Source organism: Methylobacterium thuringiense (genome assembly GCF_022179645.1).
GTDB lineage: Bacteria > Pseudomonadota > Alphaproteobacteria > Rhizobiales > Beijerinckiaceae > Methylobacterium > Methylobacterium thuringiense.
This window is the reverse complement of the sequence record NZ_BPRA01000001.1, coordinates 113,384-228,726: the sequence shown is the minus strand read 5'-3', so window position 1 is coordinate 228,726 and position 115,343 is coordinate 113,384. Positions and strand designations below refer to the sequence as shown.

General features: G+C 66.0%; 89 protein-coding genes and 1 other RNA gene (1 of these 90 cut by a window edge). 33 read left to right on the top strand and 57 right to left on the bottom strand.

Annotated elements, in window-relative coordinates:
- Positions 1-258: 258 nt before the first annotated feature.
- Positions 259-1,299: a phosphate ABC transporter substrate-binding protein PstS gene (gene pstS, locus MFF07_RS00930; RefSeq protein WP_147816115.1), complete on the bottom strand. Its 1,041-nt coding sequence runs from the start codon at positions 1,297-1,299 to the stop codon at positions 259-261.
- A gap of 518 nt (positions 1,300-1,817) precedes the next feature.
- Here pstS and MFF07_RS00925 point away from each other — a divergent pair.
- Entirely contained in the window at positions 1,818-2,096 is a 279-nt protein-coding gene (locus MFF07_RS00925) for a hypothetical protein (protein WP_373322213.1), read from the top strand.
- Positions 2,097-2,216: 120 nt separating this feature from the next.
- On the opposite strand, the gene MFF07_RS00920 is transcribed toward MFF07_RS00925, so the two are convergent.
- The 12 genes from MFF07_RS00920 to MFF07_RS00865 form a co-directional block, all read right to left on the bottom strand.
- Complete coding sequence (locus tag MFF07_RS00920) at positions 2,217-2,423, bottom strand: hypothetical protein (RefSeq protein ID WP_147816113.1); 207 nt, start codon at positions 2,421-2,423, stop codon at positions 2,217-2,219.
- Positions 2,424-2,550: 127 nt separating this feature from the next.
- Complete coding sequence (recN, locus tag MFF07_RS00915) at positions 2,551-4,224, bottom strand: DNA repair protein RecN (protein ID WP_147816111.1); 1,674 nt, start codon at positions 4,222-4,224, stop codon at positions 2,551-2,553.
- A 189-nt stretch (positions 4,225-4,413) separates the two neighbouring features.
- On the bottom strand, positions 4,414-5,325 hold the full coding sequence (locus tag MFF07_RS00910) for an outer membrane protein assembly factor BamD (protein WP_373322212.1): 912 nt from the start codon (positions 5,323-5,325) through the stop codon (positions 4,414-4,416).
- Positions 5,326-5,520: 195 nt separating this feature from the next.
- Positions 5,521-6,468, bottom strand: coding sequence for a UDP-3-O-acyl-N-acetylglucosamine deacetylase (lpxC, locus tag MFF07_RS00905; protein WP_147816109.1), 948 nt, complete (start codon positions 6,466-6,468; stop codon positions 5,521-5,523).
- A gap of 317 nt (positions 6,469-6,785) precedes the next feature.
- Complete coding sequence (gene ftsZ / locus MFF07_RS00900; protein ID WP_147816107.1) at positions 6,786-8,489, bottom strand: cell division protein FtsZ; 1,704 nt, start codon at positions 8,487-8,489, stop codon at positions 6,786-6,788.
- Positions 8,490-8,589: 100 nt separating this feature from the next.
- Positions 8,590-9,912, bottom strand: a complete 1,323-nt coding sequence (ftsA, locus tag MFF07_RS00895; RefSeq protein ID WP_147816105.1) for a cell division protein FtsA — start codon at positions 9,910-9,912, stop codon at positions 8,590-8,592.
- A 54-nt stretch (positions 9,913-9,966) separates the two neighbouring features.
- The gene (locus MFF07_RS00890) at positions 9,967-10,911 is read right to left on the bottom strand and encodes a cell division protein FtsQ/DivIB (protein WP_147816103.1); all 945 of its coding nucleotides are present in this window, start codon (positions 10,909-10,911) and stop codon (positions 9,967-9,969) included.
- Positions 10,878-11,801, bottom strand: a complete 924-nt coding sequence (locus MFF07_RS00885; RefSeq protein ID WP_147816101.1) for a D-alanine--D-alanine ligase — start codon at positions 11,799-11,801, stop codon at positions 10,878-10,880. The genes MFF07_RS00890 and MFF07_RS00885 overlap by 34 nt, the downstream gene beginning before the upstream one ends.
- Positions 11,802-11,847: 46 nt before the next feature.
- Positions 11,848-12,774 carry a UDP-N-acetylmuramate dehydrogenase gene (gene murB, locus MFF07_RS00880; RefSeq protein WP_147816099.1) on the bottom strand — a complete coding sequence of 309 codons (927 nt, stop codon included), beginning with the start codon at positions 12,772-12,774 and terminating at the stop codon, positions 11,848-11,850.
- A 10-nt stretch (positions 12,775-12,784) separates the two neighbouring features.
- Positions 12,785-14,191: a UDP-N-acetylmuramate--L-alanine ligase gene (murC, locus tag MFF07_RS00875; RefSeq protein ID WP_147816097.1), complete on the bottom strand. Its 1,407-nt coding sequence runs from the start codon at positions 14,189-14,191 to the stop codon at positions 12,785-12,787.
- Positions 14,192-14,236: 45 nt separating this feature from the next.
- Positions 14,237-15,346: a UDP-N-acetylglucosamine--N-acetylmuramyl-(pentapeptide) pyrophosphoryl-undecaprenol N-acetylglucosamine transferase gene (locus MFF07_RS00870; protein ID WP_238230386.1), complete on the bottom strand. Its 1,110-nt coding sequence runs from the start codon at positions 15,344-15,346 to the stop codon at positions 14,237-14,239.
- Entirely contained in the window at positions 15,343-16,509 is a 1,167-nt protein-coding gene (locus tag MFF07_RS00865; protein WP_147816093.1) for an FtsW/RodA/SpoVE family cell cycle protein, read from the bottom strand. Before MFF07_RS00865 ends, MFF07_RS00870 begins: the two co-directional genes overlap by 4 nt.
- A gap of 327 nt (positions 16,510-16,836) precedes the next feature.
- Here MFF07_RS00865 and MFF07_RS00860 point away from each other — a divergent pair, with 327 nt between their 5' ends.
- Both MFF07_RS00860 and MFF07_RS00855 read left to right on the top strand, forming a co-directional pair.
- Positions 16,837-17,946: a methyl-accepting chemotaxis protein gene (locus MFF07_RS00860; RefSeq protein WP_147816091.1), complete on the top strand. Its 1,110-nt coding sequence runs from the start codon at positions 16,837-16,839 to the stop codon at positions 17,944-17,946.
- Between the two features lie 297 nt (positions 17,947-18,243).
- Positions 18,244-19,707 (top strand): methyl-accepting chemotaxis protein, encoded by a 1,464-nt coding sequence (locus tag MFF07_RS00855; protein WP_147816089.1) that lies wholly within the window; start codon positions 18,244-18,246, stop codon positions 19,705-19,707.
- Between the two features lie 120 nt (positions 19,708-19,827).
- On the opposite strand, the gene murD is transcribed toward MFF07_RS00855, so the two are convergent.
- The 8 genes from murD to rnpB all read right to left on the bottom strand — a co-directional run bounded on the left by murD (position 19,828) and on the right by rnpB (position 29,656).
- Complete coding sequence (gene murD, locus MFF07_RS00850; protein ID WP_147816087.1) at positions 19,828-21,189, bottom strand: UDP-N-acetylmuramoyl-L-alanine--D-glutamate ligase; 1,362 nt, start codon at positions 21,187-21,189, stop codon at positions 19,828-19,830.
- A 4-nt stretch (positions 21,190-21,193) separates the two neighbouring features.
- Complete coding sequence (gene mraY, locus MFF07_RS00845; protein WP_147816085.1) at positions 21,194-22,276, bottom strand: phospho-N-acetylmuramoyl-pentapeptide-transferase; 1,083 nt, start codon at positions 22,274-22,276, stop codon at positions 21,194-21,196.
- A gap of 59 nt (positions 22,277-22,335) precedes the next feature.
- Positions 22,336-23,802: a UDP-N-acetylmuramoylalanyl-D-glutamyl-2,6-diaminopimelate--D-alanyl-D-alanine ligase gene (locus MFF07_RS00840; protein ID WP_238230384.1), complete on the bottom strand. Its 1,467-nt coding sequence runs from the start codon at positions 23,800-23,802 to the stop codon at positions 22,336-22,338.
- Positions 23,803-23,902: 100 nt separating this feature from the next.
- The gene (locus tag MFF07_RS00835) at positions 23,903-25,369 is read right to left on the bottom strand and encodes a UDP-N-acetylmuramoyl-L-alanyl-D-glutamate--2,6-diaminopimelate ligase (protein ID WP_147816081.1); all 1,467 of its coding nucleotides are present in this window, start codon (positions 25,367-25,369) and stop codon (positions 23,903-23,905) included.
- Positions 25,366-27,273 carry a peptidoglycan D,D-transpeptidase FtsI family protein gene (locus MFF07_RS00830; RefSeq protein WP_238230382.1) on the bottom strand — a complete coding sequence of 636 codons (1,908 nt, stop codon included), beginning with the start codon at positions 27,271-27,273 and terminating at the stop codon, positions 25,366-25,368. The genes MFF07_RS00835 and MFF07_RS00830 overlap by 4 nt, the downstream gene beginning before the upstream one ends.
- 5 nt (positions 27,274-27,278) lie before the next feature.
- Entirely contained in the window at positions 27,279-27,713 is a 435-nt protein-coding gene (ftsL, locus tag MFF07_RS00825) for a cell division protein FtsL (RefSeq protein WP_147816079.1), read from the bottom strand.
- Positions 27,714-27,828: 115 nt separating this feature from the next.
- Positions 27,829-28,875: a 16S rRNA (cytosine(1402)-N(4))-methyltransferase RsmH gene (gene rsmH, locus MFF07_RS00820; RefSeq protein ID WP_147816077.1), complete on the bottom strand. Its 1,047-nt coding sequence runs from the start codon at positions 28,873-28,875 to the stop codon at positions 27,829-27,831.
- Between the two features lie 372 nt (positions 28,876-29,247).
- Positions 29,248-29,656: RNase P RNA component class A (gene rnpB, locus MFF07_RS00815), an RNA gene on the bottom strand.
- 189 nt (positions 29,657-29,845) lie between these two features.
- Between rnpB and MFF07_RS00810 the strand changes: the two genes are divergently transcribed.
- Entirely contained in the window at positions 29,846-30,010 is a 165-nt protein-coding gene (locus tag MFF07_RS00810; protein ID WP_238230380.1) for a hypothetical protein, read from the top strand.
- A gap of 141 nt (positions 30,011-30,151) precedes the next feature.
- Here MFF07_RS00810 and MFF07_RS00805 read toward each other — a convergent pair whose 3' ends face one another.
- Together MFF07_RS00805 and MFF07_RS00800 are read right to left on the bottom strand one after the other, a co-directional pair.
- Entirely contained in the window at positions 30,152-30,592 is a 441-nt protein-coding gene (locus MFF07_RS00805; RefSeq protein ID WP_238230378.1) for a VOC family protein, read from the bottom strand.
- A 343-nt stretch (positions 30,593-30,935) separates the two neighbouring features.
- Entirely contained in the window at positions 30,936-33,659 is a 2,724-nt protein-coding gene (locus MFF07_RS00800) for a hybrid sensor histidine kinase/response regulator (protein ID WP_238230376.1), read from the bottom strand.
- A 236-nt stretch (positions 33,660-33,895) separates the two neighbouring features.
- Here MFF07_RS00800 and MFF07_RS00795 point away from each other — a divergent pair, with 236 nt between their 5' ends.
- Both MFF07_RS00795 and MFF07_RS22460 read left to right on the top strand, forming a co-directional pair.
- Complete coding sequence (locus MFF07_RS00795; protein WP_238230375.1) at positions 33,896-34,123, top strand: hypothetical protein; 228 nt, start codon at positions 33,896-33,898, stop codon at positions 34,121-34,123.
- Positions 34,124-34,488: 365 nt separating this feature from the next.
- Positions 34,489-34,623, top strand: coding sequence for a hypothetical protein (locus MFF07_RS22460; protein ID WP_283206808.1), 135 nt, complete (start codon positions 34,489-34,491; stop codon positions 34,621-34,623).
- 56 nt (positions 34,624-34,679) lie between these two features.
- On the opposite strand, the gene MFF07_RS00790 is transcribed toward MFF07_RS22460, so the two are convergent.
- On the bottom strand, positions 34,680-35,543 hold the full coding sequence (locus MFF07_RS00790; protein ID WP_187272533.1) for a carbohydrate-binding domain-containing protein: 864 nt from the start codon (positions 35,541-35,543) through the stop codon (positions 34,680-34,682).
- A 935-nt stretch (positions 35,544-36,478) separates the two neighbouring features.
- On the opposite strand from MFF07_RS00790, the gene MFF07_RS00785 reads away from it, so the two are divergent.
- The 5 genes from MFF07_RS00785 to MFF07_RS00765 all read left to right on the top strand — a co-directional run bounded on the left by MFF07_RS00785 (position 36,479) and on the right by MFF07_RS00765 (position 46,045).
- A complete protein-coding gene (locus MFF07_RS00785) occupies positions 36,479-38,161 on the top strand; it encodes a type I secretion system permease/ATPase (RefSeq protein WP_246682772.1) in 1,683 nt (560 codons plus the stop codon).
- Positions 38,161-39,510 carry an HlyD family type I secretion periplasmic adaptor subunit gene (locus tag MFF07_RS00780; RefSeq protein WP_147817382.1) on the top strand — a complete coding sequence of 450 codons (1,350 nt, stop codon included), beginning with the start codon at positions 38,161-38,163 and terminating at the stop codon, positions 39,508-39,510. The genes MFF07_RS00785 and MFF07_RS00780 overlap by 1 nt, the downstream gene beginning before the upstream one ends.
- A 198-nt stretch (positions 39,511-39,708) precedes the next feature.
- On the top strand, positions 39,709-42,342 hold the full coding sequence (gene pepN / locus MFF07_RS00775) for an aminopeptidase N (RefSeq protein WP_238230373.1): 2,634 nt from the start codon (positions 39,709-39,711) through the stop codon (positions 42,340-42,342).
- A 606-nt stretch (positions 42,343-42,948) separates the two neighbouring features.
- Entirely contained in the window at positions 42,949-45,354 is a 2,406-nt protein-coding gene (locus tag MFF07_RS00770) for a PAS domain-containing sensor histidine kinase (RefSeq protein WP_238230371.1), read from the top strand.
- A 157-nt stretch (positions 45,355-45,511) separates the two neighbouring features.
- Positions 45,512-46,045: a Dps family protein gene (locus MFF07_RS00765; RefSeq protein ID WP_238230368.1), complete on the top strand. Its 534-nt coding sequence runs from the start codon at positions 45,512-45,514 to the stop codon at positions 46,043-46,045.
- A gap of 74 nt (positions 46,046-46,119) precedes the next feature.
- Here MFF07_RS00765 and MFF07_RS00760 read toward each other — a convergent pair whose 3' ends face one another.
- From MFF07_RS00760 to MFF07_RS00750, 3 genes are all read right to left on the bottom strand, one after another.
- A complete protein-coding gene (locus tag MFF07_RS00760) occupies positions 46,120-46,344 on the bottom strand; it encodes a hypothetical protein (protein WP_373322211.1) in 225 nt (74 codons plus the stop codon).
- A 38-nt stretch (positions 46,345-46,382) separates the two neighbouring features.
- Positions 46,383-46,751, bottom strand: coding sequence for a DUF6481 family protein (locus MFF07_RS00755; RefSeq protein WP_147817387.1), 369 nt, complete (start codon positions 46,749-46,751; stop codon positions 46,383-46,385).
- A 108-nt stretch (positions 46,752-46,859) separates the two neighbouring features.
- Complete coding sequence (locus MFF07_RS00750; RefSeq protein ID WP_147817388.1) at positions 46,860-47,069, bottom strand: cold-shock protein; 210 nt, start codon at positions 47,067-47,069, stop codon at positions 46,860-46,862.
- A 404-nt stretch (positions 47,070-47,473) separates the two neighbouring features.
- Here MFF07_RS00750 and MFF07_RS00745 point away from each other — a divergent pair, with 404 nt between their 5' ends.
- The gene (locus MFF07_RS00745; RefSeq protein ID WP_147817389.1) at positions 47,474-47,725 is read left to right on the top strand and encodes a hypothetical protein; all 252 of its coding nucleotides are present in this window, start codon (positions 47,474-47,476) and stop codon (positions 47,723-47,725) included.
- 277 nt (positions 47,726-48,002) lie between these two features.
- Here the strand turns inward: MFF07_RS00745 and MFF07_RS00740 are convergent, their stop codons facing one another.
- The 4 genes from MFF07_RS00740 to MFF07_RS00725 all read right to left on the bottom strand — a co-directional run bounded on the left by MFF07_RS00740 (position 48,003) and on the right by MFF07_RS00725 (position 54,253).
- Positions 48,003-48,212 (bottom strand): cold-shock protein, encoded by a 210-nt coding sequence (locus MFF07_RS00740; protein ID WP_147817390.1) that lies wholly within the window; start codon positions 48,210-48,212, stop codon positions 48,003-48,005.
- A 295-nt stretch (positions 48,213-48,507) separates the two neighbouring features.
- Positions 48,508-49,566, bottom strand: coding sequence for a hypothetical protein (locus MFF07_RS00735; protein ID WP_238230366.1), 1,059 nt, complete (start codon positions 49,564-49,566; stop codon positions 48,508-48,510).
- Positions 49,563-51,170, bottom strand: coding sequence for a DUF3696 domain-containing protein (locus tag MFF07_RS00730; RefSeq protein WP_238230363.1), 1,608 nt, complete (start codon positions 51,168-51,170; stop codon positions 49,563-49,565). Before MFF07_RS00730 ends, MFF07_RS00735 begins: the two co-directional genes overlap by 4 nt.
- Positions 51,171-51,385: 215 nt before the next feature.
- Complete coding sequence (locus tag MFF07_RS00725; RefSeq protein WP_238230361.1) at positions 51,386-54,253, bottom strand: bifunctional acetate--CoA ligase family protein/GNAT family N-acetyltransferase; 2,868 nt, start codon at positions 54,251-54,253, stop codon at positions 51,386-51,388.
- 647 nt (positions 54,254-54,900) lie between these two features.
- Here MFF07_RS00725 and MFF07_RS00720 point away from each other — a divergent pair.
- Both MFF07_RS00720 and MFF07_RS00715 read left to right on the top strand, forming a co-directional pair.
- Entirely contained in the window at positions 54,901-55,326 is a 426-nt protein-coding gene (locus MFF07_RS00720; RefSeq protein ID WP_147819340.1) for a Ros/MucR family transcriptional regulator, read from the top strand.
- A 204-nt stretch (positions 55,327-55,530) separates the two neighbouring features.
- Positions 55,531-56,307 (top strand): restriction endonuclease, encoded by a 777-nt coding sequence (locus MFF07_RS00715; RefSeq protein WP_238230526.1) that lies wholly within the window; start codon positions 55,531-55,533, stop codon positions 56,305-56,307.
- Here the strand turns inward: MFF07_RS00715 and zwf are convergent.
- The 5 genes from zwf to MFF07_RS00690 form a co-directional block, all read right to left on the bottom strand.
- Complete coding sequence (gene zwf, locus MFF07_RS00710; protein WP_238230359.1) at positions 56,296-57,834, bottom strand: glucose-6-phosphate dehydrogenase; 1,539 nt, start codon at positions 57,832-57,834, stop codon at positions 56,296-56,298. The two genes, MFF07_RS00715 and zwf, sit on opposite strands and share 12 nt — an antisense overlap.
- A gap of 76 nt (positions 57,835-57,910) precedes the next feature.
- Positions 57,911-59,488 carry an efflux transporter outer membrane subunit gene (locus MFF07_RS00705; RefSeq protein ID WP_373322210.1) on the bottom strand — a complete coding sequence of 526 codons (1,578 nt, stop codon included), beginning with the start codon at positions 59,486-59,488 and terminating at the stop codon, positions 57,911-57,913.
- Positions 59,489-59,649: 161 nt separating this feature from the next.
- Positions 59,650-63,090, bottom strand: coding sequence for an efflux RND transporter permease subunit (locus tag MFF07_RS00700; protein ID WP_238230358.1), 3,441 nt, complete (start codon positions 63,088-63,090; stop codon positions 59,650-59,652).
- Positions 63,087-66,206, bottom strand: coding sequence for an MdtB/MuxB family multidrug efflux RND transporter permease subunit (locus MFF07_RS00695; protein ID WP_238230356.1), 3,120 nt, complete (start codon positions 66,204-66,206; stop codon positions 63,087-63,089). The genes MFF07_RS00700 and MFF07_RS00695 overlap by 4 nt, the downstream gene beginning before the upstream one ends.
- 26 nt (positions 66,207-66,232) lie before the next feature.
- Positions 66,233-67,651 (bottom strand): MdtA/MuxA family multidrug efflux RND transporter periplasmic adaptor subunit, encoded by a 1,419-nt coding sequence (locus MFF07_RS00690; RefSeq protein ID WP_238230354.1) that lies wholly within the window; start codon positions 67,649-67,651, stop codon positions 66,233-66,235.
- Between the two features lie 763 nt (positions 67,652-68,414).
- Between MFF07_RS00690 and MFF07_RS00685 the strand changes: the two genes are divergently transcribed.
- From MFF07_RS00685 to MFF07_RS00670, 4 genes are all read left to right on the top strand, one after another.
- The gene (locus MFF07_RS00685; protein ID WP_238230353.1) at positions 68,415-69,560 is read left to right on the top strand and encodes an aminotransferase; all 1,146 of its coding nucleotides are present in this window, start codon (positions 68,415-68,417) and stop codon (positions 69,558-69,560) included.
- Between the two features lie 66 nt (positions 69,561-69,626).
- Positions 69,627-70,097 carry a DUF4112 domain-containing protein gene (locus MFF07_RS00680; RefSeq protein WP_238230351.1) on the top strand — a complete coding sequence of 157 codons (471 nt, stop codon included), beginning with the start codon at positions 69,627-69,629 and terminating at the stop codon, positions 70,095-70,097.
- A 28-nt stretch (positions 70,098-70,125) separates the two neighbouring features.
- On the top strand, positions 70,126-71,328 hold the full coding sequence (locus MFF07_RS00675; protein WP_238230350.1) for an ABC transporter permease: 1,203 nt from the start codon (positions 70,126-70,128) through the stop codon (positions 71,326-71,328).
- 210 nt (positions 71,329-71,538) lie between these two features.
- Positions 71,539-72,222 (top strand): putative 2OG-Fe(II) oxygenase, encoded by a 684-nt coding sequence (locus tag MFF07_RS00670; RefSeq protein WP_238230348.1) that lies wholly within the window; start codon positions 71,539-71,541, stop codon positions 72,220-72,222.
- Between the two features lie 28 nt (positions 72,223-72,250).
- On the opposite strand, the gene MFF07_RS00665 is transcribed toward MFF07_RS00670, so the two are convergent.
- Complete coding sequence (locus tag MFF07_RS00665) at positions 72,251-74,227, bottom strand: acyl CoA:acetate/3-ketoacid CoA transferase (protein ID WP_238230347.1); 1,977 nt, start codon at positions 74,225-74,227, stop codon at positions 72,251-72,253.
- Here MFF07_RS00665 and MFF07_RS00660 point away from each other — a divergent pair.
- From MFF07_RS00660 to MFF07_RS00640, 5 genes are all read left to right on the top strand, one after another.
- Positions 74,214-74,426: a hypothetical protein gene (locus MFF07_RS00660; protein ID WP_238230345.1), complete on the top strand. Its 213-nt coding sequence runs from the start codon at positions 74,214-74,216 to the stop codon at positions 74,424-74,426. The two genes, MFF07_RS00665 and MFF07_RS00660, sit on opposite strands and share 14 nt — an antisense overlap.
- A gap of 221 nt (positions 74,427-74,647) precedes the next feature.
- A complete protein-coding gene (locus tag MFF07_RS00655) occupies positions 74,648-76,270 on the top strand; it encodes a histidine kinase famiy protein (protein WP_238230344.1) in 1,623 nt (540 codons plus the stop codon).
- A 153-nt stretch (positions 76,271-76,423) separates the two neighbouring features.
- Entirely contained in the window at positions 76,424-78,829 is a 2,406-nt protein-coding gene (locus MFF07_RS00650) for a PAS domain-containing hybrid sensor histidine kinase/response regulator family protein (RefSeq protein WP_238230343.1), read from the top strand.
- Positions 78,830-79,443: 614 nt separating this feature from the next.
- Positions 79,444-80,040 (top strand): BA14K family protein, encoded by a 597-nt coding sequence (locus MFF07_RS00645; RefSeq protein ID WP_238230536.1) that lies wholly within the window; start codon positions 79,444-79,446, stop codon positions 80,038-80,040.
- A 289-nt stretch (positions 80,041-80,329) separates the two neighbouring features.
- On the top strand, positions 80,330-82,960 hold the full coding sequence (locus tag MFF07_RS00640; RefSeq protein ID WP_238230342.1) for a DUF2339 domain-containing protein: 2,631 nt from the start codon (positions 80,330-80,332) through the stop codon (positions 82,958-82,960).
- 164 nt (positions 82,961-83,124) lie between these two features.
- On the opposite strand, the gene MFF07_RS00635 is transcribed toward MFF07_RS00640, so the two are convergent.
- The 11 genes from MFF07_RS00635 to MFF07_RS00585 form a co-directional block, all read right to left on the bottom strand.
- Positions 83,125-84,684 carry a SpoVR family protein gene (locus MFF07_RS00635; RefSeq protein WP_147816175.1) on the bottom strand — a complete coding sequence of 520 codons (1,560 nt, stop codon included), beginning with the start codon at positions 84,682-84,684 and terminating at the stop codon, positions 83,125-83,127.
- A 202-nt stretch (positions 84,685-84,886) separates the two neighbouring features.
- Positions 84,887-86,188: a YeaH/YhbH family protein gene (locus tag MFF07_RS00630; protein ID WP_238230341.1), complete on the bottom strand. Its 1,302-nt coding sequence runs from the start codon at positions 86,186-86,188 to the stop codon at positions 84,887-84,889.
- Between the two features lie 101 nt (positions 86,189-86,289).
- Complete coding sequence (locus MFF07_RS00625) at positions 86,290-88,242, bottom strand: PrkA family serine protein kinase (protein ID WP_238230340.1); 1,953 nt, start codon at positions 88,240-88,242, stop codon at positions 86,290-86,292.
- Between the two features lie 258 nt (positions 88,243-88,500).
- Positions 88,501-88,983, bottom strand: coding sequence for a 4-aminobutyrate aminotransferase (locus MFF07_RS00620; RefSeq protein WP_238230339.1), 483 nt, complete (start codon positions 88,981-88,983; stop codon positions 88,501-88,503).
- 132 nt (positions 88,984-89,115) lie between these two features.
- The gene (locus MFF07_RS00615; protein WP_147816180.1) at positions 89,116-89,535 is read right to left on the bottom strand and encodes a hypothetical protein; all 420 of its coding nucleotides are present in this window, start codon (positions 89,533-89,535) and stop codon (positions 89,116-89,118) included.
- Between the two features lie 59 nt (positions 89,536-89,594).
- Positions 89,595-90,086, bottom strand: a complete 492-nt coding sequence (locus tag MFF07_RS00610) for a MerR family transcriptional regulator (protein WP_147816182.1) — start codon at positions 90,084-90,086, stop codon at positions 89,595-89,597.
- Between the two features lie 56 nt (positions 90,087-90,142).
- Positions 90,143-90,463, bottom strand: a complete 321-nt coding sequence (locus MFF07_RS00605; protein ID WP_147816184.1) for an integration host factor subunit alpha — start codon at positions 90,461-90,463, stop codon at positions 90,143-90,145.
- 130 nt (positions 90,464-90,593) lie between these two features.
- On the bottom strand, positions 90,594-91,571 hold the full coding sequence (locus tag MFF07_RS00600) for a beta-ketoacyl-ACP synthase III (RefSeq protein ID WP_147816186.1): 978 nt from the start codon (positions 91,569-91,571) through the stop codon (positions 90,594-90,596).
- Positions 91,572-91,599: 28 nt separating this feature from the next.
- Entirely contained in the window at positions 91,600-92,634 is a 1,035-nt protein-coding gene (plsX, locus tag MFF07_RS00595; RefSeq protein ID WP_147816188.1) for a phosphate acyltransferase PlsX, read from the bottom strand.
- Positions 92,635-92,789: 155 nt separating this feature from the next.
- Positions 92,790-93,296 (bottom strand): YceD family protein, encoded by a 507-nt coding sequence (locus MFF07_RS00590; protein ID WP_147816190.1) that lies wholly within the window; start codon positions 93,294-93,296, stop codon positions 92,790-92,792.
- A complete protein-coding gene (locus MFF07_RS00585) occupies positions 93,293-93,853 on the bottom strand; it encodes a ubiquinol-cytochrome C chaperone family protein (protein WP_147816261.1) in 561 nt (186 codons plus the stop codon). Before MFF07_RS00585 ends, MFF07_RS00590 begins: the two co-directional genes overlap by 4 nt.
- A 152-nt stretch (positions 93,854-94,005) precedes the next feature.
- Here MFF07_RS00585 and MFF07_RS00580 point away from each other — a divergent pair, with 152 nt between their 5' ends.
- Positions 94,006-94,503: an outer membrane protein assembly factor BamE gene (locus tag MFF07_RS00580; RefSeq protein WP_147816192.1), complete on the top strand. Its 498-nt coding sequence runs from the start codon at positions 94,006-94,008 to the stop codon at positions 94,501-94,503.
- Between the two features lie 118 nt (positions 94,504-94,621).
- Here MFF07_RS00580 and MFF07_RS00575 read toward each other — a convergent pair whose 3' ends face one another.
- The 4 genes from MFF07_RS00575 to MFF07_RS00560 all read right to left on the bottom strand — a co-directional run bounded on the left by MFF07_RS00575 (position 94,622) and on the right by MFF07_RS00560 (position 98,587).
- A complete protein-coding gene (locus MFF07_RS00575; protein WP_238230337.1) occupies positions 94,622-95,272 on the bottom strand; it encodes an HAD hydrolase-like protein in 651 nt (216 codons plus the stop codon).
- Between the two features lie 11 nt (positions 95,273-95,283).
- Complete coding sequence (locus MFF07_RS00570; protein ID WP_147816197.1) at positions 95,284-96,375, bottom strand: alkene reductase; 1,092 nt, start codon at positions 96,373-96,375, stop codon at positions 95,284-95,286.
- 161 nt (positions 96,376-96,536) lie between these two features.
- On the bottom strand, positions 96,537-97,037 hold the full coding sequence (locus tag MFF07_RS00565) for a GNAT family N-acetyltransferase (RefSeq protein WP_147816199.1): 501 nt from the start codon (positions 97,035-97,037) through the stop codon (positions 96,537-96,539).
- A complete protein-coding gene (locus tag MFF07_RS00560) occupies positions 97,034-98,587 on the bottom strand; it encodes a glucan biosynthesis protein G (protein ID WP_147816200.1) in 1,554 nt (517 codons plus the stop codon). Before MFF07_RS00560 ends, MFF07_RS00565 begins: the two co-directional genes overlap by 4 nt.
- Before the next feature lie 698 nt (positions 98,588-99,285).
- Between MFF07_RS00560 and MFF07_RS00555 the strand changes: the two genes are divergently transcribed.
- A complete protein-coding gene (locus tag MFF07_RS00555) occupies positions 99,286-100,452 on the top strand; it encodes a type III PLP-dependent enzyme (protein ID WP_147816202.1) in 1,167 nt (388 codons plus the stop codon).
- A gap of 152 nt (positions 100,453-100,604) precedes the next feature.
- Positions 100,605-101,162, top strand: a complete 558-nt coding sequence (locus MFF07_RS00550) for a GNAT family N-acetyltransferase (RefSeq protein WP_147816204.1) — start codon at positions 100,605-100,607, stop codon at positions 101,160-101,162.
- A gap of 28 nt (positions 101,163-101,190) precedes the next feature.
- On the opposite strand, the gene MFF07_RS00545 is transcribed toward MFF07_RS00550, so the two are convergent.
- Both MFF07_RS00545 and MFF07_RS00540 read right to left on the bottom strand, forming a co-directional pair.
- Positions 101,191-102,468: a glycosyltransferase gene (locus MFF07_RS00545; protein WP_238230336.1), complete on the bottom strand. Its 1,278-nt coding sequence runs from the start codon at positions 102,466-102,468 to the stop codon at positions 101,191-101,193.
- Positions 102,469-103,010: 542 nt separating this feature from the next.
- On the bottom strand, positions 103,011-103,226 hold the full coding sequence (locus MFF07_RS00540) for a hypothetical protein (protein WP_147816208.1): 216 nt from the start codon (positions 103,224-103,226) through the stop codon (positions 103,011-103,013).
- A gap of 335 nt (positions 103,227-103,561) precedes the next feature.
- Here MFF07_RS00540 and MFF07_RS00535 point away from each other — a divergent pair, with 335 nt between their 5' ends.
- Complete coding sequence (locus MFF07_RS00535) at positions 103,562-104,950, top strand: homospermidine synthase (protein ID WP_187272457.1); 1,389 nt, start codon at positions 103,562-103,564, stop codon at positions 104,948-104,950.
- 477 nt (positions 104,951-105,427) lie between these two features.
- Here the strand turns inward: MFF07_RS00535 and MFF07_RS00530 are convergent, their stop codons facing one another.
- Positions 105,428-105,595 (bottom strand): hypothetical protein, encoded by a 168-nt coding sequence (locus MFF07_RS00530; protein WP_187272454.1) that lies wholly within the window; start codon positions 105,593-105,595, stop codon positions 105,428-105,430.
- 16 nt (positions 105,596-105,611) lie between these two features.
- Here MFF07_RS00530 and MFF07_RS00525 point away from each other — a divergent pair, with 16 nt between their 5' ends.
- The 3 genes from MFF07_RS00525 (at position 105,612) to MFF07_RS00515 (ending at position 108,851) form a co-directional block, all read left to right on the top strand.
- Positions 105,612-105,950: a hypothetical protein gene (locus MFF07_RS00525; protein WP_147816212.1), complete on the top strand. Its 339-nt coding sequence runs from the start codon at positions 105,612-105,614 to the stop codon at positions 105,948-105,950.
- 6 nt (positions 105,951-105,956) lie between these two features.
- Complete coding sequence (locus tag MFF07_RS00520) at positions 105,957-106,811, top strand: DUF1206 domain-containing protein (RefSeq protein ID WP_147816214.1); 855 nt, start codon at positions 105,957-105,959, stop codon at positions 106,809-106,811.
- Positions 106,812-106,874: 63 nt separating this feature from the next.
- Positions 106,875-108,851, top strand: a complete 1,977-nt coding sequence (locus tag MFF07_RS00515) for a polysaccharide biosynthesis protein (protein ID WP_238230334.1) — start codon at positions 106,875-106,877, stop codon at positions 108,849-108,851.
- Between the two features lie 30 nt (positions 108,852-108,881).
- Here MFF07_RS00515 and MFF07_RS00510 read toward each other — a convergent pair whose 3' ends face one another.
- Positions 108,882-109,808, bottom strand: coding sequence for an NAD-dependent epimerase/dehydratase family protein (locus tag MFF07_RS00510; protein ID WP_147816218.1), 927 nt, complete (start codon positions 109,806-109,808; stop codon positions 108,882-108,884).
- Complete coding sequence (locus tag MFF07_RS00505; protein WP_147816220.1) at positions 109,805-110,860, bottom strand: MraY family glycosyltransferase; 1,056 nt, start codon at positions 110,858-110,860, stop codon at positions 109,805-109,807. The genes MFF07_RS00510 and MFF07_RS00505 overlap by 4 nt, the downstream gene beginning before the upstream one ends.
- A gap of 255 nt (positions 110,861-111,115) precedes the next feature.
- Between MFF07_RS00505 and MFF07_RS00500 the strand changes: the two genes are divergently transcribed.
- From MFF07_RS00500 to MFF07_RS00490, 3 genes are all read left to right on the top strand, one after another.
- The gene (locus MFF07_RS00500; RefSeq protein ID WP_147816222.1) at positions 111,116-114,007 is read left to right on the top strand and encodes an EAL domain-containing protein; all 2,892 of its coding nucleotides are present in this window, start codon (positions 111,116-111,118) and stop codon (positions 114,005-114,007) included.
- A gap of 164 nt (positions 114,008-114,171) precedes the next feature.
- Positions 114,172-114,540: a hypothetical protein gene (locus MFF07_RS00495; protein WP_147816224.1), complete on the top strand. Its 369-nt coding sequence runs from the start codon at positions 114,172-114,174 to the stop codon at positions 114,538-114,540.
- Positions 114,541-114,587: 47 nt separating this feature from the next.
- Positions 114,588-115,343, top strand: the 5' portion of a protein-coding gene (locus MFF07_RS00490; protein WP_147816226.1) for a ferredoxin reductase domain-containing protein. Its footprint extends 189 nt past the window's final position; 756 of the gene's 945 nt are visible here — the first part of the coding sequence; the start codon lies at positions 114,588-114,590; the stop codon falls past the right edge of the window.

Sequence of the window (115,343 nt, the reverse complement as noted above, 5' to 3'; positions counted from 1 at the left end):
CTGGAGCTCTTCAATGCGGGGGCGTTTAGCGCGGGTTGAGCGGGCTGTCCCCTCTCCCCACAGGCCTCGGGCTTGCCCGAGACCTGAACCTTGGTGCCAAAATCGGGCATGCCCGATTTTGGTTGGGGAGAGGATGGCCCCTGCCTCGGCAGGGGTCGGGAGAGGGGAGCGCGTTATCCGGAGAGTGCGGAGCCGCCCCTCTCCCGCCTCGCATCCGCGAGGCACCCTCCCCCGCAGTGGGGGGAGGGTTGAACCGTCTCACATGCCCGAGACGGGCTTCCCGTCCTTGCCCTTGATGCCCTTCCACTCGTCGTGGATGAGCGCGACGACGTTGTCCGGCAGCGGCACGTAGTCGAGGTCGACGGCGAGCTTGTCGCCGTTCTTATAGGCCCAGTCGAAGAACTTGAGCACGTCGGCGGCCTTGGCCGGGTCGGCCGGCTCCTTGTAGACCAGGATGAAGGTCGCGGCCGTGATCGGCCAGGCATCCTCGCCGGGCTGGTTGGTCAGCGAGATGCCGAAGCCGGGCTGGGACTTCCAGTCGGCGCTGGCGGCGGCGGCCTGGAAGGCCTTGTCGTCCGGCTGCGGGTACTTGCCGGCCTTGTTCTGGATCAGCGCGTAGCCGAGCTTGTTCTGCTTGGCGTAGGCCGATTCGACGTAGCCGATGGCGTTCGGGACCTGCTTGACAGTGGCGGTGACGCCCTCGTTGCCCTTGCCGCCCTGCCCGGCCGGCCAGGAGATCGTCGTCGCGGCCCCGAACTCCTTCTTCCAGCCCTCGGAGGCCTGGGAGAGGTAGGTCGTGAAGATGTTCGTCGTGCCCGACGCGTCCGAGCGATAGACCGGCGTGATGTTGGCGGCGGGAAGCGTGACGCCCTCGTTCAGCGCGGCGATCTTCGGATCCGACCACTTCAGGATCTTGCCGGCGTAGATGTCGGCGATGATCTCGCCGGTGAGCTTGAGCTTGCCCGGCTCGATCCCGGCGATGTTCACGACCGGAACCACGCCGCCCATGACGGTCGGGAACTGGACGAGGCCGTCCTTCTCGAGCTGCGCGCCCTTGAGCGGCGCGTCGGTGGCGCCGAAATCGACGGTCTTGGCCTGGATCTGCTTGATGCCGCCGCCGGAGCCGATCGACTGGTAGTTCAGGCCCGTGCCGGTATCCTTGCGGTAGGCTTCGGCCCACTTCGAATAGACCGGGAAGGGGAAGGTGGCGCCCGCGCCGGTAATGTCGCCGGCAAGAGCCGGGGCGGCGAGCTGGAGGGTCGCGAGACCAAGGGCCAGCGCGAAGGTGAAGGGTTTCACGTGCATCTCCGTGTCTGTCGGGCGAACGGCCGCGGCGCAGTCGCCAGGCTGTCCGGGCTTCTGCCCTGCCCGTTTCGGCAGTGCGGCATTAGCCTCTCGACGAAGCCGGCCATATGACGACGACATGACACGCCGATGACATGTACCGGCAACGCTCAGGAACGCGTGCGGACGATACTGGAACGTCGTCCCGAAAAGGCGCTGCCGGTCGTCGGCAAAGCCGATGCTTTAAAAGGCTGAGCTCTCCGGCGATCATGCCGACGTCCCCGCTGTCGGATCTTCAGCCAAGCAGCGTCGGTGACCGGCTGCCGTGTCATGCTCTTGGACGGCGTCATGATCGCCCCGTGGCGGGGGATGTCGATATGCGATGACGGTCGGAAAAATCTGGCGTCATCGAAAATACGAACCGCTTCATGCATCCGCGCGTTGCTTCTCGTCAGGTCCGACGATGGCGATTGCGTGCGGGTCCAAATGAGCGAGTATCGCTGTTCGTGAGGCCGAGTCTCGTGAGGCCAAGTGTGGAGAAGTTCGACGTGGCGGCAAAACCGCCATCTCCCGTCGACGGCGTCGTGCCGGTCGATCCGCCAGACGCGGCCTTTCTCGCCCTGCACGGCGAGCGGGAAGCGCTCGAGCGTGAGCTGACGCTGGCTCAGCAACAGCAGCGGTTCGGAACCGACGACGCGGAGATTGCGGGAGCACACCGACGCGAGGCGTCGCTGCTCAAGGATCTCGACCGTGTGATGACGTTGATCCGGGCCGCCGAGTATCGGCGCCAGCCCGGTGCGCGACGCTGGTAGAGGCCGATCAGAGCAGGCTGCGAAAAAGTGGCAACGGTTTTTCGCGCGAAGCCTGCTCTCAACTTTTGAATCGATCACGCTTTCTGCGTTTTGATCGATTCGATCAAAGCGTAGCGTGATCTATGCGGCGGAGCGCCGCTGATCCCGCTCCTTGTGCCGAAGGCGCAGCAGCAGATCGATCTGGGCGTCGGGGATCGGTTGGGTCTCGACCGCGCCCTCGTAGACGGCCCGCAGGGCGGTGCCGAGACGTTCACGCGTCTCACCGCTGAGAGCGGGATGCCTCCGCTCGGAGCCGGTGGCGTCGGTCTGCCGCGCAAACTGTGCCATGGACGGAACCCTGATTCTGCTCTTCGGTGCGGTTAACCACCGCGCGAAAATATCGCCTCGGACCAAACTCGCCGGACATGGTTAACAAAGGTTTATCGTTAAGGTTATCTTTTTGTCGCGGCCTGGATCAAACCTCCGACGACTGTAGCAATCTGGCCGCAGCCGCGCGGGCCTCGTCGGTAATTGTCGCGCCTGCGAGCATCCGGGCGATTTCTTCCCGCCGGGCCTCGCTCGCCAGCGAGGCGACGCGGGTGGCAACCCGGTCGGCACCCCGCACGGCGTCCTTGGCGATCAGGAAATGCGTGTCGGCGCGGGCCGCGACTTGAGGGGCGTGGGTGACGGAGACCACCTGTACCCGCTCGGATAGTCGCGCCAGGCGCGCTCCGATGGCGTCGGCGACGGCGCCGCCGACGCCGGTGTCGATCTCGTCGAAGATCAGCGTCGGGGCCGAACCCTTGTCGGCGAGCACTACCTTCAATGCCAGCATGAACCGTGAGAGCTCGCCGCCCGAGGCGACCTTCATCATCGGCCCGGGCTTGGTGCCGGGATTGGTCTGGGCGTGGAATTCCACGCGATCGATGCCGGCGGTGTCTCGTGACTCCGGATCGACGACGATCTGGGTAATGAAGCGGGCGCGCTCCAGCTTCAGCGGCGGCAACTCGGCCTTCACCGAGGCGTCGAGGGACTTTGCCGCGCGTGCGCGGCCCTCGCTCAGGGTCTTGGCTGCCTTGGCGAAGAGCGACTCGGCCTCGTCGAGATCGCGTTCCAGGCCGCCCAAGGCCTCCTCGCCGGCGTCGATGGCGGCCACATCCGCCTCGTAGCGGCCGCGCAGCATCGCGAGGTCGTCGGCGGCGACGTCGTATTTCCGCGAGGCGGCGCGGAGGGCGAACAGCCGTTCCTCGGCTCGCTCCAATTCGCGCGGGTCGAACTCGGCCTCGAGGATCGCGGCGTCGATGACGGCGCGGGCCTCGTCGAGGGCCGTGAGGGCGGCATCGAGCGCCGCGACGCACGGCTCGACCAGGGTGGGGGCTTGGCCCGCACGCCGTTCGAGCTTGCGCACGGCCGAGGAGAGATGCGCCGCGCCCGCATTCGGGCCGCCGACCGCGTCCAGCGCTTCATGCAAGTCGCGGGCGATCTTTTCGCTCTGCTGCATCACGGTGCGGCGCTCGGCCAGCGCGGCCTCCTCGCCGGCCTGCGGATCGAGCGTCGCGAGTTCGTCGACGGCGTGGCGCAGGAAGTCGGCCTCCTTGCGTGCGGCCGCGACGCGGGCGCGATGCTCGCCGAGTTTTTCGCGCGCGGCGCGGACGCGCTTCGCTGCCTGAGCGGTCGCGGCGAGCGGCTTCTGGAGCCCGCCGAAGGCATCGAGGATGGCGCGGTGCGTGGCTGGGTCGGCGAGCGCGCGGTCGTCGTGCTGGCCGTGGATCTCGACGAGCGCCGTACCGATGGCGCGCAGCACCTGCACGCCGACCGGCTGGTCGTTGACGAAGGCGCGGGTGCGGCCGTCGGCGAACTGCGTGCGGCGCAGGATCAGGTCGCCCTCGGTGTCGATCTCCGCTTCCTGCGCGATCTTGCGGGCGGGGTGGTCGAGGGGTGCGTCGAATACCGCGGTCACGCCGCCCTGCGGCTGGCCGTGGCGCACGAGGCCGCCGTCGCCGCGGCCGCCCAGCGCCAGCGCGAAGGCGTCGAGTAGGATCGACTTGCCCGCACCGGTCTCGCCCGTGAGGACACTCAGTCCTTCGGAAAAGTTCAGCGCGAGCTTGTCGATGAGAACGATGTCGCGGATCGCGAGCTGGACGAGCATGCCGCGCGGCGGGACCAAGCTGTGAAAGGACGTCGCTGTTTAGAGCGCGCTCCGCCTAAGTGGAACCCGGTTCGGCGTGAGAGCGCGCGACAAGGCGTAATACCGGAACCAACGCAGAACTCACGCTCAAAATGAGAAAGGCGGAAGCGTTCCCGCTCCCGCCTTTCCAGATCCCGTGAGGCGCCCTGCCTATTCGGCGGCGGCGGTGCGGCCGATGACGCCGCGGTAGATCTTGGAGAGCCACGAGCCCTTTTCCTCGCGCGGCTCCAGGCCGCCGGTCTGCAGGAGCGCGAAGGCGTCCTTGTACCAGGGGCTGTCCGGGAAGTTGTGGCCGAGCACGGCGGCGGCGGTCTGCGCCTCCGCGGTGATGCCGAGCGCCATGTAGGCCTCGGTCAGGCGCTCCAGCGCCTCCTCGGCATGGCGGGTGGTCTGGTACTTCGAGACGACATCGCGAAAACGGTTGATCGCGGCCGGGAAGTTGCGCTTCTCGAGATAGTAGCGGCCGACTTCCATCTCCTTGCCGGCGAGCTGGTCGCGGGTGATCTGGATCTTGGCCTTCGCGTCCGCGGCGTATTCCGACGTCGGATACTTCTGGACGAGCTCGGTCAGGGCGACGAGCGCCTTCTCGGAGCGGTCCTGGTCGCGGGTGACGTCGGGGATCTGCTTGTACTGCGACATCGCCATCAGATACTGCGCGTAGGCAGCATCCTTGGTGGCGGGATGACGCTGCAGGTAGCGCTTCGAGGCGCTGATCGCGTCGTCGTATTTCTGGCCTTCGTAGTTCGAATAGGCCGTCATCAGCAGCGCCTTGCGGGACCAGTCCGAATAGGCATAGCGCTTGTCGAGGTCGTCGAATTTTTGGGACGCGATCTCGAAGTTGCGGTCCTCGAGATTGGCCAGGCCCTCGCTGTAGAGCTTGTCCGCCGGAATGTCCGCCTGGACTTCGGGCTTGTACTTCTCGGCGAACCAGTTGCTCGGGTCCAGATTGTCGAGAAAACCGCAATAGCCCGGGGTCGTGCCGAGCAACATGAGCGTGGCCGCAAGGGTGACGCTCTTCACGGTGGCGCTCTTAACGCCGTTACGGGCAAAGGTCAGAGGCATCCCTGTCACGTCCTCTCACGGGAGCGACCTCTACGGGCCGGGATCCCTACGCCATCATGTCGCCGGACGAGCGGCAGGATGCCGTCTCTCGCCGTTCACGTGACTTTAACCGTGGCTATCGATTCGGGCGCGAAAGCGGCGGCGATGGGGCGGAGACGGTGTCGTCCCCAGTCGCGGCCCAGTGTGTCTTGCGAGTTACAGATCGGCCGCGAAGGCGGCGATGCCGAGGCCGGCGCCGAGCTCCACCAGGGAGGTCTCGCGGCGCGTGTTCTGGGCCTCGATGATGCGGTAGTTGGCGCGGTCCGAGAACAGGGCCGAGAGGACGCCGACATTCATGCGGTGGCCACCGCAATAGGAGCGGTATGCGCCCTGAAGCGGCAGGCCGGCGAGCGCGAGGTCGCCGACCGCGTCGAGGATCTTGTGGCGGACGAATTCGTCGGCGAAGCGGAGGCCCTCGGGGTTGACCACGGAGTTCTCGCCGACGGCCACGGTGTTCTCGAGGGAGGCGCCGAGCGCGAAGCCGGCTTTCCAGTAGCGCTCGACGTCCTTCATCATGCCGAAGGTGCGGGCGCCGGCGATGTCGCGGCGGTAGCTCGCCGGGGTGAGGTCCATGGCCTTGCGGCTGCGGCCGATGACCGGGCTCTCGAAATCGATCTCGACGTCGAGGCGGAAGCCGCGGTCGATCGGGCGGAGTTCGGCGAAGGAGCGGCCGACCTCGATGCGGACCGGGCGGAGGACCTTGATCCAGCGCTTCGGAGCGGAGCAATTCGCGAGGCCGACGCTGTCGATGGCCCGTACGAAGGGAAGCGCGCTCCCGTCGAGGATCGGCATCTCGGGGCCGTCGATCTCGACGAGGACGTTGTCGAGGCCGAGACCGTAGAGCGCCGACATCAGGTGCTCGATGGTGGCGACCGCGCCGCTCTCGACGTCGCCGATCACGGTGCAGAGTTCGGTGGCCGACACGCAGGCGTGGTGGGCCTTGATGAGCCGGTCGTTGCCGTTCGGCATGCCGGTCCGGAGAAAGCAGATCCCGTCGTTGGCGGGAGCCGGGTGGAGCGTGATCTCGACCGGATTGCCCGAATGGACACCGATCCCGCTCAGGGAGATGGACGCCTTCAGCGTCGTTTGTTGGTTCGTCCGCATTCCCTTAGCCCTCGGGCAGGACCCGGCCCACACACCCTCGAACGAGAGCGTGCCGCCTGAAAAGTCCGTCCGCTGCTTGAAGCCCCTGCGAGCGCTGACCGTCCGAAAACCGTCGCGCCTTTTTCGTTCCGGGGAAATTTATAGCTGCGCTGCAAACGCTGGCCAAATCACGGTTTCTTACGTTCTGTTACAGCCACGGTTCCGCCACAAAGTTTCAAAAGCGGAAATCTTCCAAGGACTTAACGCATAGTTAAGCCCGGGACCTTTCGGTCCCGGGCCTGTGGCGCAAAAGCTTCAGCCGAACGGTGGATCGGCGCTCAGTTGGCCTGCCGGCGCAGGAAGGCCGGGATTTCGAGGTGGTCGTCGTCCATCAGCCGCGGCTGGGGGGCGACTCGGCCCTGCGCGTCGAGGTTGCCCTGGGCCGGGCGGTACTGCGGAGCCTGGACCACCGGAGCGCGAGCCACGGGAGCCTGCGCGACCGGGGCGGCGGGCTGACGCATCTGCGGCAGCGGCGCGGCCTCGGCTTCCTCGCGGCGTCCGCCGAAGCCGACCGTGGCGAGGCGGCGCAGCAGGGACATCCGCTTCGAATCCTGCTCGGGCTCGGCCTGAACCGGGGCCTCGCCGCGATTCTGACGGATCTGAGCCTGCGTGTGGGGCGGCAGATCGGAGATCTGCGGCATCCGCGGGGCGCGGGCGACCTGCGGGCGCGGCGGCACGAACGGGCCGGCCTGGAGCGGCGCCGCCTCGGGAGCGGGCGCCTGGGCCTGGGGCTGCTCGTAGGACATCTGCGTACGCGGGGGGGCCTGCGTCAGCACGACGTCGTCACGCCCCACCGGCGCCGGGGCTGGCTCGGCGGCGACGGGCTGCGGTGCGGGAGCCTGGATCGCCGGTGCGGCGGTCTGGAAGTCGGAGATCGGGCGCGGCGTCTGGGCGATCTGCGGAACCGGCTGGGCGGCGCGGATGCGGGCCTCGGCGCGGAGCTTCTCGGCGACTTCGGCGATGCGCTGCTCGGTCTCGGCGACGACCATGTTGTTCGGCGAGTTCGCCGAGATCAGGGCCGGCTCGATGCCCGTGGCGACCACCGACACGCGGATGATGCCTTCCAGGCTCTCGTCGAAGGTGGCGCCGAGGATGATGTTGGCCTCGGAATCGACCTCCTCGCGGATGCGGGTGGCGGCCTCGTCGAGCTCGTAGAGGGTCAGGTCGGCGCCGCCGGTGATCGAGATCAGCAGGCCGCGGGCGCCCTTCATCGAGACTTCGTCGAGGAGCGGGTTGGCGATGGCGGCTTCCGCGGCGCGGTGCGCGCGGTTCTCGCCGGAGGCCTCGCCGGTGCCCATCATCGCCTTGCCCATGCCGCGCATGATGGCGCGGACGTCGGCGAAGTCGAGGTTGATCAGGCCTTCCTTAACCATCAGGTCGGTGATGCAGGCGACGCCCGAATAGAGCACCTGGTCGGCCATCGCGAAGGCGTCGGCGAAGGTGGTCTTCTCGGTGGCGACGCGGAACAGGTTCTGGTTCGGGATCACGATGAGGGTGTCGACGGCGGCCTGAAGCTCGGCGATGCCCGAATCGGCCGTGCGCATGCGGCGGGTGCCCTCGAACTGGAAGGGCTTCGTCACGACGCCGACGGTGAGGATGCCCATGTCGCGGGCGGCGCGGGCGATGACGGGAGCCGCACCGGTGCCGGTGCCGCCGCCCATGCCGGCGGTGATGAAGCACATGTGCGCGCCCGAGAGCTGGTCGCGGATCTCGTCCATGACCTCTTCGGCGGCGGCCGAGCCGACTTCAGGGTGCGAGCCGGCGCCGAGGCCCTGGGTCACGCCGAGACCCATCTGGATCACGCGCTCTGCCTTCGAGGAGGTCAGCGCCTGGGCATCGGTGTTGGCGACGACGAACTCGCAGCCGAGCAGGCCGGATTCGATCATGTTGTTGACGGCGTTGCCGCCGGCGCCGCCGACACCGAAGACGGTGATGCGGGGCTTGAGTTCCCGGATGTCCGGCGCCTGCAGGGAGATGGCCATGGTGTGAAGCCCCTTCAAACTCTTAGCTTTGGGTGTGCGCCCTGGAGCGCCCGGTTCGTTGTCGATCGGCCATCCTCGCGGGCGGCCGGGTCAGTCCGTTTCAGAAGCTCTCGCCGATCCACTGCTTGAGCTGGTCGAAATATCCGCCCGTCCCGGTCGCCGCCAAAGCGCGCTGCCGGCGTGGCTCGAAGTGCTCCGCATGGGCGACCTGCGGGTAGACCAGCAGCCCGACCGCGGCCGAGAAGCTCGGCCCCTTGGCCGCCTCGGGCAGGCCGCGGATGCCGAGCGGGCGCCCGATCCGGACCTGTCCCTGCATCACGCGCCGGGCCGTCTCCGGCAGGCCGACGAGTTGGCTCGCGCCGCCCGTCAGCACCAGCCGGTTGCCGGCCTGCGCCGCGTAGCCGGCCTTGCGCAGCCGGTCGCGGACGAGTTCGAGGATTTCCTCGACCCGCGGCTTGATGATCCGCACGAGCTGCGAGCGCGGAACGTGGCTCGGCGTGTCGCCCTCGTCCTCGCCGACGCCGTGGACCGCGATCATGTCGCGTTCGTCGGACGGCGTGGAGATGGCCGAGCCGTAGAGCGTCTTGAGGCGCTCGGCCGCCGCGACCCGGGTCGAGAGGCCGCGGGCGATATCCATGGTGACGTGATGGCCGCCGACCGCGATGGCGTCGGTGTGGACGAGGTGTCCGCCGGAGAAGACGCCGACGCTGGTGGTGCCGCCGCCCAGGTCCACCACGGCGCAGCCGATCTCGGCCTCGTCGTCGACGAGGACCGACAGGCCGGCGGCGTAGGGCGTCGCGATCACCGCCTCGACGCCGAGATGGCAATGTTCCACCGCCAGCATCAGGTTGCGGGCCGCGGCCGCCTCGCTGGTGACGACGTGGAGGTCGACGCTCAGTGCGTTGCCGATCATGCCCGACGGGTCGATCACGGCGCCCTGCCCGTCGAGGGCATAGCCGGTGGGGAGAGCGTGCAGAACGGCGCGGCCGGTGCCGACGCCGTGGGCGCTGGCCGTCTCGAGCACGCGCTCGACATCGGCGCCGGTGACGGTGCCGGAGCGGACGTTCACGCGCGCCTCGAAACGCTGCGAGGCGAGCCGGCCGCCGGACATGTTCACGATGACCGACTGCACCTCGACCTTCGCCATCCGCTCGGCGGCATGGACCGCCTGGCGGATCGCGTTCTCGGCGGCTTCGAGGTCGACGATGGCGCCGCCCTTGAGGCCGACCGAGCGCTGGTGGCCGATACCGATGATGCGGGCGATGTGGGTGCGGCCGCGCAGGGTCGAGAGGCTCTCGATCGGCTGCAGCTCGGCGATGAGGCAGACGACCTTGCTGGTGCCGATGTCGAGCACCGACAGCGTCGCGCTCCGGCGGGCTGAGAGAGGCTTCATACGCGGCGTGAGGCCGTGGTGGGATTGCATGGGATGCTTACCGAAGGGAGGACGCTGCAACGGGGTCGGCGGAAACGAGACGGCTCATGTCGCGGTCCCCTTCTTCGTCTTCTTACGTGCCTCCGCGCGTGCCGCGGCGGCCTCCTCTGTCAGTCGCAGCACCACGCGGTCGGCGAGGCGCAGGTCGACCGCGATGATGTCCTTCTCCAGGAGGCGGTTCTTCCGCTCCAGTTCGACCAGCCGGGCCAGCGCTTCGCCCGCACCGGTCTCGGGCAGGCGGATGTCGACGCCGTCGAGCTTCAGCGTCCAGCGCCGGCCGGAGACGTAGCTGCCGGCCTTGACGCGCTCGCCGAGCGGTCCGGCGGCGTCGATCAGGCCGAGATATTCCTGCAGGTGGACGTTGGCGTCCTCGCCGACCACGAGCGGCAGGTTGGCGTAGCGGTCGTCGCGCATCTCGTCGATGACGGTGCCGTCGGCGGCGATCACCCGGATCTCGCCGTTCTTCTGCCAGAGTGCGGCGGGTTCGCGCTCGACCTGCGTGATCACGATCTCGTTGGGATAGAGCTTGCGCACCGACGCCGTGGCGATGAGCGGCACGGCCATCAGTTTTTCGCGGACCTGGGCGACGTCGAGGAAGGGCACGGAGGTGCGCCAGTCGATGCCGGCAGCCTGCATGACCTCGCGCTCGTACATCCGCGAGAGGCCGGAAATGGTGACGCGGTCGACGCCGAAACCGGCGATGCGCGCTGCGATGTCGAGGGGGCGGCCGTTCTCGGCGACGAAGGCGTCGTAGCGACCGCTGGCGACGAAGCCGAAGACGGAGAGCGTGGCGATGGTGCCGGCGATCAGCGCAACACCGAAGCCGCGCGGGATCCGTGCCTCGATCGGCAGGGACGCCCGGTAGCGGCGGGACCGCAGCGCCGGCTTCAGGACACCCTGGAGCCGGCTCGCGATCGCCGAGGGGAAGCCGGCGCCGTCCGGATGCCCGGCGGCGTTCAGCGTCCCAGAGAGGCGTCCTCCACCATCCATCGAACGAGCTCACCGAAACTCAAGCCCGCATGGGCTGCCATCTCCGGCACAAGGCTCGTCGGGGTCATTCCGGGTTGCGTGTTGACCTCCAGGACGACGAGGGCGCCGGTTCCACCCGGCGTGTCGTCGTATCGAAGGTCCGCACGGCTTACGCCCCGGCACCCGAGTGCTTGATGCGCCGTTAACGACAACTCTTGGACACGCTGGTAAACATTTGGTTTAATTTCGGCCGGGAGGACGTGGATCGACCCCCCCTCGGCGTACTTCGCGTCGAAGTCGTACCACTCCCCCGAAGCGGGCTTGATCTCGATGACTCCGAGTGCCCTGTCGCCCAGCACGGCGCAGGTCAGCTCGCGGCCCGCAACGTAAGTCTCCACAAGGACTTCCTCCCCGTAGACCCACTCGTCCGAGGCGAGGATCTGAGGCGGATGCGAGCGCCCGTCACGCACGATGATGACCCCCATGGAGGAGCCCTCGGCGATGGGCTTAACCACGTATGGCGGAACCAGCGCGTGTGACTTCGCTGCAACGTAACGGTTAACGACGCGGCCCTCGGGGACGGCGACGCCTGCGGCATGCATCACCGTCTTGGCGCGCTCCTTGTGCATCGCCAGCGCCGAGGCGAGGACGCCGGAATGGGTGTAGGGAATCTTCAGGATTTCCAGAAGGCCCTGGATGGTGCCGTCCTCGCCGGCCGGGCCGTGCAGGGCGTTGAGCGCCACGTCGGGCTTCAGTTCAGTCAGCACGGTCGCCACGTCCGGCCCGACATCGACCGGGGTAACCCGGTAGCCCTCGCCTTCCAGCGCCGCGACGCAGGCATTGCCCGAACTCAGCGAGATTGGCCGCTCGGAGGACCAGCCGCCCATCAGGACGGCGACGTGCTTGGGCATGGGTGGGCTCCGAATGACGCCGTAAGGCTTGGAGGATGTGACTGGGTCAGATTGCGTCGGCTGATACGCCGATCCGCTTGATCTCCCAATGCAGCGCGTAGCCCGAGTGTTCGCGAACGCGTCGGCGCACCTCCTCGCCAAGCCCCTCGATGTCGGCCGCGGTGGCCCCATCGCGGTTGATCAGGAAGTTGCAGTGCATCTCGGAGACCTGCGCGCCGCCCCGCGTCAGCCCCCGGCAGCCGGCGGCGTCGATGAGCTGCCAGGCCTTGCCGCCGTCCGGGTTCTTGAAGGTCGAGCCGCCGGTGCGCTCGCGGATCGGCTGCGCCGCCTCGCGGGCCGCGGTGACGCGATCCATCTCGGCTTCGATGGCTTCGCGGTCGCCCGGGCGACCGCGATAGAGGGCGCTCGTGAAGATCACGTCGTCGGGTGCGGAGCAGTGACGGTAGGAGAAGCCCATTTCGGCGTGGCTGAAACTGCGCAGGTTGCCGGCGCGGTCCACGCCACGCACCTCGAGGAGAACGTCGGTGGTCTCGCCGCCATGGGCGCCGGCGTTCATGCGCAGCGCGCCGCCGACCGAGCCGGGGATGCCGCGGTAGAAGGCGAGCCCGTCGAGACCCGCCTCGGCCGCGGCTTTGGCGAGTCGCATGTCAGGCACGGCGGTGCCGGCCCGCAGCGTATCGCCGTCCACCGCCACCGAGCCGAAGGGTTTTCCGCCGAGCCGGATCGTTACGCCGGGAATGCCGCCGTCGCGCACGATCAGGTTCGAGCCGAGGCCGATCACCGTAACGGGCACGGCCGGATCGAGCGCACCGAGCAGCAGCGCCAGATCCTCCTCGTCGGCCGGGCTGAACAGCACCTCGGCCGGACCGCCGACGCGGAACCATGTCAGGTCGGCGAGCGACTGGTTGGCGATCAGGCGGCCGCGCAGGGCAGGCGCGGCGGCGCGGATGTCGTCGATGAGTGACGCGGTCATCGGGGTTCCCTCACCCCTTCAAAGCCGTCAACTCACCCGGCAGCGCATAAGCCCACTGCGTGATCGTCCCCGCCCCGAGGCATACGACGTAATCGCCCTCCCCCGCATGGCCTGCGACGATCCCCGCGAGGTCCTCCGGCTTTTCCAGCGCCACGGCGTCGCGGTGGCCGCGAGAGCGGAGACCCGAGACGAGGGAGTCTCGGTCGATGCCCTCGATCGGGGCTTCGCCGGCAGCGTAGACCGGGGCGACGATGACGGTGTCGGCGTCGTTGAAGCAGGTGCAGAAATCGTCGAACAGCGATTGCAGGCGGGTGTAGCGGTGCGGCTGCACGATCGCGATGACCTTGCCGTCGGTGGAGGCGCGGGCCGCCTTGAGCACGGCGGCGATCTCGACGGGGTGGTGGCCGTAATCGTCGAAGATGATGGCGCCGTTCCACTCGCCGGTGCGGGTGAAGCGGCGCTTGACGCCGCCGAAGCCGGCGAGCGCCTTGCGGATCGCGTCGGCCGGCACACCGAGTTCGTGGGCGACAGCGAGCGCGGCGGTGGCGTTGAGCGCGTTGTGCTTGCCCGGCATCGGCAGGACGAGGTCCTCCATCTCGAGGCGCAGGCCGGGCCGGCGGTCGCGGATCATCACGCGAAAACGGCTCTGGCCGCCTCTGAGGTCGACGTCGAGCAGGCGCACGTCGGCCTGCGGATTCTCGCCGTAGGTGATGATGCGCCGGTCCTCGATATGGCCGACGAGGTCCTGCACGATCGGGTGGTCGATGCACATCACGGCGAAGCCGTAGAACGGCAGGTTGTCGATGAAGCGCCGGAAGGCGTCCTTGATCGCGTCGAACGAGCCGAAATGGTCGAGATGCTCGGGGTCGATATTGGTAACGATGGCGACGTCCGCCGGCAGCCTCAGGAAGGTGCCGTCCGACTCGTCGGCCTCCACCACCATCCACTCGCCCGCGCCCATGCGCATGTTGGTGCCGTAGGCGTTGATGATGCCGCCGTTGATCACGGTGGGGTCGAGGTTCCCGGCGTCGAGCAGGGTCGCGACGAGGGAGGTCGTCGTGGTCTTGCCGTGCGTGCCGGCCACCGCGACGCAGGACTTGAAGCGCATCAGCTCGGCGAGCATCTCGGCGCGGCGCACCACCGGCAGGCGGCGGTCGCGGGCGGCGATGAGCTCGGGGTTGTCGCGCTGGATCGCGGTGGAGACCACGACGATGGCGGCATCCTCGACGTTTTCGGCCGCATGCCCGACGAAGGTGCGGATGCCCTTCTCGGCGAGGCGCCGCACGTTCGCGTTGTCGTTCGCGTCGGAGCCCTGCACGGTGTAGCCGAGGTTCGACATCACCTCGGCGATACCGGACATGCCGATGCCGCCGATGCCGATGAAGTGGATGGGTCCGAGTTTATCCGGCAGCTTCATAGGGTGCGTTCCGTCTTGGGCGCCGAAGCGAACATACGAAAAGAATCAGGTGCGGGCGGCGGTCTCGACGACGAGTGCCGCCAGACGCTCGGCCGCGTCGAGAATGCCCGCGGTTTTGGCGGCCTTGGCCGCTGTGGTCAATTTTTCGGGGTTTCCGAAGAAGTCGACCAACTCGGCCGTCAGCCGGTCCGGGGTGAAAGCGGTCTGCGGCAAGTGCAGCGCCGCTCCGATCGCACTGAGCGTCTCGGCGTTCGCCGCCTGATCCTGGTCGAGGGCGCCGGGGAGCGGCACCAGGATCGACGGACGGCCGATCGCGGCGAGCTCGGAGACCGTCGAGGCGCCGGAGCGTGCGACGATCAGGTGGCTGCGCGCCATGCGGCCCGGTAGATCGCGAAAGAACGGGGCGGCTTCGATGCCGGCGAGGCCCATGGCGAGGTAGCGGTTCTGAACCGCCGTCAGGTCTTCCGGCCGGGCCTGCTGGACGATATGCAGCCGGTTGCGGAGGTCCGCCGGCAGCGCCTCGATCGCGGCGGGCACCACGTCGCTCATCACCCGCGCGCCCTGGCTGCCGCCGAAGACGAGGAGGTGGAGCGGGCTGCCCGGTTCGAGCGACGGATAGGGCGTGTCGGCGACCGCCAATACGGCGGGGCGGATGGGGTTGCCGGTATGGACGCGCCGCGCGGTGGCCTTCACCGGCACGCCGCGCACATCCTTGAAACCGGTGGCGATGACGCGGGCGCCGCGGGCCAGAAATCCGTTGGCCCGGCCCATTACCGCGTTCTGCTCGTGCAGGATCGTCGGTACGCGCAGCATCTGTGCGGCGAGGACTGGCGGCACGGTCGGGTAGCCGCCGAAGCCGATCACGGCCGCCGGGTTCAGCCGGCGGATCTCCTTCGCGGCACGGCCGAAACCCCGGCCGAGCGTGCCGATCGCGCCGGCGCGCTGGAGGATCGAGCGGCCGGACGGCGTCGCCGAAGTGATCGTGACGATCTCTTCCGCAGGAAACTCGCCGGAGATCGAGTCGACCCGCGCATCGGTGGCGAGCGCCACGCGGATGCCGCGGGCCTTCAGGGCGTAGGCGAGACTCTCGGCGGGAAACAGGTGTCCGCCGGTCCCGCCCGCGCAGACCAGAACGAGGGGTTGGAAGACCGTCACTGCATCAGACCGGGCACGGCCGAGGGGGTCGTGCCGGGCGGACGCTGGCCGAGCGCGGTGGTGCGGGGCCGCTTGCGGGTGAGCGCCACCAAAAACCCCATGCCGAGCGCCAGCGAGATCAGCGACGAGCCGCCGTAGGAGACGAAGGGCAGCGTCATGCCCTTGGCCGGCATGAGCTGCGTGTTCACCGCCATGTTGATGCAGGCCTGGAGCCCGAAGAGCGTTGTCAGTCCGGTGATGGCGAGCCTCGAGAAGGTGTCGTCGGTACGTCGCGCGAGCTTTAGGCCCCGCATGACGATGTAGGCAAACAGCGCGACGAGACCGAGGCAGACCAGCACGCCGAACTCCTCGCCGGTCACGGAGAAGATGAAGTCGGTATGTGCATCCGGAAGGTGGCGCTTGGCGACGCCCTCCCCCGGCCCGGTGCCGAGCCAGCCGCCGGAGGTGAAGGATTCGCGCGACCAGAATTCCTGGAAGCTGTCGCCGGAATCCTTGTCGAGGAAGCGGTTGATGCGCTCCTTGACGTGGTGGAGGAAGGTGTAGGCGGCCAGCACGCCGACGAGCCCGGCGGCGCCGAGACCCGCAACCCAGAACCAGTGCAGGCCGGCGACGAAGAACAGCGTGCACCAGACGATGGTGATGAGCATCGTCTGCCCGAAATCGGGTTGCAGGATCAGCGGCACGATCGTGATCGGCAGGAGCGCCATGGCGAGGATGCCGCCGGGCATGTCGCGCCGTTGCGCGCCCTCCGAAAAGGCCCAGGCGGCGACGACCACGAAGGCGGGCTTCACGAATTCCGAGGGCTGCAGGCCGAAGGGGCCGAACTGGATCCAGCGATGCGCGCCCTTGATCTCGGGCCCGAACTTGCCGGCGAGCACGCAGAGCGCGACGCCCGCGACCCACGTCACCAGGGCGAAGCGCCGGATGTGGCGCAGCGACAGGAACGAGACGGCGATGATCAGCCCGATGGTCGGCGCGAGATACATCGCCTGACGGTTCAGGAAGTAGAAGGTCGGCAGGCCGATGCGCTCGGCCACCGGCGGTCCGCCGCCCATCAGGAAGACCAGGCCCGCCACCATCAGGCAACCGAGCCCGGCGAGCAGGCCGCGATCCACGGTCCACCACCAGTCGTTCAAGGGCGTGCGCTCGGCGCGGGACATCATGGCGGGTGGTGACCTCCGGCAGGCCGCGCGAATGGGCGCCACAGCCGGCCGGGATCGTGAAAGGGAATGGTAAACACTTCCTTAGAGAGGCCCGCGCTTGGCCTGAAAATGCCCTTTCCACCAGTGGGCTGAGAGATTGGAGCACCGGGCAATGTACTTAAGGTCGTATTATGAATTACGGAGAGAGTGTGATGTCCACCAGCCCGCTTACGAACTCGATGTGTTCCTCAAAATGGGCCGGGTCGAAGTATCGGGTTCGGACTCGATGCCTTTTATCTGCTTGACTGCGGAACCGACGCAGTTTCGAACTTGGAATGAAGTAATCCAATGTTTGCATCGCAAAAGACCGCTTTGAAGGATGCCAAGCTGGCAGCGCTCGATCGCGTGCAGGGCATCATCGAGTTCGATCTCTCCGGTACGATTCTCGATGCCAACCCGAATTTCCTGGCGGCCGTCGGCTACACGCGTGCCGAGATCATCGGACGTCATCACGGCATCTTCGTCGATCCCGATTACCGGAACTCGAACGAGTATCGCGACTTCTGGGACAAGCTGCGCGAGGGCCAGTTCCAGGCCGGGCAGTTCAAGCGCGTCGCCAAGGCGAGCAACGACATCTGGATCGAGGCCTCCTACAATCCGTTGCTCGGACGTGACGGCAAGCCTTATCGCGTCGTGAAGTTCGCCACCGACATCACCGCGCAGATGAAACTGCTCGGCGACCTGCGGACCATGATCGACCGCAATTTCGGCGAGATCGATCAGGCCCTCGGCCGCTCGACCGAGGAATCGCGCACGGCCCTCGATGCGGCCCGTTCCACATCGAGCAGCGTCGGGACCATGGCCGCCGCGACGGAGGAACTTGCGGCGTCGGTCGCCGAGGTCTCCCAGAGCATGGCCAAGTCCCAGACCGCGACCGAGAGCGCCTTCGAGCGTGTGCAGGAGGCCGGCGACTACACCAAGCGGCTCTCCGTCGCCGCCAACGCGATGAGCGGGATCGTCGGCCTGATCAACACCATTGCCGCGCAGATCAATCTGCTCGCCCTCAACGCCACCATCGAAGCGGCACGGGCCGGCGATGCCGGACGCGGCTTCGCGGTGGTCGCGCAGGAGGTTAAGAGTCTTGCCGGGCAAGCCGCCCGTGCGACGGAGCAGATCAACGGCGAGATCCAGAGCGTTCAGGCGATCTCGAACGACGTCGTCGATGCGCTCGCCTCGATCCGCGGTTCGGTCGACACGATGCGCAGCCACGTGGTCGCGACGGCTGCCGCGGTGGAGGAGCAGTCGGCCGTGACCCGCGACATGTCGGCGAACATGCAGGATGCCGCTCGCGCCGTGGCGACGATCGCGGACAACATCACGGCGATTTCGTCGAGTGTCACCCAGGTATCGGACGCGGTGACGACCACGCGTGACGCGGCGCGTGTGCTGGCCCGCTGATCGGTCGGTGCAGCGCCGCTTAATGGAAGCCGCCTTCATGGACCCTCGATCCCGTGGCGGCCGGCCGTCGGGTTCCCGAGCCGACGGAGGCCGAACCGTCGACTTCTTGACTGAGTGGTGGATTTAACCTAGCAAAAGACAATTTTAAGTAATCCGGTATTATCGATCGCCGCAGGAATTCAGCTGCCGCCTTGCGATCGGAACATCGAATCACACTAACACCGGTTGTTTGACTGGTCGTCGGCGTCTTCGCGTGGGGCCGTAATCGTCGGGTCGCTCATGATAGAGTGCGATCAGATGTTTGCATTGAAAAAACATATCGAGACCGAAGCAACTCTCGCTGCGCTCGACAGGGTTCAAGGGATCATCGAATTCGATTTGTCCGGAATTATAATTAAGGCCAATGCAAATTTTCTCGGGGCAATCGGCTATTCGCTGGCCGAAATCGTCGGACAGCCTCATGGCATGCTGGTCGAGCCCGCCTACCGGCAGTCCCCGGAATACCGCGCCTTCTGGGACAAGTTGCGCGCCGGCGAGTTCCAGGCCGCACAGTTCAAGCGCATCGGCAAGGACGGCCGCGAGGTCTGGATCGAGGCCTCCTACAACCCGATCTTCGGACGGGACGGCAAGCCCACCAAGGTCGTCAAGTTCGCCACCGACATCACGCGCCAGAAGGCCGAGGACGCCGACCGCGCCAGCCAGATCGCCGCAATCCGCAAGGCGCAGGGCGTCATCTCCTTCACCCTGGACGGCGAGATCCTCGAGGCGAACGACAGCTTCCTGACGTTGACCGGCTACACGCTCGCCGAGATCAAGGGCCAGCACCACCGCATCTTCATCGATCCCGTGTATCGCGCGAGCGGTGACTACGCCGCATTCTGGGCTGCCCTGAAGCAGGGCATCTATCAGGCCGACCGCTACAAGCGCATCGGCAAGGGTGGGCTCGAGGTCTGGATCCAGGCGAGCTACAACCCGATCGTCGACGCCTCCGGCCGACCCTACAAGGTCGTGAAGTTCGCCACCGACATCACCGATCAGATCAACCTGCTCGCGCGGCTCGGCACCATGATCGAGGACATCGAGCATGCCGTGACGCGCTCGCGCCGCGAATCCGGCGCGGCGATCGGCGCAGCCCAAATGACCTCGGGCAGCGTCCAGACGATGGCCGCCGCGGCGGAAGAGCTCGCCGCCTCTGTCTCCGAGATCTCGCAGAGCATGGCGAAGTCGCAGGACGCCACCGACCTGGCCTTCGATCGCGTGCAGCAGGCAAGCGACTTCACGCGCCGGCTCTCGGATGCGGCGAGCTCGATGACCGGCATCGTCGGTCTCATCAACACCATCGCCTCGCAGATCAACCTGCTCGCACTCAACGCCACGATCGAGGCTGCCCGCGCGGGCGATGCCGGCCGCGGCTTCGCCGTCGTCGCGCAGGAGGTCAAGAACCTCGCGGCGCAGGCGGCGCGCGCAACGGATCAGATCAACGGCGAGATCAACAGCGTGCAGGCGGTCTCCAACGAGGTCGTCGGCGCCCTCGACTCGATCCGCGGCTCGGTCGAGATCGTGCGTAACCACGTCGTCGCCACCGCCGCGGCGGTGGAGGAGCAGAGCGCCGTCACGCGCGACATGTCGGCCAACATGCAGGACGCCTCCCGCGCCGTCAGCGACATCTCGGAGAACATCAACGCGATCTCGACCGCCGTCTCGGAGGTCTCCGACGCCGTCGCGACGACGCGCAACGCGGCGCAGGTGCTGGCCCGGTAGAATTCCCGCCGACGTGATTCCGGGGCCGCGAAGCGGTACCCGGACCCGAACGGCGCGCGAGGCGTGAAATCGATGACGGGTTGCGGCGCGTCGAGGCGGTCAACCCGCCTCTTGCGCGCCTCAGCCCAGCGCCTTGACCAACTCTCGGAAGCGGTCGCCCCGGATCTCGAAATTCCGGAACTGGTCGTACGAGGCGCAGGCCGGCGAGAGCAGAACCACGGGTTCGGCCGCTTCGGAAGCAGCGGCGGCTTCCGCCGCTTTCGCCGTGGCAATGTCGAGCGTCTCGCAGAGCGTGAAGGGCACGCGCCCGTCCAGCGTCTGCGCAAACGCCGCGCTCGATGCGCCGATCAGGTAGGCGTGGGCGACGCGGTCGAACAGTGGAGCCAGTCCTACGATCCCGCCCTCCTTCGCCTTGCCGCCGACGATCCAATGGACGTCGCGGAAAGCGGTGAGCGCCTTCTCGGTGGAATCGGCGTTGGTCGCCTTGGAATCGTTGACGAACAGTACGCGCCCGCGCCGTCCGACCTGTTCCATGCGATGCGCGAGACCCGGGAAGCTTTTCAGGGCGGCGGCCAGCGACTCGCCCTCGACGCCGAAGGCGCGCACGGCCGCGGCGGCAACGGCCGCGTTCTGCCAGTTATGGGCGCCGCGGAGCGACCCGATTCCGTCGAGGTCGGCGAGCACCGCCCCCTCCCCCTCGGTCACCCGGCCCTCTCGCGCGATCAGCTCCGCCTCGGCTTCGCCGTGACCCGCGACATGGACGCGGACCATCGGTCCCGTCCGCCGCCCGGCGATGGCCCTGCAATGCGCGTCGTCGACGCCGACGATGGCGAGGTCGGCCGATGCCACCACGCGCTCTTTGATGGCGGCATAGGCCTCCATGGTGCCGTGCCGGTCGAGATGGTCGGGGGTGAGGTTGAGCAGGATGCCGACGCTCGGCTTCAGCGACGGCGTCAGGTCGATCTGGAAGGTCGAGAGCTCGACGACGTGGATGCGTTCGCGCGACGGCGGTTCCAACAACAGGATCGCGGTGCCGATATTGCCGCCCATCTGCACGTCGTAGCCGGCTTGGGCCAGCACGTGGGCGATCAGCGCCGTCGTGGTCGATTTGCCGTTGGTGCCGGTGATCGCGACGAATGGGGCATCCGGCGCAACCGCCGCGCGCTCACGGCAGAAGATCTCGATGTCGCCGATGATCGGGATGCCGGCCGCCTTTGCCAGTTCCACCGTCCAGTGCGGCTCGGGATGGGTCAGCGGCACGCCGGGCGAGAGTACGAGCGCGGAGAAGCCGGACCAGTCCGCCTCGCGCGGGTCCGAGACGGTGATGCCGAGGCCGCGCGCCCGCTCGGCGCTCTCGGGGCTGTCGTCCCAGGCGATCACGTCGGCGCCGCCGGCCTTCAGCGCGTGGACCGTGGCGAGGCCGGAGCCGGCGAGGCCGAACAGGACGAGCTTTTGGCCGGCGAAGGTGGTGGCGGGCGTCATCGTCTCAGCGCAGCTTCAGCGTGGCGAGGCCGGCGAGCGCCAGGATCACGGCGATGATCCAGAAGCGGATCACGACCTGTGCCTCCTTCCAGCCCTTCTGCTCGAAATGGTGGTGGATCGGCGCCATCCGGAAGACGCGCTTGCCCGTGAGCTTGAACGAGGCGACCTGGATGATCACCGACATCATCTCCAACACGAACAGGCCGCCGACGATGGCGAGCACGATCTCGTGCTTCGTCGCCACGGCGATGGTGCCGAGAAGGCCCCCGAGCGCCAGAGAGCCGGTATCGCCCATGAAGATCTGCGCGGGCGGCGCGTTGAACCAGAGGAAGCCGAGGCCCGCTCCGATCACCGCACCCGTGACCACCGCGAGCTCGCCGGTGTCGCGGACGTAGTTCACCTGCAGGTAGCCGGCGGTGAAGGAATTGCCGACGAGGTAGGCGATGACGCCGAAGGTGCCGCAGGCGATCATCACCGGCACGATGGCGAGGCCGTCGAGACCGTCGGTGATGTTCACTGCGTTGCCGGCGCCGACGATGACGAAGGCCGCGAAGATGACCCAGAACCAGCCGAGGTTCAGCAGCGCGTCCTTGAAGACCGGGAAGGCGAGTTCGTTCTGCAGGCCGGCGGGCGAGTAGATCGAGATCAGCAGGCAGGCGGCGCCGGCGATGGCGGCTTCGAGCGCCAGCCGGAACTTGCCGGAAAATCCGAGATGGGACTGCTTCGTCACCTTGAGGTAGTCGTCGTAGAAGCCGATCGCGCCGAAGCCGACGGTGACGGCCAGCGTCACCCAGACGTAGTGGTTGCGCGGGTTGGCCCATAGGATCACGGCAACGAGAAAGCCCGCCAGGATCATCAGCCCGCCCATGGTCGGCGTGCCGCGCTTCACGAGGTGGGTCTGCGGGCCGTCCTCGCGGATCGGCTGGCCCTTGCCCTGGCGCAGGCGCAGCAGGGAGATGATCCAAGGGCCGAACCAGAACACGAACAGGCCCGCCGTGAACAGCGCGCCGCCGGTGCGGAAGGTGATGTAGCGGAACACGTTGAGCGCGTTGACGCTGCTCGACAGTTCCGAAAGGAGATAAAGCATGTCGGGGGCCGCGGTGTCAGGGAACGTGGCCGCGCTGCGTGACGGCCGGCGTCATTCGGTCAGGGCGCTACCTTGAGTGGTGCTTCCCGCGGATCGGTGCCGACCGCATAGCGGGCCTTCACCGCTTCGACAATCCTGCCCATCCGGATCGAGTTCGAGCCCTTCACCATCACGGCGTCACCCGGGCGCAGGCTGTCGAGCACCGCGTCGACGAGGTCCGCCGAGGTCGCGGCGGCGATGCCGCGGTTGGCCACCGGCAGAGCCTCGAACAGGTGGCGCATCATGGAGCCTGCCGTGAAGACGAGGTCGATGCCGCTGGCGCGGACCGCGTCGGCGAGTTCGCGGTGGCGCTGCTCGGCCGAGGGCCCGAGTTCCAGCATGTCGCCGAGCACGGCGATTCGCCGTCCACGTCCGCTGGTCTCGATGCCGCTGAGCGTCGCCAGGGCGGCGCGGATCGAGGCCGGGTTCGCGTTGTAGCTCTCGTCGACCAGAAAAGCCGCGCCGTCTCCGATGGTCAGCGCCGTGCGCTCGCCGCGCCCGACTGGGGGTTTGAGCCCAGCGAGCGAGATTGCGGCGCGGGCGAGATCCGCGCCGAGGGCGTGAACGACGGCGAGAACCCCCAGAGAATTCATCGCGGTGTGCCGGCCGGCCGTGCCGAGCTGATAGGTGACCGGCACGCCCATCACGCTCGCGTCGACCACCGACAGGTCGGGCCGGGTGACGATGCGGTTCGCCCGCACGTCGGCCTCCGCGTGCTCGCCGAAGCTGATCACGCGGCCGGCCTGCGAGGCGCGGGCATGGGCCAGCAACCGCTCGAAATTGGCGTTGTCGCGGTTGAAGATCGCGACCCCGCCGGGCTCGATCCCCGAGAATATCTCGCCCTTGGCGTCGGCGATGGCCGAGAGCGAGCGGAAGTGCTCGATATGCACCGGCTCGACGGTGACGACGAGCGCCACCTGCGGCCGGACCTGCGCCGCCAGCGGCACGATCTCGGCCGCGTGGTTCATGCCGATCTCGAAGACGCCGTAGCGGGCGCTCGAAGGCATGCGCGTCAGCGTCAGCGGCACGCCCCAATGGTTGTTGTAGGAGGCGACCGAGGCGTGGGTCTCGCCTTGGGCCGAGAGCACGTGGCGCAGCGCCTCCTTGGTGCCGGTCTTGCCGACGGAGCCCGTCACCGCGACGATGCCGGCGCTTGAGCGGGCGCGGGAGGCGATGCCCAGCGCACGCATGGCGTCGAGGACCGGGTCTTCGCTGCCGGCGGCGACCGCGAGCACCGGGCCGGCGTCTGCGAATTCTTTCGCGCGGTCCTGGGAGACCACGGCCGCACCGGCGCCGTTCTCCAGGGCACCGCGCACGAAGGCGTGCCCATCGCGGGCTTCACCCCTGATCGCGAAAAAGAGGTCGCCGGGTTGCAGCGTGCGGGTGTCGATCGAGGCGCCGGTGATGGCGCGTGCGTCGCCGTGAAGGAGGCCGCCGGTAGCCGCTTCGAGCGCGGCCGGCGTCCAGAGGGAGGTCGTGTCGGTCATGCGGCCTCCGATTGATCGTGACGGACGCGAGCGCCACCCTCCCCCGCAGAGGGGAGAGGGTTTTGCGAGACTATGGCGCGCGAGGCGAGCAACCCAAAAATCACGTCAGCTCCGCAATCGCAGCGCGGACCGCGTCGTGGTCCGAGAAGGGGAGCACGCGGTCGCCCACGATCTGGCCGGTTTCATGACCCTTGCCAGCGACGACGAGCACGTCGCCCGGCTGGAGGCCCCGCACGGCTTTGCGGATCGCCTCGGCCCGGTCGCCGATCTCCTCCGCACCCGGCGCCTGGGCAAGGATGGCGGCGCGGATCGCGCCCGGCTCCTCCGTGCGCGGGTTGTCGTCGGTGACGATGACGCGGTCGGCGAGGCGCTTGGCGATCTCGCCCATGACCGGCCGTTTGCCGGTGTCGCGGTCGCCGCCGCAACCGAAGACGAGGACGAGACGTCCGCTGGCGAAGAGACGGAGCGCCGCCAGCACGTGCTCCAGCGCTTCGGGCTTGTGCGCGTAGTCGACGAGGCAGAGGCCACCATTCGCTTCGCCGATTCGCTCCATGCGGCCGGGCACGCCGGTGAGGGATTCGAGCGCCGAGAACACACCGGCCGGATCGGCCGCGCCGCCCGGTGTCGCCAGGGCGAGGCCGGCTGCGACCAGCGCGTTCTCGACCTGGAAGCCACCGACCAGGGGCAACTTCACGGTGTAGGTCGTCTCGCCCTCCAGACCGGGGCCGCGCAGAGTCAACGCCTGCGAAAACCCTTCGGTGCGGGCATCCTCGAGACGGATGTAGTGGCCGCCGCGACCCGTGGTGCGGATCTCGTGTCCGGCCGCGTCTGCGGTGTCGACGACCCGCTCGGCATACGCGCCGTCGGCGTTGACGATCACCGGCCGGCCCTTGGGCAGCAGCGTCGTGAACAGCCGAAGCTTCGCCTGCAGATAATCCTCGATCGTCGGGTGATAATCGAGATGGTCGCGCCCGAGATTGGTGAAGCCGGCGGCCGCGAGTTCCACGCCGTCGAGCCGGCACTGCTCGATACCGTGCGACGAGGCCTCCATGGCGAGGTCGGTGACGCCGTCATCGGCCAGCCGCGCCAGCGTCTCGTGCAGCGTCACCGGGTCGGGCGTGGTCAGCGAGCCGTAGGCCGCGCCCGCATTCGTGACGATGCCGACCGTGCCGAGGCTCGCGGATTCGCGGCCCAGTGTCGAGAGAATCTGGCGGACGAAGTCGGCGACCGAGCTCTTGCCGGAGGTGCCGGTGACGGCGACCACGGTTTCGGGCTGGCGGCCGGAGAAGCGGGCGGCGGCGAGCGAGAGGGCGCGGCGCGCGTCGGGCACCGCGATCCAGGCGGTTGCGGCCGGCAGATCCGCCGGCCGCTCGCCCTCGCCGACGATTGCAACCGCACCGGACGTGGCGGCCTTCGCGGCAAACAGCCGGCCGTCGGCCTTGGTGCCGGGGATCGCGACGAAGATGCCGCCCGGGACGACCTTGCGGCTGTCTGCGGTGATGGCGGTGACGGCTTGATCCGCGACGTCGGCGTCGGGGAACAGGCTGGCGAGCCGCGCCCCGCTCACCGGCCGTCGACCATGTTGGCGTGATAGGCGCCGAGCTTCGTCATCAGCGGGAACGGCTTGGCGGGCGGGTCGAATTGCGGCGGCAGGCCGAGGATCGGCGCGACGCGTTCGAGGATCTTACCCGTCACCGAACCCGAATTGTAGGCGGCGGTGGCGTAGCCGCCAGTCTCGGGCAGGCCCTGCGGCTCGTCCATCAGCGTCACGAAGAGATACTTCGGCTTGTCCATCGGGGCCGCCGCGAAGAAGGTCGTGAACAACCGGTTCTTGTTGTAGCGCCCGCCGATGACCTTCTCCGCCGTGCCGGTCTTGCCGCCGACGTAGTAGAGCGGCACGGCAGCCTTTCGGGCCGAGCCCTCGACGGCGTTGAGGCGCATGATGAAGCGCATCGCTTCGCTGTTCTGGGTCGAGATGACGTGGGTCGACTTGGCGCGGGCGGTGGCCTCGTCGGTCTTGAGGAAGGTCGGGACGATGTAGTCCCCGCCGTTGATGATCGCGCCGACGGCGGCGGTGGCCTGGATCGGGGCGACGGCGATGCCGTGGCCGAAGGCGATGGTGATCGTGTTGATCTCGCTCCAGCGCTGCGGAAGGATCGGCGAGGCGCTCTCGGGCAACTCGGTCCGCATCCGGTCGAGCAGGCCCATCTTGCGCAGGAAGGCCTTGTGGCCAGGGATGCCGACGCCCAGCGCCATCTTGGCCGAGCCGATGTTGGAGGAGTGGGTGAACACCTCCGGCATCGTCAGCACGCGGCCGGTGGCGTGGTAGTCGTGGATGCGCTGGCGGCCCCAGTTCAGCACGCCGCCGCGGGTGTCGAAGGTCGAGTTGACGTTGTACTTGCCGGAATCGAGCGCCATGGCGAGGGTCATCGCCTTGAATGTCGAGCCCATCTCGTAGACGCCGACGTTCATCCGGTTGATGCGGTCGGCCGAGAGCGCGTCCTTCGGCTCGTTCGGGTCGAAATCCGGATAGGAGGCGAGCGCGATCACCTCGCCGGTGTTCACGTCGAGGATCATCGACGCGCCGGCCTTGGCCTTGAAGTGCTCGATGCCCTTCACGAGCTCATCGCGCACCGCGAATTGCGCCCGCAGGTCGAGGGAGAGCTGCACCGGCGCCAGGTCGGCCTGCTTGGCGACGAAGCCGAGGCTGTTGAGGGCGCCGTTGCCCTGGTTGTCGATGTACTTTTCCATACCGGCGATGCCGATATTGTCGAGGTTGGTCGCGCCGATGATGTGGGCGGCGGCGACGCCGTTCGGGTAGACGCGCTTGTGGTCGGGTAGGAAGCCGACGCCGGGGATGCCGAGGCGATGCACCTCGAGCTGCTGCTTCGGCGTGATCTCGCGCTTGACCCAGACGAAGCCCTTCTTGGTGGAGAGCTTCGTACGCAGCTCCGAGGCATTCAGCTCGGGCAGCACTGCGGTCAGAAGCTCGACGGCCTCGTCCTTATCGTAGATCTTGCGCGGCTCGGCGAAGACCGAGACCGTGCGGATATCGGTGGCGAGGATCTCGCCGTTGCGGTCGATGATGTCGGGGCGGATCGCGGTGGTGGCCGCGGCGGCGACACGGTGGTCGTCGGTACCGGAGCCCGGCGTCGCCGCCATGATGACGAGGCGGATGCTGATCGCGCAGAAGACCATGCCGAAGCCGAGGCCGACGATGCCGACGCGGGCGAAGGACCGCTCGATCGCGAGCCGGAACATCTTCCGGTAGAGGCCGACGAGAAAGGGCGCGCGAGGCTCGACGGCAACGAAGCGCTCGGGCGCGTCGTCCCCTTGCACATCACTTTCATGCGCGGCGGCCTCGGGCTCTGCCTGGTCCGCCACCTGGTGGTGCGCAACCTGCGACGCGTCCATCGCGGCGTGGGCGTCCGAGGCCGGCACGTCCTGATCCTGCGGAGGGTGTTCGGACACGGGATTTACCTCGAAGCCGTATTCGGCGTGCGGGTGCTGACGGTGCGGGTCGTCGTGGAGCGCGTGATCGAGCCGGTGGTGCGCGGCTCGTCGGCCTTCGCCGTCGGCTTGTCCTTCGGCGTCGCGGTGGCGGCGAGCAGCCGGCCGATCTCGTCGCCGCGATCGGGGCGGGCCGGCAGGTCGGACATCCGCGCCAGATGGTCGGTGCCGATCGGCTCCAGCGCGAGATGGCGCTCGACCGCAGCCTGCAGGCGATCCGGGCGGGTGAGCAGCTGCCATTCGGCGCGCAGCACCGCGATGGCCTGACGCTCCTTGTGCAGCTCGGTCTTCCGCTTCGAGACCTGAGCCGACTGGTACAGCGTGTCGTACTTCGTCGAGTAGGCGTAGACGGCCGCCGCCATCAGGCCGAAGACCGCCAGGAAGTTCAGAAGACGGATCATCGTGCTGAACCTTGATGCTGGCGCCTCAAGGTCCGTCCGCCGTGAAGGCGGCGGCGCGCATGCGCGCTTGCCAACGGCCGAAGGCAGAAAGACCCGTAGTGGACGGCCGTTGGTGTCACCGGCGCGATCCTCCGCGAAGGCCGGCGGTTGCCGGAAGGATGGCGAGCGCCTGGACCGCGTCGAGCGGCTCGGGCACGGGGGCGTCGGTGCGCTCGGCGGCACGAAGTTTTGCGGAGCGCGCGCGCGGGTTGACGTGGCACTCGTGCTCGGAGGGCAGGACCGGCCCTTTGGTGACGGGCGAAAAGCTCTTCGGCGCCGGCCGCTCGACGCTCGGCACGTGGCGCGAGGCCTGGACGGCACGGCCGCTGCGGGCCGAGAGGAACTGCTTGACGATGCGGTCTTCCAGCGAATGGAAGCTCACCACCGCGAGACGGCCGCCGGGCTTCAGGATGCGCTCGGCCGCGTGAAGCGCAGCGACCAGTTCGCCGAGTTCGTCGTTCACCGCGATGCGCAGGCCCTGGAAGCTGCGTGTCGCGGGGTTTAAGTGACTGCCGGGATCGACCCGGACCACGCCGGCGATCAGTTCGGCGAGCTGGCCGGTGGTCGTGATCGGTGCACGGCGGCGAGCCTCGATGATGGCGCGGGCGACGGCGCGGGCGCGGCGCTCCTCGCCATAATGGAAGAAGATGTCGGCGAGCCATTCCTCGTCGGCCTCGTTGACGAGGTCGGCCGCGCTCTGGCCTTCGCTCGACATGCGCATGTCGAGGGGGCCGTCGTTGCGGAACGAGAAACCGCGTTCGGCCTGGTCGAGCTGCATCGACGAGACGCCGATATCGAGCACCACCCAGTCGGCATGCGGTTCGCCCTCGGCCTGCACCAGCGTGTCGAGGCTGCCGAAGCGGCCCTGGACGAGGCGGAGCCTGTCGCCGGATTTGGCCTGAAGTGCCGCGCCGTCGGCGATGGCGCTGGCGTCGCGGTCGATACCGATGACGCGGACATCCGGGTCGCAATCGAGCAGCGCGCGGGTGTAGCCGCCGGCTCCGAAGGTGCCGTCGACGGCGAGGCCCGGTCCCTTGGGATCGAGGGCGTCGAGCACTTCGGCCATGAGAACCGGTACGTGCGGCCCCTCGCCGGGCGTGCCCCTGCGCGGCGGCCGGGTCATCGCGCGACCTCGCGCACCACCGAAGGCGGAATCGCTGCGAATCTCGTCGTTTCCGAAGACAACCGGCTCATGCGATCCTGCAACGCGCGGGGACCGCACCAGGGCGGTCCGGGCAGAAGTGGCGGCACCGAGCGCACGGCGGCCATGGACCCGCGCACGAACCCTCGTCCAGCAACCTAGACGAGAGTCCGCCGATCCGAAAATCACCTTGAGCGGGTTCGATTCGGGTACCATGAGCCTTCGAGCGCCGTCAACGAGCGTGGCCTTGCGGAGCGGGCCTCGTCGAAACAGACCTCAGCAAGGTTAACCGAGCGTCAAAACGGCTGCGGATTTCGGGGTGATCGACCTGAAATCCGCGTGTCGAAAAATGATGGAATCAGCCGGCCTTTAAGCCGGGTTCTGTAGGGCCCGGGCGCCTTGCGGCACCCGGACGTGGCGGCCATTCCTCTGGGACGATCGTCACCGACCGCCTCGAGCAACCAACCCGGGCGACGGGCCTGGAGAGCGGGCCTGCTTGTCCCCTCGCGGGGATAAGCGTGTCGCCCCTATTCGGTCTTGCACCCGGTGGGGTTTGCCGTGCCGTCCGCGTTGCCGCGTCCGCGGTGCGCTCTTACCGCACCCTTTCACCCTTACCTCGCAAGCGAGGCGGTCTGCTCTCTGTGGCACTGTCCCTAGGGTCGCCCCCGCCGGACGTTATCCGGCACCGTCTCTCCATGGAGCCCGGACTTTCCTCCCCGCACCTGTCGCGAGACCTGCGCGGAGCGGCCGCCCGGCCGACTGATCCGGGGCGGATGTGCGCCGCGGTCGCCTCGGCGGTCAAGGAGATTCGCCGGATGCCGGCCTGCCTGCTTTTCGGGCCTGCCCGGATTTTCGGCGGCCGGTTGCGAGCCCTGGCCGACGGGATCACTCTTCCGGTCGTCGAGGCCGCGGGCCGTCGGGCCGGGTCTCTCACCATGCAGGAGGTCGCGCCATGTCGACGGAAACGCAATGGAGCCTGGACGCCGTTCACGCCCTGCGGGAGATGGCCCGCGAGGGTCTGACGCTTCCGCTGATCAGCCTGAAGCTAAAGCGCCCGGTCGAGGCCGTCGCCGCCAAGCTCGCCGAACTCGGTATAACGCCGGCAGCCAGTCCCTAACCGACTGTCGTCCCGGGACTCGCCGAAGGCGAGAATCCAGGATCTACGACTGGCCGCAGCGTGTTGGGCGGATCCCCGGGTTCCGGTACGCGGCCCCAGGATGACGGCGGGGTGCCTGCGAGTGAGCAAAAACCCCAAAAATTACCAGCTGCCGGTGTTCTCCATCGAGGCCCACGGTTCCTGCGGAGGCTTACGCTCACCCTTCTGGAGAAGCTCGATCGAGATCCCGTCCGGCGACTTCACGAAGGCCATGTAGCCGTCGCGCGGCGGCCGGTTGATGGTCACGCCCTTGTCCTGCAGGTTCTTGCAGAAGGCATAGATGTCGTCGACCTGATAAGCGAGGTGCCCAAAGTTGCGGCCGCCGGAATAGCTCTCGGGATCCCAGTTCCAGGTCAGCTCGATTTCTGGAGCCTTTTCGGAGGTCGCACGGCCGGCATCGTCAGAAGCGGCGAGGAAGACGAGCGTGAAGCGGCCCTTCTCGTTCTTGACCCGGCGGATTTCCTGAAGCCCGAAGGTGTTCACGTAGAAGTCGAGCGCCGTATCGAGGTCCGCCACGCGGACCATCGTGTGCAGATATTTCATCAGGCTGCTATCTCTTTGTTTTTATGGGGGATTTTTCTTCGGTCTGATCAAAAACTGACAAGAGTGACTCTCTGCCGCGACGGCCTGCAGAAGTTCGTCAATCGCCGCGGTAGCTAGGGCCTGATAATCCGGCGAGTAGGCCGCATAGATCTCCGTGATCGAAAACCCCTGCATCCTATGGCCGAGCTGCCCAGACAGCTCTTCGAATGAAACGCACTCCGTCCCCACATCCAAGGTACGACCGGGGGTCTTTGATTCCGTAGGTTCACCCGCCCATCGATTCCGAGCTCACGGGCGGCCACCGTTCCTCGAGATCGACGCGTGACGCGACGGAGACGCCCGGTCAGGCCGCTCCCTCGATCAGGTCGCGGATACGGGTGGCGAGCGTCTCCAGCACGAACGGCTTGGTCAGGACCTGCATCCCGGGACGCAGATGCCCGTTCCCGAGCACGGCGTTCTCGGCGTAGCCGGTGATGAAGAGCACTTTCAGGTCGGGCCGCCGCTCCCGGCCGGCATCGGCCATCTGGCGGCCGTTCATGCCGCCCGGCAGGCCGACATCTGTGACCAGCAGATCGATGCGCACGTCGGACTGCAGCACCTTCAGGCCTGCCACGCTGTCGGCAGCTTCGATGGCGGTGTAGCCGAGGTCCTCCAGAACCTCGGTCACGAGCATCCGTACCGAGGGCTCGTCGTCGACGATCAGCACCGTCTCGCCCTGGCCGGCACGCCCGACTTCGTCGAGCCGTCGCGTGACGTCGTTCTGGTCGGCATCGCCGTAGTGGCGCGGCAGGTAGAGGCAGACCGTCGTCCCCTCGCCGAGTTCGGAATAGATCCGGACCTGCCCTCCGGACTGTCGCGCGAAACCGTAGACCATCGACAGACCAAGGCCGGTGCCCTCGCCGATGGGCTTGGTCGTGAAGAACGGCTCGAACACCTTGGTCATGAGGTCTGCGGACATCCCGGTCCCGGTGTCGGAGACGCACAGGCTGAGGTACTGGCCCGGCGGCATGTCGTGCTGGCGGGCCCCGGCCTCGTCCATCCACTTGTTGGCGGTCTCGATGGTGATGCGGCCGCCTTCCGGCATCGCATCGCGGGCATTGATGCAGAGGTTCAGCAGCGCGTTCTCGAGCTGGCCCGGATCGATCAGCGCCGGCCATATTCCGGCAAGGCCGACCACTTCCAAATGGATCGCCGGGCCGACCGTTCGCCGGACGAGCTCTTCCATCTCCGCGACGAGACGGTTCACGTTGGTGGGTTTCGGGTCGAGGGTTTGCCGGCGCGAGAAGGCGAGCAGGCGGTGCGTCAGGGCGGCGGCGCGCTTGGCCGCGCCCTGCGCCACCGTCATGTAGCGGTCGATCTCGGTGAGGCGGCCCTGGGCCATGCGTGTCTGCATCAGCTCGAGCGAACCCGAGATGCCGGCCAGCAAGTTGTTGAAGTCGTGTGCCAGGCCCCCGGTGAGTTGGCCGACAGCCTCCATCTTCTGACTCTGGCGCAGGGCTTCCTCGGTCCTGGCGAGGGTCTCGGCCTGGAGCTTGGCCTCGGTCACGTTTCGCACGGAGGCGTAGATGAGGCCGTCGCGCGGCACCGCGTTCCAGGACAGCCAGACCTCGCTGCCGTCCTTGTGCCGGTAGCGGTTCTCGAAGGTGATCTGGGGCTCGCCGCGTGCCAGGCCGGCCGCGGCCGCCAAGGTGGAGGCGACGTCGTCGGGATGCACGAAGTCCAGGAAGGGCCGGGTCCTCATCTCCGCCTCGCTCCAACCGAGCGTCGCCGGCCAAGCCGGGTTGAGGCTGACGAAGTATCCGTCGAGGTTGGCCACGCAGAGCATGTCCGATGAGGCCTGCCAGATCTGGTCGCGCTCGGCCGTGCGGTCGGCGACCTGACGCGCGAGGTCGACCTCGGTCTGCTTGCGCGCCGTGACGTCGTGGACGAACACGTGGAAGCCGTCGACCGAACCAGCCGCCGTGCGGCGGGGCAAATAGCGGATCTCTGCGACGCGGGGCTCCCCGTCGCGGCGTGGCCAGTCGAGCTCGAAGGTGACCGCATCGCCCGCCAAGGCCCGATCCATGTATGGCTTGCGGGCCGCGTAGGCTTCCGGGCCGAGGAGGTCCCTCACGTCCCGGCCAACGATGTCCTCGGCGGGTATCGAGAACCAGTCGTCGTAGGCCCTGTTGGCGAAGCGATAGACGTGGTCGGCGCCGATGAAGGAGATCAAAACCGGCAGCGCGTCCGTGATGAGACGGAGCTCGCGCTCGCCCGCCTCGGCACGCTTCTCGACGGTCCGCCGCTCGGTGATGTCCGAAAAGAAGATAGCGACGCGATGCGAATCCGGGTCGCCGGTCCGCAGGGCGCGCACCTCGAACCAGCGTCCGAACACGTCCGCGTAATGCTCGAAATGCGCCGGCTCGCCGGTCAGCGCGACGTCGCCATAGGTGTCGAACCAGTGTCGCTCCAGGTTGGGCGCGAACTCGCTCACCCACCGGCCGGCGACGTCGGCGCCCGTCTGCCGCACGAAGGCTGGATTGGCCTCCAGGATGCGGTAATCGACGGCGTGGGTGCCCTCGAACCTCATCTCGACGATGCAGAAACCGACCTCGATGCTTTCGAACAGGGTTCGGTAGCGCGCCTCGTTCTCGCGCAGGGCGACCTCGGCGAGGGTACGCTCGGTGACGTCGTGACCTTCGACGAAGATGCCGCTGACGGCCCCGTGCGCATCGGTGATGGGCTGGTAGACGAAGTCGAGATAGCGTTCGTTGACCGGACCGCCCGGCACGGCCTGGACGTCGTATCTGGCGCCTGTCGCCCGGTGCGCCTTGCCCGAGCGAAACACTGCGTCGAGCAGGTCGACGTAGCCCTGTGCGGCCGCGTCCGGCAACGTCTCGGCAACCGTGCCGCCGACCACGGCGCGATGATCGATGGCGCGCTGGTAGGCGGCGTTCGTGAGCGCGAAGCGGTGATCGGGACCGCTGAGGAGGGCGATGAAACCCGGAGCCTGCTCGAACATCTGGGCAAGTGAAGCGGATCGGGCGCGCAGCATCCGCACTTCGGCTTCGAGTTGCTCGCGTGACAAGTCTTCCGGGTCCGGGAGGGGCGGTGTCTGCATGCGGGGCGGGATAGCGCGTGATTGTGTTGGACGCGAGGACTTCAACCTTGGCCGACGGTCGGCGCACCGATCTCATCGGAACATCCTATGCGTCGTCGACAAGCCGGCAGCCTGGGAGGGTCGAGTGTCCGAACTGAAAAACGACAACGGCAAAGTGTTGCCGAGGGGCAAGTTTCTACGTTCCGAACAGGGCCGGACTGCCATTGGACAATCAGGCGCATGGCCGAGGCGCCAAGGCGCGGCCGGCCAAAGCGGCCGGCACCAAAACCAAGGTTGAGATTGCCGTTCCGGCACTCGGCCAAAAGACGCCCGTCTCGATCGGCTGCAAACACGGGTTCGTCCGGTGCTTTTTCCTGACCAGCGCAGCCACCGATCACCGGGCGCAACCGCCGGGGCTCTTCGATCCGGCCAACCCGGCGAGCGAGGTCTGAGCCGACCGCTCGAAGGCTCACGGAACCTATCTCGCGAAACACGACCAGCCGAGACTTTGCCAGCAGCCTGCTCGAGCGCTTCGCCTGGATCAAATCCCGGCCTGTAGCAGGCTGAAGGAAGTTCGGGACGGGCTCAGAGGCTCGCTCTACGACACGCGGCCAGACCGACGGAATGCCAGTCCGATCCCGTCGAGGTGGCTGGCGTCGTCAAATTGTGGGCCGTACCAGCCGATCGCGCGGTACTTCGGCCTATCCGGGCGGCCCGATCGGACACCGGCATCCCCTGCGCAATCAGGTACAGGACGCCGCTTTTTGGCTGAAATACGGACCTTCGTTCATCCGCCGGAGACGCGCGGACAGGCCCCGTGGACGTTCTCGATGAAGCCGGCAATCAGTCGCTCACCGCAGTTGCTCAAAGCCTCGAGGCAATCATGCGCATCACGATCAGGTTGCCGCTGCAATTCGATCGTTTCAGGATATCCGGAGCATTAAAGCTCTAGATATCGCAATTTCAAACAAATCGATACGGCATAGAAAATCGCAGCATAGCGTTATATCAAGCGTGCAACAGCCCTTCGGCGGCGACGTGAATTGTGAAAGCCTTGCCCTCGTCGATCCAGCCCGGTCCCTCCTGACCGGCGTTGATCATTTTGATCTCGTTGGCGTCAGAGGTATACATGTGCACGCCCGCCTTCGTGTTGAAGAACCGCTCCATGGTCTCGCCACCGGATCCAACCGCGTTCGGATCGACATAGGCTTGGAACGCGACGCCTTCGTAGTGGTAATCCGGTAGGGCTTTGAGAACCTGATCGCGTTCAGCTGTACTCGTGGTCAAGAAATGATCGCCTGTCACGGTATTGAAGAATCGAAAAACGTCCTCGGTACCCGGCCCGATATCGGGCGTAGATCCGACGACACCTTCAAGATGATAACTGGGCAGGTTCTTGAGCACTTGATGAAGCTCGTTTTCGCTTGTCGTAAACAGATGGTCTCCCGAAATGCCATCGTATAACCGATACACCGCATTTTGATGCTGCTCAGCTGAGCCGGCTGTGTATTGGCTGACATCGTAGGTGGCCGTGTCGTTCGCTCTGTACAGGTTTGCTGACGTAGCGACAGGCAATCCGGTGTTGGAGAAGGCATCGGCACCAAGCTGCGTGTGATCGTCGAACGTAAAGCTGTCGACATAGAGGTCTCGATCTTGTCCTGGTCCAGTATAGAGATCGTTGAGGAATGTAACCGAGACCCGATGAGCCGAACTGAAGTCACCGAAAAAGAAAAATTCTTCGGTATCGCCCAGCGCATGAGCGGCTGTGGCAGTCAATACATCCCCGATTTGTATGCCGTCGACTTTGACGACGAACTGCGCATCGCCAAGATAATTATCTTCCGAAATCTTGAAGCCGATCCGGTTTGTCATGGACGTCGTCTCCCAGGAAATATGACCTATAAGCATGGTGATCAAAAATTCAGCATTGGGAAAGTTTTTTAGCGAATTATTAACTGCGATTATTACCTAGGAGATTTCTAACGCTTTGGAATTACAGCAGTCCAAATCCTAACATTTATCTATAAACCAACGATCCAGCATTACGAAGACGAGCAATGCCAAAGGGCAGCCTGCATTTCCCTGCTGCCGGCCGCGCTGGAGATCCAGACGCTCTCCTAGTTTTTGGAATCGTTAGATTTAGTTTTCGAACGCTAGAGAGACTTGGTTCTCGAGCGCTTTGCGCCCAGGTGGATACCGGTCGGTCGAAAGAATGCACGGAAATGTGAAGGCTTAGCGACGCGCACCCGATACAAGCAGGTCGAATCTAAGTATACATCCGAACTGGCGGATCGTAGTCATCGCAAATATCGTTGTAGCGACGAGCTTGATTTCAGTTATGACGCCTCGTGGCGAGTGGGGTATTGCGAGCATTCTGCTCGCGATGGTTTCGCCGAATCAATTGATTGCTGCATTTACAATTCTGATACTGACGTTAATAATATCTTCTGTGCCATACTTGCTACGGGAAGAATAAACTTCTATTGATCAGAATTAGTTCTGAGAGAGTGTTTTTCCGTTATTGTTTTTAGGCAAAAGACAGATATATAGAGTTACTGAATTATTTTAGAAATAATTTGGATTGAGCGGCACCTTTCGGCGAATGCCTGTTGACCAGCTAGATAATTGATGGATGGGGCGCACATTTTAGGACACCGTCTTAATAGAAATATCTAAAAACAGAGCTAGTGATCGCGTGGACTTTCTCAATCGTGCCGATCTTGGGGCGGGTTTTGCATCAAGCTGAAGAATCCGAGTTGATCTCGGCTCTGTCGGAATGCCGCACTGCGCTGATCGGCGTCGCGGTGATGAGCGGTCTGGTCAACGTCCTTTACCTAACCGGCTCGTTCTTCATGCTGGAGGTATATGACCGCGTGATACCGAGCCGGTCGGTGCCGACGCTGATCGGCCTCGCCGCTCTTGCGTTGGTGCTGTTCGCGTTCCAGGGACTTCTCGAAACGATCCGGACGCGTATCCTGGCGCGGGTCGGTGCTGCGCTCGACGAGGCGCTGAGCGATCGTGTCTTCGACGTGGTGGTGCGTGCGCCGCTGAACGGTGCCCTGCCCGGCGATGGCCTGCTCCCGCTGCGCGATCTCGACCAATTGCGGGGGTTCCTGTCCGGCAGCGGCCCGTCAGCGATGTTCGATCTGCCCTGGATGCCGATCTACGTGTTGATCTGCTTCCTGTTCCACCCGCTGATCGGCTGTGCAGCGATCGCCGGGGCGATGGTCCTGGTGGTCGTGACGTTGATCACGGATCGCGCGACGCGTGCGCCCTCCCAGGCAACCACCGCCCACGGGCTGCGCCGCAACGCGCTGGCCGATGCGGGCCGCCGCAACGCCGAGGTGCTCGCCGCCATGGGCATGCAGGGGCGTCTGGCGGCCCGCTGGGGCATGGCCAACCGCGACTATATGATCGCCCAGCAGCGCGTCGCCGACATCGCAGGCGGCTTCGGTGCCGGCTCGAAGGTGTTTCGAATGGCGCTTCAATCGGGCGTCCTCGCCCTCGGAGCCTGGCTGGTCATCAACAACCAGGCGAGCGCCGGCATCATCATCGCCTCCTCGATCCTGGTCTCGCGGGCGCTGGCGCCGGCCGAACTCGCCATCGCCAACTGGAAGGGATTCGTCGGAGCCCGCCAGAGCTGGCGCAGGCTCTCCGATCTGTTCGCCAAGTTTCCTCAGGCGGGTCATTCCCTGGTGCTGCCGGCGCCGACGCGCTCGCTGTCGATCGAAGGCATCAGCGTCGCCCCTCCGGGCACGTCGCGCTTCGTCGTGCAGGATGCGACCTTCGCGCTTCAGGCCGGACAAGGCCTCGGAATCATCGGGCCGTCGGCCTCGGGCAAGTCCTCGCTGGTAAGGGCCTTGGTCGGCGTCTGGCCGCTGCTGCGGGGCAAGGTGCGGATCGATGGCGCCGCGCTCGGCCAATGGCCCAAGAGCGAACTCGGCCTGCATATCGGCTTCCTGCCGCAAGAGGTCGAACTCTTTGCCGGAACCATTGCCGACAACATCGGCCGCTTCGAACCGAACGCCCCGTTCGAGCCGGTGATCGCCGCCGCACGCGCCGCTGGCGTGCACGACATGGTCCTGCGGCTGAGCGACGGATACAACACCCGCATCGGCGAGGGCGGCGCTGGTTTGTCGGCTGGCCAGCGCCAGCGGATCGGCCTCGCCCGTGCGCTCTACCGCGATCCTTTCCTCGTCGTCCTCGACGAGCCGAATTCCAACCTCGACGCCGATGGTGAAAGTGCCCTGACCGAGGCGATCCGCGGTATCCGGCGGCGTGGCGGCATCTGCGTGGTGGTCGCCCATCGGCCGAGCGCGCTCGCCGCCGTCGACCTCGTGCTGATGATGGCCGACGGCCGTATCCAGGCCTTCGGGCCGAAAGACGAAATTCTCAAGCAGGTGCTGCGCCCTGCCTCCGTGCCGCACTCCATGCAGATCGGGGGATCGCGTCCGGGAGCCGGCGCGATCATCCTCCAGGAAAGCGCCTGATGTCGTCAGCATTGAGCGCCGGGACTGCTCCCCTCGCTCCCGCCCAGCTGCACAAGACCGCCCTCGGCTCGATCCGTGACAATCTGAGGGTGGCGGCCGGCCTTTCGGCGGTGCTGGTCTTCGGTGTCGGCGGCTGGGCTACCTACACCATGATCGCCGGCGCGGTGATCGCGTCGGGACAGCTCGTGGTCGAGTCCGACGTCAAGAAGGTGCAGCACCCCACCGGCGGCGTGGTCGGCCAGCTCCTAGTGCGTGAGGGCGCGCATGTGAAAGCCGGCGACGTGCTGATCCGCCTCGACGAGACCCAGACCCGAGCCAATCTCGACATCGTGCTCAAGGCGCTCGACGAGCTTGCGGCGCGTCGCGCCCGGGACGAGGCCGAGCGCGAAAGCGCCAAGTTCGTAAACTTCCCCGCGGATCTGCTCGCCCGTGCCAACGAGGACAAGGCCGTCGCCCATCTCGTCGACGGCGAGACCAGACTGTTCATCTCCCGAATCGCCGGTCGCGAAGGGCAGAAGGCGCAGCTGCGTGAGCGGGTCGCCCAGCTCACCGAAGAGATCGACGGCCTGACCCAGCAGGCCACGGCCAAGGAGCGCGAGATCGCGCTGATCGCCACGGAGCTCAAGGGGATCCGCGAGCTGTTCGCCAAGAACCTCGTACCGTTCCAGCGGGTTACGGCACTCGAACGCGACAGCACTCGGCTCCAGGGTGAGCGAGGCCAGCTCATCGCGACGACGGCCTCGACGCGCGGCAAGATTGCCGAGACCAACCTGCAGATCCTGCAGATCGACCAGGAGATGCGCAGCGACGTCGGAAAGGACCTTGCCGAAATCCGCGGCAAGTGGTCCGAACTCGTCGAGAAGCGTGTCGCCGCCGAGGACCAGCTCAAGCGCATCGACATGCGTGCGCCCCAGGACGGCACCGTCCACCAGTTGACCGTGCACACCATCGGGGGACTCGTGACCCCGAGCGAGCCGGCCATGCTGATCGTGCCAGATGCCGACCAGCTTCTCGTCGAGGTCAAGGTCCAGCCCCAGGACATCGACAATGTGCGCGTCGGCCAGCTGACCATGCTGCGCTTTCCCGCCTTCAACGCCCGCACCACGCCGGAACTTGGCGGGGAGGTCTCACGCGTTTCGGCCGACGTGACGCAGGACCAGAAGACGGGGACGACCTACTACACTGCCCGGATCAAGATCGCGCCGGGCGAAACCGAGCGCCTGGGTGGCCTGCGGCTCGTCCCCGGCATGCCGGTGGAAGCCTACATGCAGATCGGCGACCGGTCCGTGCTGAGCTATCTCGTCAAACCCCTCACCGATCAGATCGCGAAGGCGTGGCGGGAGCGGTAGGCCGTGATGCAGTTTTGATCTCCGCACCGTAGATTTTACCAGAGCTAAATATTTGATATATAAGCCGGATTGGCGAATTTCATGGACCGACTATCGGGCCCGGGCCGGCGGGTTTCAACGGCGCGGGGCGGTTGCGTGCGGCGGCGGCGGCCCCGATAGAGGGCTGTCCGTACCGTCCGAGCCCGAGGTCGAGCCGCCATGCGCACCGAGACGCCCCCGACGATCCGTCTCCAAGACTATCGCCCGAGCGATCACCTCATCGACCGCGTCGACCTCGACATCCGCCTCGATCCGCATGCGAGCCGGATCACGGCCGTGCTGGCGCTGCGCCCCAACCCGGCCGGGACGCCGGGCGCGCAGTTGGTGCTCGACGGGGACGAACTCGGCCTCGTCGGCTTGGCCCTTGATGGTAAAGCACTCCCGGCGGAGGCCTATGCGGCGACGCCCGCGGGGCTGACGCTCCATGCGCCGCCGCAGGGCCCGTTCACGCTGACCGTCGAGACGGTGGTCGACCCAACCGCGAACACCAAGCTGATGGGCCTCTATCGCTCCAGCGGGGTCTATTGCACGCAATGCGAGGCCGACGGCTTCCGGCGAATCACCTATTTCCTCGACCGGCCCGACATCCTCTCGGTCTACACCACGCGCATCGAGGCGGCGCGGGAGGAAGCCCCGGTGCTGCTCGGCAACGGTAACCCGGTCGAGACCGGGGATGTCCCCGGCACGGATCGCCACTACGCCATCTGGCAGGACCCACACCCGAAACCCGCCTACCTCTTCGCCATCGTCGGCGGACGCCTCGGCCATGTCGGGCGGAGCTTCGTGACGTCCGAAGGCCGCGAGGTCGCCCTCGGCGTCTATGTCGAGCCCGGCAAGGAGGCCCGCGCCGATTACGCCCTCGATGCCGTCGCCCGCTCGATGACCTGGGACGAGGAGGTCTTCGGCCGCGCCTACGATCTCGACGTGTTCAACGTCGTCGCCGTGTCCGACTTCAACATGGGCGCGATGGAGAACAAGGGCCTCAACATCTTCAACGACAAATACGTGCTCGCCTCCCCCGAAACGGCGACGGACGCCGACTATGCGAATATCGAGGCGATCATCGCGCACGAGTACTTCCACAACTGGTCGGGCAACCGCGTCACTTGCCGCGACTGGTTCCAGCTTTGCCTGAAAGAAGGCCTCACCGTCTTCCGCGACCAGGAATTCTCGTCGGACATGCGCTCGCGGGCAGTCCACCGCATCGGTGAGGTGCGGACGCTGCGGGCGCGCCAGTTTCCGGAGGATGCCGGGCCGTTGGCTCATCCGGTGCGGCCGAAGCACTATGCCGAGATCAATAACTTCTACACGGCGACCGTCTACGAGAAGGGCGCCGAGATCGTGCGGATGCTGAAGACGCTGATCGGCGAAGCGGCCTTCCGCAACGGAATGGACCGCTATTTTTCCGAGAACGACGGCACCGCCGCGACGGTCGAGGACTTTTTGGCGGCCTTCGCCACGGAGACCGGCCGCGACCTCGCACATTTTGCCCAGTGGTACGAGCGCCCCAGTACCCCGCGCATCGCCGTCTCCGGCCACTACGATGCGACCGCGAAAACCTATCGCCTCGACTTCCGCCAGACCCGGCCCGGCGCGGGTGCCGATGCGCCGCCGCTGGTGATCCCCGTGGCGCTCGGCCTCATCGGGCCGGACGGTCCGCTCACGGCTACCAATGCGCGGGTGCGGGACGGCGTTTTCGTACTCGAAAGCGCCGAGGACAGCCTGACCTTCGAGAACATCGCAGCGCAGCCCGTGCCCTCGCTCTTCCGCGATTTTTCGGCGCCGGTGCGGGTCGAGATGGCGCTGAGCGACGCTGAGCAGTTGACGCTGCTGCGCCATGACACCGACGCCTTCAACCGCTGGGAATCGGCGCAGCGCGTGGCGCTCCGCATCCTGATCGAGGCCGCCCGTAGCGGATCGGAGACTCTCGACGGCTCGGAGGGGCTCGCCGCCGCCCTCGCCGCCTTCCTCGACGGCGAGGCCCTGCGCGATCCGGCCTTCGCAGCGCTGATGCTGGCGCTGCCGAGCGAGGGCGAGGTCGCCAGCGAGATCGGCGCGAACATCGATCCGGACGCGATCTTTTCGGCCCGCCGCCGCCTGCGTCAGGCCCTCGCCGCGCGGCTTCGCGACCAGCTCGCCGTCTTGCGCGAGCAACTCGCGGATCCGGCGGGCGCGGCCTTCAGCCCCGCCGCGGCTGCCGCCGGCCGACGCGCCTTCCGCAACGCCGCCCTCGATCTGATCGCGGTCGCCGATCCCGAGCGCGGCGCCGCATTGGCCCGCGAACAGATCGCGACGGCCGCCACCATGACCGACCGGCTCGCCGGCCTCGCTACCCTCGCGCAGATCCCGGGGGAGGCCCGCGAGGCCGAACTCGCGGCTTTCGCCGAACTCTACGCCGACGAGCCGCTGATTCTAGACAAGTGGCTCGCGATCCAGGCCGCGATCGCGGAGGACGACACCATCGCGCGCATCGGCCGGCTGCAACGGCACCCGGCCTTCTCGATGACCAACCCGAACCGCGTGCGCTCGCTCGTCGGCGTCTTCAGCCTTGCCAACCCGACCCAGTTCAACCGGGTCGACGGGGCCGGCTACGCGCTGGTGGCCGACACCGTGCTTGCGCTGGACAAGCGCAACCCGCAGATCGCCGCACGCCTGCTCACGGCCTTCGGCTCGTGGCGGCAGCTGGAGCCGGTGCGCCGCGCGGCAGCCGAAGCCGCACTGCGCGGGATCGCGTCGGCGGGCGGCCTTTCGCGGGACGTCGCCGACATCGCGGGACGCAGCCTCGCCGGCTGAGGGGGATGCGGCCGTAGGGCGCTGATGCCGGGGCGTACGGGGTTTCGCCGATCGAAGCCGGCGCGGCGGGTAGAAGACCGTTATGATGACGGCCTGCCCGCGGCGATGCCTCCTCGTCGCCGGCCAGGCGATGCGCGATCGTCTACTCCTGAAATTCGGCGATCCGGCTGGCGGAGATGCTGTCCCGCCTTCGACGCGGCGGAAACAAGAGGTTTGGCAGCGCCGAACTCCGCGAAAAAATCCCGGCGGCGGCGTACAGAACCGAGCGGCAACAGCGTGGTGTAATCGGCCGCGATCCCGTCGCCACGCGGCGCCGATGACACGCCTCCGAGCTGATTCCCGCGATCGCTTTCCCGGAATCTGACGGTTGTATGCGACATCCCTGCGACAGGCCCGGAAAAATACAACCTAACATATTGTCGGATAACCGATTTCTCTCGCGGCCCCACGACTCGCCGTGAGTCTCATCCCAGTTAAGGAGTCAATAAAAACACGCGTAAAAGGCGTGGACAAATCGGGGCTCCGAGTGCTCAATATGGATGCGAATCGAAGCGAGCGTTCGTGACCGCTTCGGGCCGTACCAGCCGTACACATGAGGAGTTCGACATGCCGGAGGCGGTTTCCGCTTCCCTGGCCGCGCGCGTGCGCGCCGATACGATCCTCGGGATCCGGCGACCGCGAACCGCAGCTCACGAACGGATGATGCGGGCCGAGACCTGGCTGCGCTTCGCCGTCCCGGGCATGCTGGCCGGCTTCCTGCTCTGCCTGCTCGGCGTCATCGCCCTGCACCTGCGGCTCCAGCACACCGATGTGGTGCGCGCGGCACATGCCGAGGTCGAGGGGTTCGCACGGCTCTCTGCCGCGGCCCTCGGCGAGAACGGCATCACTGGCGAGAGCACATGGGCCACCGCCCAGAACCGCCTCGATCGCCTGATGCCTGCCGGCACGCAGCCCGGCCGCCAGATCTTCGTCGTCGGGCGCGACGACCGGATCGTCGCGGCCTATCCAGCCCCGGTCCGCATCCCGGCGACGCTCACCGCCGTCCTCGGCGCCGACCAAGTGCTCACTGCCCTCGCCGAATCCGCCGGCGCGATGATCCTGCGGCTCGCCGACGGTGCGGAGGCGATCGCCGCCGTGCATCGGTTGCCCGACGGCACCGGACAGGTCGCGGTGATCCGGCCGATCGCGCAGGTCACCGCCGCCTGGTGGGAACGGCTCTGTACGCTCGCGGTACTCTTCGGCGCCACGGCGCTCGTCGTGGTCGGCATCGGGGCCGCCTACACCCTGCAGACGCGCCGTGCCCACGCTGCCGACCGGGTCTGCGACGAGGTCCGCCGCCGGCTCGACACGGCGCTCGGACGCGGCCGATGCGGCCTCTGGGACTGGGACATCCCGCGCGGCGAAATCTTCTGGTCGGATTCGATGTACGCGATGCTCGGCTATCCGGCCGAGACGGGCCTGCTCTCGTTCGGCGACGTCAACGCCATGGTGCATCCCGACGACGGCGACCTCTACAGCCTCGCGCGCCACCTCGCCGCCGCCCAGGCCACCATCGATCACGAATTTCGCATGCGCGGAGCCTCCGGCGAATGGATCTGGCTGCGCACCCGCGCCGAGATCGTGCACGACGAGGCCGACGGCAGCCGCCACCTCGTCGGCATCGCCGTCGACGTCACGGAACAGCGCCGCCTTGCCGAATCCACCGCAACCGCCGACATGCGACTGCGCGACGCCGTCGAGGCCATCTCCGAAGCCTTCGTGCTCTGGGACGATTCGAACCGCCTCGTCCTCTGCAACTCGAAGTTCCGCGACCTGCACGCGCTCGCCGCCGAGGACGCGATCCCGGGCCGCCGCTACGCCGACATCATGGGCCGGGGCGTGCTGCCGCCGGTGCGACGCGAACTCCCCGACGTCGGCCGCGCCAGCCCGCAGGATCGTTCTTTCTCTGCGCGCACCTTCGAGGTCGAACTTACGGACGGCCGCTGGCTCCAGGTCTCGGAGCGACGCACCAAGGATGGCGGCTACGTCTCGGTCGGCACCGACATCACCGGGCTGAAGCGCCAGCAGGAGAAGCTCGTCGTCTCCGAGCGCGAGCTGATCGCCACCGTCAAGGATCTCAAGCGCTCGCGCCGGACCCTCGAACTCCAGACCCACCAGCTCGCCGACCTCGCCGAGCGACATCTCGACCAGAAGGCCAAGGCCGAGATCGCCAACCAGGCAAAATCCGAGTTCCTGGCCAACATGAGCCACGAGCTGAGGACGCCGCTCAACGCCATCATGGGCTTCGCCGACCTGATGGAGAGCGAGGTCTACGGCCGACTCGGCGACCCGCGCTACGCCACCTATTGCCGCGACATCCGCGAGGGCGGCACCTACCTGCTCTCGGTCATCGACGACATCCTCCACATGGCCCGCATCGAGGCCAAGCGTGTCAGCCTCGACTGCCGCGACATCGCCGCCGCCGACGCCGTGCGCAACGCGGTGAAGCTCATCGACCTGGAGGCCAAGGCCAAGAATCTGCGCATCTGCGTGGAGATGCAGCAGAGCCTGCGCCTGCTGGCCGACGACCGGGCCCTGACTCAGATCCTCGGCAACGTGCTGCAGAACGCCGTGAAGTTCACGCCCGCCGGCGGCCGCGTCTCGATCCGGGGCCGGAGTTGCGGCAGCTTCGTCCACCTCTTCGTGGAGGATACCGGCATCGGCATCCCGAAGAGTGCGCTGGCCAAGCTCGGGCAGCCCTTCGAGCAGGTCGAGAATAATCTCACCCGCAGCCATCGTGGGTCGGGCCTCGGGCTCGCCATCGCCCGCTCGACCTCGGAGCTGCATGGCGGCTCGCTGCGCATCCGCTCGGACGAGGGCATCGGCACCATCGTGATGGTGCGCCTGCCTACCCCCACACCGGAGCGCCTCGCCGCCCTGGCCCGCCCGAGCGCGGAACTGACCGTCGACAGCCTGCGCCTCGTCTCGGGCGCGATGCCGCGGCCGGACGACAGGGCGGTCTCGAACGGTTGAAGTTATTAGAACGACTCTAAGCTGTGCGCCTTGTGCGGTGCGGGCATGCAAAGGGGAACATTCGGTTTTGCCGGTCATTTTTTGGGATGAAGCGCCGCGCCGGAACGTGAACGGCGGGCGCCCCGAACCCAACACCGCAACCCGAATGGAGCGAGACATGGCCAAGGCCAAGCCAGACCTGCGCGTCGCCAGCGACCGCCTCAACACCCCGACCGATCTTGATCCGGCCGACACCAAGAAGATCGCCGAGGGCCTGACCGTCCTGCTCTCGGATCTCTTCGCGCTCTACATCAAGACGAAGAACTTCCACTGGCACGTCAGCGGCCCGAATTTCCGCGACTACCACCTGCTGCTCGACGAGCAGTCCGAGCAGATCTTCGGGATCATCGATGCGGTGGGCGAGCGTGCCCGCAAGATCGGCGGCACCACGCTGCGCTCGCTCGGTCAGGCCGAGGGTCTGAAGCGGGTGGCGGACAACAACGCCGACTACGTCTCGCCGCTCGACATGCTCAAGGAGCTGCGCGACGACAACAAGAACCTCACCGCCAACATGCGGGAACTGCACGGCGTCACCGACGAGGCGGGCGACTGCTCGACCACGAGCTTGCTGGAAGAGTGGATCGACCAGTCCGAGGAGCGCACGTGGTTTCTGTACGAATCGACCCGCGACGGGACGCAGGGCGGCCACTGAGCCACCCTCCCCCAGCGGGGTGAGCGACCGGACAAAAAAGAGCCCCGCATCGGTGATGCGGGGCTTCTTTCGTCTCAGTGGGCTTCGGTGATCTCGTCTTCGCGCACGGCGCGCTCGGCGAAGCCGGAGCGGATGCGGTAGGAGACCTCGCCGGTCTGGTCCGCCGGCATCAGGCGCACGACCTCTGAGATGTCGCCGAAGCCGGCCTTGTCGTCGGAGAACGACGGGCGCGTGCGTTTCACGCGCTGGCCGAGCTTGAATTTGTGGGGCACGGAGCCCTCGCTTTCTGGTTCCAACATGGTTCGGGCGCCGCCCGGAGGCGGCGCATCACAGCGCCTCAGCGGCGCAGCTTGATCTTGGCCTTGCGGGCGGCGTAGCGGGCGTCGCGTTCGGCCTTCTGCGCGGCCTGGGCCTCGCGGGCGCGTTCGGCGGCGGCCTCGATCTCGGCGGCCTTGCGGGCGATCTCGGCCTGACGGGCGGCTTCGACCTCTGCGGCCTTGCGCTCTTCCTCGGCGATCCGGGCCAGTTCGCGCTCTTCGGCGCGGGCCTCACGGGCCTCGGCGATCGCCTTGCGCTCGGCGTTCCGAGCGATGACGGCCGGATCGTCGGCACTGGGGCGCTTGCGGAAGCGTTCCACCATGGCCTCGCGGGCCTTCTGCTGCGCCGAGAGACGGTCGTCGAGTTTGTTCTGGCTGATGAAGCTCACGTAGGGTCCTTGTAGCGGCCGCGGCCCGGATGGCCCGACCTGGAATGGAACGGTTGCAACAAACGAAGAAGCCGCCCCGGACGGAGCGGCTTCGGAGTGGCTGTCGGATCAGGCGCTCTGGAGCGAGCCGGCCGACTGCTTGCCCGAGCGGCGATCGGTCTCCATCTCGTAGGAGATCTTCTGGCCTTCGACCAGGCTGCGCATGCCGGCGCGCTCGACAGCGGAGATGTGCACGAACACATCCTTGGAGCCGTCGTCAGGCTGAATGAAGCCGAAGCCCTTCTGATCGTTGAACCACTTGACGGTGCCGGTGCTCATAGTCGTCCTTGTCGCTTCGCAGGAAATCATGCGTAGTGCATCGGCCACCCTGTGGGGGCGAACCGTCCGATAACCGATAGAAGTCGAGAAATTCCGAACCGCCCTGCGAAGGCGTACACGGCCCAAATTCCGGGCTTAGATCGATGGTGGATCAGTAGACCTTTGTGCTCCGCGCGGCAAGAGCGGGGGAACGGTTGCCCGCGACCCTGCGGGATTTTATCGGCACATCGCGGGCCGGGACGTGTTATCTCCACGCACCCTCTGCGCAATTCGGTGCCTTGGGCGACGCCGGGACCGCCACCATCCGCCACGCTCGGATCCGCGGCTTCACGGCTTTTGATTTGCCGCGCCGTTACGCGACGCTCCGGATGAGCGCGCGCCGCACGGCGCCTGGAGGACTGACCATGGCACAGAACACCCCGAACGGTCGGACGCCGGGCCTCTCGATGGCCGAGTTCAACGCCCGCGCCAAGAAGATCGCCCTCTCCACCGGCGAAGTCGAGAAGGGCTCCGCCCGCCGCTCGCCGCCCTCGCGCTTCCGCCGCGACACCAATGGCGGTGTCCCCGCTGCCCCGAAGCCGGCCGAGAGCGAGCCCGAGACCGAGACGAACGAGGGCGCCGAATCCGGCGAGAGCGCTGAGTCCAGCGAGAGCTGAGCCGCCTTTCTGTCCTTGCGGGCGCGGCGGCGCGATCCAGGCCCCCGCCCGCGACGGACCACCGGACGATCAGGAGCCGCCCCTCACCGGGCGGCTTTTTCCATGGGCAACTCGCAGGGGCCCCTCCTCTCGCGGCGACGAGATCCGTCCGGAACCGTCCCTCGCCCCCTCCCCGCCCGGGAGACCGACCGCACCCCGAAACGAAAAAAGCCGCCCCCGGAGGGGCGGCTTTCCTGTCATACGCCGAGCCCCGAGGGGTTCGGCGCGGTGTCGCGGTTCAGGCGGACTGGAGCTGCGAAGCAGCCTTCTTGCCGGAGCGCTTGTCGGTCTCGAGCTCGAACGAGAGCTTCTGGCCCTCGACGAGGTTGCGCATGCCGGCGCGCTCGACGGCCGAGATGTGCACGAACACGTCCTGTCCGCCGTCATCCGGCTGGATGAAGCCGAAGCCCTTGGTCTCGTTGAACCATTTCACGGTACCGGTGGTCATGTAGAATCCTTAGAATCTTCGCAGGCTTGCAACGTGTAAGCGCCCCGCGCGAACGCGGAAAGCCGGAGATACCGATAGGGGTGGAAACGACGGAACCGCCCTGCGAAGGAGTCACGGCCCGGAAAGTCCGGCCACAGATCGATGGGTAGGAGATGGGGTGCTGGGGCGGGAAGGCAAGGAGGGGCATACGACGTATTGGTTTGCTGAGGTCTGCCGCCGGAACCCACGGACGAAGGTTCCAACCGCACCAAACTGGGCTTTCTAAATTTACCCAATTTTCTTCAGCCGCAAGTAATCAAACGAATTGTCTGCGCGGGCATACGCCCATCCAGGCAAATTTCGCTATCGCTTCACCAAAAAAACAAGTCCATGGGCTCGATCTTATTATCGAACGTAGCTCGTTTAATGCTGCATTGTCAGACATCAATTGAGGTATAACGTGTGTTCCAAAGCCACGGACTTCGAAGGATTGATCGTTTAATCCTGCGTCTTTTATTTTTTGCACTAACCAACTTTTGTCAGACTCATCTTTTATATCGCTAAGTTGTTGGTGATCAATACCATTTTTGATATCTAAGTAATGCCATAGTCTAGGTATTATATTTTTAGACTCTATATTCGTTTGAAGATTCAATAAGATCGACAATTCAAATTTTCGCTCTACGGAACAAGGTAGAAATCGAATAACTTCGACAGGGACCATATTTTCAACTTCTCTACAGAAGAAAGAAAACACTTTTGCAAATGGCCAGTTTTCATCTTTTATAATCTTATTTAGCTGGTCTGTTTTTTTTGCAACTCGCTCTGACGGCGCATACTTGTCCGTATCTACTATTGTGCAAATTATGCGACCATCCTCGATTTCTTTCTTCAAGACCGCAGCAGTGCGCTCGCCACCTCCATGTTGGACAGTGAACGAAACCTTCGGTATGTTGTATACGTCTACAATATTGTTGATAACCCAAGTATAGAAAGCACCGTCAGATACTGTATCTTCAACAAGTAGAACTGATTTATCCAGTAGATTTTTTCTAGCTATTGACGAAAAATTGATCTCTATAGCTCTTCCGGTCTCTCGAATATTTTCGTCAATTTGACTAACGACGCGCACGTATTTTTCGGAAGATCTAAGTAGATCTCCGGATTGAGCATAATCGCTAGCAATCTGCGTCAGCATTGCTCGATCAGCAGCGCCTAAAATACCTAATCCAAGTAAATCATTAACTAACTGACGTCTAATAATAAGTAAATGATTTCCGCGCCTATGAGATCGAATTAACTCACTCAGTGTATCTTGAAAAGTGGCGCTATCTGGATCAAGCGAAGATAGATCGATATCGAGATGAATAATCATTTTGCTAAATTAGCCTGAAAAAAGCCATATGGCCAATTCAACAACTCACCTTCCGAGCCGAATTTTGACACTTTTACCTCGGTACTTCTACTATCGTCTTCTTTTGGCTCAAAAATTAACACCTGAACGTCTTCGGGCGACAGCTTTTTAAGAGCGATCAATTCACCCAAGCGATTTACAAGAGCTTCACTATGCGTTTCAATCAGGAATTTTAACCGAGAAGATCGCTGGCGTGCTCCTTTTTCATCAGAGGCCTCTCCAACTAATGCGTCGGCTAAAAGAGCTTGATGTGCCGGATGTAGATGAAGTTCCGGTTGTTCAATGGCAATCATCGAGACGTCGCGACTTGGACGCGAGGTGCGCCCGAACCGAGAACGATTCACTGCCCACCAAATTTGGGCTAACACTGGAAGAATTTGTGAAACACCGTATCCGGTATCAACAACATTTGTTACAGTTTTTCCTTCAACTAGATTGATCGTCAAATGGCCAACCGTCCGAGACAATCTGATTCCGTATCCGTATAAATTGCTTATCCAATTTGAAAGATCTAAAATTTGTGATTCGGTCAGCGAATTAAGAAACATTGGAAAATTCTTTCCGTCCGAGTCTATTTCAGATACTGATAAATCTTGATATCTATAGTATCTTTCAGTTCTAGCGCGTGCGGGTCCAATGTATAAAGACTCAGTTATAGTAGATCTGACTGATGTTGAAGCTGCATTGAATGCAGGAACAAACCGATTTAGCCAGAACAGGTGATTCAAATCGCTGTAAAGCTGGTCATTTGGTTCATTACCCAAATTATTAAGCAGCTTCTGCAACGATCTTGTAGATACTCTGGCTGCTTGTTTTTTTATATTTTCAACAGTAAAAGAGGGCATGAAAAATAGGCCCTGTATATGATGCCTAAGTTGATTTGGTTTGATTCTTTTATCAAGCATTGGCGCTAATAGACGTGCGGCTGCATCTATTGCAGGCGCGCCAAATCTAGTAAATAAGCCAGTTTGAGATGAGTTTTCTGCTTCTCGCCAGATTACAATTTCCGGCAAAAGCGCTCCTGTGGGAACTATAACTCTGTGATTTCCAAAGCTATCTATACCCTCACGATCATTAACTAAGATGCTTGTAAGCTTGCCACGATCGTCAAAGGTTGCCTTATAGTTTATTCCATCATTATTGAATGAGTATTCGGCTTGAGAAAGCCTTGTTTTTTCTTGCTGAGTGCCAATCGAAACGTTTAACGTCACGTCTTTAGATATAATCTCTGGACCTGTCCCAAATACCGGATAGGAGGGATCTTCGACATATATTCGAGGCTGTCTAACTGTCACTTTATCAAGATTAAAGATAAAAGAAATATTCTTTGATTTGTCGTTGTTATGCACGGCCCCTTCAAAAGAACCAAAATCAACATAATCGCCATACCACAATATAGGCGCGCTGGTTCTTGTTAGTATTGACTGGCGCAGAAGTGGAAACGTACGCAAAAAAGAACTTTTACCACTACTATTTCGTCCTACCAAAAGCGTTATCGGAGCAATATCTACGGGTATGATATTTTCAAGGCGTCTGAAGTTTTTTAACCCAAATTTAGCAAGCATGGAAAACCCAAACTGTTTTTGCGCCTGAACGCGGCATCTAAAACGCCACATTTACAGCGAAGAAAAATCATATGGCTCTACATACCTTGTATCGCTTCCTTTTGGCAATTGGAGGCAGCTAGATGTCATAACCTGCGCCTGTGGTTTTATAACAACAATCAAAATATCGGAAGTTTAAAATATAATATTTAATTTAATTTCTTTTTTATAAATCTTCAGATATCTATTTGCATTTTCAGAGTATTAATATCAGAGTGGTCAAGTATTGATCGAAAGCCAACTCTTTTACAAACCGCCAACATAGCCCGATTCTCCGCCAGCACACTCCCCTCCACCCGCAAAATCCCCTCGGCCTTCGCCCAGTCCAGCATCATCCGCATCAGCGCATAGCCCAGCCCCACGCCCTTGATGTCCGAGCGGACGAGGATGGCGAATTCGCCGCTCTCGTGGTTGGCGTCGGCGTGGAGGCGGACCGCGCCGAGCATCCTTTCGGAGTTCTCGTCCGCATCGAGGGCGACGAAGGCGATGGCGCGGGCGTAGTCGAGCTGGGTCAGGCGGGCGAGGAAGGCGTGGTTGAAATGGCGGATGGGGGAGAAGAAGCGCAGGCGCACGTCCTCCGGGTCGATCTCGGCGAAAAAGGCGGCGAACAGCCCTTCGTCTTCGGGGCGCACCGGGCGCACGCGGATGGCGCGGCCCTTCAGGCTCATCTCCCGCTCCCACTCCACCGGATAGGGGCGGATGGCGAAGCGCGGGTGCCAGGTGGGCCTCTGTCCGCGTGAATCTGTCGGGCGCAGGGGCGTCTCCCCTCCCCCCTGTGGGGAGGGGTTGGGGGGTGGCTCAGACGGCACCGCGGCGCTCGATCCTGCACCACCCCCACCTCCTGCCTCCTCCCCACAAGGGAGAGGAGAGAGCGGTGGCTTCGACCGAGTCATTTCCGATTGCGCGCGAAGGCGGGGCGGTTCGGGGGCGACGCGGATGCGGCCGTCGAGGCCGAGCACCCCGTCCGCGTCAGCGAGCAGCGGGTTGATGTCGAGTTCGCGGATCTCGGGCAGGTCGGCGGCGAGCTGGGCGAGCTTCACCAGAACGAGGGCGATGGCGTCGAGATCCGCCGCGGGAACATCGCGATAGGCCTCCAGCCGCCGCGACACGCGTGTGCGAAGAATCTGGTCGGCGGCGAGGCGGAGGTCGAGGGGCGGCAGGCCGAGTGCGCGGTCGTCGATGACCTCGACGGCGGTGCCGCCGGTGCCGAATACCACCACGGGGCCGAAGGTCGGGTCTTCCGCCAGCCCGACGATGAGCTCGCGCCGGTTGCCCCGCGGCACCATCGCCTGCACCGCGAAGCCGGTGATGCGCGCCTCCGGCCGGAGCTTGCGCACGCGGGCGATCATGCGGGCGGCGGCCTCGCGCACGTCGGCCTCCGAGGTGAGGCCGAGGCGCACGCCGCCGACATCCGACTTGTGCACGATGTCCGGCGAGACGAGCTTCAGCGCCACCGGCTCGCCGCGGGCGATCATCGGCCAGGCGGCCTCGGCGGCGGCATCCCCATCCGGCGCCAGCAGGCAGGGCTGCATCGGGATCGCATAGGCGCCGAGCAGCGCCTTGACCGCGAGGGGATCGAGCCAACTCTGCCCGGCGGCGAGCGCCTGCCGGACGAGCCGCTTCGCGGTTTCGAGGTCGGGCTTGAACTCTTGCGGCAGCGAGGCCGGCGTGCGCATCAGGTTTTCCTGCGCCTCGCGGTAGCGCACGACGTGCAGGAACCCGTCGACCGCGTCGGAATCCGTGGCGAAGAGCGGGATGCCGGCCTTCGCGTAGACCGCCGCCGCCTCGGCATCCTCGCCGACGGACACCGCGAAGACCGGCTTCTTGCGGTCGCCTCCCCGGCGCGCCTCGGCCACCGCGCCGGCCACCGCCTCCGCCGTCTGCCGCGCCCCGGCGCGGGCGGTGGGGACGTGGACGCAGAGCAGCGCATCGTTGCCGCGGCAGGCGAGCAGCGGCCCGAGCGCTGTGGCGTATTCCTGCGCCTCTGCGTCGACGCCGAGATCGATCGGGTTCGTCGAAGTGCCGTGGCGGACGGAGGCAATGGCCTCCAGCGTCTCCGGCGAGGCCTCGGCGGCGGTGCCGCCCTGGTCGGCCAGCCTGTCGGCCGCGAGCGCGCCGATGCCGCGCCCGTTCGCGACGATCATCAGCCGCCGGCCCGGAAACGGACGCTGCCGGCGCAGGGTCTCGGCGGCGGAGAACATCTCGTCGAGGGTGTCGACCGCGAGCAGCCCCGCCCGGCGGAAGGCGGCCGCATAGACCGCATCGGGCCGGGCGAGCGCGCCGGTATGGGTCTGCGGCTCCTCCGCCTGCGCCTCGTGCCGCCCGGTGCGCAGGACCACCACCGGCTTCACCCGCGCCGCGGCGCGGGCGGCCGAAAGAAATTTTCGGGCGTCGTCGACGCGGTGGAGCGAGAGTAGGATCGCGCGGGTGTGAATGTCGGCGGCGAAGTGATCGAGCGTGTCGGCGGCGTCGACATCGGCCGAGCGGCCGGTGGTGAGGATTGCCGAAAAGCCGACCTCGCGCCGGTGCGCCCAGGCCGCGATCGCCGAGGCCACGGTGCCCGACTGCGTCACCAGCGCCAGATCCCCCGCCCGCGGCGGATGCGCCAGCAACGTCGCGTTGAGGTTCTTGCCCGGCACCGCCAGCCCGATGCTGTCCGGCCCGATCAGCCGCAGCCCGTGCCGCCGCGCCGCGCGCCGCGCCGCGCCGATCGGCTCCGCCTCGCCCCGGCCGAGATGCGCCGACAGCACCACCGCCGCCGCCGCGCCACACGCCCCAGCTGCATCGACGATAGCCGGCACGGTCTCCGGCGGCGTGGCGATCAGGACGAGGTCCGGCGTTTCCGGCAAGGCCGCGAGATTCGCGAAACAGGGCTCGCCGTCGATTTTCTCGTATTTGCGATTGACCGGCCGGATCGCCCCGGCGAACCCGCCGGCCCGAAGCGAATCCATCACCGCGCGGCCGACCGATCCGTCGCGCTCGCCGGCGCCGACGATGGCCACGCTTCGCGGCGCGAGCATCGCCGCGAAGCCGTAGGTGCTCATGGTGTTGCCCGGATCTGCATCATGGCCGGCATGGCGTGGTGGTCCCGGTACGCATCCTGGCGAACACCATGCCTATCTCCGTATAGCATGCAGCAGTACCAGCGTTTCGTGCGAATTGAACACCTCGCGTCAATGCTCTCCCGCAGCTTCGAGACCCTCTCGGCCACGACCCACTCACCGTGTGTCGCCCTGCGTCGCGTCTTCGAAACATCACGTGATTTCAACGTTTTGGCCGATCCGGCAACAGTTGCGGATGGCATCCCTCCCACCCGCCATCTCACGGCATCGTGAGCGCATTTCGCACGGGCGGCCCTTTCCCGCCTCGAAGATTGCGGTTCTCATGAAATATCGTCAGATCATGACTCCCGATTTTTCATGCGCCGAAGCAGACCGTGAACATTGGATGCATTCTCCAATAACGATAGGAAGATCACGGACTTACGCGCAGCCTGCGATGCCGCCGCCTGACTGATATGATATGTGTACTATTAAACATTTTGTCCTTAAGTTGCCGAATTGATTCGATCGGTCACAATCGGACTGCTGGATTTTTGTGTCGAGATCGTTCATCAACGCTGCATCATACTGATAGCGGGATCGCCTCTGCCCCGCCACGACAATGCGCGCCATGGGAAGGACCGGAGACGATGACGAGCGATACGGACACTTTGCTGGATCACGTCGCGTTGACCCGCGACATCGTCTCGACCTTCGTCGCCAACAACTCGCTGCAGCCAGCCGAATTGCCTGGGCTCATCACCGCAATCCATGCCACTTTGCAGCAACTCTCTGCGCCTCAGGCCGCCCTCCCGGCTGAGCGGCCCGTACCGGCCGTGTCGGTCCGCAAGTCGATCACGCAGGACTATCTCGTCTGTCTCGAAGACGGAAAGCAGTTCAAGTCGCTGAAGCGGCATCTGCGCAGCAAGTACAATTTAACGCCGGATGAGTATCGCGCTCGCTGGAACCTTCCGTCCGACTATCCAATGGTGGCGCCAAGCTACGCCAGCGAGCGCTCGCAGCTCGCCAAGGCGATGGGCCTCGGCAAGGAGCGGCGGGCGATCGCCGCGGAGTAATGGCGCCATCCACAGCTGTTTGGAGTCTGGACGCGCTGCTTACCTCCTTCTCAAGGCCCTGATAAGTCGGAGGAAATCGGAGAAGGGGACGCTCCTAGGGCCGTGCCACCCGTTTTCTGCGAGGCTCCCCGTTAGCGGTGGCGAAATCGGGATCTGAGACGGTTGCGCATCCTCGCCTTTGCGCGGGCTGCCATCGCTCAGGTCATGTCCGGTCGATCCAAGACGGTCTCCCATCTGTTCTGGACCTCCGTCGTCGGTGGAGGTTTCGCCCTGTTCCACGGCAGGCCCGCGCTTCTCGCCACACTTGGCCTGCTCGCGGCGATCGTGCTCTATCGCCTTGATCGGCCACGCAGATTCCGCGCCTTGGTCCGCAGGATCGCTAAGCGCCACGCGCGCATCCTCGCCCTACGCCGCCGCCAGGAGCGCTTCGTCGATGCCTACGGCAACATGGTCGAGGACCGCTGGCTGCGTGAGCGCGATTACTTCATCGAGCGAAGCCTTCTACCCAAAATTGAGGCGCGCGGCTTCGCGGATTACACCGAACCACGCTGGGACGACATGGTCGCCATCGTCGAGCGCGCGGCCTCCGCATTCCGCCTGCCGGCCGAAACCGACATGCCTGAGGACGGTATCGCCTACGAGCGCTACTGTGCAAACCTGCTTACCCGAGCCGGCTGGCAGGCCCGCCCGACCCAGGCCAGCGGCGACCAGGGCGCCGACATCATCGCCGAGCGCGGCGGTGCCCGCCTCGTCGTGCAGTGCAAGCGCTACGCTAAGCCGGTCGGCAATGGTGCCGTTCAAGAGGTCGCTGCGGCGGCCCGGCACTGGTCGGCCACGATGGCCGCCGTAGTCTCCAACGCCGGCTTCACGCCCGCCGCCCGCAAGCTCGCGGCCACCACCGGCGTGCTGCTCCTCCACCACGACGATCTTGCCGAGCTACATCCGATGCGTGCGGTCCGCAGATCGCGGCTACCGGCTTGATTCCTCGCGCGTTCCGACCGGAAGCGGGAGCCACCGGCGCCCATCGCGCGCGAGCAGTTCGTCGGCTGCCGTCGGCCCATCGCTGCCGGCGGCGTAGAGTTCGACCGGGGCAGATTTCCAGGCTTCCAGAAGCGGCTCAACGGCGGCCCAGCCGGCCTCGATGTTGTCGGCACGCTGAAACAGCGTCGCATCCCCCGTCATGCAGTCGTAGAGCAAGGTTTCGTAGCCGACATTCGGCTTCTCGTCGAAGAAGTCTTTGTAGAGAAACGAGGTTTCGACGCGGCCGAGGCGCATTTGCGGGCCCGGTGCCTTGACGTTGATCTCGGTAGTCTCGCCGGCATCCGGGTCGATCTGGATGCGCATGACGTTGGGCGCGACGTCGTCCGTCGGTGTATCGCGAAACAGCCGGTAGGGTGCTGGCTTGAAATGGACGGCGATCTCGGTGAGGCGGCCGGACATACGCTTGCCGGTGCGCACATAGAACGGCACGCCCGCCCAGCGCCAGTTCTCGATCTCGAGCTTGAGCGCGACATAAGTCTCGGTGCTCGATTTCTCGTCGACATTCGGCTCGTCACGGTAGCCGGCGACATCCTTCCCGTGTTCCGTTCCGGCTGCGTACTGGCCGCGCACCGCCTGATCCGGCTGGATCGGCTTAACGGCTTCCGCGAGCTTGGCTTTCTCGGTCCGCACGGCTTCGGCATCGAAGGAGTTCGGCGGCTCCATCGCAACCATGCAGAGCAACTGGAACATGTGGTTCGGCACCATGTCGCGGAGCGCCCCGGTCGGCTCGTAGAACGAGCCGCGCATCTCCACGCCGACGGTCTCCGCCGCCGTGATCTGCACGTGGTCGACGTATTCCCGCCGCCACAGCGGCTCGAACAGCCCGTTGGCAAAGCGGATCGCCATGATCGACTGGACCGTCTCCTTCCCGAGGAAATGGTCGATCCGGTAGAACTGGCTCTCGTCGGCTTGACGTAGGATCCGGCCGTTGAGGGCTTTCGCCGAGGCTAGGTCCGAGCCGAAGGGCTTTTCGATCACCACGCGGCGGAATGCGTCGTCCGTCTGCTTCAGCAGGCCGGCCTTGCCGAGGCCGTCGACCACCGGTCCGAAGAACCGGGCGGCGACGGCGCAGTAGAAGATCGCGTTGCCGTCGATCTTCTCCGCAAGCGCTTGATAACTTTCGTCTTTCTCGAAGTCGCCCTGGAAGAAGTGCAGCCGGTCGGCGATGAAGCCCCAGCTGGTCTCGTCGATCTGGTCGGCGTGGAATTCGGCGGTCTTGTCCTTCGTGAAGGACTGCATGGTGTCGGTGAGATCCTTGCGCCAGCCCGCGTCGTCGTTGGCGTTGTGGTCGACGCCGATGATCTTGAAATCCCGCGAGAGCAGGCCGCCGCCGGAGAGGTTGTAGAGAGCCGGCATCAGCAGACGCTTGGTGAGATCTCCGCCGGCGCCGAAGATCACCAGCGTGCAGGCCGGGGCCGGCGCGATGCCGGATTTGGAGGTGTCTTTCAGGGGGGCGTGCTCGGCCAAGGCTGGCCTCCGGATCGTTGCTGCGGCGCAAAAGCCGTCGGTCAACGGGTCAACCGTAGCCGCGTTCCCCGCCGCCTCACTCCTCGGTCCGCACCGACTGGCCGTGATCGATCGGCAGGTCGAGCGCCCTCTCCTTCAGCTCCTCGCCGGTGGGGAGGGAGCGGGCGTCCCAGCCGCCGCCGAGGGCACGGATCAGGTCGACGGCGGTGGTGAAGCGGTTGAGCTTCACCTGTAGGGCGGTGACCTCGTTGTTCACGAGGAGCGCCTGGGCGGTGACGACGGTCGTGAAGTTCTGAGTGCCGGCGCGGTACTCGTTGAGGGTGATCTCGACGGCCTTGCGGGCGGACACGACGGCCTCGTCCTGTTTGGCCTGCTGGCGGGCGAGGATACGGATGCCCGACAGGCCGTTCTCGACTTCGCCGAATGCGGTCAGCACGGTCTGGCGATAGGTGGCGACCGAGGCATCGTAGCCTGCACGGGTCAGCTGCAAGGCGGCGCTGCGGGCGCCGCCGTCGAACAGCACCTGCGTGCCGGCCGCGGTCAGCGCCCAGGCGGCGTTGGTGGCGGAGAAGATGCCGTTGCTGGTGAGGCCGGCGAAGCCGCCGGTGGCGGACAGCGTCACCGTGGGGAAGAAGGCTGCGACCGCGACGCCGATCTGCTCGCTCTGCGCCTGCACGAGGCGTTCGGCCTGCGCGATGTCGGGGCGCCGTTCGAGAAGCTGGGAGGGGATGCCGACCAGAACCGCGGGTGGGCGGTCGGCGAGCCGGCCGACCGGGATCCCGAGTTCGGACGGCGGCCGGCCGATCAGCGTCGCGAGCGCATGTTCGAAGACGGCGCGGTTGAGGTCGGTCGCGATGACCTGCGCTTCCGTGGTCTGGAGCTGGGTCTGCGCGGTGATGACGTCGGAACGAGCCGCGACGCCGGCATTGTATTGGTTCTCGGCGATGCCGAGGCTGCGCTTATAGCCTTCGACGTTCTCCTGAAGGACCTTCTTGAGCGAGTCCTGGTAGCGGAGCTGCAGGTAGGTCGTCGCGAGCTCTGCCTGGATGCCGAGCCGCACGAGGCCGAGGTCGGCCGCAGAGGCCTGCGCGCTGGCGACGTCGCTCTCCAGTTGCCGCCGGATGCGCCCGAACAGATCGGGCTCCCAGGTCGCCTGGCCCTGCAGCGCGTAGGTCGTGCGCTCGGCCCCGGCCGTACGCGCCCGCGTGATCGTCGGCGCCCCGATGACCGTCGGAAATAGCGCCGCCCGCGACTGCGCGACGAGGGCGCGGGCCTGAGCGTAGTTCGACACCGTTGCGCGCAAGTTCTGGTTGTCGACATCGACCGAGCGCATCAGGCGATCGAGGGTCGGATCGCGCAACACCGTCCACCAGTCGCCGCGCACGGCACCGTCGTTCGGCTGCGCCGGCCGCCAATTTTTTCGGCTCTGGACCCAGGCGACGCTGTCCTCTCGCATGCCGCCTTCCTTGAACCCCAGCGGAGTCTCCACGGACGGACGCGAGTAGTTGGGCCCAACGAGGCAGCCGGAGAGGGACGTCGAGACCACGCAGGCAATGCCGAACGTCAGGATGCTGCGAGGCTTCCGCGCATCCCCTCTCCCCGCACGCTGGGAGAGGGCTTTGCCGGCCTTGTCGTCGGCAAAGCGAGGCGGCATCCGAAGGTGAGTGGGCGCTTCCGGAGTGGTCAATCCTGCAGCCGCCCCCTCACCTTCGCCCTTCGGGCTTGTCGCGCCGACGACGAGGTCGTCGCGACCCTTTCCTCGCGTGCGGGGAGAGGGGGGTGCGAACCCACCCGTTCTAGCCTCACGAGTGACCATCACTCGGCCGGGAACGCTGCCGCACCGCCGGCAGCGCGTTGGCCGCGCCGGTTCTTCGCCCAGTGGCGGAGGCGGTCGAGGTACAGATAGACGACGGGCGTCGTGTAGAGGGTCAGGATCTGGCTCACGATGAGGCCGCCGATGATCGCGATGCCGAGCGGTCGGCGGAGCTCCGCGCCCTCCCCGTTCGCCAGGACGAGCGGCGCGGCGCCAAGAAGCGCGGCCGCCGTTGTCATCATGATCGGCCGGAAGCGCAAGAGGCAGGCCTCGTAGATCGCATCGGCCGGCGCGGCGCCGCGCGTGCGCTCGGCATCGAGGGCGAAGTCGATCATCAAGATTGCGTTCTTCTTCACGATGCCGATGAGCAGGAAGACGGCGATCAGCGCGATGATCGTGAATTCGGTTCCCGTCACGAGGAGCGCCAGCACGGCGCCGATCCCGGCGGACGGCAGCGTCGAAAGAATCGTGATGGGGTGGATGTAGCTCTCGTAGAGGATGCCGAGAACGGCATAGACGGCGAGCAGTGCGCCAAGGATCAGCAGCGGCTGGCGCGAGGCCGAGGCCATGTAGTTTTTGGCAGCACCCGAGAACTCGCCGTGGATGGTTGCCGGCATGCGCAGGTCGGTCATCGCCTTCTCGATCGCGGCGGTGGCCTCCGACAGGCTCTTGCCAGGCGCGAGGTTGAACGAGACGGTAGTCGAGACGAACAGGCCCTGGTGCGCGACCTGGACCGGCGCGTTCCCAGTCTCGAATCGCGCGAAGGCCGAGAGCGGTACCATCGTTTCCTTGGCGCTCGACACGGGGGCGCTGGACGAGGCGCCGCCCTTCGATGCGGCGATGGCGTTCGAGGCGGCGTTGCGTGCGGAGTCCGAGGCAATCGTCGATGCGTCCGTGCCGGTCGATGCGCTGGTGGCGCCGACGCCTGCGGTAGGGGCGACCGTCGTGCTGGCGCTGCCCGGGGCCGGCATGCCGGTCGTCGTCGATGATGTGCCGCTGCTCGACATCGACGGCGAGGACGTGCCGGATGTCGTGGTCGCCGCAGCCGTCAGACCACTGACCGTGCCAGCGACCGCGTTCGTGACCGCCGAACCGCGGGCGTTGCCGCCCGATGTCGAGACGTAGATGAGTTTCAACGTCTCAGGGCTCTGCAGGTAACGCGGCGCGATCTCCATCACGACATGGTACTGGTTGAGCGGATTGTAGATCGTCGAGACCTGACGCTGGCCGAAGGCGTCGTAGAGGGTGTTGTCGATCTTGTCCGGCGTGATGCCGTAGCGGAACGCCGTCGGCCGGTCGATGACGAGACGGCTCTCGAGCCCGCCCTCCTGCTGGTCGGAGGTGACGTCGGCGAACAAAGCGGTCTGCTTCTGAAGCTCCTGCACGAGCTTCGGCGCCGAGGCGTAGAGCTCGTCTGCCGAATCCCCCTGGAGCGAGTACTGGTACTGGGCGAAGCTCTGACGCCCGCCCATCTTCAGGTCCTGGCGCGGAAATAGGAAGAGCCGGGCCCCCGCGACCTGCGCGAGCTTGGGCCGAAGCCGCGCCATCACCTTCTCGATCGAATCGCGGGTCCCGAGCGGCTTGAGGCCGACGAAGACGTTCGCCGAGTTGGTGCCCCGGCCGCCGGTGAAGCCGACGATGCTCTCCACCGCCGGATCGGCTTGCACGATGGCGCTCGCCGCCTTCAGCTTCTGCGACATCGACTGGAACGAGATGCGCTGGTCGGCCTGGATACCGCCCATGAGCTGCCCGGTATCCTGCTCCGGAAAGAAGCCCTTCGGCACGATGACGTAGAGGTAGACGTTCAGCCCCATCGCCGCGAAGACGCTGAGCAGGACCAGCCGGCGGTGACGCAGCGCGAAGCCCAGCGAGCGCTCGTAGCCGCGCAGCAAGCCGTCGAAGCCGCCCTCCAGGATTCGCGCCACGATATTCGGCCGCTTCACCGGGCCGGCGGAACCATTGTGATGGGGTTTGAGGAAGCGGGCGCACATCATCGGTGTCGTCGTCAGCGAGACGACGAGGGAGATTAGGATCGCCAGCGAGAGCGTGACCGCGAATTCCTGAAACAAGCGGCCGACGATGCCGCCCATCAGAAGGATCGGGAGGAAGACCGCGACGAGAGACAGGCTCATCGAGATGACGGTGAAGCCGACCTCGCGGGCACCGATCAGCGCCGCCTCGACCCGCGGCTTGCCGTCCTCGATGTGGCGCTGGATGTTCTCCAGCACGACGATGGCGTCGTCGACCACGAAGCCCGTGGCGATGATCAGCGCCATCAGCGAGAGGATGTTGAGGGAGAAGCCGAGCAGGTACATCGCGGCGAAGGTGCCGATGATCGAGATCGGCACCGCCACCGCCGGGATCAGCGTCGCGCGCCCCGAGCGCAGGAAGATGAACACCACGAGGATGACGAGGCCGACCGCGATGAGCAGCGTCTCCTCGGTCTCCTTCAGCGAGGCGCGGATGGTGGCCGAGCGGTCGCCCGAGATGTGGAGGTCGATGTCGCCCGGCAGCGCCGCCTGGATCTGGGGAATTGCCGCCTTCACGCGGTCGACCGTCTCGACGACGTTCGAGCCGGGCTGCTTGTAGATGAACAGGATCACCCCGGGCTTGCCGTCGACGAGACCGAGGTTGCGCTTGTCCTCGACCGAATCGTCGACCTGACCGACATCGCTCAGGCGCACGCCGGCGCCGTTGCGGTAGGCTACGACGATGTCCCGATAGTCCGAGGCCTGTCGGCCCTGATCGTTAGCGTAGAGCTGGTAGCGGCGCGCGCCGGCGGTCACGTCGCCCTTGGGCGAGTTCGCGTTGGCGGAGGCCAGCGCCGCACGGATGCCTTCGAGGCCGATGCCGTAATGGAACAGCGCGGTCGGATCGAGCTCGACCCGCACCGCCGGCAGCGACGAGCCGCCGATATCGACGTTCCCGATGCCGTCGACCTGGGACATCTTCTGCTGAACGACGGTCGCGGCAGAATCGTAGAGTTGGCCGGGCGAGAGCGTGTCCGAGGTCAGTCCGAGGATCAGGATCGGCGCATCGGCCGGGTTGAATTTCCGGTAGGTCGGGTTCTGGCGGAGCGCCGTCGGCAGGTCGGCGCGGGCGGCATTGATCGCCGCCTGGACGTCGCGGGCGGCGCCGTCGATGTCGCGGTTTAGGCCGAACAGCAGGACGATGCGGACCGTGCCGGTGGAACTCGTCGAGGTCATCTCGTTGACGTCGGCGATGATCCCGAGCCGGCGCTCCAGCGGCGCGGCCACCGTCGTCGCCATGGTTTCCGGCGATGCGCCGGCCATCTGCGCCTGGACGAGGATGACGGGGAAATCCACCTGCGGCAGCGGCGCCACCGGCAATCGCACAAAGGCGAACAGCCCCGCGAGCAGCACGCCGACGGTGAGCAGCGTCGTCGCGATCGGACGCCGGATGAACGGCTCCGAGATGTTCACGGGATGGCCTCGCCGGTCCGGTAGCCGCCCTCACGGCGGCCCATGATCCGCCGTTCCAGCCGGTCGAAGAACAGGTAGATCACCGGGGTCGTGAACAGCGTCAGCACCTGGCTGACGATGAGACCGCCGGCGATGACGATGCCGAGGGGCTGGCGCAGCTCCGAGCCGACGCCGGTTCCCATGATCAGCGGCACCGCCGCGAACAGGGCGGCGAAGGTCGTCATCATGATCGGACGGAAGCGGAGCAGACAGGCTTCGTAGATAGCATCGCGCGGGCTCATGCCCTCTTCGCGCTCGGCCTGGAGCGCGAAGTCGATCATCATGATCGCGTTCTTCTTCACGATGCCGATGAGGAGCACGATGCCAATGATTGCAATGATGTCGAGCGAGAGCCCGAAGAGCATCAACCCGAGCAGAGCGCCGATCCCAGCGGACGGAAGCGTCGAGAGGATCGTGATCGGGTGGATGAAGCTCTCGTAGAGGACGCCAAGCACGATGTAGACCGTGACGATCGCAGCCAGGATCAGGAACAGCTCGTTCGAGAGCGCCGACTGGAAGGCGAAGACCGAACCCTGCGGCACCACGTTGAAGCTCGCCGGCAGGCCGACGTCTTTTCGGATCTGTGCGATTGCATCGACGGCCTGACCGAGGGCGGCGCCCGGTGCGAGGTTGAACGACACGGTGGTGGCCGGGAACTGGCCGAGATGTCCGACGAGCAGCGGGGCGCGCCTCTCCTCGACACGGGCGATGGCCGAGAGCGGCACCTGGCCCGAGGCGGCGGTCGAGGACGGCAGGTAGAGGTTGTTCAGCGAATCCAGCGTCTTGTGCAGCTCGGGGTTTGCTTCGAGGATCACCCGGTACTGGTTCGACTGCGAGAAGATCGTCGAGATGATGCGCTGGCCGAAGGCGTCGTAGAGTGCGTTGTCGACGGAGGCCGGGGTGATACCGTAGCGGCCGGCCGTTGGCCGGTCGATGGTGACGTAGGCGGCGAGTCCGTTGCCCTGGTAGTCGCTGGTGACGTCGGCGAGCAGCGGAGAACGCTGCAGCGCCTCGACGAAGCGCGGCACCCAGGTCTCGAACTCGGAGAGGTTCGGGTTCTCCAGGATGACCTGATACTGAGTGGCCGAGACCGCCGTGTCGATGGTCAGGTCCTGGACCGGCTGCATGTAGAGGCGCACGCCGGGCACGTCGCGGGTGGCGGCAGTGATGCGGCGGATCACGTCGCTGGCGCTGCCCGTCCGCTCCGCCTGCGGATTCAGGTTGATCAGCATCCGGCCGGAATTCAGCGTCACGTTCTGCCCGTCGACGCCGATGAAGGAGGACAGGTTCGCGACGTCCTTGTCCTTCAACACGATGTCGGCAAGCCCCTGCTGGCGCTCGGCCATGGCCCCGTAGGACACGCTCTGGTCGGCCTGGGAGATGCCCTGGATCACGCCGGTATCCTGGACCGGGAAGAAGCCCTTCGGGATCACCACGAACAGGTAGCCGGTGAGCGCGATCGTCCCGAGGGTGACGAGGAGCGTCAGCGGCTGATGCGCGAGCACCACCCGCAGGGCACGGCCGTAGGCTGCTATGGTGCCGTCGGTCATGCGCCGGCCTAGGCGGGCGACGAAGCCCTCGCGGCGCTCGCCCTGCACGACGGGTTTGAGCAGCCGCGCGCAGAGCATCGGCACCAGCGTCAGTGAGACGAAGGCCGAGATGACGATGGTGGCCGCCAGCGTGATCGCGAATTCGTGGAAGAGCCGACCGACCACATCGCCCATGAACAGCAGCGGGATCAGCACCGCGATCAGCGAGACCGTCAGCGACAGGATGGTGAAGCCGATCTCACGCGAGCCCTTCATCGCGGCCTCGAGCGGCGTGTCGCCGTCCTCGACGTGGCGGGCGATGTTCTCGATCACCACGATGGCGTCGTCGACGACGAAGCCGGTGGCGATGGTCAGGGCCATCAGCGAGAGGTTGTCGAGGGAGAACCCCCACAGGTCCATCACCGCCAGCGTACCGATCAGCGAGAGCGGCACCGACAGGCTCGGAATCAGGGTGGCGGAAAAGCTGCGCAAAAACAGGAAGATCACCAGCACGACGAGGCCGATGGCGAGCATCAGCTCGACCTGCACGTCCTCCACGGAAGCGCGGATCGTGACGGTGCGATCGGTGAGGAGCGCGACGCCGATGGCGGCGGGCATGCTAGCCTGCAGTTGCGGCAGCAACGCCTTGATCTTGTCGACCGTGTCGATGACGTTGGCGCCGGGCTGGCGCTGGATGTTGAGGATGACGGCCGGCGTGCGGTCCATCCAGGCGCCGAGTTTGGTGTTCTCGGCCCCGTCGACCACCGTCGCCACGTCCGAGAGCCGCACCGGCGCGCCGTTCTTGTAGGCGATGATCGCGCTGGAATAGACGGCCGGATCGCGGACCTGATCGTTGGCGTTGATGGTGTAGCTCTGCGTCGGGCCATCGATGTTGCCCTTGGGCGTGTTGACGTTGAGGTTCGAGATCGTCGTGCGCAGGTCGTCGATGTTTAGCCCGTAGGCCGCGAGCGCCAGGGAGTTGAAGCGCACCCGCACGGCCGGCCGCTGGCCGCCGCCCATGCTGACGAGGCCGACGCCGGCGACCTGTGAAATCTTCTGGGCGAGCCGCGTCTCCGCGAGGTCGCGCACCTGCGTCAGCGGCATCGTCTTCGAGGTGAGCGCCAGCGTCAGGACCGGCGCGTCGGCCGGGTTGACCTTGGCGTAGATCGGCGGCGCCGGAAGATCCGACGGGAGCAGGTTGCCGGCCGCGTTGATCGCCGCCTGGACCGACTGCTCGGCGATGTCGAGGGGGATGTCGAGGCTGAACTGCAGGGTGATGACCGAGGCGCCGGCCGAGCTCTGCGACGACATCTGGTTCAGGTTGGCCATCTGGCCGAACTGCCGCTCCAGCGGCGCGGTCACGGCCGAGGTCATCACCTCCGGGCTAGCGCCCGGATAGAAGGTCTGGACCTGAATCGTCGGGTAATCGACGGACGGGAGCGCCGAGACCGGCAGGTTCACGTAGGACACCATGCCGACGATCAGGATCGCCAGCATCAGCAGCGTCGTCGCCACCGGACGCAGGATGAAGATGCGCGACGGGTTCATGGTCTTCGCCTAGGCGGCCACGCCGATCACGGCGCGGCCTTGCGGTCGCGACCGCGTCGCCGCGGGGTATCGCCCGCCTGCGGCTGCGTGGCCTCGCCCGTGCCGTCCGGCGCCTTGCCGGCGCCCGGCGTGGAGGCGCTGCCGGCCTCGGCCTGCTGCGACGCTGCCGCACCCGGTACGGTCCCGCCGATCGCTTGGCCGGGTGCCGCCTGCGGGCCTGCGGCGCCGGTGGTGATGCGCACCGGCGCGCCCTCGCGGAGGCGATCGGTGCCGTCGGTGACGACCCGGTCGCCCGGCTGGAGGCCGGCAGTTACGACCGTGCGGCTGCCGTCGGTCTCGCCGATGGTGATCGGGCGGACGCTGACCTTGTCGTCGCCCTGCATCAGATAGACGTAGGTGCCCGGCGTGCCGCGCAGAATCGCTGCTGCCGGGATCACGGGCGCATTCCGGATCGTGTCCACGGTCAGCTTCGCGTTGACGAACTGGTTCGGGAACAGCGTCTCGTCGTCGTTCTTGAACAGCGCGCGCAGCTTTACCGTTCCAGTGGTGACGTCGATCTGGTTGTCGACCGTATCGAGCGTACCGGTGGCGATCTCGTGCTGGTCGCCGCGATCGTAGGCGCGCACGGTGAGCTTGGCGCCCTCGCGGACGCGCTTCATCACCCGCGAGACGTCGTCTTCCGGCAGGGTGAACAGCACCGAGATCGGGTGGAGCTGCGTCACGACCACGATGTTGGTGGACCCACCCGAGATGTAGTTGCCCTGGTCGACCTGACGAAGGCCGACACGGCCCTCCACCGGCGAGACGATGTGCGCATAGGCGATGTTGAGCCGCTGCTGGTCGACCACCGCCTGGTCGGCGGCGACGGTACCCTCGTTCTGCTTCACGAGGGCGGCCTGGGTGTCGACGTTCTGCTTCGAGATCGAATCCTGTCGGTTCAAGGTCTGGTAGCGGACGAGGTCGAGCTTGGCGTTCTGCAGGAGCGCCTGATCGCGGGCCAGCTGCCCGAGATACTGGGCGAGCAGCGCGTCGTAGGGCCGCTGGTCGATCTGGGCGAGGTAATCGCCCTTCTTCACGGTCTGGCCCTCGCGAAAACCGATCTCGGTGAGATAGCCGCTGATCTGCGATTTGACCGTCACCGTGGCGAGCGGCGTTACCGTGCCGAGACCCTGGAGCACGATCGGCATGTCGCCGGTCACCACCGTGGCAATGCCGACAGCCTGGGCCATCTCGCCGTGCTTGCCGCCCCCGCGACCGTGTCCGGCCTCGGTGGTGCCCGCCGCCTTCTTCGCGTCGTACATCCGGTGCGCGACGGCTCCACCGAGGCCGAGAACCAGGAGCAGAATCATCCAGCTCCCGAAGCGGCGCCGCCGACGGGTAGGCGTGGGCGTCAGCACGGGATATTCCCGGGCGGTCTCCCTGCGAATGGGCGAACTCTCGTTCATCCTCGACTCAAATCAAAGCGCCGCTTCGAAACCAATCTTCGTGTCGGATCCCGTTCGATCATCGGTCGAAGTCTGCTTCCGTTCGGCGGCCGAAAGCAATTCGATCGAAGGATCCGTCCCGTCAAACCTCAAGTCCGTACAACGGTCGGCTCGGCCGTGGGTGGGGTCGAAGCCGCCGGAGGGACCATGCTCATCTTCCCCCGGCAATGCGCCGTGAGTACGGCACCCAGGTTTCCCGGATGTTGCTAGTCCTGGTTTCGCACGGCGCCCGGCAAAAACACCTGTGGTGCTATCGCGCAGCCGGTTCGAGGGTGCGGTAGAAGCGGATGACGTCGCTAAATGCGTCGTCTACCGGAGCCACCGGAATCGCTACGCGAAGCCCGACACCGAGTATGCCGACGCCGAGTGCCATAAAGAGCGAGGTGCGGATCCGCATGGCGAGTTCGTAGCCGATCCTGTTGCCGATGCAGACAGCAAAAAGGCCACCGCACGAAGCGATGGCCTTTTCGATACAACCGGACCGACGACCGTTCGCCAGGAACGAGGGGGCGGAGTTCCCGTCAAGCGACCGCCGGCCGGCCGTGGGTCGAGAATTGTATCACGACTGACGATTGTCAACATTCGTCAGCCCCGGAGCCTGCGCGACCCGGAAGTCATGTGCGATCCCGCACGTTTTGCCAGGATATCCCCGCGTGGTATCGGGTCGTCGTCTTGACGCGGCGAGAGGACCACGAGCGGCCCTCGTTCCCTTCGATCCGGTCGCATGAATCCCGTCTTTTCCGATCTTCCTGTCACGGTGTTCGAGACGATGTCGCGGCTCGCCCGCAAGCATCAGGCGATCAATCTCGGCCAGGGCTTTCCAGACGATCCGGGGCCGGACGACGTGCGCGAAGTGGCGGCTGACGCGCTTCGCAACGGCTACAACCAGTATCCGCCGATGATGGGGCTGCCCTCGCTTCGCGAAGCCATCGCGGCGCATTACGGCCGGCACCAGGGCCTCGACCTCGATCCGGAGACGGAGGTGATGGTGACCTCCGGTGCCACGGAAGCGCTGGCCGGCGCGATCTTCGCGTTGATCGAGCCCGGCGACGAAGTCGTGCTGTTCGAGCCGATGTACGACGCCTACCTACCGCTGGTACGCCGGGCCGGCGGCGTACCGCGGTTCGTGACGTTGACGCCGCCGCATTTCGGCATCGACGACGAGGCGCTGTCCGCCGCCTTCTCCGAGAAGACCCGGCTCGTCATCCTGAACAATCCGTTGAATCCCTCCGCGACGGCGTTCGCGGAGGCCGACCTCGCGCGGCTTGCCGGCTATTGTCGGCGCTTCGATGCGGTCGCTCTCTGCGACGAGGTTTGGGAGCACGTGATCTTCGACGGTGCCCGTCATCGCCCTCTCATGGCGCTGCCGGGGATGCGCGAGCGTACGATCAAGATCGGCTCGGCAGGAAAAATCTTCAGCCTGACCGGTTGGAAGGTCGGACTGGTGATGGCGCCGCGGCCGTTGATGCGCGTGCTGTCCCGCGCCCACCAGTTCCTCACCTTCACGACGCCGCCGAACCTGCAGGAGGCGGTAGCCTACGGCCTGGCAAAGGACTTGTCCTATTTTACCGACATGCGTGCCGGACTCGCCCGCTCACGGAACCGGCTGGCTTCCGGGCTTTCGGATCTCGGCTTCACCGTGCTGCCGAGCGCGGCAACGTACTTTCTAAACATCGATCTTGGCGCCGGGGCCGACGACGTCGCCTTTTGTGAGGCTCTGGTGCGGGAGCATGGGGTCGCCGCGATACCCGTCAGCGCCTTCTACGAAAGCGGCAGCGTGAAGAACCTCGTGCGCTTCTGCTTTGCCAAGACGGACGAGACGCTGGACACGGCGCTCGCTCGGCTCCCGCGCTGCACGCAGGCCGCGTGATGAATATTCGTGCCGGCGGTTGGCCCTTCCTTGTCGTGACACGGATCGTGGGCCACATCCTTCTTCATGAGCGCAACCGATACACCCCGCACTTCGCGCACGGTCTTCGCCGAGCCTCTCGGCGCGGCAGACCTCCGCCGCTTCACCGACACGGGGACGGAAGCCAGTCTCCTGCGGCTGGAACAGCTCGCGCACGTGATGGACACGGCCTTCCAGATACCGGGCACCAACCGCAGAGTTGGGCTCGATGCGGTGATCGGCCTCGTGCCGGTGATCGGGGACATCGCCGGCATGGCGATCGCCTCCTACATCGTCTACGAGGCAAGGCGCCTCGGCGCCCCGCGCTGGCTGGTCTGGCGCATGATGGGCAACGTGGCTTTCGACGGTGCCGTGGGCGCCGTACCGCTGGCGGGCGATATTTTCGATGCGGCCTTCAAGGCCAATCGTCGCAACGTCCGCCTGCTGCGCAAGCATCTCGAGAAAAAGGGTACCTTGCGGCCGAACGAGATCGAGGGCACGGCGACGCATCTCGATTGATCCGTCCCCCCGCCGAGGCCGCTATCCGATGAACGAGGTTCCGCGCCCGCAGGCCGACGCGGTCCCGGTCACTGCGCCCGCCAACGCGCCGCAGATCCGGCTGCTTCAGCCTGAAACGCGGCGCGGGCTTTCGCCGATCAACCGGCGCCGCCTCGCGAATTTTTGGAAGAACCGGCGCGGCTCGTGGTCGGCCGTGCTGTTCCTGATCCTGTTTGTGGTCAGCCTGTTCGCGGAATTCATCGCCAACGACCGACCGATCTTCGTGTCCTACAAGGGCGAGTGGCTCTACCCGGTCTTCGTCGATTACCCGGACGAGAAATTCGGTGGTTTCCTTGCGCAGACCGATTATCGCGCGCCGGAGACCAAGAAGGAAATTGAGGAGAATGGATGGGCGCTCTGGCCGCCCATCCCGTATTCCTACAACACCTTCATGAGCGACCTGCCGACGCCGTCGCCCTCGCCGCCGACCTGGAACCTGACCGATGAACAGTGTCGTCCGGTCGCCGAGCGGGCGGGCGTGAAGGTCGAAGGTCGACAGTTCGGATGCCAGGATATCGAAAAACACTGGCTCGGCACCGACAACGCCTCGCGGGACGTGCTCGCCCGCATCATCTACGGTTTTCGGATTTCGGTGCTGTTCGGCTTGGCGCTCGCCCTGGTCTCGTCGGTTGTAGGCGTAATCGCGGGGGCCGTGCAGGGTTTCTTCGGCGGCTGGACCGACCTGATCTTCCAGCGCGTCATCGAGATCTGGAGTGCGGTGCCGACGCTCTACCTGATCATCATCATGTCGGCTTTCCTGGCCCCGAGCTTCTTCACCCTGCTCGGCATCCTGACGCTGTTCGCCTGGACCGCCCTCGTCGGCGTCGTCCGCGCCGAGTTCCTGCGAGCCCGGAACTTCGAATACGTCCGCGCCGCCCGGGCTCTCGGCCTTTCCAACGTGGCGATCATGACCCGCCATCTGCTGCCGAACGCCATGGTGGCGACGCTGACCTTCCTGCCGTTCATCCTCAACGGCTCGATCACCACCCTCACCTCCCTCGACTTCCTCGGCTTCGGTCTGCCGCCTGGCTCGGCCTCGCTCGGTGAGCTGCTGGCGCAGGGCAAGGACAACATCAACGCGCCCTGGCTCGGGCTGACCGGCTTCTTCGTCGTGTCGGCGATGCTGAGTTTGCTGGTTTTCGCGGGTGAGGCCGTGCGGGATGCCTTCGATCCGCGAAGGACGTTTGCCTGATCGACGGCCTACGCAGTGTCCTCGGATCGCCCGCCTCGACGCTTCCATGGCCGTGCGTCGGTCATCGAGGGCAATGCGGATTGGTCGGGCGCCGACCTTCCGGTTATCTCGCCCGGTCCGGACGGCATGGCGCTATGACAGTCTGAACACGGCGGAGTGCGTGCCAGACATTCGCTTGGCCGGCTGTCGACGGCCGCCGCAGGAGTCCCCATGACCAGCCAGGGAGAGACCTTCCGCAATCGGGCCATCGCACTCAAAACGCGTGCCCTGCGCAAATACGAAGCGGAGATGGTGCCGACAGGCAGCGACGACGGCGATCCAGCCATGGAGGTGCTGTCGCCGTTCGGGCCGATGATCGGACGGACGCGCGTGTCGCCCGACCTCCTGTCGCGCATCAACGCTTTCGCCGATCGCCATACCGCGTCCGGTGCCTCCGAGTTCCTGGTTCCGCCCGACATCGCCTGCGCCGGTGGAGACGCTTCTCTAGCGGCGGTCATCGAGGACAGGATCCGCAGATATGTCCTGATGGCCGAGGGTGTGGGTCCCAAGCGCATCGAGATCGACCGGATCTGGGTCGTCAGCCAGTATGCCGGCACGCCGAGCCCGGTGCATTTCCATTCCGGAGATCTGTCCGGCGTACTTTATCTCAAGTCGCCCGAGCCGCCACGGGACAAAGACTTGAACAAGACTTACATCTCCGGGCGCCAAGCCGGCTATCTCAACTTCCTGACCGGCGGCAAGCAGAGGTTTGCCAGGACGCTCCTCAGCGTGCCGCCCGACGTCGGCGTGCTCTACACCTTTCCGGCTTGGCTGCTCCATGGCGTCGAGCCGTTCCGAGGCAGCGGCGAGCGGCGCTCCCTGTCTTTCAACGCGCGCGCCGAAGTCGACGACTGAACTCGGCCGGGCACCGACTGCGCCAGCTTCACTCGGTCGCCACCGCGGGCGAGATCATCTTGCGCGCCTTCTTGTCGACGTTGCCGAGGAAGGCGTGGGCCTCCTCCTTGCGCTCGAAGACGTGGGGGGCCACGCCGCGCTTGTTCAAGGCCTCCTCCATTTTCAATCGGAGGAAGGCGCTGGTCGCGTAACGGGTGGTGGTCTGGTAATAGTTCGCCGAGAGATATTGGATCATGCCAGCATAGTCGTCGTAGAGGCTTTCGTTGAGCCGGAAGCCGTCGTGGTTGACGACGGAGTTGACGCGCTGGCCGGCCTTCTTGCAAGCGCCGACGATGGTGAGCCGCAGCTCGTCCATGTCGCTCTTCACGCGGCAGTACCAGCCCTCGAGGTTGATGAAGAGCAGGTTGCGCTCCGGATCGTAGCTCACGCGGTCCTTCAGATCGAGGTTGAGCAGGTCGGAGGCCAGCTCCATCGGCTCCTCGCGGAAGATGCGCGGATCCATCGGCACCGGGTTCCGGATCACCGGCTTGAAATCCATGTGCGGGAGGATGTCGCGCTCGATGTCGATGCCGGGCGCCACCTCGATCAGCTCCAGCCCCTCCGGGGTGAGCTGGAAGACGCAGCGCTCGGTCACGTAGATTACCGGCTGCGACTTCTGCACGGCGTAGGGGCCGCTGAAAGTGTTCTGCTGGACCTGGGTGACGAATTTTTTCGCCTTGCCTTCCTTGACGATCTTCACTTGCCCTGCATCGACTGCAATCTCGAGGCCGCCGGCGGTGAAGGTGCCGGCGAAGACGACGCTGCGGGCGTTCTGGCTGATGTTGATGAAGCCGCCGCAGCCGTTGAGCTTGCCGCCGAACTTCGAGGTGTTGACGTTGCCGGCTTCGTCGCACTCGGCCATGCCGAGGCAGGTCATGTCGAGGCCGCCGCCGTCGTAGAAGTCGAACATCTGGTTCTGGTCGATGATGCAGTCGGCGTTCGTCGCGGCGCCGAAGCTCGACCCGCTGGCGAGCACGCCGCCGACGGCGCCAGCCTCGGTGGTCAGGGTGATGTAGGGGGTGATCTTCTCTTCGTTCGCGACGGAGGAGATGCCCTCGGGCGCGCCGACGCCGAGGTTGACCACGCCGTTCGGCGGCAGTTCGAAGGCGGCGCGGCGAGCGATGATCTTACGCTCGTTCAATGGCATCCGCTTGATGCCGGTTACCGGAACGCGGATCTCACCCGCGAGCGCCGCGTCGTAGACGACGCCGTAGTTCATGCGGTGCATCTCGGGCTCGGCGACCACGACGCAATCGACGAGGATGCCGGGCACGCGCACGTCCTTCGGCAGCAGGTAGCCGTCGTCGACGATGCGCTCGACCTGGGCGATGACGATGCCGCCGTTGTTGCGCGCGGCCATGGCCTGCGCGAGGCAATCGAGCGTCAGCGCCTCCTTCTCGTAGCTGAGATTGCCTGAGGGATCGGCGGAGGTCGCGCGGATGAAGGCCACGTCGATCTTGGTGGCGGTGTAGAACAGCCACTCGTCACCATCGACGTCGACGACCTTGACGATGTCGTCCTGCGTCAGTTCGTTGACCTTCGCCCCACCGTGGCGCGGGTCGACATAGGTGTGCAGTCCGACCTTGGAGAAGAGCCCCGGCTGGCCGGCGGCGCAGGCGCGGTAGAGCTGCGAGATCACGCCCTGAGGCAGGTTGTAGCCGCGGATGCGGTTCTCGGCGGCGGCCTGCGCGACCTTGGGCATCCGGCCGAAATTCGCGGCGATTACGCGGGTAAGCAGGCCGTCGTGGTGCAGGCGCCCGGTGCCGAGGCCTTTGCTGTCGCCGGCGCCCGCCGTCATGATCAGGGTGAGGCCGCGGGGCGAGCCGGTCTCGACGAAGCGCGTCTCCAGGGCGGCGTGCAGCGCCTCCGGAATGCAGCTCTGGACGAAGCCGGTCGTGGTCACGACGTCGTTCTCACGAATGAGCGCGATCGCCTCCTGGGCCGTGATCACCTTGTTCTTCTTCATCGAACGCGTCGTCCTCCGGCTGCCCCCGCTCTGCGACGGTCCCGGCAAGATCTTGCACGTGGATCGTCGCGGCGGAGTCTTCGTCGCCGCGGTCGAAACGAGCGAAGCCCCCGTCGCGATCCGCAGCAAGATTGCCCAGTCTCGTGCTGCGTCGCGCAAAATCTCTGCTGCGCTGCAATCACAAGCCTGGGAGCAATGATCTTAGCGCAGTCGTGCGCCGGGCGGACCTGAAAAAGACTCTCCGGCGGCTCAAGAAAAACTCGCGGCCGCATCCGTGCGAAACGCGGGTCGTCAACGGGCGAAACGACGGCCCCGCTTGCGAGGGAACATCGGACGAGGCCCCTTGTTTGGTGCGATGCCTCGTTGTGCCAGCGCCTGCCGCCCGTCGGCCATCACGATGACCGACCTCCAAGGAGCCTGATGTACGAGTCCCCGGAAAAGCGCGGTCACGGCCACCACCCGTCGGTGACCGGCAGCGGCGAGGCGGAGCTGTCGAACACGCATTCCGACATCTTCTTCGCCGCCGTCGAGACGACGCGGATGCCGATGATCGTCACCGATCCGCATCAGCCGGACAACCCGGTCATCTTCGCCAACCACGCCTTCGCGAAGATGACTGGCTACGCCAACGACGAGGTCATCGGCCGCAACTGCCGCTTTCTGCAGGGTCCTGAGACCGATGGCGAAGCGGTAGACGAGCTGCGCCGGGCCATCGCCGAGCGCAGGGAGGTCGCCACCGAGATCCTGAACTATCGCAAGGACGGTTCGGCGTTCTGGAATGCGCTCTTCATCTCGCCCGTGCACAACAAGCAGGGCGAACTCGTCTATTTCTTCGCCTCGCAACTCGACGTGTCGCGCCGTCGCGATGCCGAAGAGGCTCTGCATCAGGCACAAAAGATGGAGGCGCTCGGCCAGTTGACCGGGGGAATCGCGCACGACTTCAACAACCTCCTGCAGGTGATCAGCGGCTACACCGACATCCTGCAGATGCTCATCGACAGCGGTTCGCCCGATATCGCGCGCCTCGCCCGCGCTGGTGAGGCGATCCGGACGGCGACCGATCGGGCGGCGAAGCTCACCCACCAGCTTCTCGCCTTCTCGCGCAAGCAGCGTCTGGAAGGCCGGGCAATCAGCCTCAACGCCCTCGTCGAGGGCATGAGCGAGATCGGCGACCGGACCTTGGGCGACGATGTCGAACTGCGTCGCGAACTCGCCCCCGATCTCTGGAACGCCCGCGTCGACCCGACACAGGCCGAGGTCGCGCTGCTCAACGTCCTGATCAATGCGCGCGATGCCATGCCGAATGGCGGCTGCGTTACGGTCGAGACGAAGAACCTCGTCCTGCAGGACCGACAGGCCGCCCTGCTTCAGGGCGTCCAAGCGGGGAACTATGTCGAGGTCTCCGTGTCGGATACCGGCACCGGCATGTCTCCGGAGGTGCTGCTGCGGGTGATGGAGCCGTTCTTCACAACGAAGGAAGAAGGCAAGGGCACCGGCCTTGGGCTCGCCACCGTCTACGGCTTCGCCAAGCAATCCGGCGGCACGGTGCGGATCACTTCGGACGTGGACCGCGGAACCACGGTGCGGCTGCTGTTCCCGGCAACCCAGGCGTCCATCGAGCGCGATTCGGGTCCGTCCCACAAGGTCGCGGAGCGGCATGGATCCGAGACCGTCCTCGTCGTCGATGACAGAGCGGAGGTCGCAGAGACTGCCCGGATCATCCTTGAGGATTTCGGTTATCACGTTCTCGTGAGTCACAGCCCCCGCGATGCGATCGCCATCATGGAGAACGACGCGCGCATCGACATGCTGTTTTCGGATCTGATCATGCCCGGGGGGATGACGGGCGTCGGCCTTGCCCGCGCGGCCCGGGAGCGGCAACCGAAGATCCGGATCCTGCTCACCACCGGTTTCGCCGCAAACTCCCTCGAACGCTCCGGCGTCGGCGGGAGCGAATTCGAGATCATCAACAAGCCCTATCGGCGCATGGAACTGGTCCGCCGCGTGCGGCAGGTTTTCGATGGCCCGGCCGGGACCGGTTGAACACGCGTCGATCGACTCGACCATGGAGCTATGTCATTCCGGCCACGTGCAGAGCCTAATCGTTGACCATGCGGATACGAATGCCGCACCCTCTCGATCCGTCCGCGACCGCGTGAAATGGACCGACGTTCCGTCGGCCGGATCGTCGGTCCGATGACGAACGATGCGGGCTTCCTGAGCGGCGGCGGAGCCATGGGTGCCCTGATCCGCGCCTACGAGTGGGCGGCGACACCCCTCGGCCCGCCGGAGACTTGGCCGCAGGCGCTGCGTTCCGCGATAGACCTCTGCCTGCATTCGAGCTTCCCCACGGCGATCTACTGGGGGCCCGAGCTGCGGCTTCTATACAACGACGCCTGGGCGCCGATTCCCGCCGAGCGGCATCCGGACGCGCTCGGCCGGCCCGGCGCCGAGGTCTGGTCCGAGATCTGGCCGATCATCGCACCGCAATTCCAGCGGGTCCTCGATTCCGGTGAGGGCTTCGCCGCCTTCGACCAGATGCTGCCGATGGCGCGCGGTGGCCGGGTCGAGGAGACGTGGTGGACCTACAGCTTCACGCCGATCCGCAGCGAGGACGGCACGATCGCCGGGGTGCTCAACCAGGGCAACGAAGTCACGGCGCATGTCCGCACGCAGCACGCGCTGCGGGAGAGCGAAGGCAAGTTCCGCGGCATCACCAACTCGGTCGACCAGATGATCTGGTCGACCCTGTCCGACGGTTTCCACGACTACTACAATGACCGCTGGTACGAGTTCACCGGCGTGCCGGCGGGCTCCACCGACGGCGAGGCCTGGAACGATATGTTCCACCCCGAGGACCGGGAGCGGGCCTGGGGCGTCTGGCGGCACAGCCTGGAGACGGGCGAGACCTACCACATCGAGTATCGGCTCAAGCACCATTCCGGCACCTATCGCTGGGTGCTCGGACGGGCGCAGCCGGTGCGCGACGCGAAGGGCGACATCACCCGCTGGTTCGGCTCCTGCACGGACATCCAGGAGATCGTCGACGCCCGCGAGGTGCTGGCCCGCTCCCGCGCCGAGCTGGAGCGGCAGGTCGCGGAGCGCACCCGCGAGCGCAACCGCCTCTGGGCGATGACCAACGACCTCATGGGCACCGCCGGGCTCGACGGCTACCTCAAGGCGGTGAATCCGGCCTGGACGCGGATGCTCGGCTGGAGCGACGCGGAACTGCTCGCACGTCCATTCTCCGAACTCGTCGACAAGAGCGACCACGCCGCGACGGCCGACGTCGTCCGACGATTGTCGCTGGGCGAGACGGTCGACGGCTTCGTCGATCACGTCTTCTGCAAGGACGGCCGCCTGCGCACGATCATGTGGAGTGCGGTGCCCGAGGGCGCGCTGTTCTACATCGTCGGACGCGACATCACCGAGCAACGCAACGCCGAGGAGGCGCTGCGCCAGTCGCAGAAGATGGAAGCGGTGGGCCAGCTCACCGGCGGCCTCGCCCACGACTTCAACAATCTGCTCACCGGCATCTCGGGCTCGCTCGAACTCCTGCAGACCCGCGTGAGCCAGGGCCGTCTTGGCGACGTCGATCGTTACGTCAACGCCGCGCAGGGCGCCGCGAAGCGAGCCGCCGCCCTCACCCACCGGCTGCTGGCCTTCTCCCGCCGCCAGACCCTCGATCCGAAGCCTACCGACGTGAATCGCCTCGTCGTCGGCATGGAAGAACTGGTGCGCCGCACGATCGGCCCGCACGTGACGCTCGAAGTGGTGGCGGCCGGCGGCCTCTGGTCGGCGCTGGTCGATCCCTCGCAGCTCGAGAACGCGCTGCTGAACCTCTGCATCAATGCCCGCGACGCCATGCCGGATGGCGGCCGCATCACCATCGAGACCGCCAACAAGTGGATGGACGAGCGCGCCGCCAAGGAGCGCGACCTCGACCCCGGCCAGTATCTCTCGCTCTGCGTGACCGACACCGGCACAGGCATGACGCCGGAAGTGATCGCCCGGGCCTTCGATCCGTTCTTCACGACGAAGCCGATCGGCCAGGGCACTGGCCTCGGCCTTTCGATGATCTACGGCTTCGTGCGTCAGTCCGGCGGACAGGTACGGATCTATTCGGAGATCGGCGCAGGTACCACGATGTGCCTCTATCTGCCCCGCCATTACGGTGCGGCGGAGGATGTCGAGGCGGTGCCCGACCTCTCCGGCGCGCCGCGCGCCGATGCCGGCGAGACCGTGCTGATCGTCGACGACGAGCCGACGGTGCGCATGCTCGTCATCGAGGTGCTGGAAGACCTCGGCTATACCGCGATCGAGGCGGCGGACGGGGCCGGTGGCCTCAAGGTCCTGCAATCCGATGTGCGCATCGACCTGCTCGTCACCGATGTCGGCCTGCCTGGCGGGATGAACGGCCGCCAGCTCGCGGATGCCGGCCGCGTGCTGCGCCCGACGCTGAAGGTGCTGTTCATCACCGGCTACGCCGAGAACGCCGTGCTCGGCCACGGCTATCTCGACCGCGACATGCAGGTGCTGACGAAGCCCTTCGTGATGGAAGCGCTGGCGAGCCGCATCCGCGATCTCATCGCTGGGTCTTGACCCCATCTCCGGCCCGATCGCCGATCGGGACATCGCTAGCCGACCTGCGAATGGGGCAGCCGTGACTCTTCGGCCGCGGCCAGGCATCGGGCCGATGGTACCCCATTGACACCATCGCGAACCGACGAGCCCAAAAGCGCGCCGAACGAAACTTTGGTCGCAACGTTGATCTGCGGAGTATGGGGCCCGAATCCGGGCACTGCTCCAGCCTGGAGGACGAAACCCGGAGCCCGACGTGCCGACAGAAGCCGAGTTCGAGGCGACACCCGATGCGGCTGACGGCCGAGCGCTCTTGGAGGCAAGACTGAAGCGTCTTTCGCCTTCAGAACTCGATGCGTTCCGGGAAGCCGTCCGCCGCTGCTATGCCGGTGGGCTAGACGCGGAATCACAGAAGCCCGACGCACACTGACTGACATCCTTGGCGAACGCGAACCTGTCGTGATGTCGATACTGCGTCGTCGAACGATCATGTTCTCAGCAAATGAGATAGGAACTGATAGATCCGGGGAATGAAAACCGCCGACGCTCGTTATGATTTCATGGATCCGAGAAAGATCGATCGGAATTTGATCATGAGACGTATTGTTTTGGCTTCGGTCCTAGCCGTCGGATGCTTGACCGTAACGACGGGGACCGTCGAGGCGCAGAATGCCTTGAGCGGAGGCGGTATCGGAGTCGGAGGCCGCGGTATCGGTGGTGGTGGCCTCGCTGGAGGAGGAGCCAGCCTCGGTGGCGGCTCGAGTGCCGGTGGTTCCGTCGGTGGTGGCCTGGCTGGTGTGGGAGGCCTACGCGGTGGCGGCTTCGCGGCCGGACCCCGCGGAGGGTTCGGTGGCAATGCCCTCGGCGGTGCCGTCGTCCGCAATCCCGGCGGCGTCGTGGACGGAAGCGTCGGCGGGAATCCGGGCTGGAACCGTCCCGCCCGGCCCGGTGGCCCGGGCCGTGGTTGGCGCGGCCGGTATCCCGGCTACGGCTATGGCGGTGGTCTCGGCTACGGCGCCGGCCTCGGGTATGGAGCCGGCTTGGGGTACGGGTTCGGCGGCGACCCCTACGGATATGCCAACGACGGCTATGCCGCAGCTGGTTATGTAGACGAAGAGGCGGTGCCCGCCGGGGACGAGCAGGCCGCCTACTGCGCGCGACGCTTCAAGACCTACGATCCGCGTAGCGGTACCTATGTCGCCAAGGGCGGCAAGCGGCGCTCCTGCCCGTAAGGCTTGCGGCGACCGCTTCTCTCTCGATCGCATCCTTAGGCTTTCGCCGGACGTGCCGAGCCGGTCATCGGTGGAGATCAGCGCTGGCTGGGACGGGCCAGCCCGGAACCGGGATCCGACACGAACCCTGTGGGCATCGGCCCGCAGGGTTTTTCGTTCGGCGCGAGCGGTCGTCGATCCATCCCCGATCGGATCGAGACCAAGGCTTTTCTCCGGACGTGACCGGGCGCACAGATTGCACGACGCGACCGGCGCATCCCGGCGACTTGGTCGATCGGACGCCCGTACTATGGACGAGTTGGTTTTCTTCCTTGGTCTCGGCATCGCGGTGCTGGCTGTGCTCGCCTGCGGGCCAGTCGCGTTCGCGCTGACGATTGCGCAGCGTCGGCGGATTTCCATCCTGGAAGACAGGCTCGCACGCTTCGAGCGGGCGACGCCGGCCACGGCCGCGACGATACCGGCCAGCCGTCCAGAGCCGGTCCGTGAAGCGCCGCGGCCGGCGCCCACGGTGCCGGCGGTCCCGGCGCCTCGTCCCGATCCCGCGCCGCCGCGGGCCTCCTTCGAAGAGCGTTTCGGCACCCGCTGGACGGTCTGGGTCGGCGGCGTCGCCCTCATCTTTGGTGCGGCCCTGCTGGTGCGCTACTCGGTGGAGGCCGGCTATTTCGGGCCGGGTCTGCGCATGGCCTCCGGCTTCGCCCTGGCTCTGGGACTGCTCGCTGCTGGCGAGGCCCTGCGGCGCCGGCTGCGGGGAAGCCTGCCCGTTCCGCCGGCTTGGCCGGACATCCCGGCGATGGTGACGGCTGCCGGCACCGTGGCGCTTTTCGGCGCGGTCTACGCGGCCTACGGGCTCTACGGCTTCATCGGCCCAGAGCTCGCCTTCGTCGCGCTTGGGGCGACGGGCCTTGCTGCCATGGTGCTTGCTCTGCTGCACGGCCCGTCACTCGCCGGGTTTGGTCTCGTCGGCGCGCTGGCCACACCGCTTCTCGTCGGCGAGGGCGGTGGCAGCATCTGGCCGCTGACCCTCTACCTGCCCGTGGTGGCGGCGAGCGCCTACGGCTTCGCATGGCTCAAGGGCTGGCGAGTGCTCGCCATCGCGGCCGGGATCGGTGCCGCCGCCTGGGCACTCCTGCTCGGCCTCTCCGCCATCGACGCCTCGGCCTCTGCGGCAGCGCTCGTGCACGGCGTTCTGCAGGCCGCGCTCGCGAGCCTCACCTTCGCCCTTCCCCATCGCCTTACGCCAGCCGAGAACGCACGCCTCGACCGCGTGGCGACCGCCGTTCTGCTCACGGCCACGGTCATGCTGGTCGCCGTGCTCGGGCTCACCGCTCAGGCCGGCTACGGGGCCGTCTGGATCCTAAGTGCGCTCGCAGCCATCATAATTCCGTCCGCTGCAGGGTTCCTCGCTATGCCCGTGGCGGCGGGATTGGTCGTCGCAGGATTGGCCTTGAGCGGCATCATCGTGCTGTGGCCGCCCGAACCGGGCCTGCATTGGGACAGTCTCCTGATCCGGCTCGATACGACCGACCCGGGCATCCTGCTGGCGGTCGTCGGCGTCTCCGCAGCCGGCGTCACGACGATGGGAGCCCTCAGGCTGATCGGCGGCGGCCGGCTGCCGGCCGCTACGGCGCTCGCCTACGCGGCCGGCGCCACCCTGACGCCGTTGGCCGCTTTGTCCTTCACCTATCTACGTCTCGCGCAGGCCTCTGTCTCGCCGTCCTTCGCGGTGGCCGCATGGGTGCTGGCCTTGGCGATGATCGGGCTCGGCGCTGCGCTCCGTGCACAGGGCGATCGAACGCCGTCGGACGCGCTCACGATCGGTCTCGGCGCCTTCGCCTCGGCCGCTGTGGCGGCCCTGGCGCTCGGCCTCGTCTTCGCGGCCTCGGGCGGGTCGCTGACCGTGGCGATGGCGCTGGCGGCGCTCGGCAGCGGCGCGATCGCGCGCCGGCTCGATATCCCTGCGCTTCGCTGGTGCGTCGCAGGCCTCGGAATTGCCGTGGCGGGCCGCCTCGCCTGGGATCCGATGGTGGTCGGCGGCGAGCTCGGGCGCACGCCGATCCTGAACTGGCTGCTCGTTGGCTACGGCGTTCCGGCCCTCGCCTTCGGCCTCGCCTCGCGGCTGATCCGCCTGCCCGGCACCAAGCCGGATGCCCCTCCCCTGATCGCCGAAGCCCTGAGCCTGCTGCTTGCTGCCTTCCTGGTGTTCTTCGAGATCCGGCACGCGCTCCACGGCGGCGACATCTTCGCTGAGGATAGCGGCGTGCTGGAGCAAGGCCTGATGGCGCTCTCGGCGCTCGGCCTCGCAGCGGTGCTGGTGAGGCTCGATGGCGTCCACCGTTCGCCGGTGATCCGGATCGCCAGCCTAGGCTTTGGGGTAATCGCCTTCGCTCAGAGCCTGCTCGGCCTCGGGTTCGCCGTGAACCCGCTGCTCACCGACGAGTCTGTCGGCGGCGGTGTACTCTTCAACGAGATCGTCATCGCCTACGGCCTTCCGGCGCTCGTCGCCTTCGCGCTGGCCCGAACGGCGCAGGCGACGCGGCCGCGCTGGTACGTGCTGGCGGCCGGCGGCGTCGGGATGATCCTCGGCTTCCTGGCGCTCACGCTGACGATCCGCCACGGCTTCCAGGGCGCGAAAATGGGCCTCGATCGCGAGACGAGCCAAGCCGAGTGGTATGCCTACTCCGCCGGCTGGCTCGCCCTGGGACTCACCCTGCTCGGTTACGGGCTGCTGCGACACTCCCTGACGGCACGCCTCGCCTCTGCGGCGCTGGTCGCGCTCGCAACGCTCAAGGTGTTCCTGTTCGATCTCGCCGGGCTCGACGGGCCGCTGCGAGCGCTGTCGTTCCTCGGGCTCGGCGCGGTGCTGATCGGGATCGGGCTTGTGTACCAGCGCTTCGTGTTCGCGCCGACGCGAACGACGTGATGCTGGCGTCATTCCGGGGCCGCGAAGCGGCACCCGGAATCCATTCGCGATGCGCGGCTGAGACAGGGCGTCGTGCCCCGTCATAGGTTCCAGGTTCTCACCTGCGGTGCGCCCCGGAACGACGGTGGAGATTCTCCCGCCGCCGGCAGCACGTACCGGGTAACTCAGAAAAAGATCGGCCGGGCGCTTGCGTTGTGCTCGACGAGCACCGTGCCGGTCGCCGGATCGACCTCCTTCAGCACGGCGTCGTAGCCCCACAGATCGGCGAGGTGCTGCAGCACGCGCTTGGCGTCTTCTTTCTGCAGGGTGATGCGGTTCAGCGCCTTGTGGTGGACGATGAGGCGGCGGTCGCCTTCGAGATCGACATCGACCACCTCGATGTCCGGATCGAGCCAGGCCACGTCGTATTGCCGGGCGAAGGAACGGCGCATCTTGCGGTAGCCGCGCTCGTCGTGGATCGCCTCGACGCGCAGCTCGGTCTCGTCGGGATCGTCGACGACGTGGAACAGGCGCATGTCCCGCATGAGTTTCGGGCTGAGAAACTGCGCGATGAAACTCTCGTCGCGATAGTTCTCCCAACAATCGCGTAGCACGGCCATCGGGTCGCCGATGCCGGCGATCTGGGGGAACCAAGCGCGGTCCTCCTCGGTGGGCTGCTCCACGATGCGGGCGATGTCCTGCATCATCGCGAAGCCCAGCGCATAGGGGTTGTGACCGCCGAAGCTGCGGTCGTCGAAGTTCGGCTGGCGGATGACGTTGGTGTGCGAGGTGAGGAATTCGAGATAGGCAGCCTCGTCGATCAGGCCCTTCTCGGAAAGCGCGTTCATGATGCGGTAGTGCACGTAGGTGGCGCAGCCCTCGTTCATCACCTTGGTCTGGCGTTGCGGGTAGAAATACTGTGCCACCAGCCGGACGATGCGCAGGAGTTCGCGCTGCCACGGGCGCAGGCGCGGCGCGACCTTCTCCAGGAAGTAGAGGATGTTCTCCTGGGGGAGCTCCAGCAGGGCGCGGCGGCGATCGAGGGCCGGGTCGCCCTTGGCGGCGCCGGTCTTGGCGGGAAGCGTCCGCCAGAGGTCGTTGAAGATCTGCTCGCCATGCTCTTGCCGTTCGCGCTCGCGGCGCTGCTCCGAGGCGAGATCCGGCCGCTTCTTACGAGGATAGCGATGAACCCCCTGGCTCATCAGGGCATGAGCCGCGTCGAGCACTTGCTCTACCGCTTGCTGGCCGTATCGCTCCTCGCAGCGGGAAATGTAGGCCTTGGCGAAGTCGAGATAATCGAGGATGCCTTCGGCATCGGTCCACTGCCGGAACAGATAGTTGTTCTTGAAGAAGTGGTTATGGCCGAAGGCGGCGTGCGCGATGACGAGCGTCTGCATCGTCGCCGAGTTCTCCTCCATCACGTAGGAGATGCACGGGTCGGAGTTGATGACGATCTCGTAGGCCAGCCCCATGTGGCCGCGCCGATAGCTCGCCTCCTGCTGGGCGAAATGCTTGCCGAACGACCAGTGCTTGTAGAACAGCGGCATGCCGATCGAGGAATACGCGTCGAGCATCTGCTCGGCCGTGATGATCTCGATCTGGTTCGGATACCAGGACAGTCCGAGAGCGCGCGCCTCGACTTCGCAAGCCTCGTGGATGCGGCGGATGGTGTCGAAGTCCCAGTCGTTGCCGGTGAACAGCGGCTCCTGGGTCTTCGCGGCCGGTGCGAGTGTCAGGCTTGCCATGCAGCCTCCCATGTAAGCGCGCGCCAACCCCTCTCCCCTTTGCGAGAGAGGGTGGCCCGCGAAGCGGGTCGGGAGAGGGGAGCGACGTTTCCGAAGAGGGCGCTCCCCTCTTCCGACCCTCGCTGACGCGAGGGCCACCCTCCCCCGCAGAGGGGGGAGGGTTTTTCGCACCAGCCGGTCGCTTGATCAGTGGGGCGCCCGCTCAAGCCTCTACCTCCGCCCGCGCATCCTTCGGCCCGAACAGCTCGCGAAACACCGGATAGATGTCGCGGCGGTGATTGACCTTTCGCATGGCCAGCGGCTCGCCGGCCTTGGCCAGCACCTCGTAGGTACGCCAGAGCGTCGTTCGGTGCTCGACGAAGCCGGCGCGGGGGCCGTTCTCGTCTCCGACCTCGAGATAGGCGAAGTGCTGGCAGGCCGGCAGGATGTGCGCGCGCAGCAGTTCGGTCGAGGTCGGGCCGTCGCTCGACACATTGTCGCCATCGGAGGCCTGCGCGGCGTAGATGTTCCAATCGTTCGGATCGTAGCGCTCGGTGACGACGCGCTTCATCTCGACGAGCGCCGAGGAGACCAGCGTGCCGCCGGTCTCGCGGGAGCCGAAGAACGTTTCCTCGTCGACCTCCGTCGCCTTGTCGGTGTGGCGGATGAAGACGATCTCGACGTGCTTGTAGCGGCGCGTCAGAAAGATGTGCAGCAGGATGTAGAACCGCTTGGCGAGGTCCTTCATGTGCTCGGTCATCGAGCCGGACACGTCCATCAGGCAGAACATCACCGCCTGCGCGATAGGCCGCGGATAGGGCTCGAAGCGGCGGTAGCGCAGGTCGAGCGGATCGACATAGGGGATCCGCTTCGAGCGCTCGCGCAGGGCTTCCAGTTTAAGTTGAAGCTCCGGCAGAATCGGATCGAATTCGCCCACCTCCGCGATCTGCGCCTCCAGCAGCGCAAATTCTTCGAGCTTCGGGCGCTTGAGCGCGATGCGGCGGGACATCGAATTGCGCAAGGTACGCGTCAGGGCGAGGTTGGCGGGCGAGCCGCTCACCGTGTAGCCGGCCCGGCGCAGGCCTTCCGTCTCGACAATGGAGAGACGGCGCTTGGCGAGATCCGGCAGCTCGAGGTCGTCGAGGAAGAGTTCGAGGAATTCGTCGCGGGTCAGCGCGAAATGGAAGGCGTCCTCGCTGTTCTCGCCGCCGTCGCCGCCCTCGCCCGAACCGCCGGCCCCGCCGCCGCCCGGCGGCCGCTCGATGCGGTCGCCTTCGACGTAGGTCTTGTTGCCGGGAATGATGTAGTCCTGAAGGCCGGTGCCGGACTGACGGCTGAAACGGGGCTCGCGCACCCCGTCCGCCGGCACCGAGATCCGGCCGTCCTTACCGAGATCCTTGATGTCCTTCTCACGCGCCGATTCCCGGACCGCGCGCTGTGCCATGTCCTTGACGCGTCGCAGGAAGCGCTGACGGTTCGGGAGGCTCTTGCCTCCGGGATTGAGCCGACGGTCGACGATATGCATCGTGTCTCGCTAAACGCCTCGTCCTCAAGCCGTTGCCGGGCAATATGCCCGGACAACGATACGGAAGTGCGGCCGACGGCGGCGAAAAATGCGTGGCCGCCTCAACCCGCCTGCTTCACCCGCATGTACCATTCCACAAGCCGCCGGACCTGACGCTCCGTGTAGCCGCGAGCCGTCATCCGCTCGACGAACTCGCCGTGCTTCTTCTCGGTCTCGCCGTCCTTCTTGGAGCCGAAGGAAATCACCGGCAGCAGCTCCTCCACCTGGGAGAACATGCGCCGCTCGATCACCTCGCGCAGTTTTTCGTAACTCGTCCAAGACGGGTTGTGGCCGCCGTGCTGGGCGCGTGAGCGCAGGGCGAACTTCACGACTTCGTTGCGGAAGTCCTTCGGGTTCGCGATGCCGGCCGGCTTTTCGACCTTGGTGAGCTCCTGATTCAGGAGTTCGCGGTTCAGGAGCTGGCCGGTCTCGGTATCCTTGAAGTCCTGATCCTCGATCCAGGCATCGGCGTAGTCGATATAGCGATCGAACAGGTTCTGGCCGTAATCGTGGTAGCTCTCGAGATAGGCCTTCTGGATCTCGTGACCGATGAATTCGGCGTAGCGCGGCGCGAGTTCGGTCTTGATGAACTCCATGTAGCGCTTCTCGGTCTCGGGCGGCATCTGTTCGCGCTTGATCGCCTGTTCGAGCACGTACATCAGGTGCACGGGATCGGCCGAAACCTCGGTGGTGTCGTGGTTGAAGGTCGCCGCAAGCACCTTGAAGGCGAAACGGGTCGAGATCCCGTCCATGCCCTCGTCAACGCCGCCGGTATCCTTGTATTCTTGCATCGAGCGGGCACGGGGATCGACCTCGCGCAAGGACTCGCCGTCGTAGACTCGCATCTTGGAGAAGAGATTCGAGTTGGCGTGCTCGCGTAGCCGAGACAGCACCGAGAACCGGGCCAGCATCTCGAACGTGCCGGGAGCGCAGGACGCCTCAGACAATTCGGAGCGAGAGATCAGCTTCTCGTAGATGCGCTGCTCTTCCATGACGCGCAGGCAATACGGGACTTTGATCACGTAGATGCGGTCGATGAAGGCTTCGTTATTCTTGTTGGCCTTGAAGGACTGCCACTCGGATTCGTTCGAGTGAGCGAGGATGATGCCGGTGAAAGGGATCGCGCCGATATTCTCGGTGCCGACGTAGTTGCCCTCCTGCGTCGCGGTCAGCAGGGGGTGGAGCATCTTGATCGGCGCCTTGAACATCTCGACGAATTCGAGAACGCCCTGGTTCGCGCGGTTGAGGCCACCGGAATAGGAGTAGGCATCCGGGTCGGCCTGGGAGAGTGTTTCCAACCGGCGGATGTCGACCTTGCCGACGAGGCTGGAGATGTCCTGGTTGTTCTCGTCGCCCGGCTCGGTCTTCGAGATCGCGATCTGGCGCAGCCGCGACGGGCGGACCTTGATGACCTTGAAGCGCGAGATGTCGCCGTCGAACTCGTCGAGGCGCTTGAGCGCCCAGGGACTCATCAGACCGGTGAGGCGGCGGCGAGGGATGCCGAAGCGCTCCTCGATTTCGGCGCCCATCACGTCCGGGTCGAAAAGGCCGAGCGGGCTCTCGAAGACCGGAGAGACCTCGTCGCCGGCCTTAAGCACGTAGACGGAGTGGACCTCCATCAGCGCCTTGAGGCGTTCGGCGAGCGAAGACTTGCCGCCGCCGACGGGGCCGAGCAGGTAGAGGATCTGCTTGCGCTCTTCGAGGCCTTGGGCCGCGTGGCGGAAGAACGAGACGATCCGCTCGATCGTCTCCTCCATACCGTAGAATTCGGAGAAGGCCGGGTAGACCCGGATGGTCCGGTTCATGAAGACCCGGCCGAGGCGCGCATCGCGCGCCGTGTCGACCATCTCCGGCTTGCCGATCGCGTCGAGAATTCGCTCGGCCGCGCTGGCATACATCAATGGTTCGTCGCGGCAGGCTTCGAGGAACTCGGAGAGAGACATCTCCGTGTCCCGTCGCGCCTCGTATCCACGGGCAAAGCTCTGGAACAGGTCGCTCGTCGAGTGCGTCGGCATTCGGACACCCCCATCAAACTCAGGACAGCTTCATCCTGTCCCGGCTTGGATGCAACGGACATTATCGGATTTGTCGCAGCGCCCAGATCTCGCAGTTGGAACGTGTGAAACGGGCCACACCATGGCAGGATTACAGCAGATCTCGGGGTCGGCCAAACCCTTCACGGGCTTGACCGACTTCGGCTCGCAACGACCGGCGCCAAGACTTATGCTGCGATGCAATAAGGGCGGCGTCAATGGATCGAACGCGGCTTTGTCTCAGAGGTCGGACAGATCCTTGTCGTCCTTCTTATCCTCCGTCTTTTTCTCATCGGGCTTCTTCGTGTCCGGCTTGGCGTCGGCCTTGGCGGCCTCGACCGTGATGCGGATATCCTGCTTCTCCACCGTGCCCTCGGCGGTCTTGACCTCGATCAGAACCCGGTCTGCCCCGGTGAAATCGGCCTTGCTCTTGTAGAAGACCGCAGCCACCTGGGCTTCCTTGTCCGGGCAGCGATAGCTCGCCGGCGTCTTGAGTTTCTTGGTCGTCGTCTTGAGCTGGCCGTTCTTCGGTGCGCCCGCGATCTTGATCTCCGGCATCGATCCGGCGGAGCAATCCTTCTTCAGGTTCGGCGCCACGAGGAGGCGCACGACCTTGCCGGACGCGACCGTCTCGCTGCGGGTCGTCACGGTCTGTGCATGGGCCGGCGCCGCACAGGTCAAGCTGGCGGCCAACAGTGCTGCAAAGGGACGGACGGCGGTCATGGGCGGTTCTCCGGACCCTGCCGTATCGCCGGGATTATCCGGGCTGAAGCGTGGGCCTATGGGGCTGATCGGATGTGGGGACGCCGGGTCGCGGCGTCGAGGCTTCGCCAGCGGGATCCCCCGATCTGAGCCTTAAAGCTGCAGTGCAGCGGCAACGGCTCCGGTCACGCGGGCGATCTGTACGGCATCGAGTTCTTTGCCGAGAACCGCGACGAGATGGCGTTCGATCCGCTCACGCTCGCCGAGGTCGGCAAGCGGCGTGACGGGAATGTCTTTCTCTTTGAGGTTGCAAACCTTCCGAATGGTCTCGGCGGCCTTGAGCAGGTTCTCGCGATCGGCCGGCCCCATGTCCCAGAGCGGGTTGCGTAGGCGGCTGATGACGCGGCGGGCGTCACGATACTCCCGGTCGACCGAGGTGAGCGCTTCGATCTGGCTGACGAGAAACATCAACTCCAGCATCTCGGAGGCGGCGTCCGGCGAGGCGCGCACGATTCTCAGGACGCGAGCGATCAGCTCCTGGGTCGGGGATCTCGGTCGATTGGGCTCGGCCATCGCGCCTCAACGCCGAGGAGGCTGCCAAAGTTCGCTCGGATCGATCGTAGTCCTGCGACTCAAGGATCTCCGATAATCCCAGGCCGAAGCCCGACAAGCGCTTGGCGGCAGGAACGCAGATCGCTCAGCACCTCCAAAAGACATGCGTCGGCGTCAGAGGTGACCTCGATCGGTGCGAGGTCGACCTCGGCTTCACGTTCCTGAAGCGGGGGAATCATTGCTTCGGCTTCGCCTCGGCCAATTGCCTGGACGAACCGAACGCCGTGTTCCTTCAGGACACGCTGTGCGCCCTTTATGGTGTAGCCCTGCCCGTGCAGCAGCTGCTGGATACCCTTGAGCAGGTCGACGTCGTCGGGACGGTAGTACCGCCGACCGCCAGCGCGCTTGAGTGGGCGGATCTGGGCGAAGCGGCTTTCCCAGAAGCGCAGGACATGCTGAGGGGTGCCGACATCATCGGCAACCTCGCTGATCGTGCGAAAGGCACCGGGCTGTTTCTCGGCCCTATCGGGCAGGTGATCGAGCTCAGACGCGACCAGTACCGCGAGCGCCATAGACTCCCCTCACTTCGACCCGTGTCCAAATCTCAAACGCCGCCGCCGGAAATGGATCAGTCGTCGTCCTCTTCGATGCCTCCGTTGAGGCCGTTGATGCGCGCCTTGAGCACGTTCGAAGGCTTGAACACCATGACCTGACGGGGCTCGATCTCAACCTCGACGCCCGTCTTTGGATTTCGGCCGACCCGCTTGCCCTTCGAGCGTACCAGGAACGACCCGAAAGAGGACAGCTTGACCGTCTCGCCTTCCGACAACGTGTTGCAGATCTCGGCGAGGACGGTCTCGACCAGAGCCGCGGATTCGGACCGAGAGAGACCGACCTGCTGGTAGACGGCCTCGCTCAAATCGGCGCGTGTGACCGTCTTTCCCGTCATGAATTCCCCCTCCGGACGATTCGTCGTTCGCGGCGTATGTTTATGATCGCGAACGCTAATCTGCCGGGGAAGCCGGGTCAACCAACCCTTTCGGATGGACTACGAATGGACTGCGACATCCGATCCGAAACTACCAGCGGATCACCGCGGCACCCCAAGTGAAGCCGCCGCCGATCGCCTCGATCATCACGAGATCCCCCTCGCGGATCCGACCGTCCTTGCAGGCGGCGTCGAGCGCCAGCGGAATCGAGGCGGCCGAGGTGTTGCCGTGCCGGTCGACCGTCAGCACCACCTTCTCGCGGGCGATCCCGAGCTTGTCGGCGGAAGCTTCGATGATGCGGCGGTTGGCCTGGTGCGGTACGAACCAGTCCAGCTCGTCCGCCGTCGTTCCCGACAATGTGAAGGCATCGGCGATCACGTCGGTGACGGAGCCGACCGCGAAGCGGAAGACCTCCTTGCCCTCCATGCGCAGTTTGCCGACGGTTCCGGTCGAGCCGGGGCCGCCGTCAACGTAGAGTTTCGCCCGGTGGCGACCGTCGGAGCGCAGGCGGCTGGCGAGCACGCCGCGATCAGCCTTGGTGCCTTCGCCCTCGCGGGCTTCCATCACGATCGCGCCGGCGCCGTCTCCGAACAGGACGCAGGTGGTGCGGTCCTCCCAGTCGACGATTCGCGAAAAGGTCTCGGCACCGATCACGAGCGCACGCTTGGCGGCACCGGTCCGGAGCAGGCTGTCGGCGGTGGCGACGGCATAGACGAAGCCGGCGCAAACCGCCTGCTGATCGAAGGCGAAGCCGGATTCGATGCCGAGTGCCGCCTGGATCTGCGTCGCGGTCGAGGGGAAGGTGTTGTCCGGTGTCGAGGTCGCACAGATCACGAGGTCAATATCGGCTCCGGAGAAGCCGGCGTCGTCGAGCGCCGCGCGCGCCGCACGGGCGCCAAGCACCGAGGTGGTCTCCTCCGGCGTCGCGATGTAGCGCTGACGGATCCCGGTGCGCTGGACGATCCACTCATCCGACGTCTCCATCCGCTCGGAGAGATCGGCATTGGTCACGACGGTTGCGGGCAGGTGGGAGCCGCAGCCGACCACCACGGAGCGTAGCGTCGTCATCGGGCTCGTCCTTCCTGCTCTGAGCCAATCATACCGGCGCCACCGCCGGCGTGTGCTCCAGCATCTCGCGGGTCGTGCGCATCAGGTCGTGGCGGGCCATGTCGTAGGCGAGATCGACAGCCGCAGCGAAGCCCTGCGCATTCTCGGAACCGTGGCTCTTGATGACGATGCCCTCCAGCCCGAGGAACACCCCGCCATTGGCCCGGCTCGGATTCATCTTCTCACGCAAGGCCCCGAAGGCGGCGCGGGCGAAGAAGTAACCGATCTTGGCCGACAGGGTCCGGCTCATCGCCGACTTCAGATACGTCCCGATCTGCTTGGCCGTTCCCTCGGCGGTCTTCAGGGCGATGTTCCCTGTGAAACCCTCGGTGACCACGACGTCGGTGGTGCCCTTGCCGAGATCCGTCCCCTCTACGAAGCCGAAATAGGAGAAGTTGGAGAGCTCGGTCTCGCGCAGAAGGCGCGCCGCCTCCTTTACCGCCTCGTTCCCTTTCATCTCCTCGGTGCCGACATTGAGAAGGCCGACCGTGGGCTTCTCGATGTCGAGCACGATGCGCGCCATGGCCGAGCCCATCACGGCCATCTCGACGAGATGCTCTGCGTCCGTGCCGATGGTGGCGCCGACGTCGAGCACGACGCTCTCGCCGCGCACGGTCGGCCACAGACAGGCGATGGCGGGACGCTCGATGCCGGCCATGGTCTTGAGGCAGATCTTCGACATCGCCATGAGGGCGCCGGTATTGCCGGCCGAGACGGCAGCCTGGGCCTCGCCGTCCTTCACCGCCTGGATCGCCTTCCACATGGACGACTTGCCGCGGCCGGTGCGCACTGCCTGGCTCGGCTTCTCGTCCATCGAAATGGACATCGTGGTGTGGCGGATTTCGACGGCGCCCTTGAGGCGCGGCTCCGCCTCGACGAGGGGGCGAACGATCGCCTCGTCGCCGAAGATCAGGAAGGTCATGCCGGGATGACGCTCGCGGGCGATGGCCGCACCGGGCACCACGGTCGAGGGTCCGTGATCGCCGCCCATGGCGTCGAGCGAGATGCAAACGCTGTTGGACATCGGTTCCGTGATCATCGCCTGTCGCGGAGGGGTCCCTCGCGAGAGGGCGATCGGGCAAAACTTTGGCGGCGGCGAGACGTCCGCCGGGCGCGGCGCAAAATAGCGATCGGAGCCCGAGGGGCAAACGAATTCTGGCGGTACGGCCCCGCAGGGCTTCAACCGTCGTTGGCTGGAGTCTTTCGCAACATGGCGAACGGCCCCTCGTCGTCGCCCACTGTGACGGGTTCGAACACGGTGCCGGGCTTGCGCGGAAACGCATCAAGGCCGAGCGCCAGGAATTCGGCGGTGAGCGCGCCGAAATCGACGCGGCCATTGACGATCAAGTCGGGCACATCGACGGCTTCGGGGTCCACTCCGAGCGATACTGCGCCGTCGGAGTACTCGACATCGACCTCTTCGCTCACCTGCGACTCGAAGGGCTCAAGGGTCACGGTGCAGACCTGTGTGACGACAGCCTCGACCGTCCCGGTGACCTGAAGGCGTGCCAGCGCGCCGGCGACGCGGAAGCGCCCGACGAGATCGCGGATCGCAGGGATCCGAAAATCCACCGCGAGCGCGGCGGATTCCTCCGGCGTCGCTTCGACCGTGACGCCGGCGCGGTCGCCGACGAGGCGGTCGACGCGGATCTGTCGGCTGAGCGGTCCGGGTGTCGTGCGCGTCATGCGCCTGCTCCACTTGGTGTCGTGATGCGGTCGGCCGGCGGAAACAGCGGGCCGACTGCGAGGATATCGTCGAGGCTTTGTTTCGACAGCGCAGAGTCCGCGGCGATCACGTATTCGGCCAGTGGGCCGGCCCTATGCCCGTCCGTATCGCCGAGCACGTTGCGGCCGAGTGCGAGAGCTAGGTCGGTCCGATTGCCGGCATCGAGGGCGGCGTCGTAGCCGTTGGCGCGGCCGTAGAACGCTGCACCGAGCTTTTTCATGCGTTTCGGCACGCCGACATCTCCGACGCCGAGCTCGCGCAAAGAGGCATCGAACTGCGCGAAGACGGCATTGACGAGATCTTGCGCAACGTCGGGCGCGGGCAGCGGCAACGACCGGAGGCAGCGCAACACCAGGTACACATGCAGGCATACGGCCTCGAACCGGCCCTCCACCGTGTCCGGAACGCTCAGGGCCCGGAACAAGCCGGGCTCCCGCGCAGCCCGATCGATGCGCATATGTAGCCCGGCGATGAGCCGCCGGCGCGACTCCGCGCGACGAAAGAAGCCGAAGATCATGAGATCCACCGCATTGGAATTGCCTGCGGCCAAGCTTGCCTTGTCAAAGCCATAACCCCGCGGTACGGCAACCGCCATTCCAGGTGCAAGCCCGAAGACGCATGAGAGAAATCGTGCCGCGGGCCCTCCGTTCAGGGGATAAAGGGGCTTCGATGTCGCGCCGTCTCGTCTCGTCGCTTGCGCGTGTCAGCGTGCTCGCTCTGCTCGGCGCCGGCTTGTCCGGATGCATCGGCGAGGAAATCCGCCACGGCTACGTCATCGACCAAGCCGCGCTCGCCACGGTGAAACCGGGTATGAGCGCCGAGCAGGTGCTCCAGATCCTGGGCTCGCCGTCCACCGTTTCTACGGTCGGAAACAAGAGCTGGTATTATATATCGCAAAATTCGAGCCGCACCGTTCTGTTCCTCGGCGAGTCGGTCGACGATCAGAAGGTCACGGCGATCTACTACAATCAGGCGTTCAAAGTGGAGCGCGTGGCGCTCTACGGCTTGCAGGACGGTCGCGTCTTCGACTTCATCGAGCGCAAGACTCCGTCCAGCGGTGCCGACCGCGCCTTCCTCGGGCAGCTCTTCCGCGGCCTGACCCGCTACGAGCCGTTCGGTTCGGGTGCTGGCTCATCGGTCGTTCCCGGCGCGAACCGCGGTCAGTAGTTTCGCGGGTCGCGCCAGCGGAACCCGAAACTTGTGATGACCGGCTACGGCCGGCGTTTCGGGTAATTTCGGATCTTGCCTTCGCAAGCCTGGACCGAAGGCTGCGGTTTTCGAATCGTCAGCGCATCCGAAGATACGCGACGATCTCGCTGGGCGACCCGAACACCGCGACGGGTCGGCGGGCGGCAAGAGCATCCGGCTTGGTGTATCCCCAGGCAACAGATGCGTAAGCGCATCCCGCCTGCGTGGCGGCATCTCCGTCGCGGATCTCGTCGCCGATAGCGAGGGTGTGCGACGGCCTGACGCCAGCCTGCTTCATCACCGCACGCAATCGCTTGGCCTTGCCGAAAACCGATGCGCCGCAGGCGTAGTGATGGAAGCGACCCGCGAAGGTCGGCCCGAGCACGGTGCGGATGTTCGCCTCGGTGTTGGAACTGACGACAGCGAGCTTGAACCCGTCAGCGTCGAGATCGGCGAGCATCGCCTCGATCCCGGGGAAAAGCCGGATCGCCGCCGCATCGCGCGCGGCGAGTTTGTGCATATGGCGGGAGATCAGCGGCAACTTCCAAGCCGGAATGCCGAGATGGCGGATGACGCCACGTGCATCCATGCCTCGCAGGGCGTCCGCCTCGTATTCCTCGACGCGGCGGAAGCGATAGCGGTCTGCAACGTCGTTTATGATTCCAGCGAACCAGTCGAAGCTGTCCGCAAGCGTTCCGTCGAAGTCGAAGACGACGAGCCGGTAGTGGCATAAAGGCTCGTCGTCCATGGTTCGAGCGATCAGGCTGCCTTGGCTTGCGTCAGTGTAGGGTAGTCGATGTAGCCCTCGGGGCCTTGGCTGTACCAGGTCTTCATGTCGTCCTTGTTCAAGGCTGCGCCCTCGGCGATGCGCTCCGGCAGGTCCGGGTTGGCGAGATAGGGCCGGCCGAAGGCGATGGCGTCGGCCTCACCCGACTCCACGGCGGCCTGAGCCTTCGGGCCATCGTAGTCGCAGTTGAGGATAACCGGGCCGCCGAAGGCTTTCTTGATCACCGGCGCGACCGGGGCGACCGTCGCCTTGCCGAAGGTGCCGTCCGGGCCGGGCTCGCGTAGCTCGATATAGGCAAGGCCGACCCGGGCCATCATCTCGGCGGCGAGTGCGAACAGCGCGTGCGGGTCGGAATCGTCGACGCCCTGGATCGGGCCGTTCGGCGAAAAGCGGATGCCGGTTCGCTCGGGGCCGACTACGCCGGCCACTGTCTGGGCGATCTTGGTGAGAAGCCGCACCCGATTCTCGATGGAGCCGCCGTAGCGATCCGTCCGCTTGTTCGCGCCATCGCGCAGAAATTCGTCGATGAGGTAGCCGTTCGCGGCGTGGATCTGCACGCCGTCGAAGCCGGCGGCGACCGCGTTCTTGGCGGCATTCTCGTAATCTGCGAGCAGGCGCGGGATTTCGTCCTCACGCAATGCGCGCGCTTCGCCATAGGGCTTTTTACCCTCGTAGGTGTGGGCCTCGTCGGGCGCCGTGCCGACGGAGGACGACACTGGCTTCTCGCCGCCGAGGAAGTCGGGGTGGACGAGGTAGCCCATGTGCCAGAGCTGAAGCGCGATGCGGCCGCCCTTGTCGTGGACCGCCTTCACGATCGGCTTCCAAGCCTCGACCTGTTCGTCGTTCCAGATACCCGGCGCGTAGGGCCAGCCGAGGCCCTCCTGGCTGATCCCGGTTGCCTCGGTGATGATGAGGCCGGCACCGGCGCGCTGGGCGTAGTACTCCGCCATGATCGGCGTCGGCACATGCTCGCGGGTGGAGCGGCCGCGGGTCAACGGCGCCATCAGAATACGGTTCGGCAGATCGAGATTGCCGAGACGGATCGGGTCGAACAGGGATGGCATGGAAATCCTCATGCGATGGCAGGCCGCGAGGCTCGTCGCGCCGGGCAGCCGGATAGGGTGGGCTTGAAATGGTTGGGCGTCGGGTCGCTGCCAGTGCGCTGCAACAATCGTGATGGTGCACTCGTGCGGCAGCGCACGTCGGCCAGCAGCGACGGCAAATGCTACGGAACGATCAGAATCTTCTCGAAGCAGAGGGCCGCCGTACCGTCCTGGTAATAGTCGGGCTTGGTCCCGTAATGCTTGTAGCCCCGTCGCTCGTAGAGGCGGATCGCGCCGAGATTGTCGGTGCGGGCCTCGAGCCGTAGCAGAGAGCAATCCTGCGCCAGCGCCTCGGCCTCGACCGCATCGAGCAGCAGACTGCCAAGCCCCTGCCCCGAGCGCGACGACGACACCGCGATCGAAGCGAGGCGCGCGATCCGGCTCTTGCGCCGTCGCTCGATGGTGGCGGCGCCGACCAGAACCTCGCCCTCGGAATCGTCAAGCACCGCGGCGAGCACGCTCATGGTCGGTGAGCGCAGCGAATAGCGGATCGAACGGCGGCTCGCCCGCTCGTCGACGAAGGAGGCGTTCTCCAGGGCAACCAGGGCGTCGAGATCGTCGGGGCCGGCTAGCCGCACCGAAGCCGCGAAGGCGGTCTCCGGCTTGTGACACGGCGCGCTCATGCGGCCGTCCAGGGATAGGACCAGGTCTCGGACAGGGCCCGCCCGCCGGCGCGAAGATAGACGCGCAACTCCGTCGAGCCCGGTCCGTCGAGCGCGATGTCGAGGGCCGCGCGGAAGCCGCCGATATGTGAGTTCGCCGTGATCGAGGTAGCCTGAACGGTGCCGACCGTTGCGCTCGCCACCACCTCGACCTTGGCCGGATCGGGCAGGAAATAGGCCAGATCGCCGCCGGTGAAATCGATGAGGAAGCGGCGCTTCAGGCGGGAGGCGAGATTTGTCTCCGACTGCCGAGCAGCGCCGCTCGCCGTGGCCCCGGCGATGAAGGTGGCGAGCACGCGGGCGTTCGGATGCAGCGCACCGCCGAGGGTGGCTCGCACGCGATAGGCGAGACGCACCGGCTCCCCCGCAGAATAGGGCGTGGCCGGACGCCAGAACGCGACGACGTTGTCTGCGGTCTCGTTGTCCGTCGGCAGTTCTACGAGCACCACCCTGCCCTCTCCCCAGGCGCCTTGCGTCTCGACGAAGTAGCTTGGGCGACGTTCGTAGGAGGCTTCGAGATCCTGATAGTCCTCGAAGGCCCGGTCCCGCTGCATCAGCCCGAAGCCCCTCGGGTTGGTGTCGCTGAACGACGAGATCCGCCGTGCCTTCGGGTTGTCGAGGGGGCGCCAGAGCCATTCGCCGGAGCCGGCCGCGATCTGCAGTCCGTCGGAATCGTGTAGCTCCGGGCGATAGTCGTCCGCATGACCGCGATCGGCCTCGCCGATGAAGAACATCGAGGTCAGCGGCGCGAGGCCGACCTGATCGAGATCCTTCCGCGGGTAGAGCGTCGCGGTCACCGACACCACTGTGGTCTCGCCGGGATCGACGACGAAGCGGAAGGCACCGGTGAGCGACGGCCCGTCGACCAGCGCGTGGATGGTGAGCGCATCGGCATCTTTGGCCGGTACCTCGATCCAGAATGCCCGAAACGCCGGAAACTCCTCACCCTCGCCGCCGCTACCCATTGCGATGCCGCGCGCCGAAAGGCCGTAGAGCTGGTCACGTCCGAGAAACCGGAAATAGCTTGCGCCGACGAAGACCATCAGTTCGTCGAGCAGGTTCGGTTTGTTCAACGGCGCGTGGATGCGGATGCCGGCGAAGCCGAGATCGGCCGGCAGCGGCTCCGATAGCTTTGTGCGGCCGAAATCGAACAGGTCGGAGCTATAGGCGATCGGCGACGCAACCCCGTCGCGCACGAGATTCACTGCGACGGGACGCGGATACAGGAAACCCCGGTGGAACAGCTGCAGGCGGAACGGGCCGCCTTCCTCGCCAAGGAACGCGCGGTCCGGCTTGAAGCGGATGTCGCGCCAGGAGTCGTAATCGAGGGCGGCAAGCGGCGCCGGCAGCGGCGGCACGATCGTGTCGAAGGAGACCCGCGCCAGGGCTTCGGCCTGCCGCTCGACTGTCTCGAAGCCGAAGCGCGACGTGCCCTCCCCGGCCAGCGCCGACAAAGCGATCCCGGAGGCGGCGAGCCCGGAAACGACGGCGCGGCGAGAAAACCCGGTCATCGAAGCTGCGCCAAGGTGTGTCGAACTCCCAAAAGGGCCCTGTACCGCTGCGGCAACGATAGGGTGCCGGTTCCATGGCCTGCGGCGTCGGGCTTGAAAAGGGGGTGCGCGTCGCCGGTGCGGCCTTTTCGCAACGAGCCGGGTTTTGCGCGCCAATACTCGGAGTTGCCGGCTATCTTTGCTTGTGGCCCCCGGGCCGGGACCGTATACGCGCCTTGCCCAATTTCGCACGTGCCTGTGGCCGCGTGTCGGTTGGTGGGCATCCGGTCAACTGCCGGACAGCCGCCAGGGGTCTTAGGATCGATGGTCGCAAGGGTGGATCCCTACGGCCGGCAATCCAGGTGGCAACACCGGACCTCGACAACAACCGGCAGCCGGAGGCGAAACCGGCGAACCCCGCTCTCCACGGGGGACGCAGCTTAAAGCAACGACGAACGGGCTTTTTTGGTCTCGTCGGCCCTCCACAGGCCGGCACCGAAGAGGCTTGTTTCTCCTTGCCCGGCGTGCGGTTGGGGTTCCCCCATCCAATCCACGGCAGCTTCCGGGTGCTCTGCGCCCGCACGCAGCATCGTGTCTCCACAGCACGCGGCTGCTTGCGACGCATCGCCCCCTGACGCCGACGGTCTCTCGCGGACCGTCATGTTTCGACAGCGCGCCCCGCGAAGGGCGCTCGCGAACCTGTGTGGTGGGGACGACCAATGACCGATCGCATCCGCGACTACCTGCGCGCACGCCGCGACCTCGGACTCGACGAGGGCCCGGTGATGGTGCTCGACCTCGACGTCGTGCGCGACAATTTCTCGAAGTTCGCCCGCGCCCTGCCGGACACCCGCGTGTTCTACGCGGTGAAGGCAAACCCGGCCGCCGAGGTGCTGCGCCTGCTCGCCGAACTCGGCTCCTGCTTCGACACCGCGTCGGTGGCCGAGATGGAGATGGCGCTCGCCGCCGGGGCGACCGCCGACCGGATCTCCTACGGCAACACCATCAAGAAGGAGCGCGACATCGTCCGCGCGCTCAAGCTCGGCGTGCGCCTGTTCGCGGTCGACTGCGAGGCCGAGGCCGACAAGATTCTTTCCGCGACGACGCAGGCCGATGTGGAGCCCGCCGACGTCCAGGTCTTCTGCCGCATCCTCTGCGATGGGGCAGGAGCGGACTGGCCCTTGTCGCGAAAATTCGGATGCGAGCCGGAGATGGCGGTGGACGTGCTGGAGCACGCGCACCGTCATGGCCTGCAAGCCTACGGCGTGTCGTTCCATGTCGGCTCGCAGCAGGCGAACACCGAAGCCTGGGACGGGGCGCTCGCCTCCGCCTCCACGATTTTTCGCGAGTGCGCGCTGCGTGGCATCGGCCTCTCGATGGTCAATCTCGGCGGCGGGTTCCCGACGAAGTACCTCAAGCAGGTGCCGGGCGTGGAGACCTACGGCGATTCGATCTTCCGGGCGCTCACAAAGCATTTCGGCAACCGCATCCCGGAGACGATCATCGAGCCGGGCCGCGGCATGGTCGGCAATGCCGGCATGATCGAAGCGGAAGTCGTCCTGGTGTCGCGCAAGTCCGCGGATCCTGACGAGGTGCGCTGGGTCTATCTCGACATCGGCAAGTTCGGCGGCCTTGCCGAGACCATGGACGAGTCGATCCGCTACGCGATCCGTACCGACCACGACGAGGACCGCATGGCGCCCTGCGTCGTCGCCGGCCCGACCTGCGATTCGGTGGACGTGCTCTACGAGAAGAACCACTACCCGCTGCCGGTTTCGCTCTCGATCGGTGACAAGGTTTGGATCGATGGTGCCGGCGCCTACACGACGACCTACGCGGCGGTGGCCTTCAACGGCTTCCCGCCCCTCAAGCAGATCGTGATCTGATTTTCTGGGTGAGACCGGTGCGGAACGGGCTCCGCTTCACCCAACCTTCATCCGCATTCGCGCAAACCACAGCAGTTCCCGGACGCCTGCCGCACGCGGCAGGTCGCGAGGGCTGATCTTCCCGATTGCCAGGACCTTGGGAGGGTACGGCCATGATCCAGATCCGTGACGAGATCGCCTCCGACATCGGCGCCCGCGAGTGCCTGCTCGATGCCTGCTTTGGCCAGAACCGTTGGGCCAAGACCTCCGTGCGTTTGCGCGAAGGCCGTCGTCCGGCCGACGACCTCAGCTTCTCGGCCGAGGGTGCGGATAGCCGCCTCGTCGGCACCGTACGGCTCTGGCATGTCGGCGCGGGCGACCGTCCGGCCCTGCTGCTCGGCCCGCTCGCCGTCGATCCGACGATGCAGGGCTGCGGTCTGGGCACGCGCCTGATGCGCGTCGCGCTCGGACAAGCACGGGTACTCGGACATGCCGCCGTGCTGCTCGTCGGCGACGCGCCCTACTACGCCCGTTTCGGGTTCTCGCCGGCTCGGGCCGCCGGGCTGTTCATGCCCGGCCCGTTCGAGCGCGCCCGCCTCCTCGGCCTCGAGCTCGTGGCCGGCGCACTCGACGGGGCAGGCGGCATCCTGCATCCGACCGGTGCTCTCGCGCCGATCCCGTCGCTTGGCGCCGACACCGTGGCCGCAGAGGCGCGACGACAGGCCGCCTGAAATCGACGCCGGATGAGGACTGTGCGGTTCATGCCGCGAGAACAGCCTCGACGTAGTCCAAAGCCGCCGTCACACCGGGCTCCCGTGCCAGGATAGCGGAGAGCCGTGCGGCTGCGGCTGCCATGTCCGCATTTGAGCAGGCCCGTGCGATGCGGCCTGCGAGATCCTCGGCCGTGATCTGATTCAGTTGAATCGGCGCTTCGGCAGCTCCGAGAGCGGCGACACGCCTGCCCCAGTAGAGCTGGTCGCCGAGAAGGGGCAGGATCACGCTCGGCCGGCCCGCGCGCAAGACAGCTGCAGTGGTTCCGGCGCCGCCATGATGCACCACGGCCCTGACCCGTGGAAACAGCAGCGCATGATCGGCCTGGGTCGTCGCTTGCAGGTTCGGTGGCAAAGCGCTCCAATCCGGCAGGCGGAGACCGCCGGCGCCGACGTTGACGATGGCGCGGCCGCCCCAGATCTTCAACGCCTCGAGGACGATATCCGTGTTGCGCCTGCCTCCCCACAGCATGGAGCCGAAGCCGACATAGACCGGCGCCGGGCCGCGCGCGAGGAAGGCTTCCAGATAGTCCTGCAGGCCGCCGACGGCCCTGGGCGCTGCCGTCCAGGGTCCCGTCGCTGTGACAGGAACGGGCCAGTCCCCGGGATCGGGGCTGAGGGTGGGACTGAAGGCGGCGAGATGGTGGATGCGGCGCAAATTCGCCGTCAAGGGATTGGCGAAGACGCGCCAGCGCCGGCCGCCGGCCATACGAAGCCTTCGCTCGGCAAAAGCCCTGGCCAGCAAAGGAGATAGGAGACGGGGCGCCTCGTAGCTCAAGCGGTTGCCGGTTTTTCCGAGGGGGCGCCCGCCGAACACCGAGAGCGGTTCCTTCTTGCTCGGAAGGAGGGGCTGGCACATCACCCGGATCGCCGGTCTGCCTGTCTCGAGGGCAACCTCCCCGGCGAAATACGCAAACGCGTTGAAGACGACGAGATCACATCGGCTGACTTCGTCGCGTGTCAGCAGAAGAAGGTCGGTGAGCTGACCCAGAAGCGTCCTGCGTAATGCCAGGATACGTGGAATCGCAGAGAGACCGACCGAGAAGTAGTTCTGAAAAAGCGCCTCGTAGCGCGGGTCGCTGAGCGTCTCCTCGAAGCCGGCCCCCGTATCGACAGGATCGAGGCCGAACCGCCGTACGGTACCGTGATAATCGCTGATCGTTACGAAGCGCACGCTGTGGCCGCGCTGCTGCAGGGCGGCCCCGAGTACGCAGAACGGCAGTATGTCGCCGCGCGTGCCGAAGGTGACGAGAAGAATACGGCTCACGGAACTCTGCAAGCAAACGCCGGCTCGCCCTCGTCTCAAGCTGTGCGCGCGGCGCCTATCATAAATATGAATCGACACTCAGGTGCAGCAAGCTCAAGCAAGCGCCGGTTTCCAGTATGGCAACCCGTCTCACGAGGTCACGTTGCATATTGAATTCGCTTGTCGCGAAACTGTGCGGTACGATCGCCAGGGATAACGGTCCGCTCAACGCTCTGGCCGAGGCGGATGGTGAAAATAAAGCATGTTTTGGAGAAATGTCTCGCAGTTTCCTGCAGACGATCTGCGACAAAACAGTACGCCACGCCGAAGAAACGTCGGTTTGTCGACGCGGAGCTTCTCAAAAAGCCGGTGGGCGATAGGCTTCGAGGCCGTCGTGTTTGCGTTGCACGGCGCTATCGATCGCGCGGAGCAATGCGCAGATGCGTCCGAACGGTATGAGCGTTGTTTTGAGTTGAAATGAACGACTTCCCGTGAACGGGAGCGCCCGGGCGTTTCCTGGTGCGGCCGGACCTAAGAGGCCGGTTCGCGCTGTTGGCGTCGGATCACTTCGAGCGGTGGCTGTAGGGCCAAGCGGTGGAGGAGCTGAAGACCTCGGCTTCGTTGGCCCGCTGATTGAAGGTACGAACCGAGCGGACGGTCGCAGCCGTGTGACGGGCCGTGAAGCGGGCGAAGGCGGCGATCAGGCTGATGATGCCAGGGTCGCGGTCGAGGCTGTCGGACTCCGGCCGGATTTCCTTGGCGGTCATGAGACTTAACATGGTGGTGGTCCCCTTCGAGCAGCTATGCGGGGACATCCCGCTTCGCTCTGATGTTGCACCGCAATATATGCGCCCCGTTGAGGACCGGCACTACGACGCGGTCACGTCCGCATTGCAGTGGGATCATGTCGATGCGGTTTCGATTTCATACTTCTGCAAGAATGACATGGCTCACGCGGTTGACCGGAGGGGAATGAGGCGTCATCCGCTCGTCATTTCCCGTAAGCAAGGACATCGCTCCCCTACTGAGCGATCCATCGAGGAGTGACCGCGCCGTGACAAGTGGCACGCAGACCGACTGGCCGATCCACGGCCGCATCACCGGGCCGATCGTGATGATCGGCTTCGGCTCCATCGGCCGCGGCACTCTGCCGCTGATCGAGCGGCACTTCGAATACGACAAGGCCCGCTTCACCGTCATCGACCCGTCGGACGCCCACAAGAGCTTGGCCGATCAGCACGATCTGCGCTTCGAGCAGGTCGCGCTCACCGCCGACAATTACCGGGACGTGCTGACGCCGCTCCTCACCGAGGGTGGCGGCCAGGGCTTCTGCGTGAACCTCTCGGTAGACACCTCGTCGCGCGCGATTTTGGAGCTCTGCCGCGAACTGGGCGCGCTTTACATCGATACCGTCGCCGAGCCCTGGACCGGCTTCTACTTCGACAAGTCGCTGAGCCAGGGTGACCGCACCAACTACGCGCTGCGCGAAAACATCCTCGCCGCTCGCCGCGCCGCGCCCGGCGGCACCACTGCCGTCTCGTGCTGCGGCGCAAATCCCGGCATGGTCTCGTGGTTCGTGAAGCAGGCCCTGCTGAACGTCGCCAAGGATGTCGGATCCGACACGCCCGAGCCTACGAACCGCGAGGGCTGGGCCGCCCTCATGCAGGAGCTCGGCGTCAAGGGCGTCCATATTGCCGAACGCGATACGCAACGCGCCAAGCATCCGAAACCCCAGGGCGTTTTCGTCAACACCTGGTCGGTCGAGGGCTTCGTCTCCGAGGGCAACCAGCCGGCCGAGCTCGGCTGGGGCACGCACGAGACCTGGAAGCCCGAGAACGCCCGCGAGCAGGAGAAGGGCTCGCGCTGCGCGATCTACCTGCTGCAGCCTGGCGCCGACACCCGCGTCCGCTCCTGGACCCCGACCGCGCAATCGCAGTTCGGCTTCCTCGTGACCCACAACGAGGCGATTTCGATCTCGGATTACTACACCGTCCACCAGGGCGATCAGGCCGTCTACCGCCCGACCTGCCACTACGCCTACCACCCGGCCAACGACGCCGTGCTCTCACTTCACGAGATGTTCGGCAACGCCGGTAAGGTGCAGGAGAAACAGCACATCCTGGACGAGAACGAGATCGAGGACGGCATCGACGAACTCGGTGTGCTTCTCTACGGTCACGCCAAGAACGCCTACTGGTACGGCTCGCAGCTCTCCATCGAGGAGACCCGCCGCATCGCCCCCTACCAGAACGCCACCGGTCTGCAGGTGACGTCCGCCGTCCTCGCTGGCATGGTCTGGGCTATTGAAAACCCGGAAGCCGGCATCGTCGAAGCCGACGAAATCGACTTCCGCCGCTGCCTCGAAGTCCAGACCCCGTATCTCGGTCCCGTCGTCGGCGTCTATACCGATTGGACTCCGCTTTCCGGGCGTCCCGGGTTGTTCCCGGAGGACATCGACGAGAGTGATCCCTGGCAGTTCCGCAACGTGCTCGTGCACGGCTGAAGCCTTATCGTCCGCGACATTGCGGACGTTTCTTGGGATGCGACCGTCGCGGCCTTCATGGAAGAGGCCGCGACGGTCGTTGTCGCCAGACGCGACGACCGCATGACCGTCGCCGAAGGTCGGGCCTGAGCCCGGTCCAAATCGGACAGCGAGGGCTGGAAGCTTTTCGGCAGTGTAGCGATGCCGATGTCGCCGACCGGCGGAAGGCTCAGCGCATCGCTCGGAACCTCACGCCCACGCGGCCCGACGATCTCGCCGAACGCAGAGGCTGTAGCATTCGCCCCGGGCTGGCCATGCTCAGCAGGGCTCTCGACGACGCTTCGTCGATCACCGAGGTCGTCGTGCGATCCGATGCGATCGGCTATGCCTCCGATCCGGCTCTCGTAGCCGATGCGTCGTCGCCATCGACCCTGAACATCGATCGCGGGCCAAAGGCCGATTCCGACAAGACAGTGCCGCCGCTTCGGCCATCATATATCAGGGCGCGCCCGGATCGAGGCCGAGAGCCGGAACGGCGAGCCGGATTTGATCGCCGCCGCGGTCGGTCACGGTATTGGGCTTCCCGATTTCGGCGGCATTGTCCATGTTACGGATGTCTATGCCCGCGTGACGTTCTGAATCATTCTCTGCCCAGATCCGCGTCAAGTTCAGGTCGCCGCCCTTGCCCCATCTCGAAGACTTCTATGCCAACAAGCTGCGCGGCGGCCTCGGGGTGACCGATGCGGAGTCCGTGCTCGACCTGCGCGGCGCACCCAGGGTGCAGGCCGAGGCCTCGCTGAACGATATGCTGCAGCGCAGCCGCTTCGCTAAGAATAAGACGGTCGCGATCCGGCTTGATGCGCCGCCCGAGGGAGGCGGCGAGACGCTGTTCCAGCCGGTCGGGCGCCTGCTGCTCGACGCCAAGCGCCGCGGCTGGATCGAGCGTCTCCAGACCCTTCCGGCCGAAGACGGCCTCGGTTTCTACGTCGCGCTCGCCGGCAAACCGCAACGGGAGGCCTGAGCCGGCGTGTCGTGGAGCCGAGACGACAACACCCTGGAATACTTGGCGCGTTTCGGTTTCGGCGCTCGCGGCACCGTCTACTGCGTCGTCGGAGCCCTGGCGGTCCTCGCGGCTTTCGGCCATGGCGGATCGGCAGGAGACAGCAAAGACGCATTGCGTTTCGTACTGGGCGGTCCGTTCGGTGCCGTACTCGTCGGCCTCATCGCGCTGGGGCTATTCGGGTTTGCATCTTGGCGGCTCGTCGAAGCGGTGACCGATGCCGACCGGCGCGGGTCGTCACCCAAAGCCCTTCTGGTGCGCGGTGGTCACCTGATCAGCGCCGTCGCCTATTTGGCTTTGGCCGTGACTGCCGGCAGCCTCGCCTTCGGCATCGGACGGGCCTCGGCCGGTGGCGACGGCGTGCGAGACTGGACCCGTTGGCTTCTCGACCAGCCCTTCGGCCCATGGCTCGTCGGCCTGGTTGGATTGGGGGTCGCCGGTACCGGCATCGGCTATGCGGTCAAGGCCTGGAAGGGTGACGTCGCGGACCGGCTCTCGCTGCCGATAGGGGCGGTGGGACGCTGGGCTTGCACACTGGGCCGCTTTGGCTACGCCGCCCGTGGCGTCGCCTTCCTGATCATCGGTGGCTTCGTCCTCACCGCGGCTTGGACCCAGGCCTCGTCGGACGCCAAAGGACTTTCCGGCGCCTTCCAAGCCTTGCGTGCACAGCCCTATGGATGGATTCTGCTCGGGATCGTCGCAGCGGGCCACTTCGCCTTTGGGGCCTTCGGTCTGATCCAGGCCCGCTACCGCCGGATCGAGGCGCCGGATCTCGACGAAACCGATGCGGCCGTCGCGAAGGCCGTGCGCGCCCTGACCTGATCAGTCTCGCGCGTTGACTTCGGGGAAGGCCGCGCCGATACCGCCAGCGGCCTCGAAAGCACGATGCAGCAGCGTATTCTCAAGACGGCGGTGATGGTCGTCCACGACCTCGTGGCGACCGCCGCTGCCGTGATCCTCACATTCGTGTTCCGCTTCCAAGGCGACCAGCTCGCCGAGCGGATGCATGCGCTCCCCTGGCTGCTGCCGCCGCTGCTGGCCTTCGCCGGCATCGTCTACGGCTGGTTCAAGCTCTATCGGACGAAGTGGCGTTTCGCTTCGCTGCCCGACCTCGCCGGGATCGTACGCGCCGCCAGCGTTCTGGCGCTGACGCTGCTGGTTCTCGACTATGTGCTCGTCTCCGAGAATCTCTACGGTTTCTATTTCTTCGGCAAGATCGCCATCATCCTCTATTGGATGCTGCAAGTATTTCTGCTCGGAGGGCCGCGGCTCGCCTTCCGCTACCTGAAATACGCACGTTCCCGGCAGACACAGGCGCGGGGCGCCACGACTCCGACACTGCTGCTTGGGCGCGGCGCAGACATCGAGACCGTGCTGCGCGCGATCGAGTCGGGCTCGGTGCGCCGGCTCTCGCCGAAGGGTATCCTGTCGCCGCGCGCCGACGAAGCCGGACAGATGATGCGCGGCGTGCCCGTACTCGGCGGTTTCAAGGATCTTGAGCGCGTCATCGCCGATCTCGCCAACCGCGGCATGCCGGTGCGCCGGCTGGTCGCGACGCCGAGCGCCCTGGCGCCGGAGGCCGAGCCGGACGACCTCATCGCCCGCGCCCGCCGCCTCGGGCTGCCGCTCGCCCGTGTCACCAGCCTTGGTGAGGGCATGCGCGACGCCGAACTCGCCCCCCTGGAGATCGAGGACCTGCTGCTGCGCCCCACCGTGGCGATCGACCGGCCGCGGCTGGAAAAATTCCTGTCCGGCGCCCGCGTCGTCGTGACCGGCGGCGGTGGCTCGATCGGCTCCGAGATCTGCGCCCGCGCCGTCGCCTTCGGGGCCAGCGCCGTGCTGGTCATCGAGAATTCGGAACCGGCGCTGCACGGCATCCTCAACCACCCGCCGATCCTGAACGCCGACGCCGTCGTGACCGGTGCGCTCGCCGATATCCGCGACCGCGAGCGGATGCATGCGCTGTTGGCCGAGTTCAAGCCGACCTACGTCTTCCACGCGGCTGCGCTGAAGCAGGTGCCGTATCTCGAGCGCGACTGGGTCGAGGGCATCAAGACCAACGTGTTCGGTTCGATCAACGTCGCCGACGCGACGGTGGCGGCTGGCGCCCGGGCATTGGTGATGATCTCCACCGACAAGGCGATCGAGCCGGTCTCGCAGCTCGGCGTGACCAAACGCTTCGCCGAGATGGTGGCCCAGGCGCTGGACGCCGAGCAGGCGGGACCGGAGCCGACCCGCCTCATCGCGGTTCGCTTCGGCAACGTGCTCGGTTCGGCCGGCTCGGTGGTGCCGGTGTTCAAGGCGCAGATCGCCCGCGGCGGCCCCGTCACCGTGACGCATGCCGAGATGGTCCGCTACTTCATGACCGTGCGCGAGGCGTGCGATCTCGTCCTGACGGCCGCTTCACACGCCGACGGCGAGGCGCGCACCATCCGGGACGCGGCGTCGGACCAGCGTGCCGCCGTCTACGTGCTCAAGATGGGCCAGCCGGTGAAAATCCGGGAACTGGCCGAGCGCATGATCCGTCTCGCCGGCTTCGAGCCGGGCGAAGACATCGAAATCGCAGTCACGGGCGCACGGCCCGGCGAACGTCTGGGCGAGATCCTGTTTGCCAAGGAAGAGCCGCGCGTGAGCCTCGCCGGCATCGACGGGGTGATGGCGGCGAAGCCCGTCTTCGCAGACCGGCCGGTGCTCGAAGGCTGGATCTTGCGACTGCGCGCGGCTGTAGCGAGCGGCGACCGAAAGGCCGCCGAGACCGTCTTCGAGGAAGCGATCCCGGATTTTCGCCTTCGCGACCGCAAGATACCGAATGCCGATCCGGAACCGATCGGGCCGCCTGCGATGGAGGCGTCAGCGTTGTAGCCTCAACCCTCGACGGCCTGAGGCCGAAGCTCAGGCAGTTTTGCCGCGTGAAAGCGCCGCCAAACCATCTCGCGACGTCTGGGACGGCCGCCAACCGAGCGCAGCCAACCCATCCGAGCTTGCGACCAGCGACCCCGACAGCCGATCGAAGATCTCCTCTCGCCCGGTGAGACGACAGGCGAGACCAATCAGCGGCACAGGTACCGGCAGCAGTCCTGCGCCGCGGCCGAGCCCGCTGCGAAGGGCCGCGAGCATTTCGGGCAGGCTCAATGGGTCTGGGTCGGCGACGATGAGCGGGCGTGAAAGAGGCCCCGGCACATGAAGCACGGTGGCGACCGCGGCCGACAGGCTCTCGACCGAAACGAGCGAGCGCTTGCCCGCGAGGCTCGCCAGCGGAAGCGGATAAGGCGAGCGCGCAAGCCGCATCAGCGCTGCCATGTTGCCTTTCACGCCGGCGCCGTAGACCAAGACAGGCCGCAGGGCGGCCCAGTCGAGGCCCGTTTCGGCGAGCGCCTGTTCGGCCGCGAGCTTGGAGCGGCCATACGCGTCGGTCGGTGCGGGAGTATCGCTCTCCAGAACGGGGACCGGCGCGCTCGGGCCGGTCTGCGCCCGTATCGAGGAGAGGAAAACGAACCGGCGGACCTTTGCGCGTTCTGCCGCGTCGGCGAGGCGCTTCGTCGCCTCGGTGTTGGAACTGCGGAAGTCGTCTTCGGGCGCGCCCGACATGGCGTGGGCGAGCCCGGCGGAATGGACGACCGCATCGACGCCCGAGAGGGCGGCAGCCATGTTGATCGGCCGCGCGAGGTCGCCAACGACGGCGCTGCTCGCCCCCTCAGGCACCTCGACGGGCCGCCGGAGCAGCACGCGCACGCGAAATCCGCGCGCGGAGAGCGCGGTGAGCAGATGCCGCCCGATGAAGCCCGTCGCGCCTGTGAGAGCAATCAGAGGTCCGCTCACGATGCCGAAGCCCTCCTCTGATTCCGATCCGCTTCGGATCCCGCGACCGGCGTGTTGAACCGGCGCAGAAGCGTGACGACGAGGCCTCCGCCCGCAGCGAGCGCCGCGACGGTGATGCCCCAGGAAGGCCAAAGCAAGCTCGCGGCTGCGAACATTGAGAGAAGCACGCTCACGGCGAAGACCGATCCAACCACTTCCGGCACCGAGAAGCCGTTTACCGTGGCGACCTGATAGAAGTGCTTGCGATGGGCCTGCCAGACCTTCTCGCCCCGTTTGAGTCGCCACAGCAGGGTGAGCGTAGCGTCGGAGACCGGATAGAGCGGCAGCAGGATCGCGGCAGCGAAACCGCCATCGAGCGCGAGACGATAGAGCAGCCAGGCGATCAACAGCCCGACGGGCAGCGAGCCGACATCTCCCATGAACAGCCGCGCCACCGGTCGGTTGAAGGGCGCAAACCCTAGAAATCCGCCGAGCAAAGCGGCCGCGACGAGCGTCGGCAGGACCGGCAGCACACCGGCATAGCCCAGCAGCACGAGCACGGCGGTCACCGGCACCATGCCGGCCAGCGTCATCCAGTCGAGCCCGTCGGTGAAATTGACGAGGTTCACGAACCAGAGGCCGGCAAGCACCTCGATCCCGCGCTCGAGGACGATCGGCATGGCCGGAAACAGCCGGCCGCCGGTTGCGATGATGACCGCCGCCACGGCCGCCACCTGCAGTCCGAGCCGGATCGAAACCCGCAGAGGCCGGACGTCGTCGCGACCGCCGACGATGGCCAGGGCGGTGACCGACAGCATCAGCACGACAGCCTCCGTAGAAGGCAGCGCCTTCGTTTCGGCGATCAGGAGGGCCGTGCCGACCACGACCGTCGCCGCGATGATCGCGACGCCTCCGCCCTGGGGCGTCGGGACGGCGTGGCTCGACCGCGCATTCGGGCGGGCGAGCGCGTAGCGCCGCAAAAGCGGCATGAGCAATACGATCAGCACGGCGCTCGTCACGGCCGCGAGCGGCACGGCGAGCAGGGGCAGCAGGCTGACGGAGGACGGGCTCATGCCTCCGGCTTTAACCGCTTGGCGGTCGTTGCGGGAAGGGAGGCAAGGCCCATCCCTAGGAGAGAAGGCTGGTCGCGGCTTGTTTTGGCCGCAAATCCGCGCGACCCGTCTCCGGGTGTCGCGGCATTTGAGCGGTGGGCACTCCCGCGCCGTGGGGCTCGCCGCCTTGCTCGGGGAATGCCGCACCGATACCACTTGTCCGGCTCGCTCGATCCCGTGCCACGGTCGCAAAACGGCCCCCAAGAAAACGTCCCGTTGCGCCAGATCCCCCTCGTTCTCGCATTGCTGACGGCGCTCCTGGGCGCCCTCGGCTTCACTCTGCCCGCGCAGGCGGTCGAAGCCGTACGCGTGAAACTCGATGCGCCGGCCATCGACCTGACGCCGACGATCGAGCGCTACCGCTCGGACGGCGACCTCATCCAGATCTCGACGGCGCCGGGCAAGGACGGGATCGTGCGCCGCATCGTCGTCAAGGCGCGCGAGACGGGGGCGCGGCCGGACTGGATGGTGTTCGCGCTCACCAACGACACCGACGAGCAGATCGACCGGCTGCTGGTCGCCCCGCATTTCCGTCTCGTCGGTTCGGGGGTCGTCTGGCCGGATCTCGGCGGATCGCGCATCGCCGCGATCACGGCGAGCGAGGGCATCCGCCCCGACCGCGACGAGAGCACCGACGCCGACCAGTTCCTGATCACCCTCGATCCCGGCACCACCATCACCTACGTCGCGGAGCTGAAGGGACCGAACATCCCCCAGGTCTACCTCTGGGACCAGGATGCCTATCGCAAAAAAACCAGCGGCCTGACTCTCTACGAGGGCATCATCATCGGCATCGCCGGCCTGCTGGCGCTGTTCCTGACGATCATCTTCGTGGTGAAGGGCGCGATCATCTTTCCAGCTGCCGCGGCGTTGGCTTGGGCGGTGCTGGCCTATGCCTGCATCGATTTCGGGTTCTTTCAGCGCGTCTTTCCGACGACCGAGGTGGTCGAGCGGGTCTACCGGGCCTCCGCCGAGGCGGTACTGGGGGCGACGCTGCTCGTCTTCCTGTTCGCCTATCTCAACCTGTCGCGCTGGCACGTGCGCTACAGCCACGTCGCCTTCTTCTGGCTGGCCTTTCTGGCCGGGCTCGTCGGGCTCGCCGCCTTCGACCCGCCGGTGGCGGCCGGCGTAGCGCGGATCTCGATTGCTGCGGTGGCCGGCGTCGGCCTGCTGCTGATCCTCTACCTCGCCGTCCACAACGGTTACGACCGGGCCATCCTGCTGATTCCGACATGGCTGCTGCTGCTGTTCTGGGTGGTGGCCGCGGCCTTCACCGTCACCGGACAGATCGGCTCCGATATCGTGCAGCCGGCGCTGATCGGCGGCCTCGTGCTGATCGTGATGCTGATCGGCTTCACGGTGATGCAGCACGCCTTCGCCGGCAGCGGCATGAGCCACGCCCTCGTCTCCGACACGGAGCGCCGGGCCCTGGCGCTGACGGGCGCCGGCGACATCGTGTTCGATTGGGACGTACCGGGCGACCGCGTCTTCGCGGGGCAGGAGATCGAGAGCCAGCTCGGCCTCAAGCGCGGGGCGCTCGAAGGTCCTGCCGCAAATTGGCTGGGGCTACTGCATCCGTTCGATGTCGAGCGCTACTCGGCGGCACTCGATACGGTGATCGAGGAGCGGCGCGGACGCATCCTGCACGATTTCCGGCTGCGCTCCGCCTCGGGCCCCTACTACTGGTACCGCCTCAAGGCACGACCGGTGATCGGGACCGATGGAGAAGTGGTGCGCATCGTCGGCACCATCGCCGACGTCACCGAGACCAAGACCGCGGAGGAGCGGCTGCTGCACGACGCGGTGCACGACAGCCTCACCGGCCTGCCGAACCGCGAGCTGTTCTACGACCGGCTCGATGCCGCCCTGGCCCTCGCGGGACAGGACCAGCGCCTTAAACCGGCGGTGATCGTGCTCGACATCGATCGCTTCAAAGCGATCAACGATGCCATCGGCCTATCGGCCGGCGACTCGATCCTGCTGACGCTCTCGCGCCGGCTCGGCCGACTCCTGCGGCCGCAGGACACGCTCTCCCGGGTAGCCGGCGACGAGTTCGCCGTGATCCTGCAATCCGAGCGCGACCCCGACCGCATCCTCTCCTTCGCCGAGATGATCCGCCGTGCGATCGCCACCCCCGTGACCTATGCCGACCGCGAGGTGTTCCTGACCGTCTCCGTCGGCATCGCGCTCTACGAAGGCGGCCAGGGGAATGCGGCACCGAAGCGCGAGGACGTGTTCAAGAACGCCGAGATGGCCATGATCCAGGCCAAGCGCGGCGGTGGTGACCGCACGGATGTCTTCCGGGCGACCATGCGCAACGAGCGCTCGGACCGGCTCATGCTGGAGAGCGACCTGCGCAAGTCGCTGGAGCGCGGCGAGATCAAGGTGCTGTTTCAGCCGATCGTGCGGCTCGAGGATCGCACCGTCGCCGGCTTCGAGACGCTTCTGCGCTGGGATCACCCGAAACTCGGACGCATCCCGCCCTCGACCTTCCTGCCGGTGGCGGAGGAGACGGGTTTTATCGTCAACCTTGGCAACTTCGCCATTGAGCGGACGGCCCTCGAACTCGCGGCGTGGCAGCGTTCGCTCGAAGTCGAGCCTCCGATCTTCGCGACCGTCAACATCTCGTCCCGTCAACTTCTGCGGCACGACCTCCTGCACGACGTGAAGACGGTTCTGGCACGCTCGGGTGTGCTGCCGGGCTCGCTTAAGCTGGAGCTCAGCGAAAGCCTCGTGATGGAGAATCCGGAATACGCAGCTCAGATGCTGGCGCGTATCCATGATCTCGGCGCCGGTCTGTCGCTTGACGATTTTGGCACGGGTTATTCCGCCCTGTCGTACCTGCAGCGCTTCCCCTTCGACACGATCAAGATCGACCATACCTTCGTTCGGCAAATGGGCTCCGGCCGTACCGCGATCCTGCGGTCGATCGTCAGGATGGCGCAGGAACTCGGTCTGGCCATCGTTGCCGAGGGTGCGGAATCCGAGGCCGATGCGCAGGGCCTGCAGGATGTCGGGTGCGATTATGCGCAGGGTGCCGCCTTCGGCGAGCCGATGACGGTGCTCCAGGCTCGCCAGCTCGTCGGAGCCGCCCCGGAGGCGGCCTGATCGGGCTCGGCGACAGAGATCGCACAGCACATCGCCGGATGATCGGGGGCCGCCGGCTCGCGGCGGGCGGCTTAAAGCTCCCTTAACCATGTCACCCCAAAGTCCTGTGGAGACACGAGGATCGCGCTCGACGCGGTCGGCGGATGGTTTGCGGAGACGGTGCAATGGCCGAGGCGGCGCGGCGGACGGGATACGGTCACGGCTCTGACGTCGTGCGGCGTCTGATCGCGCGGCCGATCCGCATGCGGGCAACGCCGGCCGTCAGGACGGTCATGCCCGATCTCGAACCGGCACAACCTGCCGCGATCACCCCGGGCATCGACGAGACCGATGCTCCTCCCTCGGACATCGCGCGGCTGCGCACCGAGATGATGCTTCTGAAGGCCGTGCTCATGGCCGAGCGCCGCGAGAATGCCAGCCTGCGAGCCTGCGTCGGCTTCGACGATGCCGATCAGACGCTTGGAGACGAAGCGCGTGCCGTTCGCGATCGCTGGGCGACCCTGGTCGACAGGCTGCTGCATCCCTCCGCCTGACCCGATCGACACGCGTCCAACGTCATTCATCGAAGCGGGAGACGGCCATGAGCGCCCGTTGCTCACTCGTCGTCAACGGCAAGTCGGTGCGTGTCTCCACGGGAGACACTCCGGTCGACGCTGCCGTGACAGACGGCATGATCACACCGATGCAAGGGCTTCACGGAACGGCGATGTCCGGCCAGGGCGCCGCGCCATCCGGGCGCCGGGCAGAGCCGCGCGGCTTCCGGCCCGAGCCGATGCGGCTTACCCTGCCGGCCGCAAACCCGATGCACGCCCCCGGCGAGCCGGAGCCGGCCGCGGACTCCGTCAAGCGCAGCGGCAGCATCACCGAGATCAGCAGGCTTTGCCCGGGCGTGGTCGAGGCGATCGTGACGCTTGCCAACCCCCTCCCCTTCCAGCCGGGACATCAGGTCGTGCTGACCATGGCCGGATGGCATCCCGTCACGCTGACGCCGTCGTTGCGCGTGGACGGCGCCGCGGAACTCAACGAACTGGTCTTCCATATCGGCTGTGAAGCCGGCGTGGTCGGAGGCTCGTTTGCCGGTGAGCTCGAACTCGGCAAGCCGGTCAGCGTGAAGGGGCCGGTAGGTCGCGGGCAATACCGGCCCGGCGGCGGCCGTTTGGTGCTGGTCGCCGACGAGGCGGGTTTCGCAGGTATCTGGGCCATCGCCCGGGCGGCCCGCTACATCGAGCCGGCCCGCGAGCAGACCCTCGTCGTCGGCGCACGCGATCCGCTCGACCTCTACATGCAGCCGGCACTCGACTGGCTGAGGGCCACCGGCGTGGCGCGCATCGTCACG

Coding starts and splice junctions, on each gene's coding strand:
- murD (WP_147816087.1), bottom strand. CDS start 21,189: ATGACGCCCGCCACCACCTTCGCCGGCCAAAAGCTCGTCCTGTTCGGC.
- MFF07_RS00890 (WP_147816103.1), bottom strand. CDS start 10,911: ATGGATGGTGGAGGACGCCTCTCTGGGACGCTGAACGCCGCCGGGCAT.
- MFF07_RS00805 (WP_238230378.1), bottom strand. CDS start 30,592: ATGAAATATCTGCACACGATGGTCCGCGTGGCGGACCTCGATACGGCG.
- MFF07_RS00560 (WP_147816200.1), bottom strand. CDS start 98,587: ATGACCGGGTTTTCTCGCCGCGCCGTCGTTTCCGGGCTCGCCGCCTCC.
- MFF07_RS00860 (WP_147816091.1), top strand. CDS start 16,837: ATGTTTGCATCGCAAAAGACCGCTTTGAAGGATGCCAAGCTGGCAGCG.
- MFF07_RS00910 (WP_373322212.1), bottom strand. CDS start 5,325: ATGCCTCTGACCTTTGCCCGTAACGGCGTTAAGAGCGCCACCGTGAAG.
- MFF07_RS00515 (WP_238230334.1), top strand. CDS start 106,875: ATGCAGCAGCGTATTCTCAAGACGGCGGTGATGGTCGTCCACGACCTC.
- MFF07_RS00625 (WP_238230340.1), bottom strand. CDS start 88,242: ATGCCGACGCACTCGACGAGCGACCTGTTCCAGAGCTTTGCCCGTGGA.
- MFF07_RS00685 (WP_238230353.1), top strand. CDS start 68,415: ATGAATCCCGTCTTTTCCGATCTTCCTGTCACGGTGTTCGAGACGATG.
- MFF07_RS00580 (WP_147816192.1), top strand. CDS start 94,006: ATGTCGCGCCGTCTCGTCTCGTCGCTTGCGCGTGTCAGCGTGCTCGCT.
- MFF07_RS00765 (WP_238230368.1), top strand. CDS start 45,512: ATGGCCAAGGCCAAGCCAGACCTGCGCGTCGCCAGCGACCGCCTCAAC.
- MFF07_RS00885 (WP_147816101.1), bottom strand. CDS start 11,801: ATGCCCAAGCACGTCGCCGTCCTGATGGGCGGCTGGTCCTCCGAGCGG.
- MFF07_RS00615 (WP_147816180.1), bottom strand. CDS start 89,535: ATGGCCGAGCCCAATCGACCGAGATCCCCGACCCAGGAGCTGATCGCT.
- MFF07_RS00705 (WP_373322210.1), bottom strand. CDS start 59,488: ATGCCGCCTCGCTTTGCCGACGACAAGGCCGGCAAAGCCCTCTCCCAG.
- MFF07_RS00540 (WP_147816208.1), bottom strand. CDS start 103,226: ATGTTAAGTCTCATGACCGCCAAGGAAATCCGGCCGGAGTCCGACAGC.
- MFF07_RS00780 (WP_147817382.1), top strand. CDS start 38,161: ATGTCGTCAGCATTGAGCGCCGGGACTGCTCCCCTCGCTCCCGCCCAG.
- MFF07_RS00570 (WP_147816197.1), bottom strand. CDS start 96,375: ATGCCATCCCTGTTCGACCCGATCCGTCTCGGCAATCTCGATCTGCCG.
- pepN (WP_238230373.1), top strand. CDS start 39,709: ATGCGCACCGAGACGCCCCCGACGATCCGTCTCCAAGACTATCGCCCG.
- MFF07_RS00715 (WP_238230526.1), top strand. CDS start 55,531: ATGTCCGGTCGATCCAAGACGGTCTCCCATCTGTTCTGGACCTCCGTC.
- MFF07_RS00745 (WP_147817389.1), top strand. CDS start 47,474: ATGGCACAGAACACCCCGAACGGTCGGACGCCGGGCCTCTCGATGGCC.
- MFF07_RS00865 (WP_147816093.1), bottom strand. CDS start 16,509: ATGATGTCCCGCGCCGAGCGCACGCCCTTGAACGACTGGTGGTGGACC.
- ftsZ (WP_147816107.1), bottom strand. CDS start 8,489: ATGGCCATCTCCCTGCAGGCGCCGGACATCCGGGAACTCAAGCCCCGC.
- murB (WP_147816099.1), bottom strand. CDS start 12,774: ATGACCGCGTCACTCATCGACGACATCCGCGCCGCCGCGCCTGCCCTG.
- MFF07_RS00680 (WP_238230351.1), top strand. CDS start 69,627: ATGAGCGCAACCGATACACCCCGCACTTCGCGCACGGTCTTCGCCGAG.
- MFF07_RS00575 (WP_238230337.1), bottom strand. CDS start 95,272: ATGGACGACGAGCCTTTATGCCACTACCGGCTCGTCGTCTTCGACTTC.
- MFF07_RS00855 (WP_147816089.1), top strand. CDS start 18,244: ATGTTTGCATTGAAAAAACATATCGAGACCGAAGCAACTCTCGCTGCG.
- MFF07_RS00810 (WP_238230380.1), top strand. CDS start 29,846: ATGTCGACGGAAACGCAATGGAGCCTGGACGCCGTTCACGCCCTGCGG.
- murC (WP_147816097.1), bottom strand. CDS start 14,191: ATGAAGCTGCCGGATAAACTCGGACCCATCCACTTCATCGGCATCGGC.
- MFF07_RS00585 (WP_147816261.1), bottom strand. CDS start 93,853: ATGATCTTCGGCTTCTTTCGTCGCGCGGAGTCGCGCCGGCGGCTCATC.
- MFF07_RS00630 (WP_238230341.1), bottom strand. CDS start 86,188: ATGCATATCGTCGACCGTCGGCTCAATCCCGGAGGCAAGAGCCTCCCG.
- MFF07_RS00675 (WP_238230350.1), top strand. CDS start 70,126: ATGAACGAGGTTCCGCGCCCGCAGGCCGACGCGGTCCCGGTCACTGCG.
- MFF07_RS00555 (WP_147816202.1), top strand. CDS start 99,286: ATGACCGATCGCATCCGCGACTACCTGCGCGCACGCCGCGACCTCGGA.
- MFF07_RS00750 (WP_147817388.1), bottom strand. CDS start 47,069: ATGAGCACCGGCACCGTCAAGTGGTTCAACGATCAGAAGGGCTTCGGC.
- MFF07_RS00610 (WP_147816182.1), bottom strand. CDS start 90,086: ATGGCGCTCGCGGTACTGGTCGCGTCTGAGCTCGATCACCTGCCCGAT.
- MFF07_RS00770 (WP_238230371.1), top strand. CDS start 42,949: ATGCCGGAGGCGGTTTCCGCTTCCCTGGCCGCGCGCGTGCGCGCCGAT.
- MFF07_RS00725 (WP_238230361.1), bottom strand. CDS start 54,253: ATGAGCACCTACGGCTTCGCGGCGATGCTCGCGCCGCGAAGCGTGGCC.
- MFF07_RS00920 (WP_147816113.1), bottom strand. CDS start 2,423: ATGGCACAGTTTGCGCGGCAGACCGACGCCACCGGCTCCGAGCGGAGG.
- MFF07_RS00600 (WP_147816186.1), bottom strand. CDS start 91,571: ATGACGACGCTACGCTCCGTGGTGGTCGGCTGCGGCTCCCACCTGCCC.
- MFF07_RS00505 (WP_147816220.1), bottom strand. CDS start 110,860: ATGAGCCCGTCCTCCGTCAGCCTGCTGCCCCTGCTCGCCGTGCCGCTC.
- lpxC (WP_147816109.1), bottom strand. CDS start 6,468: ATGCGGACGAACCAACAAACGACGCTGAAGGCGTCCATCTCCCTGAGC.
- MFF07_RS00550 (WP_147816204.1), top strand. CDS start 100,605: ATGATCCAGATCCGTGACGAGATCGCCTCCGACATCGGCGCCCGCGAG.
- MFF07_RS00790 (WP_187272533.1), bottom strand. CDS start 35,543: ATGACAAACCGGATCGGCTTCAAGATTTCGGAAGATAATTATCTTGGC.
- MFF07_RS00650 (WP_238230343.1), top strand. CDS start 76,424: ATGACGAACGATGCGGGCTTCCTGAGCGGCGGCGGAGCCATGGGTGCC.
- MFF07_RS00730 (WP_238230363.1), bottom strand. CDS start 51,170: ATGCTTGCTAAATTTGGGTTAAAAAACTTCAGACGCCTTGAAAATATC.
- MFF07_RS00590 (WP_147816190.1), bottom strand. CDS start 93,296: ATGACGCGCACGACACCCGGACCGCTCAGCCGACAGATCCGCGTCGAC.
- ftsA (WP_147816105.1), bottom strand. CDS start 9,912: ATGCAATCCCACCACGGCCTCACGCCGCGTATGAAGCCTCTCTCAGCC.
- MFF07_RS00760 (WP_373322211.1), bottom strand. CDS start 46,344: ATGTTGGAACCAGAAAGCGAGGGCTCCGTGCCCCACAAATTCAAGCTC.
- MFF07_RS00720 (WP_147819340.1), top strand. CDS start 54,901: ATGACGAGCGATACGGACACTTTGCTGGATCACGTCGCGTTGACCCGC.
- MFF07_RS00635 (WP_147816175.1), bottom strand. CDS start 84,684: ATGGCAAGCCTGACACTCGCACCGGCCGCGAAGACCCAGGAGCCGCTG.
- MFF07_RS00620 (WP_238230339.1), bottom strand. CDS start 88,983: ATGACCGCCGTCCGTCCCTTTGCAGCACTGTTGGCCGCCAGCTTGACC.
- MFF07_RS00565 (WP_147816199.1), bottom strand. CDS start 97,037: ATGAGCGCGCCGTGTCACAAGCCGGAGACCGCCTTCGCGGCTTCGGTG.
- MFF07_RS00665 (WP_238230347.1), bottom strand. CDS start 74,227: ATGAAGAAGAACAAGGTGATCACGGCCCAGGAGGCGATCGCGCTCATT.
- MFF07_RS00655 (WP_238230344.1), top strand. CDS start 74,648: ATGTACGAGTCCCCGGAAAAGCGCGGTCACGGCCACCACCCGTCGGTG.
- MFF07_RS00640 (WP_238230342.1), top strand. CDS start 80,330: ATGGACGAGTTGGTTTTCTTCCTTGGTCTCGGCATCGCGGTGCTGGCT.
- mraY (WP_147816085.1), bottom strand. CDS start 22,276: ATGCTTTATCTCCTTTCGGAACTGTCGAGCAGCGTCAACGCGCTCAAC.
- MFF07_RS00605 (WP_147816184.1), bottom strand. CDS start 90,463: ATGACGGGAAAGACGGTCACACGCGCCGATTTGAGCGAGGCCGTCTAC.
- MFF07_RS00535 (WP_187272457.1), top strand. CDS start 103,562: ATGATCGGCTTCGGCTCCATCGGCCGCGGCACTCTGCCGCTGATCGAG.
- rsmH (WP_147816077.1), bottom strand. CDS start 28,875: ATGACCCGGCCGCCGCGCAGGGGCACGCCCGGCGAGGGGCCGCACGTA.
- MFF07_RS00695 (WP_238230356.1), bottom strand. CDS start 66,206: ATGAACCCGTCGCGCATCTTCATCCTGCGTCCGGTGGCGACGACGCTG.
- recN (WP_147816111.1), bottom strand. CDS start 4,224: ATGCTCGTCCAGCTCGCGATCCGCGACATCGTTCTCATCGACAAGCTC.
- MFF07_RS00735 (WP_238230366.1), bottom strand. CDS start 49,566: ATGATTATTCATCTCGATATCGATCTATCTTCGCTTGATCCAGATAGC.
- plsX (WP_147816188.1), bottom strand. CDS start 92,634: ATGTCCAACAGCGTTTGCATCTCGCTCGACGCCATGGGCGGCGATCAC.
- MFF07_RS00840 (WP_238230384.1), bottom strand. CDS start 23,802: ATGACCGACACGACCTCCCTCTGGACGCCGGCCGCGCTCGAAGCGGCT.
- MFF07_RS00690 (WP_238230354.1), bottom strand. CDS start 67,651: ATGAACGAGAGTTCGCCCATTCGCAGGGAGACCGCCCGGGAATATCCC.
- ftsL (WP_147816079.1), bottom strand. CDS start 27,713: ATGATCCGTCTTCTGAACTTCCTGGCGGTCTTCGGCCTGATGGCGGCG.
- MFF07_RS00670 (WP_238230348.1), top strand. CDS start 71,539: ATGACCAGCCAGGGAGAGACCTTCCGCAATCGGGCCATCGCACTCAAA.
- MFF07_RS00495 (WP_147816224.1), top strand. CDS start 114,172: ATGGCCGAGGCGGCGCGGCGGACGGGATACGGTCACGGCTCTGACGTC.
- MFF07_RS00785 (WP_246682772.1), top strand. CDS start 36,479: ATGAGCGGTCTGGTCAACGTCCTTTACCTAACCGGCTCGTTCTTCATG.
- MFF07_RS00740 (WP_147817390.1), bottom strand. CDS start 48,212: ATGACCACCGGTACCGTGAAATGGTTCAACGAGACCAAGGGCTTCGGC.